This is a genomic window from Pseudomonas solani, from assembly GCF_026072635.1.
Taxonomy (GTDB): Bacteria; Pseudomonadota; Gammaproteobacteria; order Pseudomonadales; family Pseudomonadaceae; genus Metapseudomonas; species Metapseudomonas solani.
The window spans coordinates 317,116-429,078 of sequence record NZ_AP023081.1 but is presented as its reverse complement, the minus strand read 5'-3'; the positions used below and the strand labels follow the sequence as shown (position 1 = coordinate 429,078).

Here is a 111,963-nt window from a genome sequence, read left to right as displayed (position 1 = left end):
CGCCCATGGCCTGGACGTCGGTGACCTGCTGTCGGTGGTCAGCGCGGCCGGCAGCGACAAGCAGCTGGTGCTGGCCTTCGATGGCGCCCGCCTGACGCCGCGCAACCTGCAGCAGGCCACCAGCTTCGCCGGCGAGAAGACCGCCATCCAGATCGGCAAGGGCCAGGAGGTCAACACCAGCGCCTTGCTCGCGGTAATCAACGCCGCCGGTGACGGCAAGCAGGTGCGGGTGGCCTTCAACGGCGCCCAGGCCGACGACGAGGCGCTGCGCCAACTGGTGGACGCGGCGGGTCGCCAGGTCGGCATCGACATCAACGGCGGGCACGCGGTGCCCATCGATCGCCTGCTGGGCATCATCGACGCGGCGGCCAAGGAGGGGGGGCTGGGCGTCGAGTTCAACGGCGCGCAACTGCTGGAGGCCAACATCCTCCAGGCCGTCGAGCGTGCCGGTGGCAGCACCGGTATCGGCATCAACTCCGCCCAGGCGATGAGCGAGGGCACCCTGCAGGCGGTGATGCAGGCGGCGGGCGACGGCACCCACCTGGGCCTGTCCTTCCACGGTGGGCAGCTCGATGACAGGGGCTTGCTGGCGGCCATCGAGGCGGCGGGCACCAACACCCATATCCAGGTCAACACGGCTCAGGCGATGGGTGCGGGCGCGCTGCTGCTGAGCATCAACGCCACCGGCAACACCAAGCGCTTCAGCGTCGAGTTCAACGGCGCCGAGCTGCCCTTCGGCAACCTGCAGCAGGCGGTGGAGGCGGCGGGGATCAACACCGCCATCAGCGTCAACACCGCCCAGGCCATGGACCAGAAGGCGCTGCACGCGGCCATCGAAGCCGCCGGCGACCTGAAGCGCCTGGACGCGCAGTTCAACGCCATGCAGATGCCGGTGGAGAGCCTCGGCCAATTGGTGGACGCGTCCGGCAGCCGCATCGCGCTGACCGTAGCCGCCGCCCAGGCGCTGCCGCTGCCCGCCCTGCTGGAGGTGGTGCAGGCCGCCGGCTAAGCCCTCTTCACGCAGCCCCTCAACGACCAGGCCGCCTTCGGGCGGCCTGGTCGTTTTCGTTTTCAGGGCCGTATGTCGGGTGTATCGGGCTCGCAGGTTTCACCCGCTGACCCATGCCAAACCCCATAGCAGCGGCACACATCCGTAGGTTGGCGCCGAGCGTAGCGAGGCCCAACTCGGCAAGGTCGACATCGGCACGTTGGGCTTCGTGCCTCAGCCCAACCTACAAGAGCGACGTATCGCTACCGGGCGGCCTCGTGCTTCGTAGGTCGGGTGCCACCTGGCGGCAGGGTGCATCAGGGCGCGCGGGTTTCACCCGCCCTACGAGGTTGTGCCTCGGCCCTTCGCGAATGAATTCCCACAGAAAGGAGGCTCGGTCACACCTGGAAGCGCGCCACCGATGTCTGCATGGCGGTGGCGACCTGATCGAGGCGCTGGGCGGAGTCGGCCAGCTCGTGCATGGCTTCGGTGTTCTGCCGCGACATGCGGGCGATCATCTCCACTCGGTGGGCCACCTCGCTGCTGGCCTTGGATTGCTCGCCGATGGTCTGGGAAATCTCTTCCACCACTTCGGCGGCGCGATGGGCGCCGTCGCGGATCTCGCTGATGGAGGAGCCAGCCTGGGTGGCCAGGGAGACGCCGTCGTTCACCCTCGTGACCCCGGTCTGCATGCTGCTCACCGCCTGTTCGGTGCTTTCGCGGATGCGTTCGATCATGCCGGTGATCTCCTGGGTGGATTGCGCCGTGCGCGCGGCCAGGTTGCGCACCTCGTCGGCCACCACGGCGAAGCCGCGACCCGCCTCGCCGGCCCGCGCGGCCTCAATGGCGGCGTTGAGCGCCAGCAGGTTGGTCTGCTCGGCGATGCTCTTGATCACCTGGATGATCGAGTGGATTTCCTCGGAGGAGCGGCCCAGCGCGGTAATGGTGCTGGACGAGCTGTTCACCGCGTCGGCGATACGGTTCATGCCATCGACGACGCCGAGGATCACCTGCCCGCCATTGCTGGCCAGGCCTTCGGAATGGGCGGAGATGCCCTGGGCATTGCGCGCGTGGTCGGCGATCTGGGCGATGTTGGCCATCATTTCCTCCATCGCCGCGGCCATGCTGGTGGCGCTGTCGGCCTGCTCGCTAGCGCCGTCGACGATGCCGCGCGAGGTGTCGCTGAGGCTGTGGGCGGTGCCGTGCAGTTCTTCGCTCTCGTGGCGGATGGCGGTGATCATCTGGCGCAGGTTGCTCTGCATGTCCGCCAGCGCCTGTTGCAGTTGCCCGGCTTCGTCCTGGCTGTCGACACTGATGATGTTGCGCAGGTTGCCCTGGGCGATGGCGCGGGCCGCGGCGACGGTTTTTTCCAATGGGCGCAGCACGGCGCGCATCAGTTGCCCGGTGGCCAGGCAGAGCACCAGGCAGACCACCAGGATGCCGCCGACCAGCCACAAGGCGGCGCGGCTCACCGCGGCTTCGCTGTCCTTGCGCGCCTCGGTGGCGTGGGCTTCGATCATGCTGCTGAGGGCTTCGTTGCGCTCTTCCAGCTCGCCGAAGGAGGTGTTGAAGGCCGGCAGCTCGGCGCGCGCCGCGGCGGGGTCGCGCAGGGCGTGGTCGATGATCTTCTCGGCCGCGCCTATGTACGCCTCCAGGGCTGGCTGGGAGTCGGCTATGGCGCGTTTGATTTCGGCACTCAGGGGCAGGCGGGCGTTCTCGCCCATGGCCTTGCGGAACCAGTCGCTGTGTTCCTTGAGGTCCTGACGCACCTGGTCGGCGGCAGCTGTGTCCCCGGGTTCGGCGACGAAGGCGGCGAGCACATCGGCGCGCAAGGCGTCGTGCATCATGTCGCCTTCCAGGTGGTTGCGCAGGGCGCTGACGCTCAGCTCGTTCTCCGCCAGGGCGTCGGCGAGGCGAGTCTGGCCCCAGAAGCCGATGCCGCCGAGCAGGGCGGCGGCGATGACGCTGATGGCTCCCGAAGCCACCATTTTCTGGCGAATGTTCATGCCGCTCCTCCCTTGGTGCTGGCTGGCTGCTAAAGCGTAGCCCAGCGGCGCGATAAGGCATCAGCGGCATGCATTGCAGCCCGGTGCCAGGGCCGTTCCAGCGGCGATTCCCGCGAGTGATAACGATTCGATCGTTATCACGCGTCGAACGGCCGGCGGGTCACCAGAGCGCAATGCTATAGCTGAGGATCAGGCGGTTTTCGTCCAGGTCGTTGCCAAAGTGCGTGGACCTGACCGTTGCATTGCGCCATTTGACGCCGAGATTCTTCAGCGGCCCTTCCTGGACTACGTACGCGATGTCGGTGTCGCGTTCCCATTCGCGACCCTCCGGCTTGCCGGCGCCGAGATCGATGCCGTCGCCGCTGAGGTAGCGGGTCATGAAGGTGAGGCCCGGAACGCCGACCGCGGCAAAGTTGAAGTCGTAGCGGGCCTGCCACGAGGCTTCATCCTTGCTGGCGAAGTCTCCGATCTGCACGAAGTTGACCAGATACGCATCCGCGCCGTTGATGTAGGCAAACCCGGTATCGCCGCTCATGCGTTGATAGCCGACGCCAACGGCATGACCGCCGATACCGTAGGTGAACAGGGCGCCGAGCGCGCGGTTGTCGACGTTGCTTCCGCCATCGCTCGTGGAGCGGGCGAAGCGGATATCGCTCTTCAACGACTGGCCACCGTCGAGCGCCAGGACATGGTTGAGCGTCACGTAGTGCTGGCGATAGATGTTGTCCAGGGCGCCGTAGCTGTAGCCGGTGCTCAGGTTGCCGTTCCAGGCGTAGGTGAGGCTGGCGAAGTCGAAGGCGTCGCTCGTGGCATGGCGCGTGCGAATGCCCTTCACCCCGACGGCGGTGGTAACGGCCATGTCCTCGTGGTCACTGGAGTCCCGTTGGTTGACCTGGGTAAGGCGCCCCGTGTCGAGGGTCAACCCTTCGATCTCGCGCATGTTCAGCTGGCCGCCGCGAAAGGTCTGCGGCAGCAGGCGCGAGTCGTTGGGCATCAATACAGGCAGCTTGGGGGTCAGGGTGCCGAGTTTCAGGACGCTCTGGGACGCGCGCAGTTTGGCCGTCAGCCCCAGGTCGGAGTAGGCGTCCTGGGCGCGCCGTGGCGCTTCTCGATCGCGCTGGAGCAGCCCGGTGCCCGAGCGTTCGGGGCTGGAGTCGAGCTTGACCCCGAGCAGGCCGATGGCATCGACCCCGACACCGAGGGTGCCGTCGGTGAAACCGGATTCGTAGCGCAGCAGAAAGCCCTGCGCCCACTCTTCGGCCTTCGCTTGGGGGGCGCCTTCCTGGCGGAAGTCGCGGTTGAAGTAGAAGTTGCGCAATTCCAGGCTGGCCTTGCTCTCGTCGAGGAAGGCGGCATGGGCCGGGATACCGAGGCTCGTGATGCTCGCGGCCAGCAGCAGGCGAGGCAGTTGGCGTGGTCTGTGATGCATGGTGAAGTCCTTTTGTTTTTATTGGAGGAACGACGGTCCCTCACGCCCGGTGAGGGCGGGGCGTGAGGGGGTGGTTTTGCTAGTCGCGCTGGACGGCGAGTGCCACGCCCTGGCCACCGCCGACACAGAGCGTGGCCAGGCCTTTGCGCGCGCCACTGCGCTGCATTTCGTGCAGCAGGGTGACCAGGATTCGGCAGCCGGAAGCGCCAATCGGGTGGCCCAGGGCGATGGCGCCGCCATTGACGTTGACCTTGGCGCTGTCCCAGCGCAGCTCGCGGGCAACGGCCAGGGCCTGGGCGGCGAAGGCTTCGTTGGCCTCGATGAGGTCCACGTCTTCGAGCTGCCAGCCGGCCTTTTCCAGCACCTTGCAGGTGGCGAAGACCGGGCCGACCCCCATGATCGCCGGGTCGACACCCGCCGCGGCGGCCGCGACGACACGGGCCATCGTCGGCAGGCCCAGCGCTGCGGCCTTGTCGGCGCTCATCAGCAGCACGGCGGCGGCGCCGTCATTGAGCGTCGATGAGTTGCCTGCCGTGACGGTGCCGTCGGTTTTGAACACCGCGCGCAGCCTGCCCAGGCTGGCGTGGGTCGTGCCGTCACGCGGCTGCTCGTCACGGGCGAAAACGATCGGCTCGCCCTTGGGCTGGGGAACCTGCACTGGGGTGATTTCCGCGTCGAAGCGGCCGCTGTCGATGGCTGCGCTCGCACGTCGCTGCGAGGTGGCCGCGAAGATGTCCTGCTCGTCACGGCAGATCCCGTACTGTTCGGCCAGGTTTTCCGCGGTGATGCCCATGTGGTAGTCGTTGAACGCATCCCACAGGCCATCCCGGATCATGGTGTCGATCACCTGCTGGTGGCCCATGCGCAGCCCGGTGCGCGCCTGGGGAATGACGTAGGGCGCCAGGCTCATGCTTTCCTGCCCGCCGGCAATGATCACCTCGGCATCACCGCAGGCAATGGCCTGGTAGCCCAGTTGCACCGCCTTGAGCCCCGAGCCGCAGACCTTGTTCAGGGTCATCGCCGGTACGGTATGCGGCAGGCCGGCCTTGAGCGCGGCCTGTCTTGCGGTGTTCTGTCCCGCGCCGGCGGTGAGCACGTGCCCCATGATCACCTCGTCGACCATCGCACCCTCGAGGGCGGTCCGGGCGAGCAGGCTGCGTATGACCCCGGCCCCGAGCTCCACCGCGGGAACCCGTGCCAAGCTGCCCTGGAACGCGCCGATGGCGGTGCGGGTGGCGGCGACAATCACGACATCACGCATAAACACTCCTGTGTTGCGATCCACCCCCGTGGGCTGGATTGCGAAGAAAAAACGCGGTCCCCAGAGGCGAGGCCGCGTAACGCTCAATCGTCAGAACTGGTCGGCGTCGAGGCCGAACAAGGGCTCGCTGCCGGCACGGATGCTGGCCTCCAGGCTCAGGATCCGTGGCAGCAGGCGCTGGAAATAGAAGTCCGCGGTCGCGAGTTTGGCGCCATAGAAGGCCTCGTCTTCAGCGCGCTTGCTCAGCGCCACCTGGGCCATGCGTGACCACAGCCAGGCATAGGCGACGTAGCCGAACAGGTGCAGGAACTCCACCGAGGCGGCACCGACTTCATTGGGGTTGTCCTTGGCCTGCCGAAGCAGCCAGGCGGCGGTGTCTTCCAGGCGCTGCACCGCATCGAGCAGGGCCTCGCGATGGGGTACGTCGGCCTGGGCGAAGGCGCGGATCTCGCGGGTGAACTGCAGCAGGGCCGCGCCCCCGTTGGCGACGACCTTGCGGCCGAGCAGATCGAGGGCCTGGATGCCGTTGGTGCCTTCGTAGATCTGGGCGATGCGCACGTCGCGCACGAGTTGCTCCTGCCCCCACTCACGGATGTAGCCGTGCCCGCCGAACACCTGCTGGCCATGCACCGTGCTTTCCAGGCCGCTGTCGGTGAAGAAGGCCTTGGCCACGGGCGTGAGCAGCGCAACCAGGTTCTCGGCGGCCTGCTTCTCGGCCGCGTCGTCGCTGAATTTGCTCAGGTCGAGTTGCTGGCCGACGTAGCAGGCGAAGGCGCGGCCGCCCTCGGTCATCGCCTTGATCGAGAGCAGCATGCGGCGCACATCCGGGTGCACGATGATCGGGTCGGCCAGTTTGTCCTGCCGTTGGGGGCCCCCGGGGGCGCGGCTCTGGATGCGCTCCCGGGCGTAGCCGACGGCGTTCTGGTAAGAAGCCTCCGCGCAACCGATGCCCTGGATACCGATCGACAGCCGCTCGTAATTCATCATGGTGAACATGGCGGCCAGGCCCTTGTTCTCTTCGCCGATCAGGTAGCCTTCCGCACCCTCGAAGTTCATCACGCAGGTGGCCGAGGCCTTGATGCCCATCTTGTGCTCGATGGAGCCGCAGCCCACGGCATTGGCCGCCCCCAGTGACCCGTCGGCGTCGACCTTGATCTTCGGCACGAGGAACAGCGAGATGCCTTTCGGCCCGGCGGGTGCATCCGGCAACTTGGCCAGCACCAGATGGATGATGTTTTCGGTCAGGTCCTGCTCGCCGCCGGTGATGAAGATCTTGCTCCCGGTGATGGCGTAGCTGCCGTTGGCCTGGGGCTGCGCGCGGGTCCGAATGATGCCCAGGTCGGTGCCGGCATGCGCTTCGGTCAGGCACATGGAGCCTGCCCAGCGGCCTTCGTACATGGGCGGCAGGTAGGTGTTTTTCAGCGTTTCGCTGGCGTGGGCGTCGATGGCCAGGCAGGCGCCGGAACTCAATGCCGAGTACAGGGCAAAGCTGGAGCCGGCGGCGTAGAGCATTTCCTCGAACTGAACGGCAAGCATCTTGGGCATGCCCATGCCGCCGTACTGCGGGTTGCCCGACAAGCCGACCCAGCCGCCTTCGATGTAGGTGGCATAGGCCTGTTTGAAGCCTGCCGGCGTGCTGACGGCACCGTTGGCCCACTGTGCGCCTTCCTCATCGCCGCTGCGGTTGAGCGGGGCGATCAGGCTGCCGGTGACCTTGGCGGCTTCTTCCAGGATGGCGTCGGCGGTCTCGCCGTCGACGATCTCCGCCAGGGCCGGCAGGCGTGCCCACAGGCGTGGGGCGTCGAACACCTCGTGGAGGACGAAGCGCAGGTCGCGCAGGGGGGCGTTGTACTCGGGCATCGGTAACCTCGTTCAGGCGCGGGGTGTAAAAAGGAGCCGCGCGTGCGCGGCTCGTAAGGTCGGGTGGCCAACGAGCAACCACCCTCTGGAGTGTTCCGGTTCAGTGGCTGGCGGCGGCAGCGGCCCCCAGGCCGGTCTGGGCGCGCACGAACTGGTCATCGAATGCCGCACGCTCACAGGCGGCCCGGGTGGTGCGGTCCAGCTTGGAAACCACCACGATGACGAGAAACGCCAGCGGCATGGAGAACAGGGCAGGGTGGTCGTAGGGGTAGATCGCCGCGGCATGGCCCAGTACCGATACCCACACCGCAGGCGACAGGATCACCAGCACCAGGGCGGTGAGCAGCCCCACGAACCCACCTGCCAAGGCGCCACGCGTGGTCAGGTTCTTCCAGTACATGGCCATGATCAGGACCGGGAAGTTGGTCGAGGCGGCGATACCGAAGGTCAGGCCGACGAGGAACGCGACGTTCTGCTTCTCGAAGAGGATGCCCAGGCCGATTGCGACGATGCCCAGGCAAACGGTCGCGATGCGGGTTACGCGCATCTCTTGCGCTTCCGTAGCGGTGCCTTTCTTCAGCACGCTGGCGTAGAGGTCATGGGAGATGGCCGAGGCGCCTGCCAGGGCGAGGCCCGATACCACCGCCAGGATGGTGGCGAAGGCCACCGCAGAAAGGAAACCGAGGAACAGGTTGCCGCCTACCGCCTTCGCCAGGTGCATGGCAACCATGTTGCCGCCGCCGATCAGGGCGCCTTTGATATCGCCGCCGACGAAGAACTGCGGGTCGGTGCCGACGATGACGATGGCGCTGTACCCCAGCACCATGACCACCAGGAAGAAGAAGCCGATGAAGCCGGTGGCGTAGAACACCGACTTGCGGGCTTCCTTGGCGTTGGGCACGGTGAAGAAGCGCATCAGGATATGCGGCAGGCCGGCGATGCCGAACACCAGGCCAAGCGACAGGGAGGCCGCGTTGATCGGGTCGGCCAGCATGGAACCTGGCCCCATGATGTTCCAGCCCAGGGCGTGGACGTCCACCGCCCGAGTGGCCAGGTTTTCCAGGCTGAAGCCGAACTCGGACAGCGCCAGCCCGGCCAGGGTGGTGCCCCCGGCAAGCAGCAGGACCGCCTTGATGATCTGCACCCAGGTGGTGGCGATCATGCCGCCGAAGATCACATAGACCAGCATGAGCACGCCGACCACCATCACCGCGGTGGTGTATTCAAGGCCGAACAGCAGCTTGATCAGTTGACCCGCGCCGACCATCTGCACCACCAGGTAGCAGCACACCACGGTCAGCGAGCCCAGGGCTGCGAAGGTTCGAATCCTTGACTGATCGAGGCGATAGGAAACGATGTCGGCGAAGGTGAAGCGCCCGAGATTGCGCAGGCGTTCGGCCATGAGGAAGGTGATGATCGGCCAGCCGACGAAGAACGCCACGGTATAGACGAAGCCGTCGTACCCCTTGGCGAACACCAGGCTCGACAAGCCCAGCAGCGTAGCGGCGGACATGTAGTCACCGGCTATCGCCAGGCCGTTCTGGAACCCGCTGATGCCGCCTCCTGCGGTGTAGAAGTCCGAGGTCGACCGGGTCTGCCGCGCGGCCCACCAGGTGATCGCCAGCGTGCCCATGACGAACACGAAGAACATGGCGATCGCGTGCAGGTTGATCGGTTGTTTCTCCGCAACCAGGGGGGCGGCGAAAGTGCTGATGGGGGCGAGGAACAGGCCCGCCAGGCCGAAGGTGCGCAGCCGCATTATTTCAGCTCCTTCAGGAACTCGGCGCTGAGGGCGTCGAACCGGGTGTTGGAGCGGTAGACGTACCAGCCGGTGCACAGCCAGGACAGCACGATGATCGCGGCTGCCACGGGGATGCCCAGGGTCAGTTGGCGGCCTTCGCTCAACGGGCTGTGCAGCGCGGCCGGGTGGAAGGCGACCACCAGCATGAACAGGTAATAGGTACCCAGGACGGCGGCGCTCAGTGACCAGGCCAGGCGCGAGCGACTGCGCACCAGTTGCTGAAATGCCGGGTTCGCGCGAATACGTTCGCAATGCTGCGCATGGGAGGGTTCGGTGGGGGTCATGGTGTGGCTCCTTGTTTTTGTTGTTGCCCGTTTTTCAGGCGCAGGGCGCCAGGGCGACGGAAATCAATCCGTCGCCTTGTCAGAATCGCGAGTGTCTAGAGGGCCTTGGCGATATCGCGCAGGACGTACTTCTGGATCTTCCCGGTCGAGGTTTTCGGGAGGTCGGTGAAGATCACGGTGCGGGGCACCTTGAAGCCGGCCAGGTGATCACGGCAGAAGCCGATGATGTCGCTCTCGCGCACGTTCGGGTGGGTGGCCTTGAGGGTGACGAACGCACAGGGCGTCTCGCCCCACTTCTCGTCCGGGCGGGCTACCACCGCCGCCTCCAGGACGGCGGGGTGGCGGTAGATCACACCTTCGAGTTCGATGGTGGAGATATTCTCGCCACCGGAAATGATGATGTCCTTCAGGCGATCCTTGATTTCCACGTAGCCGTCCGGGTGGCAGACGGCGAGGTCGCCGGTATGGAACCAGCCGCCCTCGAACGCCTCTGCCGTGGCGCTGGGGTTCTTCAGATAGCCCTTCATCACCGTGTTGCCCCGCATGAATATCTCGCCGATGGTCTGGCCGTCGCGCGGGGTCGGCTCCAGCGTCTTCGGGTCACCGACCATCACCCCCTCGAGGGTCGGGTAGCGGACGCCCTGGCGGGCTTTGATCTCGGCACGCCGCTCCAGCGGCAGGGCGTCCCACTCCGCATGCCAGGCGCACAGCGTCACCGGGCCATACACCTCGGTGAGTCCATAGACGTGGGTGACGCGAATGCCCATTTCCTCCACGGCACCTATCACTTTGGCCGGTGGCGCGGCCCCGGCGACCATCGCATTGACGGGGTGATCGATAGCGGCCTTGGCTTCGGTCGGCATGTTGACCAGGGCGTTGAGCACGATGGGCGCGCCGCACAGGTGGGTCACCTGCTCGTCGCGGATCAGGGTAAGGATCTTCTGCGGGTCGACGCGACGCAGGAAGATGTGAACGCCGGCGAGCGCGGTGATCGTCCACGGGTAGCACCAGCCGTTGCAGTGAAACATCGGCAGCGTCCACAGGTAGACCGGGTGGTTGCCCATGGCCCAGGTCATCTGGTTGCCCAGGGCGTTCAGGTAGGCGCCGCGGTGGTGATAGACCACCCCCTTGGGGTTGCCGGTGGTGCCGGAGGTGTAGTTGAGGCTGATCGCCTGCCATTCGTCTTCCGGCCATTGCCAGGCGAACTCGGGATCGCCCTCCGCGAGGAAGGCTTCGTAATCCAGGTCGCTGACGGCCTGGCTTTCACCGTACTCCGGGTCGTCGACATCGATGACCAGCGGCGGATGGTCGAGCATGCCGATGGCCGCGTGGATCACGTCGAAGAATTCGCGGTCGGCGATCACGACCTTGGCCTCGCCGTGCTGCAGCATGAAGGCGATGGCCTCCGCATCCAGGCGCACGTTGAGGGTGTTGAGCACCGCGCCAATCATCGGCACCCCGAAGTGCGCCTCGAGCATGGCGGGGATGTTCGGCAGCATCACCGCCACCGTGTCCCCCTTGCCGATACCGCGCCCGGCCAGAGCAGAGGCCAGGCGCCGGCAACGGCTGTAGGTTTCCGCCCATGTGCGGCGGATCGAACCGTGGACCACGGCCGGGTAATCGGGATAGACGCTGGCGGTGCGCTCGATGAAGCTGAGCGGCGACAGGGCGATGTGGTTCACGGCTGCAGGGGCAAGACCCTGTTCGAAGATCGACATGCTGGGCATCCGGTGGCTGATTGTTAGCTCTGTGGGTCTGCATCATCCGCTGTTGGGGGGCAGGCGGCAGATCATTGCCATGTTTTATATAACAATCCAGGTTGAATATGGAAGTAATACCTGTGTCGTATGGTATATATACTATATATTCTGGGTTTATGTCTGAAGCATCGAGCCTGATCGGGTGATTGGGATATATGCTGTCGCCGTTTTCGCCTGGAGTCCCTGATGAGCCCGAATCCGGTCCGCCTGCATACCTGGTTGCGCCTGCAGCGCGAAGGCGTGCCGTTGGCTGCTAGAGCCGATGCCTTGTGCCGTGCCTTGCGCGGCCGCCCCGAAGTACAACAGGTCTATTACCTGAGCTGGCTGGAAAAGGTGGGTATCTACGGTCACGAAGGCAGTGGGCAGCACCTGCCTCCAGGCCTGGGCGATCCGATGCAGGCCAGTGACCAGCCGCTCTTCGACGCATTGGCCCAGGCCGGCAGGCTGAGCCTGGATGAGGTGCGCGGGCTCGACTGCTGGCTGTCCGGGCGCCTGCGCCGTGCAGCGATCAGCCATGGGCAGGTGTTCGACCTGGCCCTGCAGCCTGGCCAGCCCGGCCTGCTGCTGGTGGAGGCACGCGAAGGCGTCAGCCTGGATTGGCAGGGCTGGTTGCACGAGCTGCTCTCGACCCTGCTGGCGACCGCCAGCAACCTGCTGCGGGCTTCGCCGCTGCTGGGGCATGACCCGCAACCGAGTCTATTGCTGGCCTCCAATGGCGACCCGCTGGAGCTGAATGCGGCCTTGTTGGCGCTGCTGGCCGATCAGCCACCCGGTTCGGTCGTGCGCTTCCTGCCGGTCAACCATGTCTCGCTGGTGCGTGCTTGCCTCGAGCAATGCCGAGCCATCGAGGGTGTCGAGGCGCAGTTCGACGGACGCATCCTGATCTGGACCTTCGTGCCGGACCCTCAGGAACAGCGCGTGCTGGCGCGCTGCCGCGAAGCCACGGAGCAGGTGCTGGCCGAGCGCGAGGCCGCCAGGGCAAGGCGCCTGTACCGCCTGATCACCGAGAACACCACCGACGTCATCTCCCGGCACACCCCGGATGGCCGATTCCTCGACGCCTCGCCGGCTTCCTGGGCATTGCTCGGCTACTGGCCGGAGGAACTCCGGGGCCAGTTCGCTCAAGGCCTGTTCCATGCCCATGATCTGGCCAGGTCGATCCAGCGCGCTCGCGATGCGCTGGAGACCGATGGCTACCACATGATGACCTACCGTATCCGCCACCGTGACGGCCATTACCTGTGGTTTGAAACGGCCAGTCGGGCCATCCGCGAGACCTACACCGGAGCGGTCGTGGAGGTGGTCAGCGTCTCGCGCGACATCACCGCGCGGGTGCAGGCCGAGGAGAACAAGCGTCGCCTGGCCGAAGTGGTTGAAGCCAATACGGACCCGGTGCTGTTCATCAACGCGGACGATCGGGTCACCTACCTCAACCCGGCGGCGCGCCATACGCTGCAGTTGGATGAGCAGCAGCCGATGCCCTTGCTCAGCGAGCTGTTCGCCCCGGACGACCTCCTGCGCTTGCAGGCCGGGCGCGAGAAGGCCGAGCAGACCGGTGTCTGGAGTGCCGACTCCCGCCTGCAGCCGTCATCCGGTGGGGCGTCGGTGCCGGTGTCCCTTGTGCTGTTGGCCCATCGGGTGGCCGGCGGCGAGCGCTACTACTCGCTGGTGGCCCGGGACATGACCGAACGTGAGCTGCGCGAGGCGCAGCAGCGCCGTCATCAGGACGAACTGGCGCACACGGCGCGCCTGGTCACGCTGGGCGAACTGGCATCCGGCATCGCCCACGAGATCAATCAACCACTGGCGGCGGTGGTCAACTACGCCAGCGCCAGCCAGCGCTACCTGCATGCTCTGGACAGCAATCCCCAGGCAGCCGACCGGGTGGCGCAGGGGCTGGAGCGCATCACCGAGCATGCCAATCACGCCTCCGAGGTCATCAAGCGCCTGCGTGGCTTCCTCCGCAAGGGGCAGCGGCGCATGCAGGCTCTGGACGTGGCCGAGGTGGCGCGCGAGGCCGTGCGCCTGTGCGCCTGGGAGGCCTCTGCCTGCCAGGTGGTGATCGAAGAGCAATTGCCGGACAATCTGCCGCCCGTCTACGCCGATCGAGTCCTGCTCGAACAGGTACTCCTGAATCTCCTGCGCAATGCCATCGATGCCAACCGGGATGCCCACCCGGGCCGTGCCTCTCGGATCGTGCTGCTGGCCGGCCAGCTAGGCGGCGGGGTGGAGGTCGGCGTTCGTGACCAGGGCCCCGGGCTCGGCGAAGACGAGCTGGAGCGGATCTTCACCCCGTTCTACACCAGCAAGCCGGATGGGCTCGGGCTGGGGCTGTCGATGAGTCGCAGCATCGTCGAAGGCTTTGGCGGAGCCCTGGTCGGCGAGCGCTTGGAGGGTGGCGGATTGCTGATGCGTTGCCGGCTGCCCCAGCAGTGATAACAACAATGAGGAGCGATGTAATGACAACTGCCACCAAGCAGGTCGTGTATGTGGTGGACGATGATCAGGGGATGCTGGACTCGACCGTCTGGCTGCTGGAGTCGGTAGGCCTGCAGGCGCTGCCGTTCACCAGCGGCCGTGTGTTTCTCGAAGCCTGCGACGCCGGGCTCAATGCCTGTGTTTTGCTGGACGTGCGCATGCCCGGCATGGGGGGGTTGAACGTGCAGGAGGAAATGCGTGCCCGTGGCATCGAACTGCCCGTCATTTTCGTCAGCGGGCATGCCGATGTGCCCATCGTGGTCAGGGCGTTCAAGGCCGGCGCTCGCGACTTCATCGAAAAGCCCTACAACGAGCAACTGCTGCTCGACAGCGTGCAGCAGGCCTTGAGCAGCTCCGAACGCAAGCGCTCGCACGGCGATGGCCAGAGCGAGTTGCAGGAGCGCCTGGCCAGCCTGACGCCACGCGAACGCGATGTTTTCCTGCCGCTGGTCAGGGGCTACACCAACCGGGAGGTCGCCGAACAGCTGGATATCAGCATCAAGACGGTCGACCTCTATCGCGCCCGGGTGATGAAGCGCATGCAGGCTGAGCGCCTTGCTGATCTGGTTGGCATGGCCATCGTGGCCGACCTGGTCGACCCACTCTGCTTGAGGCCATCGTAAACGTGCGCTGCGGATGGCTAGTGGGTGGCTCGCACTCCGATGCGACCCCCTCCAGCCATGTGTGAAGGCTGTGCCTGCAGCGGTGCGGGGCATGCCTTCTGCGGTCGGCGAGCTTTCACCGGGCGGCGGCGCTATCCTGTCGCTCTTTCCGCTATCCGGCCCGTGCCATGTTGCTGATCTCCAACAGCGTCCACCTGCCCGACGATGAAATCGAGCTGACCGCCATCCGCGCCCAGGGCGCCGGTGGGCAGAACGTCAACAAGGTGTCCAGCGCCATGCACCTGCGCTTCGACATCAACGCCTCGTCGCTGCCGCCCTTCTACAAGGAGCGCCTGCTGGAACTGCGCGACAGCCGCATCACCAGCGAGGGTGTGATCGTGATCAAGGCCCAGCAGTACCGCACCCAGGAGCAGAACCGCGCCGATGCCCTGGAGCGCCTGGCGGAGCTGATCCGCAGCGCCGGCAAGGTGGAGAAGAAGCGCCGCCCGACCCGGCCGACCCTGGGCTCGAAGACCCGCCGCCTGGACGGCAAGTCCAAGCGCGGGGCGATCAAGGCCGGGCGCGGCAAGGTGGACTACTAGCCCGCAGGACCCCCGGTTGGCGAAGCCGGGCGATTATCGGCGGGTTTCGCGCCTGGGCACCGCACCTGGCGGGGCCCGCTGACGGATACTGGCGGCACTCCACCGCCATCGCCCCGAGGCCGCCGTTGCTCGACGTCATCACCATTACCGCGCCCGTGTTCCTGATCATCGGCCTGGGCTTCGCCGCCTCCCTGGGCGGGCTGGTCAGCCGCGAGCAGGTGCGCGGCATCGGCGCGTTCGTCCTCAACTTCGCCCTGCCCGCACTGGTGATCAAGGCACTGGCCGAGCGCCCCATCGGCGAGGTGTTCAACCCCTGGTACCTGCTGGCCTACGGGCTGGGCTCGCTGGCCGTGTTCGGCCTCGGCCTGGCGTACTTCCGCCTGCTGCGCGGGCGTGGCCTGGCCGATGCCGCCATCGCCGGGCTGGGCATGTCGGCCTCCAACAGCGGCTTCGTCGGCTACCCGGTGGTGGTGATGGTGGCGGGGCCCACGGCGGTGCTCGGCCTGGCGTTGAACATGGTGGTGGAAAACCTGCTGATGATTCCCCTGGCGCTGGCCCTGGCCGAGTCGGCTCAGCAGCGTGGCGAGGGGTTCTGGCACACCCTGCGCGGGACCTTCGGGCGTCTGGCGCGCAACCCGCTGATCATCGCCATGCTGGTGGGCGTCGGCCTCTCGTTGCTGGGGCTGCGCCTCCCGGCCGTGCCCGCGCGGGTGGTGGAGATGCTGGCCTCGGCCTCGGCACCGGCCGCGCTCTTCGTCATCGGCGGCACCCTGCACGGCGTGCGCCTCGGCGGCCTGCTGCCGGACATGGCGGCCATCAGCCTCGGTAAGCTGGCCCTGCACCCGCTGGCGGTGGCGGCGTTGTTCTGGCTGCTGCCGCCGGTGGAGCCGGCGCTGATGGCGGCGGGCATCCTCTTCGCCTGTGCGCCGATGATGAGCATCTACCCGCTGGTGGGCATGCGCTTCGGCCTGGAGGCGCGCTGTGCGGCGACCCTGGTGATGGCCACGGTGCTGTCGTTCTTCGGGCTCAGCCTGGCCATCGCGCTGTTGCAGCGTTGAGCGACCGACGCCAGGCTGCTCCGCCGCCCCCGTCAGGGACGAGGGGCGGGGAGGGAAGGGCCTTTCAGCACACCCGTGCGATCGCCTGGGCCAGGTCGCCCAGTCGCGAGGCATCCAGGCCGGCGACGTTGGCGCGGCCGCTGCTGACCATGTAGACGCTGGACTCGCTGCGCAGCCGGGCCACCTGATCTGCACTCAGGCCGGTGTAGGAGAACATGCCGCGTTGCTGGGCGATGTGGGCGAAGCGTTCGGCCAGGCCGTGGGGCGCCAGGGCTTCCACCAGGCCGGCGCGCAGTTCGGCGACGCGGCGGCGCATGGCCTCCAGTTCGTCCAGCCACACGGCCTTCAGCTCGGCGTCACCGAGGATGGTGGCGACCACGGCGGCGCCGTGGTCCGGCGGGGTGGACCAGAGGTTGCGGGCGATGAAGGCCAGCTGGCTGCGCACGTCGACCAGCGTGTCGGGCGTGGCGGCGCAGACGACCAGAGCGCCGGTGCGTTCGCAATACAGGCCGAAGTTCTTCGAGCAGGAGCTGGTGATCAGCACGTCCGGCAGCGACTCGGCGAACAGGCGCACGGCCCAGGCGTCCTGCTCCAGGCCGTCGCCGAAGCCCTGGTAGGCGAAGTCCAGCAGCGGCAGCAGGCGGCGCGCCTTGACGATTTCCAGCACCCGTTGCCAGTCGTGGCGGCCCAGGTCGAAGCCGGTGGGGTTGTGGCAGCAGGCGTGCAGCAGCACCACGTCGCCTTCGGGCACCTGTTCCAGGGCGGCGAGCATGGCTTCCAGGTCGAGGCGGTTGTCGGCGCCGACATAGGGGTAGTGGTGCACGGCCAGGCCGCTGGCGGCGAACAGGGTCTCGTGGATCGGCCAGGTCGGGTCGCTGACCCAGATGCCGCGGTCCGGCAGGCAGCGGGCGATGAACTCCGCCGCCAGGCGCAGGGCGCCAGTGCCGCCCGGGGTCTGGGTGACGCCGGCACGCTGGCCGGCCAGCAGCGGCGAGCCGGCGCCCAGCACCAGCTCGCCCAGCAGGCGGCCGAAGGCGGCATCACCGTGGCCGCCGATGTAGGTCTTGGTGCGCTGCACCTCCACCAGGCGCTGCTCGGCGAGCTTCACCGCGCGGGGGATGGGGGTCAGGCCCTGGCTGTCCTTGTAGACGCCCACGCCCAGGTCGATCTTGGCCGGGTTGGGGTCCTGGCGATGGGCTTCGATCAGGCCGAGGATGGGGTCGCCAGGCACGCGCCCGACCGGGGCGAAATGGCTCATTTGCGGCCCTCGGCGCCAGCGGCCACTCCGTCGGTGCGGGCGGCCATGATGAAGTCGTTGCGGTGCAGGCCCTTGGCCTCGTGGCTCCACCAGGTAACGGTGACCTTGCCCCACTCGGTGAGCAGGCCCGGGTGGTGGCCTTCTTCCTCGGCGATGGCGCCCACGGCGTTGGTGAAGGCCAGGGCGTAGCGGAAGTTCTTGAAGCGGTAGACCTTCTCCAGCTGCATGATTGCGTCGCGGACTTCGATGTTCCAGTCGGGGATCTGCTTGAGCAGTTCGGCCAGTTCGGCCTCGGGCACCTTGGGCGCGTCGGCGCGGCAGGCTTCGCAATGGGCTTGGGACAGTGCGGTCATGGGGTTCTCCAGATAGAGGGCAGGTCGGTTGGTGCGGCGGGTGGCGCCAACCGGCGAATAAGGGCTCAGGCCGCCTTGGGCTTGGGCGGGAACTTGGGCGCGTGCAGGCCGAGGGTCATGGCCTGGCGCACCAGCGCCATGATGTCCTCGTGGGCCAGCTCGAACAGGCGCTTGAGGTCCGGCAGCACGAAGTAGAGCGGCTGCAGGATATCGATGCGGTACGGCGTGCGCATGCACTCCAGCGGATCGAAGGCCTGGTGCTCGGGCGCGTCGGAAAGACTGTAGACGGTCTCCTTCGGCGAGGAGAGGATGCCGCCGCCATAGATGCGCCGGCCCTGGGCGGTTTCCACCAGGCCGAATTCGATGGTCATCCAGTACAGGCGGGCGAGGTAGACGCGCTCTTCCTTGGTGGCCTTGAGGCCGAGCTTGCCGTAGGTGTGGGTGAACTCGGCGAACCAGGGGTTGGTCAGCAGCGGGCAGTGGCCGAAGATCTCGTGGAAGATGTCCGGCTCCTGCAGGTAGTCCAGTTCTTCAGGGGTGCGGATGAAGGTGGCCACCGGGAACTGCTGGCTGGCCAGCAGCTCGAAAAAGGTCTGGAAGGGGATCAGGGCCGGTACCCGGGCGACACGCCAGCCGGTGGCGGCTTGCAGCACCTGGTTGATCTCGCCCAGCTGGGGAATGCGGTCATGGGGGAGGGCGAGGCGTTCGATGCCGTCCAGGTACTCCTGGCAGGCGCGCCCTTCGATCACCTTCAATTGGCGGGTGATCAGGGTGTTCCATACCCGGTGCTCGCTGTCCGGGTAGTGGATAAAGTCGTTCTCATCCGGCTCGCGGGCCACGTATTGCGAGGTTTTCATTCGGCCTCCTGGGGCGGGCTTTGTTGTTGTGTTAGGCCATGGATAACCCGGTTCGTTGCGCTGTGCAGCCGGGCGGCAAGGAGCGGCAAGGGAACGGTGGCGGCGTTTCCGTAAAGAAATATTTACGATTTTGCGAGGGCTAGGCGGAGTCATCTTGCTGGTGGATGGATTCGTCACATATTCTTGACGGAAAAATCGGGCAGGATGCTGATTTTCAGCACCGAGCCCCAGACAAGAACCCGTTTCCGGGGTGCCGCATGCGTATCAAAGTCCATTGCCAGAATCGCGTAGGCATCCTGCGCGACATCCTCAACCTGCTCGTCGACTACGGCATCAACGTCAACCGCGGCGAAGTCGGCGGCGACCAGGGCAACGCCATCTACCTGCTCTGCCCGAACCTGATCAACCTGCAGTTGCAGTCGCTGCGGCCAAAGCTGGAGGACATCCCTGGCGTGTTCGGCGTCAAGCGCGTGGGCCTGATGCCCAGCGAACGCCGCCACCTGGAGCTGAACGCGCTGCTCGGCGCGCTGGAGTTCCCGGTGCTGTCCATCGACATGGGCGGCTCCATCGTCGCCGCCAACCGCGCCGCTGCGCAGTTGCTGGGCGTGCGCGTGGACGAGGTGCCGGGCATTCCGCTGTCGCGCTACACCGAGGATTTCGACCTGCCGGAGCTGGTGCGGGCCAACAAGGCGCGCATCAACGGCCTGCGGGTGAAGGTGCGGGGCGATGTGTTCCTCGCCGATATCGCGCCGCTGCAATCCGAACACGACGAGAGCGAGGCCCTGGCCGGTGCGGTGCTCACCCTGCACCGCGCCGACCGCGTGGGCGAGCGCATCTACCACGTGCGCAAGCAGGAGCTGCGCGGCTTCGACAGCATCTTCCAGAGTTCACGGGTGATGGCCGCCGTGGTGCGCGAGGCGCGGCGCATGGCGCCCCTGGACGCGCCGCTGCTGATCGAGGGCGAGACCGGTACCGGCAAGGAGCTGCTGGCCCGCGCCTGCCACCTGGCCAGCCCGCGCGGGCAGTCGCCCTTCATGGCGCTGAACTGCGCCGGCCTGCCGGAATCCATGGCCGAGACCGAGCTGTTCGGCTACGGCCCGGGGGCCTTCGAGGGCGCACGGCCGGAAGGCAAGCTGGGGCTGCTGGAGCTGACCGCCGGCGGCACGCTGTTCCTCGACGGCGTGGGCGAGATGAGCCCGCGCCTGCAGGCCAAGCTGTTGCGCTTCCTCCAGGACGGCTGCTTCCGCCGCGTGGGCAGCGACGAGGAGGTGTACCTGGACGTGCGGGTGATCTGCGCCACCCAGGTGGACCTGTCCGAGCTCTGTGCGCGGGGCGAATTCCGCCAGGACCTGTACCACCGCCTCAATGTGCTGTCGCTGCACATCCCGCCACTGCGCGAATGCCTGGATGGGTTGCCGCCGCTGGTGGAGCACTTCCTCGACTCGGCCAGCCGGCAGATCGGCTGCGCCTTGCCGCGGCTGGCACCCCAGGCCCTGGAGCGCCTCGGCCACTACCACTGGCCGGGCAACGTGCGGCAACTGGAGAACGTGCTGTTCCAGGCGGTTTCCCTGTGCGAGGGCGGCACGGTCAAGCCCGAGCACATCCGCCTGCCGCACTACGGCGCGCCGCAGCCCCTGGGGGATTTCTCCCTCGACGGCGGGCTGGACGCCATTCTCGGGCGCTTCGAGAAGGCGGTGCTGGAATGCCTGTTCGCCGACCACCCCAGCAGCCGCCAACTGGGCAAGCGCCTGGGGGTGTCCCACACCACCATTGCCAATAAGTTGCGCCAGCATGGCCTGGGTCGCGAGGAGGTTTAGGAAAAACCAACGGCGTTGCCTCGCCTAGGTTCTTAAAGGAGCTGTTAGACCTTGGTGCAATGGCTGGCACGGAGGCGGGAGCGTAAAAAGGGCGCTGTCTGAATCTTGCGTGATGCGGACACAAGCGTTTCTACATTCCTCTCCCGGAATGATTGATAGGGCGACCCTGGGGTCGCCCATTTTTTTGCCTGCGATCTGCCCTTCCGCACAGGGCGGGTCACGCCAGTTTCAGCAGGCCCATCCCCAGCACCAGCATGACCAGGCCGAGCCAGCCCTTCCACGCCAGGCGCTGGCCGAACAGTGCCCAGCCCATGGCGACCGTGGCGAGGATGCCGAAGCCGCCCCAGATGGCATACGCCAGTGACAGCTCGATGCCGCGCACCGCCTGGGCCAGTGCGGTGAAGGCCGCCAGGATGCAGAGGATGGAGATGGCGCCGAGCACGTGGCGACGGAAGCCGTCGGAGTACTTGAGCAGGACGTTGGCCAGCACTTCCAGGGCGATGGCCAGGCCCAGCCAGGCGAAGTGGATCCAGGTCACGCCGTTCATGCCGCCGCCTCCTGGCCACGGGCCACGGGCTCGGCGCGGGTGCCGAACTTGATCAGCAGGATGCCGACGATCATCACGGCCAGGCCCAGCGCCTTGGCCAGGCCGAGGCTCTCGCCCAGCCAGGCGACGCTGACGGCGGTGATCAGGACGATGCCGATGCCTTCCCACAGTGCATAGGCGACGCCAACCGGGACGCGCTTCACCGCCAGGGCGAGGAAGAAGTAGGACAGGCCGATCAGCACGTACATCAACAGGTAGCCGAGCAGGGGTGCGTATTCGGTGGCGAATTTCATCGAGGTGGTGCCGACGACTTCGAAGAAGATCGCCGTGAGCAGGTAAATCCAGGAACGCATGGTGCCCTCCCATGGGCGTGCAAAAGCGCCGTCATTCGTTGGACGGGCGCGGGGAATCTCGGTGGATGGCCCGCGCGGGGAGATCCCGGTGTGGCCTTCGATGGAAGAGGGGAGGGCTAGAGGTCGCCGGTCCAGTGGCCTTCACGGGACACCAGACGGGAAAAGTGCAGGGAGTAGGGTTTTGTGTTCGACATAATGAACGGAAAATTACCATTTGGAATCGACTGAAGGCAATCGATAGGATTTAGCTAAATATTTCCGCCTGAATTTGCCGGATGTGGCGCTTTTGTCGATTTTTCTGCTGGATGGGTGTTCGTTTTAATGCGCATGCGTCAGCCATTTCTCACTGCGGGGAACGTTCGTAGCGCTGTTGGCCGATTCGGCCTGCTGGGGGGAGCGTTGTGCGGCTGGGCGCGCGATGTATGCCCGCCCGGGCGGGCCTTGCTACCAGGGCTTTGCGGCGGCCTTAGACCATAGTCCGTATGCGGTAAGACCATGGTCGAATGGCCCTACAGGGAGGCGGGGGATACAAAAGGCGGCATACAAAAACAACTGCCCGTCGAGGTATGAACATGAGTGCTGCTTCACTGTATCCGGTGCGTCCCGAGGTGGCTGAAAAGTCGCTGACCAACGAGGCGACCTACAAGGCCATGTACCAGCAGTCGGTGATCAACCCCGACGGCTTCTGGCGCGAGCAGGCTCAGCGCATCGACTGGATCAAGCCGTTCACCAAGGTCAAGCAGACCTCCTTCGACGACCACCACGTCGACATCAAGTGGTTCGCCGACGGCACCCTCAACCTTTCCGCCAACTGCCTGGACCGTCACCTCGCCGAGCGCGGCGACCAGCTGGCGATCATCTGGGAAGGCGACGACCCGTCCGAGCACCGCAACATCACCTACCGCGAACTGCACGAAGAAGTGTGCAAGTTCGCCAACGCCCTGCGCGGCCAGGATGTGCACCGTGGCGACGTGGTGACCCTCTACATGCCGATGATCCCCGAGGCAGTGGTGGCCATGCTCGCCTGTACCCGTATCGGCGCGATCCACTCCGTGGTCTTCGGTGGCTTCTCTCCTGAAGCCCTGGCCGGTCGCATCATCGACTGCAAGTCCAAGGTGGTGATCACCGCCGACGAAGGCCTGCGCGGCGGCAAGAAGACAGCGCTGAAAGCCAATGTCGACGACGCCCTGACCAACCCCGAGACCAGCAGCGTGCAGAAGCTGATCGTGGTCAAGCGCACCGGTTCGGACATCAAGTGGAACCCGCACCGCGACGTCTGGTACGAGGACCTGATGAAGGTCGCCTCCAGCCAGTGCCTGCCGAAGGAAATGGGCGCCGAGGACCCGCTGTTCATCCTCTACACCTCCGGCTCCACCGGTAAGCCCAAGGGCGTGCTGCACACCACCGGCGGCTACCTGGTCTACGCCTCGCTGACCCATGAGCGCGTGTTCGACTACCGTCCGGGCGAAGTCTTCTGGTGCACCGCCGACATCGGCTGGGTCACCGGCCACACCTACCTGGTCTATGGGCCGCTTTCCAACGGCGCCACGACCCTGATGTTCGAAGGCGTGCCGAACTATCCGGATGTTTCCCGCGTCGCCAAGATCATCGACAAGCACAAGGTCAACATCCTCTACACCGCCCCCACCGCCATCCGCGCGATGATGGCCGAGGGCAAGGCCGCCGTGGCCGGTGCCGATGGCTCCAGCCTGCGCCTGCTGGGTTCGGTGGGCGAGCCGATCAACCCGGAAGCCTGGCATTGGTACTACGAGAACGTCGGCCGGTCCCGCTGCCCGATCGTCGACACCTGGTGGCAGACCGAGACCGGCGCCTGCCTGATGACCCCGCTGCCGGGTGCCCACGCCCTCAAGCCGGGCTCCGCCGCGCGCCCCTTCTTTGGTGTGCAGCCGGCCCTGGTGGACAACCTGGGCAACCTGATCGAGGGCGCCGCCGAAGGCAATCTGGTGATCATCGACTCCTGGCCGGGCCAGGCCCGTACCCTGTACGGCGACCACGACCGTTTCGTCGACACCTACTTCAAGACTTTCAAGGGCATGTACTTCACCGGTGACGGTGCCCGTCGCGACGAAGACGGCTACTACTGGATCACCGGCCGCGTCGATGACGTGCTCAACGTCTCCGGCCACCGCATGGGCACCGCCGAGATCGAAAGCGCCATGGTCGCCCACCCGAAAGTCGCCGAGGCCGCCGTGGTCGGCGTCCCCCACGACATCAAGGGGCAGGGCATCTACGTCTACGTCACCCTCAACGCCGGGGTGGAGTCCTCCGAGGCATTGCGCCAGGAACTCAAGCAGTGGGTGCGCCGCGAGATCGGCCCCATCGCCACGCCGGACGTCATCCAGTGGGCACCGGGCTTGCCCAAGACCCGCTCGGGCAAGATCATGCGCCGCATCCTGCGCAAGATCGCCGTGGCCGAGTACGACACCCTCGGCGATATCTCCACGCTGGCCGATCCCGGCGTGGTGCAGCACCTCATCGATACCCACCGCACCATGCAGGCCGCCTGACCCGGCGTCTGCGCGCAACACCCACGCCCCGCCCCGGCCACAAGCCGCGGCGGGGCGTTTTCATTTGAACTTGGGAAACCACGTCCTTAGGGCGTGGTCATCGGTTCTTCCTGTGACGATTTGAATGGAGAGCCCGGCAGGATGAACGCGTGTCGTTGGGTGTGCCGTGCGCACCTCCGCGCGGTGCTTCCGGCGAGTCCGAGGTGCGCGCAGCACACCCTACGTCCGAAGTGAGCGGCGGCTGCATGTTCCGAGGTCTGATTGCCCCCTTCTAGGGGGCCAAAAGCAAAGCCACGTTCTAAGAACGTGGATTTTTACTTGCGGGGGGCTTGGTCACTGGGTCGTGTCGGCGACGACGCCAAGCGACTGATTTATATCGGCGAAAGAAGTTTGTGCGGCCAAGTGCCGGACTGCCCGGTCAGGGTAACGCTGGCGCTGTTACGCGTTGCGCCGAAACGGGGCGACAGGGAACACCCTGCCTCGAATGAGGGCGTGAAAGTCCGCTCGGGAAAAATCGCTCCAAGGCCGCAAGCCTTGTGGATAAAGGGGGATCTATTTATTGGCGCGGTAATTGCTGTTTCATTCGGTTTAACGTCTTTCTGGCTCTTGCATATCGGCAGGAGACTGTCAACCCGCCCGCCCTGGCCGTCCTGGCCTTTTGTAATTTGTTGTCGCATTGAAGAAATATCGACTTTAGGGCTGTCGCTAGAATGCCGCTCACCCGGCCACGGCCATTTTCCCTGAGATCGATCAAGGTAAACCCGGCGCCTCTTTCTACAATTCATCGAAGGCCTGGGCACTTTCTCACTCTGCCAGCAGAAGCCATACCCATTCGTAGGAGTCAAAAGATGAAGAAGATCGCACTTCTCGGCGCCATGGCGCTTTCCCTGTTGTCGCCGCTGGCTGCTGTGGCCGATGAAGCCAAACCCCTGCGCATCGGTATCGAAGCGGCCTACCCGCCCTTCGCCTACAAGACTCCGGACGGCAAGATCACCGGCTTCGACTACGACATCGGCAACGCCCTGTGCGCCGAGATGAAGGTCGAGTGCAAATGGATCGAGCAGGAATTCGACGGTCTGATCCCGGCCCTCAAGGTGCGCAAGTTCGACGCCATCCTGTCCTCGATGACCATCACCGACGAGCGCAAGAAGTCCGTGGACTTCACCGGCAAGTACTACCAGACCCCGATCAAGCTGGCGATGAAGGCCGGCACCGTGATCAACGACCCGCTGGTGGACCTGAAGGGCAAGAAGGTTGGCGTGCAGCGCGCCAGCACCTACGACCGTTTCGCCACCGAGGTCTATGCCCCGGCCGGCATCGAAGTGGTGCGCTACAGCTCGCAGAACGAAGTCTTCCTCGACATGACCTCCGGCCGCCTCGACGCGACCCTGGCCGATGCCGTGAACATCGACGACGGTTTCCTCAAGACCGAAGCCGGCAAGGGCTTCGCCCTGGTAGGCCCGGACTACACCGATCCGAAGTACTTCGGTGAGGGCGCCGGTATCGCCGTGCGCAAGGGCGACAAAGCCCTGGCCGACAAGATCACTGCCGCCATCGCCGCCATCCGCGCCAACGGCAAGTACAAGGAAGTGCAGGACAAGTACTTCCAGTTCGACGTTTACGGCAACTGATAGAACGCTGAAGACCGGCGCCTCGCCCAGGTTTCAGTGACATATCGAAAAGGCTGCCTTTCCCCGGAAGTGGCACAACCAGGATGTTGAGGTCGCCAGCAGGCGACCACAGCGGCGCGACACCAGGCTCCACGGTTCGCGGCTAACCTGCAGGTTGTGCCACTTTTTCGTTGCAGCGGTGCTGTCCGGTTCCAGCCGGGGCGCTGCATGAGGACCTGAACATGCTCAACGGCTACGGCTCGACCATTCTCGATGGTGCCTGGCTCACCCTTCTGCTGGCCCTGTCGTCCATGTCGATGGCCATCGTCCTGGGCCTGGTCGGCGCGGCATTCCGCCTGTCGCCGGTGCGCTGGCTGGCGCTGCTGGGCGAGACCTATGCCACGGTGATCCGCGGTATTCCCGACCTGGTGCTGATCCTGCTGATCTTCTACGGCGGCCAGCAGGTGGTGAACATGGTCGCGCCCCTGGTCGGCTATGAGGATTACATCGATCTCGATCCGTTCTGGTCCGGGGTCTTCACCCTCGGCTTCATCTTCGGTGCCTACCTGTCCGAGACCTTCCGCGGCGCCTTCATGGCGATCCCGAAAGGGCAGGGCGAGGCCGGCTTCGCCTACGGCATGAGCGGCCGCCAGGTGTTCTTCCGCGTGCTGGTGCCGCAGATGATCCGCCTGGCCATTCCCGGCTTCACCAACAACTGGCTGGTGCTGACCAAGGCCACCGCGCTGGTTTCGGTGGTCGGCCTGCAAGACATGATGTTCAAGGCCAAGAGCGCTGCGGACGCGACCCGCGAGCCCTTCACCTTCTACCTGGCCGTGGCTGCGCTCTACCTGGTGCTGACCAGCGTTTCCCTGCTGGCCCTGCGCTTCCTGGAAAAACGCTATTCCGCCGGCATCAAAGCCGCCGAGCTGTGATCAAGAGGGCGCACGCGTGATCTTCGACTACAACGTCATTCTGGAAAACCTGCCGCTCTACTTCGGTGGCGTGCTGGTTACCCTCAAGCTCCTGGCGATCTCCCTCGCCCTGGGCCTGCTGGCGGCCGTGCCGCTGGCGCTGATGCGGGTCTCCAAGCAGCCGGCGGTGAACTTCCCGGCCTGGCTCTACACCTATGTCATCCGCGGCACCCCGATGCTGGTGCAGCTGTTCCTCATCTACTACGGCCTGGCCCAGTTCGCCTGGGTGCGCGAGAGCGTGCTCTGGCCCTACCTGTCCAATGCCACCTTCTGTGCCTGCCTGGCGTTCGCCGTGAACACCAGCGCCTACACCGCCGAGATCCTCGCGGGCAGCATCAAGGCCACGCCCCATGGCGAGATCGAGGCCGCCAAGGCCATCGGCATGTCGCGGGCCAAGCTGTACCGCCGCATCCTGCTGCCTTCGGCGCTGCGCCGCGCGCTGCCGCAGTACAGCAACGAGGTGATCATGATGCTGCACACCACCAGCCTCGCCTCCATCGTCACCCTGATCGACATCACCGGCGCCGCGCGCACCGTGAACTCGCAGTACTACCTGCCGTTCGAGGCCTTCATCACCGCCGGCCTGTTCTACCTGTGCCTGACCTTCATCCTGGTGCGCCTGTTCAAGCTGGCCGAGCGCCGCTGGCTGGCCTACATGGCCCCGCGCAAGGCCTGACCCCATGCAGCGCATCGACCACCTGTTGCCCTGGGGCGCCCCCGGTACCCGCCGCGAGCTGACGGTTTTCCGTTTCGGCAGCGGCGCGCGCAAGGCCTATATCCAGGCCTCGCTGCATGCCGATGAGTTGCCGGGCATGCGGGTGGCGGTGGCGCTGAAGAAGCGCCTCGCCGAGCTGGAAGCCGAAGGGCGCCTGGCCGGCGTGGTCGAACTGGTGCCGGTGGCCAACCCCATCGGCCTGGGGCAGGTGCTCCAGGCCAGCCACCAGGGCCGTTTCGAGTTCGCCAGCGGCAAGAACTTCAACCGTGATTTCGCCGACCTCGCCGAGCTGGTGGCGCCCGCCCTCGATGGGCGCCTGGGCAGCGACGTGGCGGCCAACGTGCAATTGATCCGCAGCGCCATGCACCAGGCCCTCGATGGCCTGGCGCCGGCCGCCTCCGAGCTCCAGGGCCTGCAGCGCCTGCTGCTGCGCCATGCCTGCGACGCCGACCTGGTGCTCGACCTGCATTGCGACTTCGACGCGGTGATGCACCTCTACATGATTCCCCAGCAGGCGGACGCCTTCGGCCCGCTGGGCGCGCGCCTGGGGGCCGGCGCCATGCTGGTGGCCGAGGATTCCGGCGCCAGCTCCTTCGACGAGGCCTGCTCCATGGCCTGGCTGCGCCTGCAGCGCCGCTTCCCTGATTGCGCCATCCCGCTGGCCTGTGTGGCGGCGACCGTGGAGCTGGGCGGCATGGCCGACACCGAGCGCGAGCGCGCCGAAGCCAGCTGCGAAGCCATCCTCGCCTTCCTCGCCGGGCAGGGGCTGATCAGCGGCGAATGGCCGCCGGCGCCCGCGCCCCGTTGCGAGGTGACGCCCTTCGAGGGCGCCGAATATGCCTATGCCCCCCATGCCGGGGTGGTGAGTTTCCTGCAGCCGGCGGGCGCGATGGTCGAGGCGGGTGATCCGCTGTTCGAAGTCATCGACCCCCTGGATGACCGCCACAGCGTGGTGCGTGCCTCCACCGGTGGTGTGCTGTATGTGCGCGAACGCCTGCGTTTTGCGCAGCCCGGACTGTGGCTGGCCAAGGTGGCCGGCCATGTACCCATTCGTCAGGGACGCTTGTTGAGCGACTGATCCATTCGCATCGAGACCGAGACCATGTACAAACTGGAAGTCCAAGACCTGCACAAGCGTTACGGCAGCCATGAAGTCCTCAAGGGCGTATCCCTGGCGGCCAAGGCGGGTGACGTGATCAGCATCATCGGCTCGAGCGGCTCGGGCAAGAGCACCTTCCTGCGCTGCATCAACATGCTCGAGCAGCCCCATGGCGGCAAGATCCTGCTCAACGGCGAAGAGCTGAAGCTGGTGGCCAACCGCGACGGCGGCCTCAAGGCGGCCGAGCCCAAGCAGCTGCAGCGCATGCGCTCGCGCCTGGCGATGGTGTTCCAGCACTTCAACCTGTGGTCGCACATGAGCGCCCTGGAGAACGTCATCGAAGCGCCCGTGCACGTGCTCGGCGTACCGAAGAAGGAAGCCATCGAGAAGGCCGAGCATTACCTGGCCAAGGTGGGCGTGGCGCACCGCAAGGACGCCTACCCGGCGCACATGTCCGGCGGCGAGCAGCAGCGCGTGGCCATCGCCCGTGCCCTGGCCGTGGAGCCCGAGGTGATGCTGTTCGACGAGCCCACCTCCGCCCTCGACCCCGAGCTGGTGGGCGAGGTGCTCAAGGTGATGAAGGACCTGGCCACCGAAGGCCGCACCATGGTGGTGGTGACCCACGAGATGGGCTTCGCCCGCGAGGTTTCCAACCAGTTGATCTTCCTGCACAAGGGCGTGGTCGAAGAGACCGGCTGCCCACGCGAAGTGCTGGCCAATCCGCAATCCGAGCGCCTCAAGCAGTTCCTCTCGGGGAGCCTGAAGTAATTAATGCCAACTGCGGCTAAGCTGCCTGCCATGACTGCCCATCGAATCGGTTTTCTCCTCTGGCCCGGCACCAAGGCCATGACCCTGGCGCTGGCCGAGGAAGCACTTCGCGTCGCTCAACGCCTGCACTCCGACGTGGTTTACGAGCTGCACTTCCTCCAGGCCGAAACACCTGCCGAGGGCGCCTGGCGCCTGCCCGGCGAAGCCTGGACCGGCAAGCTCGAAGGCCTCACGCGGCTGTTCCTGCTGGCCGATGAGCCGCCGGCGCCGATGTCGGCTGCGCTGTCGGCGGCGATCAAGCAGCTGGTGCGTTCCGGCTGCGTGATTGGCGGCCTGTCCGCGGGCGTCTATCCGCTGGCCCAGCTCGGCCTGCTCGACGGTTACCGTGCGGCGGTGCACTGGCGCTGGCAGGACGATTTCACCGAGCGCTTCCCCAAGGTCATCGCCACCAGCCACCTGTTCGACTGGGACCGTGATCGCCTCAGTGCCTGTGGTGGCCTCTCGGTTCTCGACCTGCTGCTGGCGGTGCTGGCCCGTGACCACGGTGCCGAGCTGGCGGGCGCGGTGTCCGAGGAGCTGGTGGTGGAGCGCATCCGCGAAGGCGGCGAGCGTCAGCGCATTCCGCTGCAGAACCGCCTCGGCTCCAGCCACCCGAAGCTCACCCAGGCGGTGCTGCTGATGGAGGCCAACATCGAGGAGCCGCTGACCACCGACGAGATCGCCCAGCACGTGTGCGTGTCGCGTCGCCAGCTGGAGCGCATCTTCAAGCAGTACCTCAACCGGGTGCCCAGCCAGTACTACCTGGAGCTGCGCCTGAACAAGGCCCGGCAGATGCTGATGCAGACCAGCAAGTCGATCATCCAGATCGGCCTGTCCTGCGGCTTCTCCTCCGGCCCGCACTTCTCCAGCGCCTACCGCAACTTCTTCGGCGTCACCCCCCGCGAAGACCGCAACCAGCGCCGCAGCAGCGGCCCCTTCGACAACCAGCCGGCCCTCGCCGAGCGCGGTTGATCGCCCCGCACCGGGTGGGCGTCGTGCCTGCCCGGTGTCTGGCCTGTCCCTTTCCTTCACTTGAACCTGAGAAATTACGTCCTCAGGGCGTGGTCATGAGTCATCGGCGCTGCCTGTGAAGGTTTGAATTGAGCGCTCAGCAGGATGAAATCGTGCCGTAGGGTGTGCCGTGCGCACCGCCGCACGGTGTTTCCGGCAGGCTCCCCAGGTGCGCGCGGCACACCCTACGTCCAAGCTCCGAAGTCTGCCTGCGTCCCTTATGGGGGGCTGCCTGTGAAGGTTTGAATTGAGCGCTCAGCAGGATGAACGCGTGCCGTAGGGTTTGCTGTGCGCACCGCCGCACGGTGTTTCCGGCAGGCTCCCCTGGTGCGCGTGGCACGCCCGTCCATGCACCGCCCGCTGGGCCGCGCTGCGCTTGGCGCCAACCTACGGAACCCGTTTCCTGCTGGCCGCGCCCAGGCAGCGTTCCAGCGTGGCGACTGCACGCGTGAGCTCTTCCGGGGTGTAGGCGGCGAAGCCCATGAGGAAGCCCGGCTGCGCCGGGCGCTCGACATACAGCCCGCTCAGCCCCAGCAGCTCGATGCCCGTGTTGCGCGCGGCGGTGACGGCGGTGGCTTCGGGCAGGTCCCCGGTGAGCAGGCAGGGCATCTGTAATCCTCCGGCCGGAACATGGGGTTCGATCAGCGTGCCCAGTCTCTTTTCCAGCAGCTCCGCGAGGAGGGCCAGGCGCTCGGCATAGAGGGTGCGCATGCTGCGGACGTAGGCGCCGAAGTGCCCGCCGCTGATGAAGCGCGCCAGGGTCAGCTGGGAGATGGACGCGGTGTGGCCGTCCAGCAGGGTGCGGGCGACGGTCATGGGCTCCACCAGCGCCGGCGGCAGCACCAGGTAGCCGATGCGCAATCCCGGAAACAGCGATTTGGTGAAGGTGCCTATATAGAGCGTCCGCTCGTGCGCATCCAGGCCCTGGACGCAGGCGGTCGGCCGGCCGGCGTAGTGGAATTCGCTGTCGTAGTCGTCCTCGATGATCCAGGCCTGTTCCCGCTTGGCCCATTCGATCAGGGCCAGGCGCCGCTCCAGGGAAAGCGTCGCGCCCGTCGGGAACTGGTGTGACGGCGTCAGGTACACCGCCTTGGCGGGATGGGGGTGAGCCAGGAGTCGGTCCACCTGCAGGCCCTCTGCGTCGACGGGGATGGCCTGGCAGGCGAGCCCTGCGGCTTCGAAGGCCTTGCGGGCACCGTAGTAGGCCGGGTCTTCGATGAATATCCGCTCGCCCGCGTCCAGCAACACGGTGGCGCACAGCCCGAGCGCCTGCTGGGAACTGGTGAGCACCAGCACCTGGTCTGCCGTGGTGCGGGCGCCACGTTCCAGGTTGACGTAGTCGGCGATGGCCCGACGCAGCGGCTCCAGGCCCTGGGGGTTGCCATGCAGCAAGGCTTTCGAACCGAACTCCTTCAGCGCCTGGCGTTGCAGGCGCTCCCAGGTTTGCAACGGAAAGGTGCGCGTCTCGGGCACGCCATGGGCGAAGGGGCGGGGTGCGAGGTGCTCGCGCACGCCGCCCTGGCGCAGCATGGCCTGGCCGCGCCTGCTCAGCCCGGGCCCTTCCTCCGTTGTCTTGCGTGTGCGCCGCGCGGCGGGCCTGCCGGGCAGCAACCGGGTGGCTTCGGCCACGAAGCTGCCGCTGCCGACCCGGCGTTCGATGAAGCCTTCGGCATGCAGTTGGCCGTAGGCGGACTCGATGGTGTCCCGGGAGACTCCGAGGGAGCTGGCCAGCAGGCGCGAAGCGGGCAGTGGCGTGCCCGTCGCCAGGGCGCCATCCAGTATCAGCTGGCGGAGGGCGCGCTGGATCCGTGCGTGCAGCGGCAATGGCAGGAGTTCCGGGTGAACCAGCCGGGCCTTGACCGATTCCAGCAGGGAGTTCTTGAACAATTGGTCTGCTCTTGATACGTGTATTGGTGGGGAAAATCAGGCCAATAGGGCGCTATAAAACTGCCACGGTCAAGCCTGGCGGAGTCGGCGCAGCAGCGCGGGCCCGCGCTTGATCGGCAGTTCCGGGAGGGAGGGCCCCCCGGATGGAAAACAGGAGCATTTCCATGACAGCAGTGCAGCAACTCATCTCGGTTCGCCCGGTGAAGCCGGAAGATTTCGACAAATGGGCCGAGTATTGGGGCAAGTACCAAGAGTTCTATGGCGTGGACCTGAGCCCGGAGGTCACCCGGATGACCTGGGCGCGGTTCTTCGATGAGCGCGAGCCGGTCCAGGCCGCCGTCGCCACGGATGGCGAGCACATCTTCGGCTTCGTCAACTTCGTCTTCCATCGCTCGACCTGGGCCGTGAACGACTTCTGCTACCTGGAGGACCTCTACGTCTCCCCCAGCGTGCGTGGCCAGAAGATCGGCAAGAGGCTGATCGAGTACGTGCAGGGGCAGGCCCGGGAAAGGCAGTGCGACCGGCTGTACTGGCATACCCAGGAGAGTAACCACACCGCCCAGCGGCTGTATGACTGGATCGCCGAGCGGCCGGGGGTGATCGAGTACCGGATGCCGCTTTAGCGGGCGGAGGGTGCCTTTCGCGGAGTCCGCTCTGGCTCCGCTCCACGGGCCTGCGCGAGCGGCCCTTGCAAGGACGCCGGAACCGCCCGGTTCCGGCAGTCGCCGATCGCCATTCGCGTCGTCATCGAAGCCTCGCCGGTCATCCGCTGACCGATGCGCTGCGCCCCGTGCGTCCCGTGGCGATCCGCGTTTAAACTGCGCCTTCCCGAAGCTTTCTGTCGCATTTACGAAAGCCTCGGTTTTTCGCGGGTTGGCGCTGTAAGAAGTTGTCGCTTGGCGGCAATGCCAACCCCTAATCTGTCCCTACAATCCTTTCATCACTAGCCGTTCATGGCAGGAGAAACTGATGTCCGTTGAGCATGCGCAGGTCGAGCGCGCCGATTTCGATCAGGTGATGGTTCCCAACTACGCCCCCGCCGCTTTCATTCCGGTACGCGGTGAGGGTTCGCGAGTCTGGGACCAGAGTGGCCGCGAACTGATCGATTTCGCCGGCGGTATCGCCGTGAACTCCCTCGGCCATGCTCACCCGGCGCTGGTCAAGGCACTGACCGACCAGGCCAACAAGATCTGGCACGTGTCCAACGTCTTCACCAACGAGCCGGCCCTGCGCCTGGCCAAGAAGCTGGTGGCCGCCACCTTCGCCGAGCGCGTGTTCCTCGCCAACTCCGGCGCCGAGGCCAACGAGGCCGCCTTCAAGCTGGCCCGCCGCTACGCCCATGACGTCTATGGCCCGCAGAAGCACGAGATCATCTCGGCCACCAACAGCTTCCACGGCCGCACCCTGTTCACCGTGACCGTCGGTGGCCAGCCCAAGTATTCCGACGGCTTCGGCCCCAAGGTCGAGGGCATCACCCATGTGCCCTTCAATGACCTGGAAGCGCTGAAGGCCGCCATCTCCGACAAGACCTGCGCCGTGGTGCTCGAGCCCGTGCAGGGCGAGGGCGGCGTGCTGCCGGCCACCCAGGCCTACCTGGAAGGCGCGCGCAAGCTGTGCGACGAGCACAACGCGCTGCTGGTGTTCGACGAAGTGCAGAGCGGCATGGGCCGCAGCGGCAAGTTGTTCGCCTACCAGAACTACGGCGTGACCCCGGACATCCTCTCCAGCGCCAAGAGCCTGGGCGGCGGTTTCCCCATCGGCGCCATGCTGACCACCACCGAGATCGCCAAGCACCTGGTGGTGGGTACTCACGGCACCACCTATGGCGGCAACCCGCTGGCCAGCGCCGTGGCCGAAGCGGTACTGGACGTGATCAACACCCCGGAAGTGCTGAGCGGCATCAACGCCAAACACGACCGCTTCAAGACCCGCCTCGAGGCGATCGGCAAGAAGTACGGCATCTTCACCGAAGTGCGCGGCCTCGGCCTGCTGCTGGGCGCGGCCCTGTCCGATGCCTGGAAGGGCAAGGCCAAGGACGTGCTCAACGCCGCCGAGAAGGAAGCCGTGATGGTGCTGCAGGCCGGCCCGGATGTGGTGCGCTTCGCGCCCAGCCTGGTGATCCCGGATGCCGACATCGACGAGGGCCTGGACCGCTTCGAGCGCGCCGTGGCCAAGCTGACCCAGGCCTGAGGCCCGGGTGATACGCGGCACAGGGCTGTGCCGCGGTTCCGATTCCAGGGATGAACGTTTTCATGCGTGATCGGCGGCCTTTTGGCCGCCGTTTTCTCCGGCCGACCTCGCATGGGTTGCCCGGAGCCTTTATTGAAGGAGTGACACCATGCTGGTGATGCGCCCCGCGCAAATGGCCGACCTTGCCGATGTTCAGCGCCTGGCTGCGGACAGCCCCGTTGGTGTCACTTCGCTGCCGGACGACGCCGAGCGCCTTGGTGAGAAGATCGCCGCCTCGGAAGCTTCGTTCGCGGCGGAAGTCAGCTTCAACGGTGAGGAAAGCTATTTCTTCGTCCTGGAAGACACCGCGACCGGCCGCCTGGTCGGCTGCTCGGCCATCGTCGCCTCGGCCGGCTTCTCCGAGCCCTTCTACAGCTTCCGCAACGAGACCTTCGTGCACGCCTCGCGCGAGCTGAAGATCCACAACAAGATCCACGTCCTCTCGCTGTGCCACGACCTCACCGGCAACAGCCTGCTGACCAGCTTCTACGTGCAGCGCGAGCTGGTGGGCACCGCCAGCGCCGAGCTCAACTCCCGGGCGCGCCTGATGTTCATGGCCAGCCACCCGGAGCGCTTCGCCGATGCGGTGGTGGTGGAGATCGTCGGCTACAGCGACGACGAGGGCGAATCGCCGTTCTGGAACGCCGTGGGGCGCAACTTCTTCGACCTGAACTACATCGAGGCCGAGCGCCTTTCGGGCCTGAAGAGCCGCACCTTCCTCGCCGAGCTGATGCCCAACTACCCCATCTACGTGCCGCTGCTGCCGGACGAGGCCCAGGAATCCATGGGCCAGGTGCACCCGCGCGCGCAGATCACCTTCGACATCCTGATGCGTGAAGGCTTCGAGACCGACAACTACATCGACATCTTCGATGGCGGCCCGACCCTGCACGCCCGCACCTCCGGCATCCGTTCCATCGCCCAGAGCCGCGTCGTGCCCGTGCGCATCGGCGAGCAGCAGAAGGGTGGCCGCCAGTACCTGGTGAGCAACGGCCTGCTGCAGGACTTCCGCGCCGTGGTGGCGGACCTCGACTGGGTGCCCGGCAAGCCGGTGGAACTCAGCCTGGAGATCGCCGAAGCCCTCGGCGTGGGTGAAGGCGCCAGCGTGCGCCTGGTAGCGATTTAAACCGAAACGCCAAGCGGCGGCCGTTGCCGCCGGCTTGCAGCGTGCCGCTTGAAGCATGCAGCTCTAACGGAGTCACTATGATCGTTCGTCCCGTACGCAGCGCCGACCTGCCTGCCCTGATCGACCTGGCGCGCAGCACCGGTGCCGGCCTCACCACCCTCCCGGCCAACGAGGAGCGCCTGTCGCACCGAGTCGGCTGGGCGGAGAAGGCCTTCCACGGCGAAGCCGAACGGGGCGACGCGGACTACCTGTTCGTGCTCGAGGACGACGACGGCAAGGTGGTCGGCATCTCCGCCGTGGCCGGCGCCGTGGGCCTGCGCGAGCCCTGGTACAACTACCGGGTCGGGCTCACCGTCAGCGCCTCCCAGGAGCTGAACATCCACCGGCAGATCCCCACGCTGTTCCTGGCCAACGACCTGACCGGCAACTCCGAGCTTTGCTCGCTGTTCCTGCACGCCGGCTACCGCACCGGCCTCAATGGCCGGCTGCTGTCCAAGGCGCGCTTCCTGTTCATCGCCGAGTTCCCCGAGCTGTTCGGTGACAAGGTGATCGCCGAGATGCGCGGCATGTCCGACGAGAACGGCGTCTCGCCCTTCTGGGACAGCCTCGGCCGGCACTTCTTCAAGATGGAATTCTCCCGCGCGGACTACCTCACCGGCGTCGGCAACAAGGCCTTCATCGCCGAGCTGATGCCCAAGTTCCCGCTCTACACCTGCTTCCTCTCCGAGGCGGCCCGTGACGTGATCGGCCGCGTGCACGCCGACACCGAGCCGGCGCTGGCCATGCTCAAGGGTGAAGGCTTCAGCTTCCAGGGCTACGTCGACATCTTCGACGCCGGCCCCGCCATCGAGTGCCAGACCGCGAAGATCCGCGCCGTGCAGGACAGCCAGACGCTGGTGCTGGCCGTGGGTACGCCGGGCGACGATGCCACGCCGTACCTGATCCACAACCGCAAGCGCGAGGAGTGCCGCGTCACCGCCGCCCCGGCCCGTCTGGCCGCTGGCACGCTGGTGGTCGACGCGGATACCGCCAAGCGTCTGAAACTCTCGGCTGGCGCCTCGGTCCGCGCCGTGCCGCTGTCGGCCAAGGAGTCCGTCAAATGAGCACCCATTACATCGCAGGCGCCTGGCAGGCGGGGCAGGGCGAGGCCTTCGACTCGCTGAACCCGGTGACCCAGGAATCCGTCTGGAACGGCCAGGGCGCCAGCGCCGAACAGGTCGAGGCCGCCGTGGCCGCCGCCCGTGTCGCCTTCCCGGCCTGGGCCCGGCTGAGCCTGGAGGAGCGCATCGGTGTTCTGGAGCGCTTCGCCCTCACCCTCAAGGCCCACGCCGACGAACTCGCCCGCTGCATCGGCGAGGAGACCGGCAAGCCGCTGTGGGAGTCGGCCACCGAAGTGACCACCATGGTCAACAAGGTCGCCATCTCCATCCAGAGCTACCGCGAACGCACCGGCGAGAAGAGCGGCCCCCTGGCCGACGCCACCGCCGTGCTGCGCCACAAGCCCCATGGCGTGGTGGCGGTGTTCGGCCCCTACAACTTCCCCGGCCACCTGCCCAACGGCCACATCGTGCCGGCGCTGCTGGCCGGTAACGCGGTGATCTTCAAACCCAGCGAGCTGACCCCCAAGGTCGCCGAGCTGACGGTCAAGTGCTGGATCGAAGCGGGCCTGCCCGCCGGCGTGCTCAACCTGGTGCAGGGCGCCCGCGAGACCGGCATCGCCCTGGCCGCGAGCGCCGGCATCGATGGCCTGTTCTTCACCGGTTCCAGCCGCACCGGCAACCTGCTGCACCAGCAGTTCGCCGGCCGTCCGGACAAGATCCTGGCGCTGGAGATGGGCGGTAACAACCCGCTGGTGGTGGACGAGCTCGCCGACGTCGACGCCGCCGTGTACACCATCATCCAGTCCGCCTTCATCTCCGCTGGCCAGCGCTGCACCTGCGCCCGCCGCCTGCTGGTGCCGCAAGGCGCCTGGGGCGACGCGCTGCTGGCACGCCTGGTGGCGGTGGCGGCGAGCATCCAGGTCGGCGCCTTCGACGCCCAGCCGGCGCCCTTCATGGGCTCGGTGATCTCCCTGGACGCCGCGCGCCACCTGCTCAAGGCCCAGGAGCACCTGATCGCCCAGGGCGCCACGCCGCTGCTGGCCATGTCCCAGCCGCTGGAAACCGCTGCGCTGCTGACCCCCGGCATCCTCGACGTCACCGCCGTGGCCGAGCGCCCGGACGAGGAGTTCTTCGGCCCGCTGCTGCAGGTGATCCGCTACGCCGATTTCGATGCCGCCATCGCCGAAGCCAATGCCACCCAATACGGCCTGGCTGCCGGGCTGCTGTCGGATTCCCGCGAGCTGTACCAGCGCTTCTTCATCGAGAGCCGCGCCGGCATCGTCAACTGGAACAAACAACTGACCGGGGCCGCGAGCAGTGCGCCCTTCGGGGGCATCGGCGCATCGGGCAACCACCGCGCCAGCGCCTACTACGCCGCTGACTATTGCGCTTACCCGGTCGCTTCGCTGGAAAGTGAAACCCTTGCCCTGCCTGCAACCCTGACGCCTGGAGTCAGCCTATGAGCGCCCATGAAGTGAACTTCGACGGTCTGGTCGGCCCGACCCACAACTACGGCGGCCTGTCGTATGGCAACGTGGCGTCGCAGAGCAACAGCCAGGCCGCTTCCAGCCCCAAGGAAGCCGCCCTGCAGGGCCTGGCGAAGATGAAGGCGCTGATGGACATGGGCTTCAAGCAGGGCGTACTGGCCCCGCAGGAGCGCCCCGACGTCGCCGCGCTGCGCAGCCTCGGCTTCGCCGGCACCGACGCCCAGGTGATCGAGAAGGCCGCCAAGGAGGCCATGCCGCTGCTGGCCGCCTGCAGCTCGGCCTCGAGCATGTGGACCGCCAACGCCTGCACCGTCAGCCCCAGCGCCGACACTGCCGATGGCCGCGTGCACTTCACCGCCGCCAACCTCAATTGCAAGTTCCACCGCAGCATCGAGCACCCCACCACCAGCCGTGTGCTGGGTGCGATGTTCGCCAACGACCGCCACTTCGCCCACCACGCCGCGCTGCCGGCAGTGGCGCAGTTCGGTGACGAAGGCGCGGCCAACCACACCCGTTTCTGCAAGGGCTATGGCGAGGCGGGCGTGGAGTTCTTCGTGTTCGGCCGCAGCGCCTTCGACAGCCGCTTCCCGGCACCGGCGCGCTACCCGGCGCGGCAGACCCTGGAGGCCAGCCAGGCCGTCGCACGCCTGCACGGGCTGAGCGAGGCCGGCGTGGTCTACGCCCAGCAGAACCCGGCGGTGATCGACCAGGGCGTGTTCCACAACGACGTGATCGCGGTGGGCAACGGCGAAGTGCTGTTCCACCACGAAGACGCCTTCCTCGACACCGACAAGGTGCTGGCCGAGCTGCACGACAAGCTGGGCCGCGTCGGTGGCCGCTTCCAGGCCGTGTGCGTGCCCCGTGATGCGGTGACGGTGGAGGACGCAGTGCGTTCCTACCTGTTCAACAGCCAGCTGCTCAGCCGCGCCGACGGCAGCATGCTGCTGATCGTCCCGGAGGAGTGCCGCAACAACGCGCGGGTGTGGAACTACCTGCAGACCCTGACCGCCGAGGACGGCCCGATCCGCGAGGTGAAGGTCTTCGACCTCAAGCAGAGCATGCAGAACGGCGGCGGCCCCGCCTGCCTGCGCCTGCGCGTGGCGCTGAAGGACGACGAGCTGGCGGCGGTGAACCAGGGCGTGATCCTCACCCCCTCGCTCTACGACAGCCTGACCGGCTGGGTGGAGAAGCACTACCGCGATCGCCTGAGCGAAACCGACCTGGCTGATCCACAATTGCTCACTGAATGCCGCACGGCATTGGATGAGCTGACGCAGATCCTTAAACTGGGCGCCGTTTATCCGTTTCAACTAACTTGAGCCGGTAGCTGGAAGCATGAAGCTGGAAGTGGGTACTCCGTCTGCCGGTGAACCACTTCCGGCTTCCAGCTTTTAGCTTCCAGCTTCCCTCTAGGAGTTCAAAGATGTCCGACGCCCTGCAACTCATCCTCGAAGACACCGACGGTACCCAGCTCGAAACCTCCTGCACGCGCTTTGCGGTGATGTGGCAGGGCAAGGAGGTCTGGATCCAGACCGCCGGCAACGGCCAGCTGCTGATCGGCGTGGATGTCGAGGAAGGCGATACCGAGTACGCCAACCTGTTGCTGCGCCCGCTGGCGACCAACCTGGTCAGCCTGCAGCTGGAGATGGAGCCGGCCGACGCCGGTGATGACGACGAGGACGGCCACGTGCATGGCCCGGACTGCAACCACGATCATTGAGGACGCGCGGATGTTGGCCCTTGGCAAACTGCTTGAACTGACCCTGGCCGGCCGCGAGCCGACCGAGAAGATTCAACTGACCGCCGAGGGCACCCGCCTGCACTGGCTGGGCGAGGGGGCGCTTGAGGTCACCCCGCCCGTCAACGCCGACAACGGCATGGACCTGCTGCTCTCCGCCGGTATCCATGGCAACGAGACGGCACCGATCGAACTGCTGGACCGCCTGCTGCAAGGCGTGGCCCGCGGCGAGCTGAAGCCCCGCTCGCGCATTCTCTTCCTGCTCGGCAACCCCGAGGCCATGCGCCGCGGCGAGCGCTACCTGGAGCAGGACATCAACCGCCTGTTCAATGGCCGTCACGAGCAGACCAGCGGCTTCGAGGCGATGCGCGCCAACGAGTTGGAGCGCCTGGCCGCGGCCTTCTTCATCAAGCCGAGCCGTACCCGCCTGCACTACGACCTGCACACCGCCATCCGTGGCTCGAAGATCGAGCAGTTCGCCCTCTATCCGTACAAGGAGGGGCGCGAACATTCCCGCCGCGAACTGGCGCGCCTGGGCGCCGCCGGCATCGAGGCGGTGCTGCTGCAGAACAAGACCGGTATCACCTTCAGCTCCTACACCTACGCCAGCCTGGAGGCCGAAGCCTTCACCCTGGAGCTGGGCAAGGCGCGCCCGTTCGGCGAGAACGGCCAGGTCAACCTCGACCTGCTGGAAGCACGCTTGCGCCTGTTGGTGGAAGGCGCCGAGCCGGAAGGCGAGGGCGAGGACCTCGGCGCGCTGCAGCTGTTCGCCGTGTCCCGCGAGGTGATCAAGCACAGCGATGCCTTCCAGCTGCACCTGCCGGCGGACATCGAGAACTTCAGCGAGCTGCCGGTCGGCTACCTGCTGGCCGACGACATCGCCGGCACCCGCTGGGTGATCGAGGAGGAGGGTGCACGCATCATCTTCCCCAACCCGAAGGTGAAGAACGGCCTGCGCGCCGGCATCCTCATCGTCCCCGCCGAAGTCGACTGATCCAATGCGCGTCTCGTTCCCGGGCTGATGCCCAGGCTACGGCTTGCCGAAGGACGTTTCGCTCCCCCTTGCTCCTCTCGTCGCGCTCCTTTAGGGTCGTTCCCTTACCCAGCCAAGGAGCCCCGAGATGGCCGTCATAGACCTGCGCAGCGATACCGTCACCCAACCCACGCCCGGCATGCGCGACGCCATGCAGGCGGCGCCGCTGGGTGATGACGTCTATGGCGAAGACCCCACCGTCAACCGCCTGGAAGCCACGCTCGCGGAGCGCCTGGGCTTCGAGGCGGCGCTCTTCGTGCCCACCGGCACCATGAGCAACCTGCTGGGGCTGATGGCCCATTGCGAGCGCGGTGACGAGTACATCGTCGGCCAGCAGGCCCACACCTATAAATACGAAGGCGGCGGCGCGGCGGTGCTCGGCTCGATCCAGCCGCAGCCCATCGATGGCGAGGCCGATGGCTCGCTCGACCTGGCCAAGGTCGAGGCGGCGATCAAGCAGGACGATTTCCACTTCGCCCGCACCCGCCTGCTGGCGCTGGAAAACACCATGCAGGGCAAGGTGCTGCCCCTGGCGTACCTGGCGGCGGCGCGGGAGCTGACCCGGCGCCGTGGCCTGGCGCTGCACCTGGACGGCGCGCGCCTGTACAACGCGGCGGTGAAGCTGGGCGTGGACGCCCGCGAGATCACCCAGCATTTCGATTCGGTTTCCGTGTGCCTGTCCAAGGGCCTGGGCGCCCCGGTGGGTTCGGTGCTGTGCGGCAGCGCGGCACTGATCGCCAAGGCCCGGCGCCTGCGCAAGATGGTCGGCGGCGGCATGCGCCAGGCCGGCCTGCTGGCGGCTGCGGGCCTGTACGCCCTGGATCACCAGGTGCAGCGCCTGGCGGACGACCACGCCAACGCCACGCGCCTGGGCGCCGGGCTGGCCGAACTGGGCTACAGCGTGGAGCCGGTGCAGAGCAACATGGTCTATGTTGACCTGGGTTCGCAGGCGCCGGCCGCGAAAGCCTTCATGGCCGAGCGGGGCATCGTCCTGAGTGCCGCGCCGCGCTTGCGTATGGTGACCCACCTGGACGTCGATGCCGCCGGCATCGAGCGGGTGATCGAGGCGTTCGCCGAGTTCCGCCGCCGTTGATCACCTGATAGCCTCCGATAGCCGTTTTCTATCGCATAAAGGCACTATCCCGCAGGCACAGGGCCTATATAATGCGGCCCTTTGCCGGCGATTCGTGGCCGCAGTTTCCGTGGAAGAACCTATGAAAAGCGCTCAAATCCGTGAAGCCTTCCTGAGCTTCTTCGAAGAGAAGGGGCACACTCGCGTCGCCTCCAGCTCCCTGATCCCGGGCAACGACCCGACCCTGCTGTTCACCAACGCCGGCATGAACCAGTTCAAGGACTGCTTCCTGGGCCTGGAAAAGCGCGCCTACACCCGCGCCACCACCAGCCAGAAGTGCGTGCGTGCCGGTGGCAAGCACAACGACCTGGACAACGTCGGCTACACCGCGCGCCACCACACCTTCTTCGAGATGCTGGGCAACTTCAGCTTCGGCGACTATTTCAAGCGCGATGCCATTACCTATGCCTGGGAATTCCTCACCTCGGACAAATGGCTGAACCTGCCCAAGGACAAGCTCTGGGTTACCGTCTACGCCAGCGATGACGAGGCCTACGACATCTGGACCAAGGAAGTCGGCATCCCCGCCGAGCGCATGGTCCGCATCGGCGACAACAAGGGCGCGCCGTATGCCTCCGACAACTTCTGGGCGATGGGCGACACCGGCCCGTGCGGCCCTTGCACCGAGATCTTCTACGACCACGGCCCGGACATCTGGGGCGGCCCGCCCGGCTCCCCGGAAGAGGACGGCGACCGCTACATCGAGATCTGGAACAACGTCTTCATGCAGTTCAACCGCACGGCGGACGGCGTGATGCACCCGCTGCCGGCGCCGAGCGTTGACACCGGCATGGGCCTGGAACGCGTCAGCGCCGTGCTGCAGCACGTCAACTCGAACTACGAGATCGACCTGTTCCAGAGCCTGCTGAACGCCGCTGCCAAGGCCATCGGCTGCGCCAACGAAGGCCAGGCCTCGCTGAAGGTGGTCGCCGACCACATCCGCTCCTGCTCCTTCCTGATCGCCGACGGCGTGCTGCCGTCCAACGAAGGCCGTGGCTACGTGTTGCGCCGCATCATTCGCCGCGCCTGCCGTCACGGCAACAAGCTGGGTGCCAAGGGCAGCTTCTTCCACCAGATCGTCGCCGCGCTGGTTGGCGAGATGGGCGAAGCCTTCCCCGAGCTCAAGCAGCAGCAGGAACACATCGAGCGCGTACTGAAGACCGAGGAAGAGCAGTTCGCCAAGACCCTGGAGAACGGCCTGAAGATCCTCGAGCAGGACCTGGCCGGCCTCTCCGGCAGCGTCATCCCGGGCGACGTGGTGTTCAAGCTGTACGACACCTACGGCTTCCCTGCGGACCTCACCGCCGACATCGCCCGCGAGCGCGAGCTGACCATCGACGAGGAAGGCTTCGAGCGTGAAATGGAAGCCCAGCGCCAGCGCGCCCGTGCTTCCAGTGCCTTCGGCATGGACTACAACAGCCTGGTCAAGGTTGATGGTGATACCCGCTTCCTCGGCTACCAGGGATACTCCGGCGCCGGCCAGATCGTCGCGCTGTTCAAGGACGGCCAGGCGGTCGACAGCCTGCAGGAAGGCGAGGAGGGCGTCGTCGTCCTCGACCAGACCCCGTTCTACGCCGAATCCGGCGGCCAGATCGGTGACTGCGGCTACCTCGAAGGCGCCGGTGTGCGCTTCGACGTGCGAGACACCACCAAGGCCGGCGGTGCCTTCCTGCACCATGGCGTGGTCGCCAAGGGCAGCCTGAGCGCCGGTGCTTCGGTCAAGGCGGAAGTGGCAGGCGAAGTGCGCCAGGCCACCGCGCTCAACCATTCGGCCACCCACCTGCTGCACGCTGCGCTGCGCCAGGTACTGGGCGAGCACGTACAACAGAAGGGCTCCCTGGTGGACAGCCAGCGCCTGCGCTTCGACTTCAGCCACTTCGAGGCGATCAAGCCCGAGCAGCTGAAGGCGCTGGAAGACATTGTCAACGCCGAGATCCGCAAGAACAGCGCGGTCGATACCGAGGAAACCGATATCGAGACCGCCAAGGCCAAGGGCGCCATGGCGCTGTTCGGCGAGAAGTACGGTGACCAGGTGCGCGTGCTGAGCATGGGCGACGGCTTCTCCGTCGAGCTGTGCGGCGGTACCCACGTGTCCCGCACCGGCGACATCGGCCTGTTCAAGATCACCAGCGAAGGCGGCGTGGCCGCTGGCGTACGTCGTATCGAGGCGGTGACCGGCGCAGCGGCGCTGGCCTACCTGAACGGCGCGGAAGAACAGCTCAAGGAAGCGGCCGGCCTGGTCAAGGGCAGCCGTGACAACCTGCTGGACAAGCTCTCCGCCCTGGTGGAACGCAACCGCCAGCTGGAGAAGGAGCTGGAGCAGCTCAAGGCCAAGGCGGCCAGCGCCGCCGGCAACGACCTCGCGGCCTCGGCCGTGGACGTCAAGGGTGTGAAGGTCCTGGCCGCGCGCCTGGACCTGGACGGCGATGCGCTGCTGGCGCTGGTCGACCAACTGAAGAACAAGCTCGGCCGCGCAGTGATCCTGCTCGGCGGCGCGCTGGAGGGCAAGGTGACACTGGTCGCCGGCGTCACCCAGGACCTGACCGGCCAACTCAAAGCCGGCGATCTGATGAAGCAGGCCGCGGCTGCGGTCGGCGGCAAGGGTGGTGGACGTCCTGACATGGCCCGTGGCGGTGGCACCGATGCCGCGGCTCTGGAGCAGGCTCTGGCCCTGGCCGTACCGTTCGTCGAGCAGGGTCTGTAAGACCCCGCCGCCAACGGCCCGCCCCACGCCCGGCGGGCCTTGGCAGTGTTCTGCGTTGATTGTTTAATGGGCGCCCTTCACGGGATTAGGCGGCTTTTGAAATGGCTTTGATCGTACAGAAGTTTGGGGGGACCTCGGTCGGCACCGTCGAGCGCATCGAGCAGGTGGCCGAGAAGGTCAAGAAATTCCGCGAAGGCGGCGACGACATCGTGGTGGTGGTTTCCGCCATGAGCGGCGAAACCAACCGTCTCATCGACCTGGCCAAGCAGATCAGCGATAAGCCGGTGCCGCGTGAGCTGGACGTGATGGTCTCCACCGGTGAGCAGGTGACCATTGCCCTGCTCTCCATGGCGCTGATCAAGCGTGGCGTGCCGGCGGTTTCCTATACCGGCAACCAGGTGCGCATCCTCACCGACAGCGCCCACAACAAGGCGCGCATCCTGCAGATCGACGACCAGAAGATCCGCAGCGACCTCAAGGCGGGTCGCGTGGTCGTGGTCGCCGGCTTCCAGGGCGTGGACGAGCACGGCAACATCACCACCCTCGGCCGTGGCGGCTCCGACACCACCGGCGTGGCCCTGGCGGCGGCGCTGAAGGCCGACGAGTGCCAGATCTATACCGATGTAGATGGCGTCTACACCACCGACCCGCGCGTGGTGCCCCAGGCCCAGCGCCTGGACAAGATCACCTTCGAGGAGATGCTGGAAATGGCCAGCCTCGGCTCCAAGGTGCTGCAGATCCGCTCGGTGGAGTTCGCCGGCAAGTACAACGTCCCGCTGCGCGTGCTGCACAGCTTCCAGGAGGGTCCGGGCACCCTCATTACCCTTGATGAAGAGGAATCCATGGAACAGCCGATCATCTCCGGCATCGCCTTCAATCGCGACGAGGCCAAGCTGACCATCCGTGGCGTACCGGATACCCCCGGCGTTGCCTTCAAGATCCTCGGGCCGATCAGTGCCGCCAATATCGAAGTGGACATGATCGTGCAGAACGTCGCGCACGATAACACCACCGACTTCACCTTCACCGTGCACCGCAACGACTACCAGAACGCGCTGCAGGTGCTGGAACAGACCGCTCGCGAGATCGGTGCCCGTGAAGTCAGTGGCGACACCAAGATCGCCAAGGTCTCCATCGTCGGCGTCGGCATGCGCTCCCACGCGGGCGTGGCCAGCCGTATGTTCGAGGCCCTGGCCAAGGAGAGCATCAACATCCAGATGATCTCCACGTCCGAGATCAAGGTGTCCGTGGTCATCGAGGAGAAGTACCTCGAGCTGGCCGTGCGTGCCCTTCACACCGCTTTCGAGCTGGACGCCCCCGCCCGACAGGGTGAGTGAGGCTTATAGCGAAAGGCGCGGCTAACCCCGCGCCTTTTGTCGTTTTTGGCCGGTACTGTTGGAACTTTCCTTTTGCCAGTGCTGGTCAATACTTGGGTGGAGACCCCTTGATATCCTGAGGGGGCGATGCCATTTCTTTTTTGCAGACTGTTTTGTCCCTGAACTTAAATCCGTGAGGAGAAAGGAATGCTGATTCTGACTCGCCGGGTCGGAGAGACCCTGATGGTGGGTGACGACGTCACTGTCACCGTGTTAGGCGTGAAAGGTAATCAGGTGCGCATTGGCGTTAACGCGCCGAAGGAGGTTGCCGTGCACCGTGAAGAGATTTACCAACGCATACAGAAAGAGAAAGACCAAGAACCAAGCCACTAATTTTTCTGCATTTTTTGCTTTGCAAACGGGGAAAACATGGATATCATGCGCCCCGTGTTGCGGAGAGGTGGCCGAGTGGCCGAAGGCGCTCCCCTGCTAAGGGAGTACACCTCAAAAGGGTGTCGGGGGTTCGAATCCCCCTTCTCCGCCATTATTCAGTGTTATAGAGACGTCAGCGGTTAGTTCGATAAGTTGTTGAAAAATATCGAAAAAGCAGTTGACGAAGATTGAAGGATCTCTATAATGCGCGCCCTACACGCACTCATAGCTCAGCTGGATAGAGTACCCGGCTACGAACCGGGCGGTCGGAGGTTCGAATCCTCCTGAGTGCGCCATATCAGATACGACGATCGAGGTCGGCGTATCTTGGGGACAACCAGTGGTGACCTGGTCTAAAACCACCGAAACGCACTCATAGCTCAGCTGGATAGAGTACCCGGCTACGAACCGGGCGGTCGGAGGTTCGAATCCTCCTGAGTGCGCCATACAAGAGAAGGGCCTGCAGAAATGCAGGCCCTTTTTCTTTGTGTCTGAAAAAGTGATACGGCAGTGGCAAGCGCCGCAAGCCACAAGCGGTAAGCCACAAGCCACAAGCTGCAAGCCGCAAGCCGCAAGCTGCAAGCCAAATGCCTTCCCTTCTCGCTGTCTCCAGGGTTCTCCGTGGCGCGTTGCTTTGTGGGGTGGTGGAGGGTAGGGGCTGTAATGAAAAGGCCCGGCAATGGGCCGGGCTTCGCGTTTGGAGAGGTGGGTTCAGAGCAGGACGGAGTACCAGAACACCCGGCCAATGATCTGGATGTGCTCGGCGGCCTCGTCGGGCTCGTAGCGCTCGTCGGGGTGCTCGTCGCTGTTGAAGCTGCGCACGCGCAGGCCGCCCCCTGGGAGGCGGTAGAGCAGCTTCACGCGCAGTTGGCCGTCGTGGTCGAAGGCGTACATGTCGCCGTCCTTGATGGTGCGCGCGCTGGTGTCCACGCCCACCGTGCTGCCGTCGGGCAGCACCGGCTCCATGCTGTTGCCGTTCACCGTCACGCAGGCTGCGCTGGCGGCATCGATGTTCTTCTTGCGCAGCGAATACTTGCCGAAGCGCAGCTTGCGCCCGGTGGTCTGCAGCACCACCGTGCTGCCCTTGCCGCCGGACAGCTCCACTTCCTTATAGAAGGGCAGCTCGATCTCGTCGGCATCCAGCGGCGTTTCATCGTCCCAGGACTCCACGCCACCGAACCAGTCGGCATTGCCTGGCTGGCGGCTCATGCGGCCCTCCAGCATCTCGCCATGGCCTTCCGCGAGCCAGCGCGGGCTGACCCCGCAGATGGTAGCGATCTGGGTGGCGAAGCTGGTCGCGCGGGATTTGCCGCGTTCCAGGTCGGATATAGAGGTCTGTGTCATGCCTGCGGCGCTGGCGAGCTGAACCTGACTCAGGTTGGCGTGCTTGCGGGCGGCCTTGATGCGGTCTTTGAGTTCCATGGGCGCAGAATAAGGGCGGACCTATGTCAATGCAAGTGCAAAAATATAGGTACTACTATATAATCCGTACCAGAAATTCTGCCGTCCCATGGCGCCTTCCCCGGTCCGTTGATGACCTGGGGAGCGGCGAAATGGGGCGGCTTTCATCGTTCAGCCGGCCAGGGGGTCGGCCCATGGGAAGGGGAAATACATGTTCCAGACTACAGAACAGGCGCTGGCAGTTGCTTACTGGATGGCTGAGCACAAGGCCGGCCCGCGCTCGTCGACGGCGATGGCCATCGATGTGCTGCGCGAGCGTTTCGACACCAGCTTCGTCAGCAAGCTGCCCAGCGGTTTGAGCCCGCACGAGTGGCAGGCGCAGTCGGTAATGACCATCCGTTTCGCCCAGCGCCTGCTGGCCGATCACCCGCTGGAGCTGGCGGTGGTGCAGGCCGAGTACGCGCATGGGCGCGATTTCGTGGTGGCGATCGCGGCCCTGCGTGACTGGCTGCGCCCGCAGGCCGACTCGGCCGAGCAGCGTGCGGCGCTCGCACTATTAATGCGTATGTTCCGTCGCCCGCCGCACAGCATCCGCGAAGTCGAGCGGCTCACCGGGCTGTCCAAAAGCACGCTTCATCGCTGGGACCAGGACTGGCGCACCAAGGTGGCGGGCAAGCTACGTGACGCAGTGGCGCGCCTCGAAGTACCCATGTCCAGCGCGGGGATCGTTATTGCACATTGATGAGGAAAAATTTCTTTTAAAAAACGGCTTTTCCCATATTGACGATATGGGACGATAAAGGTAAGATAGCTCCAAGATCGAAATCAAACCAACCGAAGCCCGCGCACTGCGGGCTTTGGCGTTTCTGGGTCTGGCGAAATCCGCCGGGCCTTCTTGCAAGGAGTCTTCCATGACCGAGCCCAGCATTGCGGTCGCCATGGCAGGCGGAGTAGCTGGCGCCGGGGTCGCGATGATCGTGCCCGGTGTCGATGGAAATGCACTGATCGGCGGCTTCGGCGGCGCGATCTTCTTCGTGGTGTTCGCCCGTGACTATGGCGCCCTCACTCGTGTGGGCTACCTGTTGGTGTCCTGGGTCGGCGGTTACTACACCGCCGTCGAGGCGGTCAGTCGCGGTATTTCGCAAACCAGCGGGGCAGTGGCGTTCGTCGCTGCGACGCTCTGCGTGACAGCAGGCGTTGGTCTTCTGGAATGGATGCGCGGCGGTCAGCTGCCTTCCTGGTTGCGGACGATCCTGCGGCGTGGAACGGGAGGCAAGGATGGATGATCCATTGGCCACCGGCACCCTCGTGGTTTGCGCAGCGATCTGCTTCCGACTGCTGATCTACCGGCGGCGTGGCTCACGCTTTCGCCCCGGCGTTTCACTTTGCGCCTACCTCCTGGCGCTGTGCACGGGATGCCAGGCACTGACCATCGCCCTCGGGCGTTACCAGGGCGAGCACCTTTCGCCCTGGATGCTCGGCGTCCTGCTGATCCTGTTGTTCCTGGTGCTTCGGGCCCGCGGCAATCTCGCACGGATCCTGCACCTGGGCTGATCGCCCACTTCGTTTTCAACTTATCCACCGCGACCCGAGAGGCGGCGGCGCGCACTCCTGCGCGCCGCTTGCCTGGTCGCACCTATTTACCAGGAGGACTCAATGGCCATCACCGCCACTCGGCTGGATGTCGTCGCCCTGCGCGAGGCATTGCGCGGCCTGCTCGAACTGCCGGTCGGCGCGTTGATCGCGGCGGACCAGGCAGCGGCACCGCCGTCCGGCCTCTACGCCAGCCTGCGTGAAACGCAGTCGGCGGAACAGGGCAAGTCCCGCCGCGAATTCAACGGCAACAACGAACGGGAAACCGTCGTCACCAGCTGCGAGACCACCTTCGGCCTCGTCGGCTACGGCGCCGGCGCCCTGAACCTGATCCATGACGCGCGCTCGGTGCTGCAGTCCAGCCTCGCCCAGGACCGCTTGCGGCGCCTCGGTGTTGCCCTGCTGCGCACGGCGCTGATCGAAAACCTGTCCAGCGTCGAGGCGGGCGTAGCCCGTGAACAGGCACGCATCGACCTCGTCCTCGGCCACGACCACCGCGTGACCCTGGAACAGAAACACATCGCTTCCTCGGTGGTGACCGCCCACACCGATACGGGCCTCACCGCCACCCTCACAGTGAATACATCGGAGACCTGATATGTCCCTTCCGCTTTCGCAGATCGTAAACGTACAACTCAACGTGCAGCCGGTATCCACCCCGCGCCGCGACTTCGGCCAACTGGCCCTGTTCACCCCCGAGGCCGGTAACGTCTTCATCGACGCCTCGACCCTGTACATCAGTTGCGCCAGCCAGGCCGAAGTCGAGGCCGCCTTCGGCAGCTCCTCGCAGACCGCCATCGCCGCCAGCGCCTTTTTCGCCCAGAGCCCGCGACCCAAGCAACTGCTGGTGGCACGCTGGCTGAAATCGACCCGCAACGTGCCGGCGGTCAAGGCCGCCATCAACGGCACCCCGCTGCTGGCCACCCTGGAGCAACTGAAGGCAGTGAGCGCCGGCCAGCTGTCCATCACCGTCGATGGCGTGCGCCAGGACGTGAGCGGCCTGAACTTCAGCGCCGCCGCCGATTTCGCCGCCATCGCCGCGCTGATCGACGCCAAGCTGACCGCCCAGGCCGTCAGCTGCCGTTATGACGCCGTCGCCAACCGCTTCATCCTCGACGCCGATGTCGCTGGCGCCGCCAAGGCCATCGGCTTCGCCCAGGACCTGGGCGCCGCCGGCACCTACCTGGGTGGCCTGCTGCGCCTGGAGAACGGCATGGCGCAGAAGGTCGCCGGTGCCGATGCCCTGGTGCTTTCCGCGCAGACCCTGCCGCAGGCCTTCGCCGCGCTGCTGGACGTCAACGCCGGCTGGTACGCCGCCACCGTCGCCGCGTCCCTGACCGACGACGAGATCGAACAGGCTTCCGCCTGGGTGCTGGCCGCCGACAAGAAGGTTTTCGGTGTCACCACCCAGAACCCGAGCCACCTGGAGAACGTCGCCAGCAACCCCTTCAAGCGCCTGGTGGATCGCCAGAGCCATCGCACCGTCGCGGTCTTCGACAAGAACGACCCCTATGCGGTGAACAGCTGGCTGGCCCGTGCGCTGTCGGTGAACTTCGCCGCCAACAACTCCACCCTGACCATGAAGTTCAAGCAGCTGCCAGGCATCAGCGCGGACAACCTGACCCTCACCGAGGCCGACAAGTGCCGCAAGCTGGGCCTGAACTTCTACACCTACTTCGACGAGTCGGCGATGGTCGCCGAAGGCACCGTCATCGGCGGTCGCTTCTTCGATGAAGTGCACATCCTCGACTGGTACGTCGATGCCGTGCAGAAGGAAGTCTTCGCCACCCTGTACCGCTCCCCGGGCAAGGTGCCGCTGACCGACGCGGGCGTCGCCCGTCTGCTCGCCTCGGTACGCAAGGTCTGCCGCGAAGGCGTGAACAACGGCGCCTTCGCCCCCGGCGTATGGAACGGCGACCCCTTCGGCAACCTCGTCAGCGGCGAGCGCCTCGACGAAGGCTTCTACGTCTGGGCCGATAGCGTCGACAACCTGTCCACCTCCGACCGTGAGCAGCGCAAGGCGCCGCCGATCCAGGTGGCCCTGAAGATGGCCGGCGCCGTGCACTCGGTGGACGTGCTGGTCAACTTCGATCGCTGATCCCATCGCCAACCTATTTTTCGGCCCCTTCGATGGGGCCTTTTCTTTTCCGGAGATTTTCCATGGCTATCTATGACCAGAACCAACTGTCCGTCCTGATCAACGGCTACGAGATCCGCGACTGGGCCAGCGGCGCCGACGCCCTCAAACTGGCCTTCAACAACGCCGCCGGCACCCTGAAGATGGGCAGCAACGGCAGCGGCGTCTTCGTCGCCAACAACGACCGTTCCGCAACCCTGACCCTGAAGCTCAAGCAGCACTCGGCGGACAACAAGTACCTCAATGGCCTGCGCGCCCTGCAGGACGGCAACCTCAAGGCCTTCGTGCCGCTGACCCTGGAGGTGCGTGACCTGCTCAACGAAGACCTGATCAGCGCCACCAAGGGCTACTTCACCACGCGTCCTGAAGTGACCCGTGGCAGCGAAGCCAACGACATCCAGTGGGTCATCGTCTTCGAACGCGCCAACGTCAGCCTGGAACAAGGGGTCGCCTGAACATGAACGCCGAACATCGCATCAACCTGGATGGCATCTCCTACGTCATGCGCCCGGCCAATGCCATGCCGGCCTGGAACGCCCTGAAGAAGGCCGCGCGCCTGCTGCAGGGCGTAAAGATCGAGCGCGGCGAGGGCAGTGAGTCCCTGGCCATCGGCGCCATCCTCGCCAACCTGGGCGATCCGGTGGTGGCGGAGATCGAGACGCTGGTGCTCCAGCACGTCAATGCGCAGCCGGAGGACGGTGCGGCTTTCCGCCTGGCCGACCGTGCCGACGCGCACTTCAACCAGCATCGCGGCCACCTGCTGCCGTTGCTGATCGAGGGGGTGAAATACCAGTTCGGTGATTTTTTCGCCGCCGCCATGCCCGCCCTGTCGGCGATTCTGCCGGGGCAGGCCAAGGCGGAGTAACCGACTGGTTCCTCTTCACCCCTGTCATGCGCCAGCTCTGCACCCTGCATGAGCTGCGCGCGCTCTACACCCTGGCTGACCTGTGCGACTTCCACGACGCGATAGCGGAGTGGGATGACGCACAGCGTCAGGCCCATGAGAGGCAGGCCAATGGCAGCAATTGAAATCGACAAACTCGGTATTGGCGTCGGCTTTTCGCTCGGCCTGGCGCGGATCACCAATAGCGTGAAGCAGGAGTTGAGCATCACCGACAACTCCCTCACGCAGAACATCACCAACCTCTACAGCTATGTAGACACCCTCAACGAGGTGCAGGAAACCGCCGCCAAGGCGAGCGACTCGCTGCTTTCCGTCGCCTCCGGAATCGGCGGCTTCGTCAGCACGATCGCCGGCTATATCGGCTCTGCCCTGGAGAGCCTGGATGGGCTCAAGAGTGGGCAGGACTCCCTCGGCGTGGTCAGCGAAAGCGATGTCGCCGAAGCCCAGCGCTACGAGAAGGCCATGGACGGCCTCGACAAGATGCTGGAGGCGGTGAAGGTACGTGTCGCCCTCGGCATCGCGCCGCAGCTGAGTTATCTGGCCGAGGGCTTCCTGAGCCTGCTTGATGCCAACAAGGAGCTGATCGCGGCGGGCCTCACCCGAACCATGGAGATCGTGGGGGAGGGCCTGGACGCCCTGGTCAACTTTGGCCGCGCGGTGGACGCCGTCGTGCAGTCCACCGTCGGCTGGGAGGCGACCCTGATGATGCTCGGCGCCGCCCTGGCCTGGGTCGGCCAGGCCACCATCCTGGCCTTCGCCGCCAACCCGGTGACCTGGATAGTCGCCGCCCTGATCGGCCTCATCGCGCTCGTCGACGACTTCATGACCTACCTGGACGGTGGTCAGTCGGCGCTCGGTGAGTTCTGGGCGCCGTTCAAGACCGGCCTGGAAGGCATCAATGAAACGCTGGCCGCCTTCAAGGAGGTGTTCGCAGCGTTCTGGGCGGAAAACGGCGAGACCGTGACGGCCTTCGGCAATGATCTGTTCACCATCATCGGCGCCAGCGTCATGCAGCTGGTCGCCATCTTCCAGATGTTCTTCGCCGCGATAAACGGCGACTTCGAAGGCGTCAAGGCAGCCTTCAGCAGCTGGTTCGAAGCGCTCAAGGCGCAGTTCGAAATCATCGGGGGCTTTATATCCAAAGCCGCTTCCTACATCGGTTTGGGAGGCGAAGAGGAGGGCGAGGCTGGAGCAACACCTCAGCCTGGTCCTGGGCGCGCGATGAAGGGGCCTGGCACGGGTGGCCTGTCCGCACTGATGGCCAACGGGCCTGGCCTCGTGGACGGAGCCAGCCAGTTGTCCGCTGGTGTGCAGGGCGCTCAGAGCCAGGCTGCGGCGGGTGTCGGCGTCCTGGCGATGCCGGCTCAGCCGGTCAGTAACAGCTACAGCCAGACGGTGACCGTAAACGTGGCGGGGGACAACCCGCGCGAGATCGGCCGCGAAGTGGCCGAGCAGGTCGCACGCAACCAGCAACGCCTGACCACTCACAACAACAGCAGCGAAATTAGGCAGTGAGGTGAATCAATGGTCATGCTGATCAACCGCCGTATCGGAACCTTGAGGCTCGATGCGGTGATAAGCGAAACACACAAATCCGACCTCAAGATCACCGAGAACCCAGTGGAAAGCGGTGCCAACATCGCCGACCACGCCTACGTGCAACCGCGCTCCCTGATTATCAAGGGCACCGTGGTGGAGCACTACGACCCTCTAGCCAACCTGCCCATCGACAGCATGCCGGGAGTGCGCAGCGGGCGAGGGTTCCTCGACAACATCCTGCCTGGCCTGCTCTCACCCCGCACTTCGCAGGGAGAGAGCCGTGCCAAGCGCGAACTGAAGAGCTGGCTGGAGCCCCTGGCAGATGGCACCAAGGCCCGTCCCCTGGCGCCCTGGATGCTGGAGTCCCAGCCGCTGTCGCGTTTCGACAGCTCGCCCAGCCAGTCACGCCTGCAGCAGATCTATCAGTGTCTGCTGGATACCCAGAAGGCCGGCGAATTGCTGCAGGTACAGACCGGCTTCTACCTGTACAAGAACATGCTGCTCAGCACCATTGCAGCCACACAGACACTCGACGGCTCCATCGATCTGGACCTGACCCTGCGTGAGATCCTGGTGGTGGAAACCCGCGTCATCAATGGCGTGGTGACCCCGGCCGCCGGTACCGAACGCTCCGGTCGCAGCGATACCCAGGCAGCGGCGAAGAAGCCCCAGGGCAAGACCACGCCCAAGGCGGACAAGCGCAATGAAAGCCTGATGCATGCCGTATTTGGGGTTATCAGATGAAACGAATCCCCATCAGCAGCGAACCGCTGCAGGAGCAGAGCTTCGATTTCGCCGGGCAACGCCTGCGCCTGACTCTGCGCTACAACAGCATCGGCGATCACTGGGCCTTCGACCTGCTGGACGAGTCCGACAACACCTGGCTGGCCCAGGGCCTGACCCTGGTAGTGGGCGTGCCGATGCTGTGGCGCAGCACTTTGCCGTTCTTCCTCTGGCTCGACGACCTCAGTGGCGTCGGGCTCGACCCCATGGGCGGGAAGGACATGGGCAGCCGTTGCCTGCTCTACATCGGCGAGAAGTCGGAGGTGCAGCCATGAGGCAGTTCGGCCGGCAATACCGCCTGGTGCTGGGCAGCGAGGAAAACGGCCTGGTGATCGACAGCCTGCGGGTCACGTTCGAGTTCACCAAGAGCATCGACAACACCCCCAACAAGGCCGAGATCCGCATCTGGAACCTCAACCGCGAGCACCGCGAATGGCTCTACGGCAGCGATTTCCGCAAGGTCTGGCTGTGGGCTGGCTACAGCGAGCTGCGCCTGCTCTACGCCGGTGACATCACTGCCGTGGCGCTGGAGCGCAAGGAGCTGGACAACGTCATTGTGCTCACCTGCAACACCGGTGACACGGATATGCGCGAGGCGCGGGTGAGTACCACCCTGGCCGCCGGCAGTACCGCGAACGACCACGTGAAGGTCGCGGTGGCCAGCATGACCGGCACCACGCCTGGGCAGGTCGTCCTGCCCAAGCAGCGCCCGCTGCCTCGGGGCAAGGTGCTGTCCGGCCTGAGCCGCGACGTGCTGAGCGAAGTGGCGGCGGAGCAGGGCGCCGACTGGTCGATCCAGGATGGCGACCTGCTGCTGCTTCCCGCCGGCTACGTGCTCGACGACCAGGCGGTGTTCCTGTCCCAGGAGACCGGGTTGATCGGCGCCCCCAAGGAGATCAAGGGCGGCGGGCTGGAACTGACCTGCCTGATCGACCCGGCCCCCGGGTTGGCGGCACGGTGCGGCTGAAATCCATCGAGCCGCGCTACGACGGCGACTACAAGATCGTCACCATCAACAGCAAGGGCGATGTGATGGAAAAGGACTGGTACTGCGTGCTGTCGGTGATCGGCGGCGAGTTCCAGAAGAAGGACGCCGCCAAGACCGACAAGGGAGGCAAGGGCAATGGGTAACTACGACTGGCAGACCCCGTCGATGGACAAGGCCAACCGCTCCACCATCGACGCCCGCCTCAAGCGCCTGCACACCGCGCTGCCCGGCCGCATCGTCGCCTTCGACGCCGCGCGCCAGGTGGCCAGCGTGCAGCCGATGATCGAGCAGCAGCTCATGGATGGCTCGCGCCAGGCCCTGCCGCTGCTGCCGGACGTGCCGGTGCAGTTTCCCCGGGGCGGCGGCTTCGTGCTGACCTTCCCGGTCAAGCCGGGCGATGAGTGCCTGCTGGTGTTCAACGAACGCTGCATCGACGGTTGGTGGCAGTCGGGCGGCTCCTCGGAGCCGCTGGACTATCGCCAGCACGACCTGTCCGACGCCGTGGCGATCATGGGCATCAGCTCGCTGCCCCAGGTCGTCCCGGCCTTCGCCACCGACGCGGTGGAACTGCGCCGGCTGGACGGCTCGGCCTACGTGCGCCTGGACGAAGGCGGCACCCTAACGCTCGACGGCGCCAAGGTGCTGATCAAGTGCCCGGTGGTGTTCGAGGCCGGCATGACCGGCAAGGGCGACGTGGTCTCCAACGGCATCAGCCTGGAGCGCCACCTGCACGGCCAGGTCATGGCCGGCCCCGGCGTCACCGGCGTGCCGCAATGAGGACATGACAATGAGAGTGAGACGAATAGACAAGGACGGCGACTGGACCTTTGGCCAGGGCCGCAACAACTACGCCGACGGCAGTGAGTGCGTGGCGCAGCGCGTGTGTACGCGCTTGCGCTCCTTCAGCGGCGACTGGTTCCTCGACCTGGAACACGGCCTGCCCTGGCTGCCCCGCATGGAGCGGCCAGCGGACCTGGCGCAGATCGAGGTCGACATCAAGCGCTGCATCCTGACCACCGAGGGCGTGAGCGAGATCCTGGACTTCCAGATCAGCGAAAGCCCCGACGACAGGCGCCTGAGCATCGGCGTGACCCTGCGTGACAGCCTGGGTACCAGCCTGAGCACCAGCGTGCAGCGCTGAACGGCCGCAACCGCCGTCATACCGAAGCCCCACCTCGCGTGGGGCTTTTTCTTTGGAGAACCAACATGGGACAACTGACCAACAAGGGCTATGTCGGTGAACGCCTGGACAGCATCCTTGCGGATCTGGACCAGGGTTTCCGCGCCATCTACGGCAACGACATCGACCTTGCCCCCGACAGCCCGGACGGCCAGATGCTCGGGCTCATCGCCCAGATCCGCGCCGACCTGGAGGAGCTGGGCGAGGTCACCTACCGCGCCCTGGACCCGGACCACGCCAGCGGTGCCTGGCTGGAACAGCGGGTCGCCTACGCCGGCCTGACCCGGCGCCAGGCGCGCTACAGCTACCTGCGCGGCGCCGCCCTTACCGGCCGCGCCGGCACCCTCATTCCCGCCGGCTCCGTGCTGCGGGACATCAACCGCGGCCGCTGGCTGCTGGTCGCCGACATCACCCTCGGCACCGATGGCTCGGCCCGCGCCGACCTGCGCAGTGAGCTGCTCGGTGCCTTCAACCTGCCCGCCAACAGCGCGCTCACCATCGAGACGCTGGTGCTGGGCTGGGACACCGCCACCAACCTGGCCGCCGCCGAAGTGGGCGCGGAAGAGGAGACCGACCCGGAACTGCGGGCGCGCTTCTACCGCAGCCGCTCCCGCCCGGCGCAGAACAGCCTCGACGGCCTGGTGGCGGCGCTGCTGCAACTGGCCGACGTGCGCCAGGTGGTCGGGCTGGAAAACACCGGTTCCACCGCGGACGCCGACGGCGTGCCCGGGCACAGCCTCAACCTCATCGTCGATGGCGGCGAGGAGCAGGCCATCGCCCAGGCGATCTTCCTGCGCAAACCCGCCGGCACCGGCCTCATGGGGCAGCAATCGCGCACCGTGGTGGACGGGCAGGGCGTCAATCGCCTGATCCGCTTCGACCGCCCGGCGATGGTCGACTGCAAAGCCTTCGTCCAGCTGCGCCGGGACGCCGAATTCACCGCCATCGACGTCGCCGCGATCAAGGCCCAGCTGGCCCAGCTGGACTTCCGCATCGGCCAGGACGTGCAGCTCTCCCGGCTCTACAGCCCGATCAACACGGTGCAGGGCTTCTGGGTCGAGCAGCTGAAGATCGGCCGCCGCAGCGGCGCCCTGGCGGCGGACAACATCGTCATCGGCGTCCGTGAACGGGCCCGCTTCGCCCAGGCTGACATCGAAGTGGTGGTGCTATGAGCTACGACCGCCTGCTGATCTGGCAGTACCAGGGCAAGCCCCGGGCCGCCGCCACCGCCGAACTGCTCTCGCGACAGTTCGGCGATACCTGGCAAGGGCTGGCGGCGCTCCCTGAAACACTGGACATCGACAACGCCGAAGGCGTGAACCTCGACCTGGTCGGCAAGCATGTCGGCCAGGGCCGCGTGCTGCCCGGCCTGGCGCCGCGCAGCCTGTTCGGCTTCTTTGAAGTGGCCGGCGCCAAGGGCTTCGGCAAGGGTAAGTGGTACCGCATGGGCGACCCGCTGGGTGAGTCGGCGGTGCTCGATGACGACGACTACCGCTTCCTCATCCGCTGCCGCATTGCCCGCAACTACCAGCTCGGCACCATCGAGGACATCAGCGCGGCGCTGCGCTTCATCTTCAACAGCGAAACGGTGGTCTTCGACCAGTACGACATGAGCCTGACCGTGGTCATCCGCACCGACCAGATCAGCGACTTCAAGCGCTACGCGCTGAACACCCTGGACATCCTGCCGCGCCCGGCCGGTGTCCGCATCCAGTTCTACGTCGCAGTGCCCCAGCGGGCATTCGGCTTCCGTGGCGCCCCCGGCGCACTCGGCTTCAACCAAGGAAAATTCGCGAGGTTCCTATGACGCAATACACCCGTCCCGACGAACTGGTCTTCGCTTCCGGCGCCAAGCCGGGCGAGCTCCAGAGCTTCCCCGACATCCCCCGCGGCTGGGGGGTGACCTTCGACCAGACCACCGGCGTTCCGCCGATGGAATGGTTCAACGCCCTGTTCAAGCGCAGCGATGAAGCCGTGCGCTACCTGCTGCAACGCGGCATCGGCGAGTGGTCCACCAGCGAGGACTACCCGACCGGCGCCCATGTGCAGGAGGGTGGCAAGGTGTGGAAGGCGAAGGTGGCGAACGTTGGGAAGCGGCCGTCGATCAACCCCACCGAGTGGGTGGAGACGGCGCTGACCCGTGATGCCCTGAAGACACTGATTCAGGAGCAGCTAGGGGGCGGGACCCTTAACTTTGGCCAATGGCTGTGGAGTGCCTCCACTTCGGGTGCTCTCGCCAATGGCTACCTGGCACTGAACAACGGCACGCCGGCAAACGCCACTGCCTTGCTCATTGCCAAGGCCAGCACCGAAGGACTGGATTACAGCCGTGGCCTCAGCATCTTGCGAGCTGGGGACACCATCTGCTTCCAAAGCCGCGATGGCGGTGCCGTGGTTCATCGTTTCCGCATTACCGGGGACCTGGTGGACAGCGGGACCTATCGCTCGGTGCCGGTGGTGTATGTCGGTGGGGCGGGTGGCGTGCCGGCGGCGAATGCTTCGCTGCAGGTATTGCTGACGCCGTCGGGGGCTTCGGACATGGGCATGCCGCTGATGTCCGTCCAATGGTGGGTGAGCCGCGCCAGCATCCCTGCTGGCTGCGCCCCGGCAGATGGTCAACTGTTGAGCCGTGCGTTGTATCCCGACGTTTGGGCGGCCATTCGCGATGGCAAGGTGCCCAAGGCCACCGAGGCAACCTGGAGCAGTGATCCCTCCCAGCGCGGCATGTTCACCGAAGGTGACGGCAGCACTACCTTCCGGATGCCGGACTACAACGGCAAGGCGGCGGGGTCGTTGGGGGCATTGTTCCTGCGGGGGGATGGGGCGTTGTCGAGCGGCATTTCTGGCTCGATTCAAGGGGATGCCATTCGGAACATAACGGGGGCAGGAGCCAAGATAGTTGGCTCAGCCCCGACGGGAGCGTTCAGTGCAGAGAATACTAGCAACGGGCCGTCTGGAACAGGCGCCAGCACGCTTTTGAGTTTCGATGCATCACGTGTCGTTCCCACCGCAGCTGAAAACCGCCCGCTCAACGTAACCGGCTGCTGGATCGTCAAGATGGGTAGCGGAGTTACCAGCGCCGGAGCAATCGATGCAGCAGCGATTTCTTCGACCTATGCGGCCCTGGTTACGCGCGTAGAAGCTCTGGAAGCGCGCCCGAGAACGCTAGGCGATGGACAGAGTTGGACAAATGTACTGGTAAACAGAGTCTTGGCGACCACTTATACCAACGCAACCGGGCGCTCAATACAGCTTTACCTAGTGGCGACTGGCGTACCCATGTCGTACCTCGGCGTGACTGTCAATGGTCAGACGCTTGGCGGCCCTTCAATTGCAAACATGTCCTTTGGGCATTGTTTGTCATTAACCATTCCGGCTGGAGCGACCTACTCGGTCAACTCAAGCACATCAATGACACAATGGTGGGAGCTTCGTTGATGAAATTCTTAAGAAACCCTAGTACTCGTGAAATTTTTTCCTTCCCTGCAGATGGCTCCGAGGATGCATTTATCCCAGGTGGCCTGGAGGTGATGACCCCCGAAGACATTTCGGTGCACTGCAATCCGGTCTACCAGCCAACGCGAGTGGAGGTCGACGCCGAGCGCGACAAGCGTATCGACGGGGGATCAGCTTCAATGGTGCGCACTTCCAATCCAGGCCAATCGACCGCGAACGCATCATCGAAGCTGCTCAACTGGCTTTAATGGCAATGACAGGCGGTGCCAAGTCGGATGATCTGCGCTGGATGGAGCCAGAACAGGATTTCACTTGGATCACGGCAGACAATACCCTCATGCCCATGGATGCCCATACTATTTTGGCTTTCGCCACGGCCGTGGCAGCGCGTACTCGGGCACTGGTCTTGGCAGGTCGTCGTCTGAAGGACATGGAGGCAGTCCCCTGCGACTACACGAGCGATAAGTGGTGGCAGTGATAGGTTCGACTGACTGATGTAACGCTTATTTGCGGCCCGCATTTTGCGGGCCGTTTCTTTTCCGACTGACTCGTTGTCGGTTTGTATCGAAGACATGGCGTTCGTTGATTCGTTTTCGGTGGGGCACCTGACCACCTTTATTTCCGGGCGGTAGACCGAACCTGCAAAAGGGGAGGCGCCGTTCAACCACTTGGTAACCGCCGGTGGTTTTCTAGCAAACGAATTGAACGAGGTTTTATCCATGACTCAATACAATCGCCCCAATGAGACGGTCTTTGCTTCGGGTGCCAAACCCGGAGAACTGGAAAGCTTCCCTGACATCACTCGAGGTTGGGGGGTGACTTTCGACCAGACCACCGGCATCCCGCCGATGGAGTGGTTCAACGCCTTGTTCAAACGCAGCGATGAAGCGGTGCGTTATCTGTTGCAGCGTGGTATCGGCGAGTGGTCCGCCACGGAGGACTACCCGATCGACGCCCATGTGCAGGAGGGTGGCAAGATCTGGAAGGCGAAGGTGGGCAGTGTTGGAAAGCGGCCGTCCCTCAACCCGACCGAGTGGGTCGAGACGGCGCTGACTCGAGAGGCTCTGAAAACGCTGATCCAGGAGCAACTGGGTGGCGGCACCATCAACTTCGGCCAGTGGCAGTGGAGCAGTGCCACCTCGGGTGGCGTAGCCAACGGTTACCTGGCGCTGAACACCACCAACCCAGCCGACGCCACATCGTTGCTGATCGCCAAGTCCAGCGCCGAAGGCCTGGACTACAGCCGCATAGTGGCCCTCTTGCGGGCTGGCGACACCCTTTGTATCCAGAGCCGCTCAGGCGGCACGGTCGCTCACCGCTTCCGTGTCACCGGGGATCTTGTGGACAGCGGGACCTATCGCTCGGTGCCGGTGGTTTACGTCAGTGGCGCCGGAGGTACGCCGACGGCCAATGCGCAGCTTCAGGTACTGATGACACCGGCTGGCGGTACCGTTCCTGCGGCAAGCACGACGGATTCGCAAACGGACTTCAATGCGGTAACTGAACCAGGTTGGTATCCCAAGCTGCTCGGAGGACCTGCCGGATCCAGGAATGCCAACCACCCCGATGGCCAGGCAAGCATGCTGAAGGGCAGCGGGGTAACCAACTACTACTGGCTACTGACTGCCCGCTATGCCGCGAACCTGATTCAGGTTGCATTGCCCTATGTGAGCAGTGCCGACGTTTCGCTGGTGACGATGAAGTTCCGTCTTCTTGGCGGCGGTGTCTGGTCCCCTTGGCGTTCGGTTTTGCACGCAGACAATACGCTGGGAACCGGTTTGCCTGCGGCCTCGGTCATGTGGTGGTCGTTCCGCAACTCTATTCCTGCGGGTTGGGCGCCTGCGGATGGCCAGTTGTTGAATCGGGCTCTCTATCCCGATATCTGGGCAGCCGTCAGTGAAGGGAGGCTGCCCAAAGCGACCGAGGCACTCTGGAATAGCGATCCGTCGCAGCGAGGCATGTTCACTGAGGGCGATGGGAGTACCACGTTCCGTATGCCCGACTACAACGGCAAGGCGGTGGGATCGTTGGGGGCATTGTTCCTGAGGGGCGATGGAACGTTGTCCACAGGGACGCACGGTGTTGTGCAAACGGATGCTATGCAAGGTCACTGGCACAATCTGGATATTGGTGGCGTTGCCGGTACAACAGGGCTCAGCGCGACAAACGTCGCCATGTCGAATGGTGTTACTTCGGGGGTTGGAGCAATCCGCAGCCCGATTGGCGATGGAGTAAACGGTGCGCCTCGGGTTGCTTCGGAAACGCGTCCTCTCAACGTAACTGGCTGCTGGATCATCAGGATGGGAGGGGGGGTGACCAACGCCGGAACCATCGATGCGGCGGCAATTTCTTCGACATACGCAGCGTTGGTGACGAGGGTAGAGGCGCTTGAGGCGCGTCCACGCACTCTGGGCGATGGGCAGTCTTGGCAGGATGTAACTGCCAGCCGTTCTGCTGGCGTCACGTACACGAATACCAGCGGGCGACCCAAGTTCGTAAGTGTGTTTGCCGCAAACGGTGCAGCTACACGTGGCCTTCACGTAGGCGGGCTATTGGTTGCGCAACTGACACCTATATCAAGTGGAACCATTTCCTCCACCGTGTATGCCATCGTTCCGAATGGTGTTACCTACTCGCTGACAGCAGGCGCAAGTATCACTACCTGGATGGAATTGGGCTAACGAAGCATTTTCGCGCCTTCAGGGCGACGAGGTTTTCGTTTACGAAAGTATCGGCTCTGATGTAGTACCCAGATGCCGATTCAGGGAGCGCTGTTTTAGCGACTGATCTAACGCGTGTATCCGGCCCGCACTCTGCGGGCCGCTCTCTTTACTGACCGGCTCGTTGTCGATTTGTATCGAAGGTATGGAGTTCGTCGATTCGTTTTCGGTGGGGTGACTGACCACCTTTATTTCCGGGCGGCAGACAGAACCCACAAGAGGGGAGGCGCCGCTCAACCACCTGGCCAATCGCTGGGTGGTTTTCTAGCAAACGAATCGAACGAGGTTTTATTCATGACTCAATACAATCGCCCCAACGAGACGGTCTTCGCCTCGGGGGCCAAACCCGGGGAACTGGAAAGCTTCCCTGATATCGCCCGTGGCTGGGGCGTTACCTTCGACCAGACCGATGGCATTCCGCCGATGGAGTGGTTCAACTCGCTGTTCAAGCGCGGCGATGAGGCAGTGCGCTATTTGATGCAGCGCGGTGTGCCTGAGTGGTCCGCCACTGAGGATTACCCTATTGGCGCATATGTTCAGGAGAGTGGAAAACTCTGGCGAAGCATTACTGCCAATACCGGGAAGAGGCCGGTCTCATATGCCGCTCTTTGGGAGGCCTTGAAGGTCACCAAGAGTGAGTTGGATGATACCTATGCTGCTCTGGCTCATGCCCACAGTTTCAGCTCGATCACCAACAAACCAACGTCCGTAGATGGGTATGGCATTCAGGATGGCGTGACGTTCAAGAGCATCGGGCTGCCTTTTCATGCGCTTTCGCTTCCGGTGATTGCTACTGATGACGGCCGTATCATGCTTACTGCCCAGGCGGTAGCGGGCGCGGGGGGGAAAGTCACTATTCCTGCCGGGGTTTCCTTGAGCGTTGCTGTGGAAGTCGACAGCACGAAGACAGGGATCGCAAGGCCGTTCGTAACGTCGGCGTGGGGCAGTCCCGATCTGGCTATCAACTCGGAGTACTTCCTCCGGGCTCAAGTGATCAATGGTGCCCTGTCGATCTACGTTCAAAAGGGCAAGTTGAGTGATGTAATTCCTGTTTCCTTGAAAGGGTCTGTGAATGGCGAGTCGGGGGGTGGGTTTCCATCTACGGTACTGGATATCTGCCTAGCGCGGATTATTACCGGGGCTGCAGGAAGTTCTCCGCTCGTTCAGCGTGTTTATCACCGGCGGAGCCATAGCTGGACAGTCTCGCTTAACGGTACGGGTACGCTGTATCTGCCCATGGACCCTCATGTCAAAGCTGCATCTGGAAGTCTCAGTTGTCTGATGCCTCCGGAAAGCGGCTTGGCACACATCGTTTTCTCTGGAACGGGTTGGATGGGGGCTTCTTCCGCTTACTGTGTTCCTGGGAATGCTGCGGTAGTGACCGAGAGCTACTGGAACGGATATACGCCCATGACCATATCCAGTAACAACGCAGTGGGCGATGTTTTTCAAACATCGATTAATGCTGGATTCGACCACACTAGTGCACGATCGATGTGGCAGACCTATCAGGTAGAACATACCTATGGTGCTCAGGTGGCATCCAGCGATGAGCTGCTATTCAGTATGGGAGTTAAAACCATACAAAGTTCGGATTACGAGAATGGCATTTCGATCAGCTATTCCAATTGCACAAACGCTGTTTTCACCTGGAGTGTGTACAAATGAAGGTGATTGAGGGACTTCATGTTTATGGCGATGAGCTACGTGTGCCGAATCCATCCGAGTGCCACCGTTGGCAAGACGGTGAATGGGTGCTTGATGACGCACTGGTCGTAGCTGCCAGAGAGAGGCGCCTGAGCAAGCTCTGTGAGGCGATAGATCGTGCCGGTAACTCGGTACTCGAAAGCGTGGTCGGTAGCCCCCTGCGTTTGGCCGAGTATGAGGTCGCTGCAATGGAGGCGCGAGCATTCAAGTCGGCTGGCTACCCGATCGACTCCGTACCTCGCTCGGTAAGCGCGTGGTCAATCGGTGGGCGCAATCCTGAGCAGGCCGCCAACGAAATCCTCGAGAAGGCACAACGAGGTGAGGTGGCTATTCATGCCTTGCGCGAGATCAGGCTTGCGAGCAAGTCGAAGGTACGCCAGGCAATGGCAGATGGTCTTGAGGATGAGGCGAGGCTTCATGTGAAGCAGGCCATTGAAGACATGTCCCGGGTATGAGTTCAGATTGGTGCGCCTATGACAGTGAATGCACTTGACCGATTGAGTGGGGCCTTTAGTGTCCTGAATACAAACGCCCGCCCCGAAGCGGGCGTTTTCATTTCCGCCCTTACCTCAGCAGTGTCCCGCTTCTCCATCACCACCCCCGCCCGCCAATCCGCCTTCCTGGCCCAGTGCGCCCATGAGTCCGCTGGCTTCTCCCGCTTCGCGGAGAACCTCAATTACAGCGCTGCCGGCTTGGCGGCTACCTGGCCAGGTCGGTTCCGTGGAGCGGATGAGCAGCCCAATGCGTTGGCGCTGGCTTATCAGCGGCGGCCGGCTGTAATCGCCAACCATGTCTATGCCAATCGCATGGGCAATGGCGATGAGGAGTCCGGTGATGGCTGGCGCTTCCGTGGGCGGGGTCTGTTGCAGATCACCGGGCGCGGGATGTACCAGCGTTGCGGTGAGGCCTTGGGGCTGCCGCTGCTGGAGCAACCGGATCTGCTGCTGCAACCGGAGCAGGCGGTGTTGTCTGCCGCCTGGTTCTGGAAATCCAATGGTTTGAATGCGCTGGCCGATGCTGGGAATTTCGAGGCCATCACCCGCCGTATCAACGGTGGGCTGAATGGCCTGGCAGAGCGCAAGGCGCTCTGGCTGAAGGCCCGGGAGGCGCTGGAATGAACCGGCTCGCTTCCTGGAAGTGGCTGGCGTTGCTGCTGATGGTGGCGCTGTTGATCGGGCTGGGCGCCTGGTGCGCTACCCGCGTTTACCGCCCGCAACTGGAGGAGCTGAGGCAACAGCTGGCCGAGTCCCGTCGTGGCGCCGAAGCCAGCCTGCTGGTGCTGCAAAAGCAGAACGCTGCCATGGTCGAGCTCGAGGCTCGTGCTGCGGAGAGAGCTCGCCAGGGCGAGTTGCTCCAGGCACGGGCCAACCAGGCTGCGCAACAGGACTACGCCGCGGCGACCCGGGTGATGCTGGAGCCATCGCCGGCAGGCGTCGATGCCTGTGAGGCGGCGCGCCTGGCGTTTGCCGAAGAGCTTCGCCGGGAGCGTGCGCCATGAAAGTCGCCTGGTTGCTGCCATTTGCGCTGTTATCCGGCTGCTCCACCGGGGTGCAGCCTGCCCCTGACCTGGTCGAGGTCAAGGTGCCGGTGCCGATTCCCTGCAAGGTGGTCGCTCCTGCGGTGCCGGCGTTTGCAGTCGAGTCGCTGGCGCTGGATGCAACGATCGATCAACAAATGAAAGCCCTGCGTGCCGAGCGCTTGCAACGCATCGGCTACGAGCGCGAGCTATTGGCCGCGTTCCAGGCCTGTCGCTGAGTACGGCGGGCCTCTATCCCTTCCTTTCGGGCGCGCTTCAGCGCCCGCCTTTTACGCAGTCATGCTCGTCGAATGTGACGAGCTGGCTGCGTCCTTTTCCCTTCTTCGCGACATAGTGATAGCGGGTCTGGCCATTGGTACGGCTGATCTTGTCTGGCTTGCCCAGCATGCTTTCCACATCGCGCCGGGTCATGCCCGTCCTCACCTGTTTGCGCAATATCGCCTGGCGTCGCTCCTGGCCGACGATGCGGTTGCCGCAACCATCCTGCCTTTCCCCCACTACTTCTATTTCCCTGGGCTTCTCGGCCTGTTCCTTCCGTGCGTTTCGCGTTATCCGTTCGATCTTTGCTGGTGGCAGCAATGCCGGGCTGTCTTGCATGGCCTCGACTCGTTCCCGCACCTCCACCAATTCGTCGTCCGGGCAACCCAGCTGGGTGAAGGTGACATGCCCGTGCGCGTCCTCGCATCGGTAGATGGAGGCCCCCAGCGGCGGGCTTTCGAGCGCGATGTAGAGCAGAAGGGGCAGGGTGCAGAGCGATGTGCGCATGGCGATGTCCTCCGTGACGGTTGCCCTCGAAGGTATCTGCTTTAATTTCTTCCTAACGGTGTCTCACCAAGGGGCGCCAACGTCGTATGGAAGGTGAAAGCGATCTCAGCTTTGCAGCGCAAGCGATTGTTCTAGCCACGATTTTGTAACGCGCAAAATGACCCTCCGGTGTTATCATTGCGCAGTCAGCCTCGCCGAGGCTTTTGGACACCCCTCATGGACTTACCCAGTAGTTACTCAAGACCGCATTTGTACGATCGCGTATTGACTGATTGACCCTCCTTGGCGTGCGCCGCCACTGGGGGTGGAGCGCGCTATGACCGAAGTAGAAGTAAAAAAGTCGCAAGATAGCCTGCAGGACCGCCTCGCTCAGGTGGTCGATCTGCTGCATCGCCACAAGCTGGTGGAAGACCTGACCCATCGTCAGGAAGGCCAGCACCAGGATCTCGTCGAGAACCTGGTTCATCGCCAGAATCTCGCCGAGCTGCAACGCAAGCTCGATGAGCTGCACCCCGCCGACATCGCCCACATTCTCGAAGCCCTGCCGCTTGGCGATCGTCTGACCGTCTGGCAACTGGTCAAGGCCGAGCGCGACGGCGACATCCTCCTCGAAGTCTCCGACTCGGTTCGTGAAACGCTGATCGCCGACATGGACGATCACGAGCTGCTCGCTGCCGCCAAGGAGATGGACGCGGACGAGCTGGCCGACCTCGCGCCCGAGCTGCCCCGTGACGTGATCCACGAGCTGATGGAGACGCTCGACGCCCAGCAGCGCGAGCGCGTGCGCTCGGCCCTGTCCTATGAAGAGGACCAGGTCGGTGCGCTGATGGACTTCGAGATGGTCACCATCCGCGAGGATGTGACCCTGGAAGTGGTGCTGCGCTACCTGCGCCGCCTCAAGGAGTTGCCGGGGCATACCGACAAGCTCTTCGTGGTCGATTACGACGGCATCCTCAAGGGCGTGCTGCCGATCAAGCGCCTGCTGGTGAATGATCCGGACAAGCAGGTGGCCGAGGTGATGGCCAGCGATCCCGTGAGTTTCCATCCGGACGAAGATGCCTATGACGCCGCCCAGGCGTTCGAGCGTTACGACCTTATTTCCGCCCCGGTAGTGGACAAGAACGGCAAGCTGATCGGCCGTCTGACCATCGACGAGATCGTCGACCTGATCCGTGAGGAGAGCGAGACGGAAGTCCTCAACATGGCCGGTCTGCGCGAGGAAGAAGACATCTTCGCCTCGGTGTGGAAGTCGGTCGGCAACCGTTGGGCCTGGCTGGCCGTCAACCTGGTCACCGCGTTCATCGCCTCCCGTGTGATCGGCCTGTTCGAAGGCTCGATCGAGAAGCTGGTAGCGCTGGCGGCCTTGATGCCGATCGTGGCGGGCATCGGTGGCAACTCCGGCAACCAGACCATCACCATGATCGTCCGCGCCATGGCGCTGGACCAGGTCAGCACCGGCAATACCAGCCGCCTGATGCGCAAGGAACTGGGCGTGGCGCTGGTCAACGGCCTGGTGTGGGGTGGAGTGATCGGCCTCGTCGCCTATTACCTCTACGACAGCTGGTCCCTCGGTGCGGTGATGACCGGGGCGATGACGCTCAACCTGCTGCTCGCGGCCTTGATGGGGGTGCTGATCCCGATGACGCTGGTGCGGCTCGGGCGCGATCCGGCCATGGGCTCCAGCGTGATGATCACCGCCATGACCGACAGCGGCGGTTTCTTCATCTTCCTCGGGCTTGCGACCGTCTTCCTGCTCTAGCCCTAGCGCTCACAACACAAGGCCCCGCATCAGTGGGGCCTTTTGCTTTGTGGGGTATGGAGTGGGCAAACGCCGTGCAAGAAAAAGCCGCCTCAGGGGCGGCTATCAATCAGTCGACGTGCTGCGAACTCAGGCTTCTTCGGCGGCGAGTTCAGCATCGTGAGCGATCAACGCAACCAGCGCATTTTGCTGGCGACGGGAAAGCTGGCGGAAGCGTTGCAGCAGTTCGCGCTCGTGCAGCGACAGCTCGGGGCTGTCGAGGCGCATGGACAGACCTTCATCCAGGGCGCCTTCCTGAAGCATGCTCTGCTCCAGGCGAGCGATGATTTCGGAGTTCATGCTGCGGTGGTGATTACGCGCCACATCGGCGATGCGCTCGCGCATGCCTTCGGGCAAACGTACGACGAACTTGTCAGCGGTGCGGCTGGAATAGATAGCCTGTTTCATAGGGCGCATACATTTAAACCGGTTAGTTCAGGGAGCGATGCTGGCAATGAGCTACGTGATTGTCACCGGTTTGACCATCTTTAGCATCAGTCGTTCAACCATTCATCGCGATCGGCGTCATTATGACTTGGCAGTCACCTAAACGGTTCCTTGACGTCAAATCTGTGTCGCATTGTGCGCTGGGTAGCGGCTTTTTGCCAGCACCAGTTGTCCGAAATGCGAGTCAATATGCAAAAGGCCCACATATGAATGCTGTAGGGGGTAAAAATTCCCCGCCTCGCTGAAGATCGTGGAGATTTCGTGCGCGAGGCCACATCCAGCGCTCTAATTCGGGCTTCTGGCAGATTAAAAGCGCGATCTTGCAAGCGTAGTCCCCCCTATCGGAGTAAGCACTGGCATTTCGCTACTGTGCGACGTCCGGTATACAGCGCCAGCGCATTCGGCCTCTCCAATCTGAAATGCTTTCCGGGTAAGGTGGCGAGCGCCATGGCCGTGCCGTGGCGCTCGCAATGACCAGGCTCCCAGGTGCACAGATGAAAGGCAGGCTGTTCTATCTCATCGGACCTTCCGGCTCAGGCAAGGACAGCCTGCTCGATGCCGCACGCGCGCCGCTCGCCGATAGCGGCTGCCATATCGTGCGCCGGGTCATCACCCGTTCGGCCGAAGCGGTGGGGGAGGCGGCCCAGGCGGTCAGTCCCGCGCAGTTCACGGAGATGGAGCGAGACGGCGCTTTCGCCATGAGCTGGCACGCCAATGGGCTGTCCTATGGCATTCCGCTGCAGATCGACGAATGGCTGGAGGCGGGGGAAGACGTGCTGGTCAACGGTTCGCGCGGCTACCTGCCGGAGGCTCGTCGTCGCTACCCCGATCTGCACGCCATCCTGCTGACGGTGGAGATGGATGTTCTGCGCCAGCGCCTTCAGGCCCGGGGACGCGAGACGGCTGCCGAGATAGAGGCCCGCCTGGCACGCAACGCCCGTTTCAATGCGTCGCTGCAGGAAGAGGGAGGCGCGGCCCTGTCCGTCCTGGACAACTCAGGCCCGCTGGAAGAAACGCTGAAGCGTCTGCTGCAATTGCTCAATCACCCGCGCAACACAGCCTGACTCAGCGCAGTACCGGATCGAACTTCACCCGCTTGCCCACCAGCAACGCTGCCACGAACAGCACGGCGCTGGTCGCCAGTGCCACCTTCACCGCTGCTACCGGCCAGGCGGCCTGCCAGGGCTCCAGCCACAAGGTCAGGGTGAACACCAGGCTGAGCATCAGGAACAGCACGGCTGACTTCGACATCTCTATCTCCTCGCCGGATTCGTGGCGCGTCACTAAAAGAAGGGGTCGTAATAGTTGGCGATGCGCTCGTCCCGCTGGCGCTCCGCCTTCTGTTCATCCGCCAATCCCTGGTCGGTGATGCGATCGATCACCCAGAGCGCCCCGCACGCGATGGCCGCCAGCAGCAGGATCATCCCCGGAAACAGCATTCCCCACAGGGCCATGTCCATGCTCTCCACTCAGAAGGACAGGCGCTGGGCGGGGCGGGGTTGCCATTCGCTGCTCTGCAGGCGGCTCACCTTGGGTTGCTGGTCGCCGGACTGGGTGGCGTACTCGAACTGCACCGGCGTCGGGCGGATGCGCTCGACCAGATGCTTGACGGCCTGTTGCTGCTGGCTGCTCTGCAGAGCGGCGAACGCGCTGGCGGCCAGGAGCGTCAATACGGTTGCTGCGAGGAGAGTGATGACACTGTTCATGATTATTGGGCTCGCATCCAGAAATCTCATGACTGGAATAGAGCAGGTGTCATGCCAAGCTTGATGGTTTTAAAAATGCTTTAAAATCAAAGTCTTACATTGATGTTTCGAATGTGTGCCCGTGCACTTTGCAAGGCGCCCGATTTTTCCACATTGCAAATTGCACGGAGCCTTTTCGCCGCTTCGCTTGCTGGCCATCCAGGCGCTCTGGAATGGGCGGCTCAGCGGGTCAATCCAGAGGCAGCTCGGTGGTGCGCTTGACCTCGCTCATGGCGATGTTCGAGTGCGCTTCCAGCACATGCGGCCGCTGCAGCAACTGGTCCCGCAGGAAGCGCTCGTAGCTGCCGATATCCCGTGCCACCACCTTCAGCAGGTAATCCGAGCCGCCGGCCATGGTGTAGCACTCCAGTACCTCCGGGTAGCCGACGATGGCTTTCTCGAACTCGGTGAGGTTGTTACGCCCGTGGGCCGAGAGCTTGATGTTGACGAACACGGTGATGGAGAAGCCCAGCAGCTTGGGATTGAGCAGGGCGACCTTGCGTTCGATCAGGCCGTCTTCCTGCATGCGGTTGATCCGCCGCCAGCAGGGTGACTGGGACAGCTCCACCTTCTCGGCCACCTCGGCGGCGGAGAGGTCGGCGTTGTGTTGCAGCAGGCGGAGGATCTTGCGATCGATAGGGCTCAGAGGGTTCTGCATGAGTCAGTCCGTAATACTATTTTTGTTGGATTAATCATGCGCAATATTGGCGTTCGAGTCCGAAAATAGAAAGAAAAAAGCAGAACCCTTCAGTCAGATTATTGAGCATGCGTCCCGGGCAGTGATCCTGCCACGGGGCAGAAAGATGGCACTAACCGTAGCCGTCCTTGGTCGCCATAAAAATAAAAGGAGCGCCCGCATGTCTCTGGCCGAGATCCGCCTGGATGACAAATACCGGCTTGCAACCGGTCATCTGTACCTCACCGGCACCCAGGCGCTTACCCGCCTGCCGATGCTGCAGAAGCAACGCGATACGGCCCATGGCCTGAACACCGCCTGCTTCATCTCCGGCTATCGCGGTTCGCCCCTCGGCAACCTCGATAAAAGCCTCTGGGAGGCCAAGTCCTTCCTCCAGGAAAACCACATCCACTTCCAGCCGGGCGTCAACGAGGAGCTCGCGGCCACCGCCGTGTGGGGCAGCCAGCAGACCAGCCTGTTCCCCGGCGCGCGCTACGACGGCGTGTTCTCCATGTGGTACGGCAAGGGCCCGGGTGTGGACCGCTGTGGCGACGTCTTCAAGCACGGCAACTCCGCCGGCGTCGCGCCCCATGGCGGCGTCCTGTTGCTGGCCGGTGACGACCACGGCTGCAAGTCTTCCAGCATCGCCAACCAGAGCGAGCACGCCTTCATCGCCGCCTCCATCCCGGTGCTCAACCCGGCCAACGTCCAGGAGATCCTCGACTACGGCATCATCGGCTGGGAGCTCTCGCGCTACAGCGGCTGCTGGGTGGCACTCAAGACCATCGCCGAGAACGTCGACTCCTCCGCCGTGGTGGACGTCGACCCGCTGCGCATCGAGGTGAAGATCCCCACCGACTTCGTCCTCCCCGAAGACGGCGTGCACATCCGCTGGCCCGACCCGCCCCTGGCCCAGGAAAAACGCCTCAACACCTACAAGATCTACGCCGCCCGGGCCTTCGCCCTGGCCAATGACCTCAACCAGGTCAAGCTCGACTCGCCCAACCCGCGCCTCGGCATCATCACCACCGGCAAGTCCTACCTCGACGTGCGCCAGGCACTGGTGGACCTTGGCCTGGATGATGAACTCTGCGCCAAGGTCGGCCTGCGTGTGCTGAAGATCGGCATGAGCTGGCCGCTGGAGCCGGTCTCCGTGCACCAGTTCGCCCAGGGCCTGGACGAAATCCTCGTGGTCGAGGAAAAGCGCAGCATCATCGAAGACCAGCTCACCGGCCAGCTCTACAACTGGCCCGTGGACAAGCGCCCACGCGTGGTCGGCGAGTTCGACGAGGAGGGCAACTCCCTGCTGCCCAACCTCAGCGAGCTGACCCCGGCGATGATCGCCCGCGTCATCGCCAAGCGCCTGGCACCCATCTACTCCAGCGAGCAGATCGAATCGCGCCTGGCCTTCCTCGCCGCCAAGGAAAAGGCCCTCGCCGAGCCCAAGCACAAGACCGTGCGCACCCCGCACTTCTGCTCCGGCTGCCCGCACAACACCTCCACCAAGCTGCCCGAAGGCAGCCGCGCCCAGGGCGGTATCGGCTGCCACTACATGACCCAGTGGATGGACCGCAACACCGACACCTTCACCCAGATGGGCGGGGAGGGCGCCACCTGGATCGGCCAGGCCCCCTTCACCGACACGCCGCACATCTTCCAGAACCTCGGCGACGGCACCTATTTCCACTCCGGCCAACTGGCCTTGCGCGCCTCCGTGGCCGCCGGCGTCAACATCACCTACAAGATCCTCTACAACGATGCCGTGGCCATGACCGGCGGGCAGCCCATCGACGGCGAACTGCGCGTCGACCAGCTCAGCCAGCAGGTCTTCGCCGAGGGCGTCAAACGCATCGCCCTGGTCACCGACGAGCCGGAGAAATACCCCACCCGCGCCACCTTCGCGCCCATCGTCAGCTTCCACCACCGCCGCGAGCTGGACGCCGTGCAGCGCGAGCTGCGCGAGTTCAAGGGCGTCTCGGTGATCATCTACGACCAGACCTGCGCCACCGAGAAACGCCGCCGCCGCAAGCGCGGCAAGCTGGTGGACCCGGCCAAGCGTGCCTTCATCAACCCCGCCGTGTGCGAGGGCTGCGGCGACTGCAGCGTCAAGTCCAACTGCCTCTCCGTACTGCCTCTGGAAACCGAACTGGGGCGCAAGCGCGAGATCGACCAGAACGCCTGCAACAAGGACTTCTCCTGCCTCGAAGGCTTCTGCCCCAGCTTCGTCACTGTTCACGGCGGCGAGCTGCGCAAGCCCAAAGCGGTCGGCAGCGGCGCTCTCTTCACCGTGCTGCCGGAGCCGCGCCAGCCTGGCCTGGAGCGCCCCTGGAACATTCTCCTGCCCGGTGTCGGCGGCAGCGGCGTGACCACGGTCGGTGCATTGCTGGGCATGGCCGCGCACATCGAAGGCAAGGGCTGCAGCGTGCTCGACCAGGCCGGCCTGGCGCAGAAATTCGGCCCGGTCATCACCCACATCCGCATCGCCGCCAAGCAGGACGACATCCACGCCGTGCGCATCGCCGCCGGTGAAACCGACCTGCTGCTCGGCTGCGACCTGGTGGTCGCCGCCAGCGAAGAGGCCCTGGCCAAGCTCAACGAGCGCATCGCCACCGCCGTGGTCAACAGCCACGAGGCCGCCACTGCCGAGTTCACCCGCAATCCGGATGCCCAGGTACCCGGCGAGGCCATGCAGCAGGCGCTGATCGAGGCCGTCGGCGCGGAGAAAACCCACTTCATCGACGCCACCCGCCTGGCCACGCGGCTGCTCGGCGACAGCATCGCCACCAACCTGTTCATGCTCGGCTATGCCTACCAGCGTGGGCTGGTGCCGGTCTCCGCCGAAGCCATCGAGAAGGCCATCCAGCTCAATGGCGTGGCGGTGAAACTCAACTGCGAAGCCTTCCTCTGGGGCCGTCGTGCCGCCCATGACCTGCCTGCCGTGGAGAAGCTCGCCGCACCGGAAGTGGCCCAGGCCAAGCCTTGCGAAACCCTTGACGAGATCATCCGCTTCCGCGTCGACTACCTCACCGCCTACCAGGACGCCGCCTACGCCAAGCGCTACAGCGACCTGGTGGCGCGCGTGCGCCTGGTCGACAGCAGTGCCGGCCAGGAACTCACCGAGGCCGTCGCCCGCTACTACTTCAAGGTCCTCGCCTACAAGGACGAATACGAAGTGGCGCGGCTCTACAGCGCCGATGATTTCCGCAAGCAGCTCGAGGCCCAGTTCAGCGGCGACTACCGCCTGCAGTTCCACCTGGCACCGTCCTGGCTGGCCAAGCGCGACCCGAGCACCGGGCAGCCCCGCAAGCGCAGCTTCGGGCCCTGGATGCTCAAAGCCTTCGGCCTGCTGGCGACCTTCAAATTCCTCCGTGGCAGTGCGCTGGACCCCTTCGGCTACAGCGAAGAGCGGCGCCTGGAACGCGAGCTGATCGGCTGCTACGAAGACAACCTCGAAGCCGTGCTCGCCCACCTGCGGGGCGACAACTACCGCGTCGCGGTGGCCATCGCCGAACTGCCGGAGCAGATCCGCGGCTATGGCCACGTCAAGGAAGCCGGCCTGGCCAAGGCCCGCGAGCACGAGGCGCAACTGCGTGCCCAGCTCCTGGCCACCCAGATCAACGTGGTGCGGCTGTTCGACTCGGCTGCCTGACGCCCTCCCAGCACCGGCCTTCCCATGGGGGAGGGCCGGCGTTCACCCAGACAAACGCACACAGAGGTACACCATGTCCGTCTTCTCCCACGTCGAATTCGATGGCCACGAACAGGTCGTCTTCGGGCACGACAAGGCATCCGGCCTCAAGGCCATCATCGCCATCCACAACACCAACCTCGGCCCCGCACTCGGCGGGTGCCGCATGTGGAACTACGCCAACGACGAACAAGCCCTGCGTGACGTGCTGCGCCTGTCCCGCGGCATGACCTACAAATCCGCCCTCGCCAACCTGCCCCTGGGCGGCGGCAAGGCGGTGATCATCGGCGACCCCCACAACGGCAAGAGCGAAGCGCTGTTCCAGGCCATGGGCGATTTCGTCGACACCCTCGGCGGGCGCTACATCACCGCTGCCGACTCCGGCACCGGCCCGGCGGAAATGCAGATCATGGCCGAGCGCAGCCGCCACGTGGCCGGCGCCAACCAGCGCGAAGCCTTCGACGGCGGCGTGCGCAGCGGCGACCCGTCGCCGTCCACCGCCTATGGCGTATTCATCGGCATCCAGGTCGCGGTCAAGCACCGCCTGCGTCGCGACGACCTCAAGGGCCTGCGCGTCGCCATCCAGGGCGTCGGCCAGGTGGGCTTCCACCTCGCCCGCCTTTTGCGTGACGCCGGTGCCGAGCTCTGGGTGACCGACATCGTCGACGCCAACGTGCGCCGCGCCGTCGAACAACTGGGCGCCAAGGCCGTGCTGCAACATGAAATCTACGGGCTCAATGTCGACGTCTTCGCGCCCTGCGCCATGGGCGGCATCATCAACCCGCAAAGCCTGGAAGCGCTGCGCGTGCCGATCATCGCCGGGGGTGCCAACAACCAGTTGGCCGACGCGCAACTGGCCGAGGAGCTCAAGCGCAACGGCTGCCTCTACGCGCCCGACTACGCCATCAACGCCGGCGGCATCATCGACGTCTACTTCGAGCGCAGCGGCGGCAGCGCGGCAGAGCTGAAGGCCCACATCGAAGGCATCGGCAACACCCTGCGGCAGATCTTCATCCGCGCCGACGAGGAAGGTCGTACCACCACCGAGGTCGCCGACCGCCTCGCCGAAGAGCGCTTCGGTCGCGTCTGACCCGGCGGCAGGAGTGGCGGCCGCAACACGCCGCCATTCCCGTAAGCAGCGTCAGATACCGAGGTACAGGCTGATCCCGTGGGGCTTGTAGCCCAGGGACTCATAGAAGCGATGGGCCGCCTCGCGGCTCTGCCCGCTGGACAGCACCAGCTTGTAGCAGCCCCAGGCACGGCCGCGTTCGGCGGCCTTGTCCATCAGCGCCTGGCCGATGCCCAGGCCGCGCGCGCCCTTGTCCACCACCACGTCTTCAACGATTGCCGAGCGCGCGAAGTTGTGCGCCAGGTGCTCCACCAGAATCACCGTGCAAGTGCCCAGCAGGCGCCCATCACGCTCCGCCACCACCACCTCGCGGCCACTCGGCAACTCGCTCAGACGCAAGGCCAGCAGCGCAGGGTCGGGGCGCGATTCGTCCTCACCCAGCTGGTGCAGCAGGGCTGCCAGCGCCGGTGCATCCGCCGGGCTGGCGGCGCGCAGGGTAACGGTGGTGAACGGGGAATCGGGCAGGTTCTGCGGAAGCGGCTGGGGCATGACGGAGGTCCCTCTGATTTTTGCAGAAGTATGGTGCAGTGCCGTGGCAGTGGCATGACAAAACGCGCAAGCGCCGTTAACATGCCGCCCGTTCCCCGGCGGCCTCTGCCAGGGACGCTGTCTCAGTAGCTCAATTGGATAGAGCATCCCCCTCCTAAGGGGAAGGTTGGTGGTTCGAGCCCACTCTGGGACACCATGAATAACGAAGCCCCGCACAGCTCACGCTGGCGGGGCTTTTTCATGGCCGCAGGGCTCAGGCCTCGCTGCCGTCATTGGGCAGCGTCAGGTAGATCAGCACCGCCAGCAGGGTGATGAAGAAGCGGAAGGCGTCCGGCACGCCGTTCCACTGCTCCGACATCCACATGCCGAACCATTCCCCGCCCACCGACATGAATGCCACCTGCCAGGTGAGGAAGCCAAGGGTCAGGCCGGCTATGGCCCAGCGCTTGGCCGCGCGGAAGCCGGCGTCGCTGGCCCGCAGTGCGCGCAGCAGGTGCAGGCCGCCGAGCCAGCAGAGCAGGGCGGTGGCGGTTTCCAGGGCGATGATGCCCATGTAGCCGGCGTGGTGCAGCCAGGGCGCCTCGATGGCGCGGTACATCAGCTGGTTGCCGGGGAAGGTGGTGTCCATGAGGAACACGTGGTGGACGAAGGCGAAGTTGGTGGCGTAGTCGGTGACGTTGTTGAACGCCACCAGCGAGGCGAAGAAGGCCATGGCCAGCACCATGACGGCTTTCGAGAGGCGGATCATTGTCATTGCTCGGTTTCCTGAAAGGGCGAACGGCATCGCGCAGGCGTCCGCCCCGCCCACGCAAGCAGCGGGCAGGGGAAGGCCGGGCCGCTCGCGGCGACGGGCTCGGTTCTGAGAGTGTCCTGGGCAAGCCAGGTATTCGGGTGCGCGAGGCGCAGCGTGCGGAAATCGGGACTGGAGGACCTGAGGCCGGCGCCACGCCGGGAAGCGTGGCCGCCCGGCTGGATGGAGCCCGCACGGGAAGGAGCGCGGATTCTGGACGCAGGCAGCGTGGCGCGTCAATTCACCTGGCGCTCGGCACCACTCGCCGAAAGAACCATTGCCCTGTCGGCCAGTCTTGAGGATGCTGAGCGAAATTTTCCAAGGTGCCCGGATGACCTCCGCTCCCGATCCCACGAGCCGCTCCCTGGTGCTCGACAACGGCCTCACCGTGCTGCTGCGCCATGTGCCCGGCGCGCGTCAGGCCGCGGCAGTGGTGCGGGTGGTGGCCGGCAGCCACGACGAGCCCGCAGCCTGGCCCGGGCTGGCGCATTTCATCGAGCACCTGCTGTTTCTCGGGGGCCATCGCTACCCGGGCGACCAGCGGCTGATGCCGTTCATCCAGGCCTGCGGTGGGCGTCTCAATGCCAGCACCCAGGCCCATCACACCGACTACTTCTTCGAGCTGCCGCCGGCCGCGCTGGACGACGGCCTGGCGCGCCTGCTGGACATGCTCGCCACGCCCCGGCTGGAGGTCGAGGCGCAACTGCGCGAGCGCGAGGTGCTGCAGGCCGAGTACCAGGCGCGCGCCGCCGATGCCTCGACCCTGGCCCAATCCGCCCTGGCTGCGGCGCTGGCGCCGGGGCACCCGCTGGCGGATTTCCATGCCGGCAACCGCGCCAGCCTGGCGGTGGACGACCCGGTATTCCAGGGCGCGTTGGCGCTGTTCCATCGCAGTCACTACCAGGGCGCGCGCATGCGCCTGGTGCTGCTGGGCCCCCAGCCTCTCGATGAGCTGGCCGAGCTGGCGCGGCGACACGGCGCCCTGTTGCCCGCAGGGGCTCCGGCCGCTGAGCGCCAAGTGCCGCCCCTGTTGCCCCTGTTCAGCCACAGCTTGCGCCTGTGCCTGCCCGGCGCACCCCGTTACTGGTTGGCCTTCGCCCTGGAAGGGCAGCCTGCCACGCTGCCCCAGGCGGTGGACCTGTTGCGTGAGCTGCTGCAGGACGAAGCCGATGGCAGCCTGCAGGCCTGGCTCGGCGAGCAGGGGCTGTGCGACGGCTTGCAGCTATCGGTGCCCCATCTCGACCAGGGCCAGGCGTTGCTGGTGCTGGACATCGCCCTGGCCGACGCTCATCTCGACAGTCGTGCTCGCCTGGAGGCAGCGCTGTTCCACTGGCTCGCGGCCCTGCGCGAGCAGGAGCCCTGGCAGGACCTGCTCGCGCGCCACCCGATGCGCACCGGCCATTCCCGACCGGCGCCGCTGGAGCAGGCACGCAGCCTGATGGAGCGTGACCCCGGGCAAGCACCGCTGGACGCGCGCAGCCTGCATCGGCTGCTGGCCCAGTTGGCGCCGCCCCGGCTGGTGCGGCTGTTCGCCAGCGGGGAGCCGTTGCAAGGGCGGGTGGAGGTGGCCGGGTTCCAGCTCGAACTGGAAGAAGCCGGCATCCCGGCCTGGCCGGCGATCGATGTGCGCTGGCGTTTCGCCGGTGTACCGGTCTTCAGCCCCTTCGCGGTTCCGGCGGCCCTGGGGGCGCTGGGCGAGATGCCGCTGATCCAGCACCCGGGCGATGCCGAGAGGGCGGCCCTGTTCCTGCGCTGGCGCCTGCCCGCCGGGCTGGCCACGGCGGGTTTCTACCAGGCCCTGCAGCGGGGGCTGCGCTCGACCCAGAGCCGGGCGCAACAGCAAGGCATCAGCCTCGACTTCATCGAGCAGGGGCGGGATTGGCGGCTGGCCCTGCGCGGTGCCGCTGAAATGCTGCCGGCGGTGCTCGACGCGACCTTCAGGGTGCTGCTCGAACCGCCCCTGGCCGCCTGTGACCAGGGGTTGCGCCTGCACCGGGCCTGGCTCAAGCGCCAGGCCGCCGAATTGCCCATCCGCCAGTTGTTGCAGCACCTGCCGGATGTGCTGGACGCCGCTGTGCCTCGCACCGAGGTGGCCCGGGCGGTAACGCCCGCCCGCCTGGCCGGGCACTGGGCGCATGCCGCCTGGGATGTCATGGCCGTCGGTCTCGACGCCGGGCAGCGCGAACTCCTGCATGGCCTGCTGCGGCGGTTGCCGGGCCAGCGGCTCCCCCGCGATCACGCCCCGGCGGTGCTGGCGCCCAGCTACCGCTGGCACCGCCCGGACGCGGTGGAGGGCGAGGCCGCGCTGCTGCTGTTCTGCCCGCTGCCGGACCGGCACGCCCTCACCGAAGCCAGCTGGCAATGGTTGGCGCGTTGCCTGGAGGCGGATTTCTACCAGCGCCTGCGTAGCGAGCTGCAACTGGGTTACGCGGTGTTCTCCGGCTTCCGCCTGATCAACGGCCAGGCCGGTTTGCTGTTCGGCGTGCAATCGCCCAGCGCCACGGTGGCGCAGGTGCTCGGGCATATCGAAACCTTCCTTGCCGCGCTGGACCAGGCCCTGGGCGATGGCGAAGCCGCGCGCCAGGCCCTGCTGGCGCAATTGCGCGAGGGGGGCGAGGACGACGCCGAGCGTGCCTGGAACCTGCACCTGGCTGGCCACTCCCCCGATTGGCCGCGCCGTGTCGCCGATGCCCTCGAACACGCCACCCGCGATGACCTGCTCGCCGCGCTGCAGGCCCTGCAACAGGGCCGTGGCGGCTGGCTGGTGCTGGCCAACGACGAGCGCCCCGGCCCGCGCTGGCACTGACGCCTACTCCCTTAGCGCCTCCGCCACACCCCCCTCATCCCCTACCAAGGCAGCGGTACGACCCCCTCCCCAGGTCGTGCCGACGGCATCGTCCGCCCGTTGCGACTTGCGCGCCGCTACCCTCGGCGAGGCGGTCCGGGTCTTTCCGCCAGGGCCGTACAGGGCGCGCCAAAGCACCGGCGAAATGGCGCCAAGGCCGCATATGGCGGGCATTCCGGCGTTTCGATAATCGCCTCCGTCACGGCTCGAGCGAGTCGTCCCACCCAGCGGAGAGCGCCATGTACAACAACAAGAACGTCACCATCGGATTCCTGCCCCTCGCCCTCACCACCGGCCTGGCCCTGGCTGCCATGGAACAGGCCAAGGCCGAGATCGTCCTCTACGACAAGGACGACACCACCTTCTCCACCGACGGCTACGTCAACGCCTTCTACGTCAACAGCGACGTCGACCGCGACGGCGAACAGTTCGACCGTCGCCAGTCGCGGGTGAAGATGGGCTTCCTGCCCAACTGGATCGGCTTCAACATGGGCAAGCAGGTGGATGACCTCAAGCTCGGCGCCCGCGCCTCCTTCTGGGTGACCATCAACGACAGCGAAACCAATGGCACCGACACCGCCATCGACGTCCGCCAGTTCTACGGCACCGTTGGCAGCGACTGGGGCGAGGTGCTGGTGGGCAAGGACTTCGGCCTGTTCGCGCGCTCCAACATCCTCCTCGACGAAATGCTCGCCGGGTACGGCCAGGTCAGCGACACCCTGGGCCTGGTGGACGGCGGTGGCGTCTCCTTCGGCAACATCGGCAGCGGCTACCCCTATCCGTTCCCCACCTCGCAGATCACCTACCGCAGCCCCAAGAGCGACGGCCTGCGCCTGGCCGTGGGCATCATGGACCCGGTGGACACCAACGATGACAGCCCCACCGGCAAGGCCTACCAGGAGAACCCGCGCTTCGAATCCGAGCTCACCTACGAGTTCGAACTGGGCGGCGCGCAGATCTACTCCTGGGTCAACGGCGGCTACCAGACCTCCGACAACACCGACCCGGCCGTGGACAGCGTCACCTCCAAGGGCCTGGGCTATGGCGTGCAGGCGAAGATGGGCGACTTCTCGGTGGTGGGCTCCGGCTTCCAGGCCAAGGGCATCAACCCCTTCTTCACCAACAACGCCGGCGAGGCGACCCTGCGTGAAGTGGACAGCGACGGCTACCTGCTGCAGGGCTCCTACCGCTTCGGCAAGAACCGCCTGGCGCTCTCCTACGGCAAGACCAAGGACGACGGCAACGGCGCGGTGAACACCGGTGCCGACTACGAAACCCGCGGTATCGCCCTGTTCCACGACGTCAACGACAACCTCAAGCTGGTGGCCGAATACAACCAGTTCGAAATCGACGGCCACGCCGGCTCCGCGCAGAACGAAGACACCGACACCGTCGCCCTCGGCCTGGTGCTCAACTGGTAAGGCCCCACCCTGCAATGCTCCCTTGTGTTTTGGCGGGATGGCGCATGCCTCCCGCCTTTTTTGCGTTCTATGGGGAGTGGTTTCGCGAATGAATTCGCTCCTACCCTGGCGGGCTACAGAAAGCGTCATGCCACCGATGGACGCGACCGCTGCGTAGGGTGGAGGTCGCTTTTTACCTCCACCAGGCGGAGCCGGGCCGTGGCACCTCCTGATGCCTGATGCCCTTATCGAAGGCGCCCATCCTGCGAAGAACTCGCAGCCCCGCGTAGGGTGTGCCGCGCGCACCTCGAAGATCCCGCGCACACCCATCCAGGAACGAATGAGTGGCCGGGCCGCTCCCCGAGGTCGAACGCAGTCGTCAGTGCCGCCTCATCCCTTCGAACGAGCCCGTCGCTACCCAAGAAGGATGGGGCAGCCCCGGGGCGCTCCGTAGAATCCACAGCATCTGCAGGCCCATTTGCGAGAGGCGCCCCATGCAACAGCACCAGGACGAGGGCGTGGTCACCGCCATGTCCAGCGCCACCGAGGCCGAAGCCGTGGCCCAGGACCTGGCGCGCCAACTGATCCACCCGCACCTGGGCTTCGTGCTGTTCTTCTGCTCGGCGGAGTACGACCTGCCGGCCCTGGGCGCGGCGCTGGAGCAGTATTTCGGCGGCATCGAGCTGGTGGGCTGCACCAGCGCCGGCGAAATCACCCCCAACGGCTACGGGCGCGGCTGCGTCAGCGCGGTGGGCTTCGACTACCGCAGCTTCTCCATCGGCAGTGCGCTGATCGACGAGATGGAGCGCTTCAGCCTGATCGATGCCCAGCAGCTGGTGGAGCGCCTGGTCAGCGACTGCCGCAGCAACTCCCTGGCGCCGATCAAGGACCACAGCTTCGCCCTGACCCTGCTGGACGGCCTCTCCAGCCGCGAGGAAGTGGTGCTCGCCGCCCTCAGCGCGGCCTTCGGCAGCATCCCGCATTTCGGCGGCTCGGCCGGCGACGACAACCACCTCACCCACACCCACGTCTACCACGGCGGCCAGTTCCACACCGGCGCGGCGGTGGTGGTGCTGGTCAACACCCAGCTGGATTTCGAAGTCTTCAGCACCCACCACATCCTGCCCAGCGACGAGAAGCTGGTGGTCACCCGCGCCGACAGCGCCAGCCGCCGCGTCTTCGAACTCAACGCCGAGCCCGCCGCCCAGGAATACGCCCAGTGGATCGGCGTACCACTGGCCGCACTGGACCATCGCCTGTTCGCCGCCCACCCGCTGGCCGTGCGGGTCAACGACCAGTACTACGTGCGCTCCATCCAGCGGGTCAACGACGACCTCAGCCTCAGCTTCTACTGCGCCGTGGAGAACGGCATCGTCCTCACCGGCATGCGCCCGGGGCCGCTGCTACCCAACCTCCAGGCCCTGTTCCAGCGCCTGGAGCAACGCCTCGGCCCGCCGCTGCTCACCATCGGCTGCGACTGCTTCCTGCGCCGCCTGGAGATCGAGAGCGACGGCGGCGTCGAGCAGACCGGCGAATTCCTCCGTCGCCAGCGCGTCATCGGTTTCAACACCTACGGGGAACAGTTCAATGGCATGCACATCAACCAGACCTTCACCGGTGTCGCTATCGGACGCCGCCCCGGCGATGCAGGCCGCTGACCAGGAAGCGCGCATCGCCCAGCTGGAGAGCGATAACCACAAGCTGCGGCGCATCAACGCTGCGCTGATCGAGCGGGTCGAATCCAGTGCGGCCCGCCGTGACGACGCCTACGCCGCCTTCCAGCACTCGGTGGTGCTGGCCGAGCAGGTGCGCGAACGCACCGACGCGCTGAACCAGGCGATGTCCGAGCTCAAGGCCAGCAACCAGCTGCTCAGCGATGCGCGGCTGCGCGCCGAGACGGCCCACCAGCACCTGGTGGACGCCATCGAAAGCATCTCCGACGCCTTCGTGCTGTTCGACAAGGAGCAGCGCATCGTCCTGTTCAACAGCCGCTTCAAGTCCTTCTGGGCCCACAGCCGAGCGCGCATTATCAGCGGCACCCGGCTCTCGGAGATCAAGCGCCTGGCCGAAAGCACCGGGCTGATCGTCGAAGAGCAGCGCAGCAGCGACAACGAACACAGCCTCTACCGCCTGCAGGACGGTCGCTGGGTGCAGGTCAGCGAGCGGCCCACCCGCGAGGGCGGGCTGGTGATCCTCTACACCGACATCACCGAGCTCAAGGTCAGCGAAACCATGCGCCGCGAACAGGCCCTGGCGCAGAAGTCGCGGCTGCTGCAGCGCGCCGTGGACAACCTCTCCCAGGGCATGGCCATGGTCGGCGCCGAAGGCACCCTGGAGCTGTGGAACCACCGCTTCCTCGAACTCTGCGGCCTGGCGCCGATCCAGGCCCATCGGCCCTTCGCCGAGGTGATGGCCGACAGCGAGCTGGCGCTGCTCACTCCACAGACCCGCGACGCCAACGGCCGCCCGGTGCGCGAGCTGGAGCAGCGCCTGTTCGATGGCCGCATGCTGGAGGTGCGCACCCACGCGCTGCCCACCGGCGGCTTCGTCAACACCTTCACCGACATCACCGAGCGCTATCGCCACGCCGAGGCGCTGGCCGAAAGCGAACGCTGGATCCGCCTGATCACCGACCACGTGCCGGCGCTGATCGCCTACCTCAACGCCGAGCTGGTCTACGAATTCACCAACAAGGTCTACGAGGAGTGGTACCGCTGGCCCCGTGGCGGCATGCTCGGCCAACGCCTGCGCGAGGTGCACAGCGAGGAGCACTGGCGGCGCCTGGAGCCCTATGTGGAGCGGGCGCTGTCCGGCGAGAGCGTCACCTTCGAGGTGGCCGAAACCAACCTCAACGGCCAGGAGCGCTACATGCTGCGCTCCTACGTGCCCAACCGCCTGGCCAACGGCGAGGTGGTCGGCATCTTCGTGCTGATCCGCGACATCACCGAGCGCCGCCGCACCGCTGAAGCCCTGCACCTGGCCTATCAGAACCTGGAGCAGCGGGTGCGCGAACGCACCGCCGAACTCACCCAGCTCAACGACCAGTTGCTGCGCGAGATCGGCGAGCGCAGCCAGGTGGAACTGCGCCTGCGCGAAGCCAAGCGCGAGGCCGAGCAAGCCAACCTGTCGAAGACCAAGTTCCTCGCCGCCGTCAGCCACGACCTGTTGCAACCGCTGAACGCCGCGCGGCTGTTCACCAGTGCGTTGCAAGAGCAGCGCGAGCAGGCGGTGAGCACGGCGCTGGTGCGCAACATCAGCAACTCGCTGGATGACGTGGAAAGCCTGCTGGGCACCCTGGTGGACATCTCCAAGCTCGACGCCGGGGTGATCAAGCCCGACATCGCGCCCTTCGCCGTCGCCGAGTTGCTCGACAACCTCGCCGTGGAGTTCCGCCAGGCGGCCGCCAGCGAAGGGCTCAGTCTGCACTTCGTACCCAGCTCGGCGCTGGTGCGCAGTGACATTCAATTGCTGGCGCGCATCCTGCGCAACCTGCTCAGCAACGCCATCCGCTACACCCCCAGCGGCCGTGTGCTGCTGGGCTGCCGGCGGCACCGGCAGAGCCTGTCCATCGAAGTCTGGGACAGCGGCATCGGCATCGCCGAGGACAAGCTCAAGGAGATCTTCCAGGAGTTCAAGCGCGGCGACTCGCAGCGGCCCAAGCAGGACCGGGGCCTGGGTCTGGGCCTGGCCATCGTCGACAAGATCGCCGGCATGCTCGGCCACCGCATCCAGGTGCGCTCGCGCCTTGGCCACGGCTCGCGCTTCAGCATCGAAGTGCCCCTGGCCAAGCGCGCGCCCCGGGCGCGGGTCGAGGCGAGCACCCCGGAAATGCTGGTGGAGCGCCTGCGCGGCTCGCGGGTGTGGGTGCTGGATAACGACGCAGCCATCTGCGCCGGCATGCGCACCCTGCTCGAAGGCTGGGGCTGCCAGGTGGTCACCGCACTCTCGGAAGAGGACCTGGCGCGCCAGGTGGACAACTACCACGCCGACGCCGACCTGCTGATCGCCGACTACCACCTGGACAACGACCACAACGGCGTCGACGCCGTCGCCAGCATCAACGCCCGCCGCGGCACCGCCTTGCCCGCCCTGATGATCACCGCCAACTACAGCAACGAACTGCGCCAGCAGATGCGCGAACTCGGCCACACCCTGATGCACAAACCCGTCCGCCCGATGAAGCTCAAGGCCGCGATGAACCACCTGATCGAACGGGGCGGGTGAAGGGCGCACGGCAAGCCCCGTGCGCCGGTCCCGCGCTCGGTCCGTCCGGCGCATTCCGAAAGGCTCCGTGCCGCTCCCACCTTTGAGGTGCGCACGGCACACCCTACGGCCGAGCCCCGTGCATCGAACCAAGCTCCGTGCGCTGATGTGCTCTTGTAGGGTGTGCTGCGCGCACCGGTCCCGCGCTCGGTACTTCCGGCGAGCTCCGACAGGCTCCGGGCTATTCGCCAAATTCCCCGTCCTGCTCCCCGGCATCGCCCCAACCCGCCGGGTAAAGGCCCTCTCGTACCAGGCGGTGGAAGCTGGACCAGGGCCAGTCGGCCACCCGGGTGACCAGGCCGTGCTTCACCGGGTTCCAGTGCAAGTAATCCATATGCCGGCGGTAGTCGTCGGCATCGCGTATGCAGTGTTCCCAGAAGCGCCGCTGCCAGAACCCGGATTCGCGACGTGCGACCCGGCTATTCGAAGTGGGTGCCAGGTGAACCGATTGGCTGACTTTGCGCTTGATGATCGACCAGCGCCGCGCGAAGTCGGCATCACCGGGCGGTAGCTCCCAGAGGCAATGCAGGTGATCCGGCAGCAGCACCCAGCCATGGATGCGGAACGGCTGTTCGAGCCGCACCGCCTTGATCGCATGGCGCAATGCCTGGCGTACCGATGGCTCGGTCAGGAGCGGCCGGCGTTTTGCAGTGACGAGTGTGAAGAAGTAGTACGAGCCGGCCCGCTGTGAGCGGAGGTAGCGCGACATTCCCGGGTCTCCCTGCAAGCGTCCAGGCTTCGCAGGGTAGGGCGGGATGGCGACTGGCGGGGCACGTCAGCCCGGGTGAAAGCTCCGGCTGCGCTGTCGGCCAGGTGACCGCTAGCGCCGCAGATACGCCGCGAAATCGATATCCCCCGCGCAGAGGATCGCCTGCACGCGGTTGTGCACGTTGAGCTTGCGCAGGATGGCGGAGACATGGGCCTTGACCGTGGTTTCGGCGATGTCGAGGTTGTAGGCGATCTGCTTGTTCGATTCGCCCTTGGTCATGCGCTCGAGCACCAGCAGTTGCTTGCGGGTCAGCGCCTGGAGCAGTTCCGGGGGATGCCGTGTTCATCCTGGTGGCTGCGCCGGGGCGAGCTCTTCTGGGTGCGGATGATGTCCGAGGGCAGGTAGACGTTGCCGTTGAGGATCTGCTCGATGGCGTCGGTCATCTGCGCCCGTGGCGAGGACTTGGTGATGAAGCCCACCGCGCCGTAGGTGATCGCCTGCAGCACGATCTGCTTGTCCTGTTCGGCGGAGACGATCACCACCGGGATGGTCGGCGCCTCGTTGCGCAGGTTGATCAGGCCGTTGAGGCCGTGCATGCCGGGCATGTTCAGGTCGAGCAGGATGAGGTCGAGGTCTTCGTGTTCCTGGGTCAGGCCCAGGGCGCTGTCGAGGTCGGCGGTCTCCATCACTTCGCTGTCGGGGAAGCCGTCGCTGATGACGTTGTGGATGGCCTCGCGGAACAGCGGGTGATCGTCGGCGATCAGGATCTTGTACATGGCCATTCACCTCATTGTTCTGATTATGGAGGGGCTGTCGGGCGCGGATTCAGGGCAGGGGCACGGGCTCGGCGGGTTGCAGCGGCAGGCCGGCCTGTTCCCAGGCGTCGATGCCGTCACGGTACCAGTAGAGATTGCGGTAGCCCAGTGCATGGGCGCGCCGTTGCGCGTTCCAGCTCAACCAGCAGTCGGAACGGCAGTAGAACACCAGTGGCCAGTGCAGGTCGCCCCGGCTCGCCTTCTTCAGGTTGTCGGCGAAGTAGGCCTGCCAGCGCGCGTCCAGCTCGCCGTTGCCGGTGTTGGCCAGCCACAGGCTGCCGGGCAGGTTGGCGTGGGGCTCGTCGGCGATGAAGCGGCCTTCGAGGAACTGGCGGCGGTAGACGTCGATGAGTTGCGTGCGCGGGTCGCGTTCCAGCAGCTCGCGCAGGCCGAGGGTGTCCAGGGTGCGGGCGTGGTCGGCCTCGGCGGGCGTGGGGCTGCGGTAGCGGTCGGTGCGGTAGCCGTCGGCGGAGAACAGCGACGGCTCGGCGTCGGCCCGGGCGGTGGCCGAAAACAGGACGGGCAGGCACAGCAGTGAGGCGATGAGGACTCGCATGGCAGGCATCTCTTTATTCTTATGGCCTGCATTACAAGCCAGCCGCGCGCCTTTGGAAATCCTACGTTGGAGAGGGAAACCCGTACCAAAGTAGTAGTTTTCCCGCCTCAGCCGGCCCGGCGCAGCGCCGCGTGCTGCGGGTTGAAGCTGGCCACCGCCGCCACCGCGAAGACCAGCGTCAGGCCCAGGCACACGCCCAGCGCCAGCGGGTTGAGCCGCTCGTACAAAGCGAAGCGCACCAGCTCCACCGCGTGGCTGAAGGGGTTGGCCGCGCACAGCCAGTACAGCCACTCGCTGGCCTCGCGCATCTTCCACAGGGGGTAGAGCGCCGAGGAGAGGAAGAACAGCGGGAAGATCACGAAATTCATCACCCCGGCGAAGTTCTCCAACTGGCGGATGAAGTTCGACAGCAGCAGCCCCAGGGCACTGAGCAGCAGCGCCGCCAGCAGCAGCGCGGGCAGGGCGGCGAGCAGGCCCCAGGCCGGTGGCTGCACGCCATAGAGCCAGGCGATGGCGAGGAAGGCATACACCTGCAGCAGCGACACCAGCGCCGTGGCCAGCAGCTTGGCACCGAGCAGGAAGGGGCGCGGCAGCGGGCTGGTGAGCAGCACGCGCATGCTGCCCATCTCGCGGTCGTAGACCATCGACAGCGAGCCCTGCATGCCGTTGAACAGCAGGATCATGCAGGCCAGCCCCGGGACGATGTAGGTCTCGTAGGTGATGTAGGTGGCGTAGGGGTCGATGATGGCGATGCCCAGCGCCGCGCGGAAGCCGGCGGCGAACACCAGCAGCCACAGCAGCGGCCGCACCAGGGCGCTGAGAAAACGCGAGCGCTGCAGCACGAAGCGCAACCACTCGCGCCCGACGATACCGCGCAGGCATTGCCAATAAGCACCGGCGTTCATGCCCGCGCCCTCGGCCGGGTGAGCTCGCCGAAGGCACCGGCCAGGCCGCCGCCATGCGCCGCACTCAGCTCGCCGGCGGTGCCGGAGGCCACCAGGCGGCCCTGGTCGAGCACCAGCAGGGCGTCCTCGCCGCGTACTTCGTCCAGCAGGTGAGTGGTCCACAGCACGCTCAGGCCTTCGTCGTCGCACAGTTGGCGCACATGGTGGTTGAGGGCCTGGCGGCTGGCCGGGTCGAGGCCGACGCTGGCCTCGTCGAGCAGCAGCAGGCGTGGGCGGTGGAGCAGGGCACGGGCGATTTCCACGCGCCGGCGGTGGCCGCCATTGAGCGCGCGCACGCTGTCGCGGCGGCGTTCGCCCAGGCCCTGGCGCGCCAGCTCCTGGTCGATGCGCGCGGCCGCCAGCTGGCGCGGCATGCCGTGCAGGGCGGCGTGGTAGCGCAGGTTCTGCTCCACCGAGAGGTCGAGGTCCAGGGTGCTCTGCTGGAACACCACGCCGAGCTGGCGCAGGGCCAGGCGCGGCTGCCGGCGCAGGGAATGGCCGGCGACGCGGATATCGCCGCGCTGCAGGTCGTAGAGGCGGCTGAGCAGCGCCACCAGGGTGGACTTGCCGGCACCGTTGGGGCCCAGCAGCGCAGTGAAGCGGCCCGGCTCCAGGGCGAAACTCACCTCATCCAGTGCGCGGCGCGGGCCGTAGTCGAAGCCAACGCCCTCCACCTCCAGTGCGTTCATGGCGCCACCACCACGCCCCAGGGGTAGCGGCCGACCTTGATCGACCGGGTCACTTTGAGGCTGTCGACGTCGATCACCGAGACGTCGCCGCTGATGCCGTTGGTGGCCAGCAGGGTCTTCTCGTCGGGGCTGAAGGCCAGGTGCCAGACGCGCCGGCCCACCAGCAGGTAGTCGAGCACCTCCAGGGTTTTCGCATCCACCACCGCCACATGGTTGGCCGGGCCCAGGGCCACGAAGGCGTAGCGGCCGTCGCGGGTCAGCTTGACCCCCACCGGCTGCACCTTGTCCGGGTGCACGCCCTTGATCTGGAAGCGCAGGGTCTTCTGGATGCTGCGCGTGGCCACGTCGACCACGGTGACGGTGCCGCCGATCTCAGCCGAAGCCCACAGGCGCTTGCCGTCGTGGTCGAACTCCACATGGCGCGGGCGCTGGTCCACCAGGGTGTTGTCCACCAGCGTCTGGGTCGAGGTGTCGATCCAGTGCAGCATGTTGGTGGTCTCGCTGGTGTTGATCGCCCACTTGCCATCCGGGCTCACCGCCATGCCCTCGGGCTCCACGCCGACGTCGATCTGCGCCAGCACCTGGCTGCTCTGGGTGTCGACCACCGTGACCAGCGCATCGTCCTCGTTGGAGATGTACAGCCAGCGGTCGTTGGGGTGCAGGGCGAACTGCTCGGGGTCGGCGCCGGAGGGCAGCTCCTTGATGATCTGCCGCGTGGCCAGGTCCATCACCTGCACGGTGTCCGAATCGCTGGCGCAGATGTACAGCAGCCGGTTGTCGCTGGACAGCGCCAGGCCGCGCGGGCGCTTGCCCACCGGCAGGCTGGCGGTGACCGTCAGGCTGTCCATGTCGATCACGCTGACGGCGTTGTCCTTCTCGTTGGAGACGTAGGCGGTGGCGGCGAAGGTGGCGCCGCTGGCCAGCAGCAGCGCGGCGCCGAGCAGGGTGAGGGGGAGGCGGGGCATGGCGGGGTCCTTGTTCTGGGCGTTCATGGCGTGGCCTGCAGGGCGGCTTCGGCCAGGCGGCAGCGGCTCTCCGGCGCGTCGTGGCCGAGGGTGTCGAGTTCGCTGAAGGGGTGGAGAAAACCTTCCTGGGGCGAGGTGCTGATCAGCGCGCGTGGCTGGATCAGCTCGATGGGCTGGCGCAACTGGCCGTCCCAGGGGCGGTAGCTCAGCTTGCGGCCCTTGAAGCCGTCCAGCGGCAGGTCCGGCGACAGCTCCAGGGTGCGGATCGCGGCGGCGTCGGCGGCGCCCAGGCGGGTGACGGCGCTGGCGATGCTGCGCGTGGCCACCCAGGCGGCGAAATCGCGATCGTTCATCCAGCGCCCGGTGAGGTCCTCGAAGCGCTTCTGCAGTTGCGCCGCGCCATAGGTTTCCACCGTCTTGTGCCAGCCGGTGGGCACCAGGCCCTGGGTGCCGGCCACCGGGCGCGGCAGCCAGGTGTTGTAGGGCAGGTACTCGCCGAAGTCGCCGCGCTCGTCGGCCACCAGCACGCCGTCATAGTCGTCGGCCTGGGTGAACAGCGGCATGTCGGCCTGGGCGCTGCGGCGCTGCTCGTTGTCGAAGGTCCAGGGCTTCTCGCCGATGATCGTCAGGCCGAAGCGCCCGGCGGCACGGCGCAGGGCGGCGGCGTAGGCCTGGTCCTCGGGGCGCGGGCCGACCAGCAGCAGCCAGCGCTTCCACTGGCGCAGGGCGAGGAACTGCACCAGGGCGTCGGCGAGCATGGCGCGGCTGGGCAGGCTGTGCAGCACGTTGGGCAGGCAGGCGTCGGTGCGCAGCGCATCGTCGGCGGCGCCGGCGTTGAACAGCAGGCTGTCCGGCAGCGCCGCCGACAGCTGGCGCAGCAGGGGCGCCGGTGCGTTGACCACGAACAGGCGCAGGCCCTGGTCATACTGTTGGCGCGCCGCGTCCAGCAGTTCGGCTTCGCTCTCGGCATTGGCCGCCAGCAACTGGTAGCGCTGCTTGAGGAAGCGCCCGGTGCTGTTGTTGTCGGTGGTCGCCAGCTCGGCGCCGCGCAAGCCGGTGTCGCGGGGCTCGGGGATGACGTTGGACAGCAGCGGCCCCGGGTCGGGGCTGTAGCCGAGGTAACCGATGCGCACCTCCAGCGGCTGGCGCGCCTCGGCGGCGACGGCGTGGTTGGCCAGCAGCGCGGCGGCGGCCAGGGCCAGCAGGTAGGTCAGGGCATAGGGCGCAAGGTGGCGCATGGCGGGGGCTCCCGTTCTTGTAGCGCCAGCCTAGGGCCGCCCCGGGCCTGGGGAAATATGCAGAAAGTAGCGCCGGGGCAGTACCAAGGTAGTAACCCGCCCGCCCGCCCCAGGCCCTAGCATGGAGGCACAAGAACGAGACCGGGAGGCCCGGCCATGCGTGTGCTCAAGACCCTGCTGCTGCCCGTGCTGCTGATCCTCAGCCTGATCGGCGTGGATGGCTTCCGTGCGTCCCCCGCTGCGCCCCCCGCGGCGTTTTCATCGGGCCTCGGGCGATGAGCACCCTCGGCCGCATCAACCTGCTGGTGGTGCTGTTCTTCGCCGCAGTGGCACTGGTCTGTACCGGGGTGCTGCTGCGCCAGGCCAGCCAGGACGTGCAACGCGAGATGGTGGCCGCGCGCGCGGTGGTCGAGTACCTGCACGAGGCCGCCCGGCGCGACCCCAAGGCCCTGGAGTCGGCCCTGGCGCGGGGCCTGCGCCATGTGCGCATCCACTGGCAGGGCGAGACGCCCTCACAACCACGCGGCCTGGACGCTTGGCTCGGTGCGCGGCTGTTCCCGCCCGCCGAGCAGTACGGCGAGCCGCTGCAACTGGACGATGGCCGCCGCGTGCTGATCAGCGTCGACCCGGCGGACGAGATGGACGAGGTGGAGGACTCCCTCATCCAGTTGCTGGTGCTGTTCGGCCTGGCCCTGGGCCTCAGCCTGCTGGCCATCCGCGTCGCGGTACGCCGGGGCCTGCGGGTGCTCGACGAGCTGCGCGCCGGCTTCGACGAGATCGCCCGGGGCCGCCTGGCGGTACGCCTCAACCAGCCTTCGCTGCACGAGGCACGCCTGCTGGCCGGCCACTTCAACGAGATGGCCAGCACCCTGGAGCAGGTGCGCAACGACAACGCCGAGCTGACCCGCGCCCTGCTGGCGCTGCAGGAGCACGAGCGCAAGCACCTGGCCCTGGCCCTGCACGACGACATCGGCCAGTACCTCGCCGGCATCCGCGCGCAGCTGCTGCTGTTGCGCTCCATGACCGGCCAGGCGCCGGGCGCCGGTGCCACCCTGCGCAGCCTGGAGGACAACTGCCAGCGCATGCAGGACAGCTTCCGCGCGCTGGTGCGTGACCTTTACCCCGTGGTGCTGGAGCGCCTGCACCTGGGCGAGGCCATCGAGCTGCTCACCGAGCAGTGGCGCAGCGCCCAGGGCGTCGATTGCCAGTTGCGCCTGGGCGAGGACCTGCCGGTGCTGCCCACCGCCGACCAGGCCCATCTCTACCGCCTGTTGCAGGAAGCCCTGACCAACATCGCCCGCCACGCCGATGCCAGTGCGGTGAGCGTGCGCCTGGAGCGCCGCGGCCGGCGCCTGCGCCTGCTGGTGGGCGACAACGGCCGGGGCGCGGTGCAGCCGCCACGGCCCGGCATCGGCCTGCGTTCCATGCTGGAGCGGGCGCGCTGCCTGGGCGGCGATCTGCGCCTGCGCACCCGCGCCGGCGGCGGCTGGCTGGTGCGCCTGAGCATTCCCCTGGGCGAAGCCTGAACAACCTGGAGAACCTGCGATGAAGATTCTGCTGGTGGACGACCATTCCGTGGTGCGCCAGGGCTACGCCAGCCTGCTGCGCGGCCTGCTGCCCGAGGTGGAGGTGAGCGAAGCGGCCAGCGGCGAGCAGGCCTTGCAACTGGTGCAGGACAGCATTCCCAACCTGGTGGTGATGGACCTCTCGCTGCCGGGCATCAGCGGCCTGGAAACCACCCGCCGGCTGCGCCAACGCCTGCCGCAGTTGCGCGTGCTGTTCTTCAGCATGCACGACGAGCTGCCCCTGGTGCGCCAGGCCCTGGACGCCGGTGCCGCCGGCTACATCACCAAGAACTCCGCGCCCGAGGTGCTGGTGGAAGCGGTGCGGCGCATCCTCGCCGGGCACGCCTACATCGAGCAGCCCCTGGCCACCCAGCTCGCCTGCCACCCGGCGCACCAGGCCGGCGACCCGCGCCTCTCCGGCATGACCCAGCGCGAGCTGGAAATCTTCACCATGCTCGCCCGCGGCATGCCCGCACGCAGCATCGCCGAGCACCTGTGCATCAGCGCCAAGACGGTTTCCAACTACCTGACGATGCTGAAGAACAAGCTGCAGGTCAGCTCCCAGGCGGAGCTGGTGCACCTGGCCATCGATACCGGGGTATTGCGGCTGGGGTGATAGGGCAGGGCATCGGCTCTGCTGTGACGACTTGAGCTGAGGACTCGACAGGATGAGTGCGTGCCGTAGGGTGCGCCACACCCTACGTCCGAAGTGAGCGACGGTTGCATGTTCCGAGGCCAGATGGGGGCCAAAACATGATCTAGGAGCGTGGATGTTTACTCGCGCGGACATCGCGGCTGCAACCGCTCCCACAGCCCCCGCCAGGCTATTCCACCTCAGGTCTTCAGCTGGCTGGCGAACTGCCCCACGGCGCTGACCACGCGCTGGGCGCCGTCCTGGATTTCGACGATTACCGAGCCGGCCTCGTTGGCCAGGTTCAGCCCCTGCTCGGCGTGGTGGCGGCTGCTGGACATGCTGTCCACCGCCGCCTGGGCCAGGCTCTGGTTCTGCTGCACGACCTCGACGATTTCCTCGGCCGCCTGGCTGGTGCGCCCGGCCAGCTGGCGCACTTCGTCGGCGACCACCGCGAAGCCGCGGCCCTGCTCGCCCGCGCGGGCCGCCTCGATGGCGGCGTTGAGGGCCAGCAGGTTGGTCTGCGAGGCGATGCCGCTGATGGTCTTGATGATCGAACTGATCAGTTGCGACTGCTTGTCCAGCGCCTCGATGCCTTCGGCCGCTTCCTGCACCTGGTTGGTGATCAGGCGCATGACGTTGACCGTCTGGCTGACCACCGAGGCGCCTTTCTGCGCCGTGGCGTCGGTCTGCTGGGAGGTGCTGTAGGCGATGTTCGCCGCCTCGGCCACGGCCTGCTCCTGGTTCACCTGGTCGGTGATCACGGTGGCGAACTTCACCACCTTGTAGAGCTGGTCGTTGGTGTCGTGCACCGGGTTGTAGGAGGCCTCCAGCCAGACGTCGCGGCCGTGGGCGTCGACGCGCTTGAAGCGCCCAACCACGAACTCGCCGCGCAGCAGCTTGGCCCAGAACTCCCGGTACGCAGGTGAGCTGGATTCCTCCGGATCGCAGAAGACGCTGTGGTGCTTGCCCTTGATCTGCTCCAGGCGGTAGCCCATGGCATCGAGGAAGCGCTGGTTGGCGTTGAGCACCTCACCCTTGAGGTTGAACTCGATCACCGCGGTGGAGCGCAGCAGGGCATTGATCAGGCCCTCGTGCTCCTTGGCGGTCTCGATAGTGCGGGTCAGGTCGTTGGCGCACACCACCACGCTCTGGATCTGTCCGCGCCCGTCGCGGATCGGTTGCCAGATGCAGCGCAGCCAGGCCTCGCGGCCATCGCCGCGGAGCAGCCGGTACGCGCCGTTGAAGTGCTCGCCGTTGGCCAGGCCCTGGCGCATCTTCAGGTAGTTGGGGTCGCGGTGGAAGGCCTGTGGAATGAGCTCTTCGAGCGTGCGGCCGATGATGGTGTCACGGCGATACTGCAACTCGTTGAGGAAGTTTTCGTTGACGGACAGGATGCGACCCTGGAGGTCGATCTCCATCACCAGCATTTCCTGGAAGATGGATTCCTTGATCTGCTGGGCTCGGGCATTTTCCTCCCGAAGGTGCTCCAGTTCCTTTTTCAAGCTTGTGTTGAACATGGTCGGAACCCGTTGGCTGAGAGTGTGGAGGCGCTTGGTCAGCTCATCGGCCCTGACAGAACTTTCTTAAATCAGATGACAGAAAAATCGTTGGGGCGCGACGCCTGAAGTGTAGACGCGCGCCGCCCGAGCATTATTTTTCCCAATCCACCGGGCATTCCCGGCAGCCTTCCATGTTCACCCCCTGGAACGACGCGTAGTGGCGGCGGGCGCCGCTGAGGTCGGCGTTCTCCAGGTTGGCGTCGCCCAGCTTGGCTTCCTGCAGGTTGGCGTCGTTGAGGCGGGCGCCCTTGAGGTCGGCGCGGCTGAGCCAGGTCATTTCCAGGTCGGCGGCGCTGAGGTTGGCGTCGTGCAGCTTGGCGCCGGAGAGGCGGGCGAACTCCAGGTAGGCGGCGGTCAGGTCGGCGCCCTTGAACTGCGCGCCCTGGCCGAACAGGCCCCAGCCCTGCACCGCCACCAGGCGGGCGCCACTGAGGTTGGCCACGCGCAGGTTGCTCTGCTGCAGGCTGGCGCGGGTCAGGTTGCTGCCCACCAGCTGGGCTTTCTCCAGGTTGGCCAGGTCGAGGTTGGCGTGGCGCAGGTCGGCGCCGGAGAGGTCGGCCCCGGCCAGGTTGATCTTGTGCAGGTCGAGGTTGCGCAGGTCGGCATTGCGCAGGTCGGCGCCGGGGCATTGGCTTTCCGGCTCCAGGCGGCAGCCGCCGATCACCCGGACGGCGTCCTCGGTGGCGGTTTCGGCTTGCGGGGCGGGGGCCTGGGCCCAGGCGAGCCCGACGACCAGCATCAGCAGGGGAAGGAACATGGGCAGGTAGTTCATGACGGCTCCTGGTGCGTGGCAGGGGAGTCGGCGCGCCCGCAGGCGCGCCGGGGAGGGTCAGCGGCTGGCGGTCTTGTTGTCCCAGCTCGGCAGCTTGAACACCCAGAACGAGCCGCCCTGGGCCACCGGCTTGGTCAGCTCGGCCATGTCGCCGCCCCACAGCGGCACGGCGCCGCCGTAGCCGACGGTCACGCCGATGTACTGCTCGCCGTCCTGTTCCCAGGTGATGGGCGGGGAGACGATGCCGCTGCCGGTCTGGAACTTCCACAGCTCCTTGCCGGTTTTCGCGTCGAAGGCCTTGAAGAAGCCGTCGCCGGTGCCGGTGAACACCAGGTTGCCCTTGGTGGCGAGTACGCCGGCCCAGAGCGGCAGGTGCTCGTTGTGTTCCCACACCACCTTGCCGGTGGTCGGGTCCATGGCGCGCAGGCTGCCGACGTGGTCGTCGTACATGCGCTTGATGCGGAAGCCCATGCCCAGGTAGGCGGAGCCTTTCTTGTAGTTCACCTCCTCGGTCCAGTAGTCCTCCTTCCAGTTGTTGGCCGGCACGTAGAACAGGCCGGTGTCCTGGCTGTAGGCCATGGGGTTCCAGTTCTTGCCGCCGAGGAAGGGCGGGGAGACCTCCACCGCCTTGCCGTGCTTCTGGCCCGGCTCGGGCAGCGGCGGGCGCTGGCCTTCGTTCTCCACCGGGCGGCCGGTCTTCAGGTCGATGTGGCTGGCCCAGGTGATGTTGTCGACGAAGGGGAAGGCGTTCTGCAGCTTGCCGTTGGTGCGGTCCACCACATAGAAGAAGCCGTTGCGGTCGGCGTGGGCGGTGGCTTTCACCACCTTGCCGTCCTTGCCCTTGTAGTCGAACAGCACCAGCTCGTTGTTGCCGGAGAAGTCCCAGGCGTCGTTCGGGGTGTGCTGGTAGAACCACTTCACCTCGCCGGTGCTCGGGTCCACGCCCACCTGGCCGGAGGTGTAGAGGCTGTCGTAGTCGTGGGGGTTGCCGCCCTTGGCGGTGCGCGCCCAGGTGTTCCAGGGGCCGGGGTTGCCCGCGCCAACGATGATGGTGTTGGTCTCGGCGTCGAAGCTGGCGCTCTGCCAGGGGGCGCCGCCACCGTGGCTCCAGGCCTCGACCTTGCCGGTCGGGGAGTTCTTGTCGTCCGGCCAGGAGGGCGCCTTCACATCGCCCGTCGGGGTGCTGTCCTTGCCATTGAGGCGGCCCATGTGGCCCTCGACGAAGGGGCGCATCCAGACTTCCTCGCCGGTGTCCGGGTCGCGGGCGTAGAGCTGGCCGACCACGCCGAATTCGTCACCGGAGCTGCCGTGGATCAGCAGGGTCTTGCCGGTCTTCTGGTCCTTGATCAGGGTCGGGGCCCCGGTCATGGTGTAGCCGGCGGTGTGATCGCCGAACTTCTTGTTCCACACCACCTTGCCGGTGTCCTTGTTCAGCGCCACCAGGCGGCCGTCCAGGGTGCCGAAGAAGATCTTGTCGCCGTAGATGGCGGCGCCGCGGTTGACCACGTCGCAGCAGGGGCGGATGTCGTCGGGCAGGCGGTGGTTGTAGACCCACAGGCGCTTGCCGGTCTTGGCGTCGAGGGCGAACACGCGGGAGTAGGAGCCGGTGACGTAGACCACACCGTCGCGCACGATCGCCTGGGATTCCTGGCCGCGCTGCTTCTCGTCGCCGAAGGAGTAGGACCAGGCCGGCACCAGCTTGAACACGTTCTGGTCGTTGACCTGGGCCAGGGGGCTCCAGCGCTGGGCGTTGGTGCCCATGCCGTACTGCAGCACGTCCTTGACCGAGACATGGTCGTTGGCGATGTCTTCCCAGGTCACGTTGGCGGCGAAGGCCCCGGCGCTGGCGGCGAGGCCACCGGCGAGCAGGAGGCCCTTGATGGCGAGGCTGAGCGGGCTGGCAGGTTGGGGGTGCGATCTTGTTGTCATGTGTGCGGTTCCCGTGGTCGTTGTGGACCAGTGCGCCACCTGGCGTCCTGGCGCTTCGAATACTGGAAGCGCCACCGCCTGCGGGATACGGAAAAACTCCCGCGCTTGCCGGGAAAACTTCCCAGTGCGGGCATGACTTGGAACCGCTGCCAAAGCGCCTCGATACACCTCCGCCCGGCCTGCTACCAAGGGAGTAGGGCGCGGCCACCAAAGCAGCATTCGGCCGTTATCGACGGCTCCTTACCATCCTCGTCACCACGCTCCTGCCGAGCGTTCGCCTTGCCCAGCATCTCGAAGAGGATGGAAGTCATGAATAACAAGAACGCCCTGCGTGGCCTGATGTTCCTTGCCGGTCTGAGCCTCACCGGTCTTGCCCTGGCCCATGGCGATGTCGTGCCGCAGGCCGTCAACACCGATGGCCTGGAGCCCCTGGGCAAGGAATGGCGCGACACCAACCCCTACCGCGCGCCCTATGAGAAGAACGCCCTGGCGGTGGAGATCGGTTCCTCGGCCTACAACCAGAACTGCGCCCGTTGCCACGGCCTGGAAGCCAAGTCCGGTGGCATCGCCCCTGACCTGCGCCTGCTGGAAATCAGCGCCGATGGCGACGAGTGGTTCAAGGAACGGGTGATCAACGGCGCGGTGCGCGACGGCGCGGTGTACATGCCGAAGATGGCCGACTTCCTCAGCCAGGAAGCGCTCTGGGCCATCCGCTCCTACCTGGAAAGCGTCCACGTCGAAGAGTGATCGCCATGCGCCTGCTCGCCCTGCTGTGCTGGTTGCTGTGCCTGCCGCTGGCGCAGGCGCAGGTCCGCCCCTATGACGACATCCTCGCCTCGGGGGTGCTCAAGGTCGCGGTCTACGAGAACTTCCCGCCCTACAGCTTCCAGCAGGACGGCCAGGCCCGCGGCGTCGACGTCGACCTGGCCAATGCCCTGGCCGCAGCGCTGGGGCTGAAGGCCGAGCTGATCTGGGTGACCCCCGGCGAGAAGCTCGACGACGACCTGCGCAACTACATCTGGAAGGGCCACTACCTGCGCCCCAAATTGCTCGCGGACCTGATGCTGCGCGTGCCCTACGACCGTGACTACACCGCGCGGCGCAACGACGTGGGCGAGTTGGTCAACGAACAGGTGGTGATCTTCGCCCCCTACCAGCGCGAGCGCTGGCACCTGGTGCACGACACCCGGCGCCTGCCGGCGGTGGACAGCATCGGCGTGTTCCGCCTGCACCCCATCGGCGTCGAGCTGGAGAGCGTGCCGTCCTTCTACCTGACCTCGGTGTTCAACGGCCAGCTCAGCGCCAACACCCGCCACTACCCGAGCCCGGCCGCCGCCTTCACCGCCCTGCAGGGCGCCGAGGTGGACGCGGTGATGGCCCTGCGCGGCGAGCTGCAGTGGCTGCTGCACCAGGCCGCCGACCCGGCGCTGCAATCCTCCGACACCACCTACCCCAACCTCGGCCAGCCCCTGTGGGACATCGGCATGGCGGTGCACGAGTCCAACCGCCAGCTTTCCAACGCGCTGGACATGGAGGTGGAGGCGATGGTCCGCGATGGCCGGCTGGCCGCTATATACGCCCGCTACGGGCTGACCTACGAGCTGCCCGGCCTCTACCAGGACGTGCAATGAGGTGGGCCCCGGCCTGCCAGGGAGAACCGCCATGCGCCACCTGACCACGCTGCTGCTGGGCTTGTGCCTGGGTGCCCAGGCCCTCGCTGCGCCCGACCCGGGCAAGGACCCGATGCCCTCGGTGATGTGGGACTTCCACCACCAGCGCATCCTCGACGGCGCGCCCTACGTCTTCGACGACCGCGTGCAGCTGCTGGCGCCGCCCTTCGCCGAGGACGCCCGCCAGGTGCCGATCCAGGTGGACGCCCGGGCGCTGCCGGGCAAGGTGACGCGAGTCATGGCCTGGGCCGAGCTCAACCCCATTCCCCGGGTGTTCGACTTCCGCCCCGGCGATGCCGTATTGCCGGTGGTGGCGATCCGCATCCGCATCGAGCAGGCCACGCCGATCCGCGCGGCGGCGCTGACCGAGGATGGCGTCTGGCACATCGGCTCGGCCTGGATCGACGCCGCCGGCGGCGGCTGCACCGCGCCCAGCGTGGTGCGCGCGCAACCGGGCTGGGAGGACCGCCTGGGGCAGATCCACGCCGCGCGCTTTCCCCTGGGGGACGACGAACGCCTGCGCCTGCGCGTCGACCACCCGATGGACAACGGCCTGGTGGGCGGCATCCCCGAGTTCTTCCTCAACCAGGCCGAACTGCGCGACGCCGACGGCAAGCCCCTGGCGACCCTGGAGCTGTTCCCGGCCGTGGCCGAGAACCCCACCCTCAGCCTGGACGTGAAGGGCCACGCAGGCGCGCGCCTGTGGCTGCGCGACAACAACGGCAACGAATTCGAAGGGGGGCTCTAGGCATGCGCCTGCTCGTGCTGGTGTTCCTCGTCGTGCTGCCGCTGCTGTCCCGCGCCGAGCTGGACTACACCCTGCAACCCCGGCAGATCGCCGAAGGCACCTGGCTGCTGGAAGGCAGCACCGACAACTTCGCGGCGGGCAATGGCGGCAACGTGGTCAACACCGCCTTCATCGTCACCGACGACGGCGTGGTGGTGATCGACAGCGGCCCCTCCAGGCGCTACGGCGAGGCGATGCGCCAGGCCATCGCACGGGTCACCCCGCAGCCGGTGGTCCGGGTGCTGATCACCCACCACCACCCGGACCACGCGCTGGGCAACCAGGCCTTCGCCGACGTGCCCATCGCCGCCTTGCCCGGCACCACCGAACTGCTGCGCCAGCAGGGCGACGCCATGGCCGAGAACATGTACCGCCTGGTGGGCGACTGGATGCGCGGCACCGAGGTGCTGCTGCCCACCGAGGCGGTCACCCCCGGCACCTTCAGCATCGGTGGCCACCCGCTGCGCCTGCTGGCCCTGCGCGGCCACACCGGGGCGGACCTGGCGATCCTCGACGAGCGCACCGGCGTGCTCTTCGGCGGTGATTTGCTGTTCTACCAGCGGGCCCTGACCACCCCCAACAGCCCGGGGCTGGACGTTTGGCTCGCCGACCTCGACCAGCTCCAGGCGCTGCCCTGGAAACTGCTGGTGCCCGGCCACGGCCCGGTGGCCCGCGATGACGCGATCTTCACCCAGATGCGCGACTACCTCGGCTGGCTCGACGGCCTGCTGCGCGACGGCGCGAAACGCGGCGCGGAGATGAACGAGCTGATCCGCGCGCCCATCCCCGAACGCTTCGCCGGCATCAGCCTGACCCGCTACGAGCTGGTGCGCAGCGTCAGCCACCTTTACCCGCGCTACGAGCGCGAACGCCTGCCATTGGCTGAGTGAGGCGCAGCGGTGCCACGACGCGCTCCGCATGGTGGACGGGTGAAGCGTCGTCCACCCTTGTATCTCGACTAACTACCCCTTCAGGGGTAATAGTTCCCGACTGATCATCGGGGGAGGGGCTGGAAGTCGTGTCCACCCTTAGGCCCTGAGCCTGCGACGTAGATAGTGCTCCGCCCCTCCACACTCACTCGAACAGCCCGAACGGTATCTTGAGCCCAGAGCTCGCATTCACAAGGTTGGGCCGGGTGCAGTGATGATCGCATTTGGAACGATCAGGAGGAGCACACATGCCCAGTGTCATTGGTGTCGACATTGCGAAGCACACGTTTGATATCGCCACCCTGCAGGCGAACGGCAAGTACCGCACCAAGGCCAAGTTGGCCAACAGCGAGGCGGGCTTTCGCACGCTGCAGGAGTGGCTGAACAAGCACAGCGAGGCGGGTGCCTGGGTCGTGATGGAAGCCACCGGCATCCACCATGAAGCCCTGGCCGAATGGCTGCTGGAGCAGAACTATCGGGTCTGCGTCCTCAACCCAGCGCAAATCGCTCACTACGCCCGCAGTCAGCTGCAGCGCGTGAAAACTGACAAGGTCGACGCCAAGCTGATCGCCGAATACGGCGAGCGCCACCAAGATGAGCTACGGCCCTGGCAGCCTGAACCTCGCGCCATACGGCGCCTGAAAGCACTGATGCGGCGCCTGGCGGATCTGCAGGAAATCCAGCAGATGGAGAGCAATCGCCTGGAGGTGGCCGATACCAGCGTGCAGGAGTCGATCCGCTCAGTGTTGCGGCACATCGAGCAACAGATCGAGGAAACCCTCAAGGCCATCAACAACCACATCGACAATGACCCGGATCTGCGCGGCAAACGTGATCTGTTGACCAGCATCGATGGCATCGCGGACAAGACAGCCGCCCTGATCCTGGCGGAGCTGGGCGACCCTCATCGCTTCACCAGCAGCCGCGCGATTACCGCCTTTGCCGGGCTCAATCCGCGTTTGCAGGAGTCTGGTAAGTACCGGGGGCAGACCCGCATTTCCAAGATGGGCTCATCGCGGCTGCGTGCTGGGCTGTACATGCCTGCCGTTTGCGCCCTGCAGCACAACGGGGCGATCAAAGCGATGAGAGAACGCCTCAGAGCCAAGGGCAAGACCGGCATGCAGATCATCTGCGCAGCGATGCGTAAGCTGCTGAACATCGCTTATGGCGTCTTGAAATCGGGCCAGCCGTACGACGTAAAACTGGCCCTTGCTCACTAGGGATCAAGACGGTATCTACCTGTTCTGCGTTCCCACCCAGCGCAGGCGTACCCCCTGGGCGTAGGGTGGAGGTCGCTCTTTACCTCCACCAGATGGAGTCGGGTGGGGCACGCCGTCGTGCCCGATCGTTCGTTGCCTGGGGCTGGGAGCGGGAGCGGTGGGCTGAAGCCCACCCTACGCCCACCCGCCCACCCGCCGACCCACGCCCAAGCCCACCTACGCCGATCCTGTGCCCACCCAGCGCCCCTGGAACCGGGTGGGCCGGTATTGCTACCAAGGAACTACGAATCTCCGCACTGAGGTGAATTGGCGGGGAGGGCGGGCGAACCAAGAATTCGCGGCAGACCGGGAAATTTTCCCGGATGACAACAACAAGCCCGCAGAGGTAGCCGCAATGAACCCCACCGGTTTCACCCAGCCTTTCGTCCGCACGGCGCTGTTCGCCGCCATGACCCTCGCCAGCCTGTCGGCCTGGGCGGGCGTCACCGACCAGGACATCAGCGATGCCGGCAAGCGCAATGACCAGATCGTGGTCAACGGCCTCAACCAGCAGGGCCAGCGCTACAGCACGCTGGACACGCTCAACACCGACAACGTCAAGGAACTGCGCCCGGTCTGGGCGCTGTCCTTCGGCGGCGAGAAGCAGCGCGGCCAGCAGGCGCAGCCGCTGATCAAGGACGGCGTGATGTACGTCACCGCCTCCTACTCGCGGGTGTTCGCCGCTGACGCGCGCACCGGCAAGAAGCTCTGGCAGTACGACGCGCGCCTGCCCGACGGCATCATGCCCTGCTGCGACGTGATCAACCGGGGCGTGGCCCTGTACGGCGACCTGGTGATCTTCGGCACCCTCGACGCCAAGCTGGTGGCGCTGAACAAGGACACCGGCAAGGTGGTGTGGAAGAAGACCGTGGCCGACTACAAGGCCGGCTACTCCATCTCCGCCGCACCGCTGATCGCCAAGGGCAAGCTGATCACCGGCGTCGCCGGCGGCGAGTTCGGCGTGGTCGGCAAGATCGAGGCCTATGACCCCGCCACCGGCAACCTGCTGTGGAGCCGCCCCACCGTGGAAGGCCACATGGGCTACGTCTACAAGGACGGCAAGGCTGTGGAGAACGGCATCTCCGGCGGCGAAGCGGGCAAGACCTGGCCGGGCGACCTGTGGAAGACCGGCGGCGCCGCGCCCTGGCTGGGCGGCTACTACGACCCGAGCACCGACTCGCTGTTCATCGGCACCGGCAACCCCTCGCCGTGGAACTCCCACCTGCGCCCCGGCGACAACCTGTTCTCCTCCTCGCGCCTGGCGCTGAACCCGGAGGACGGCTCGATCAAGTGGCACTTCCAGACCACCCCGCACGACGGCTGGGACTACGACGGCGTCAACGAGCTGGTGTCGTTCGACTACCAGGATGGCGGCAAGACCATCAAGGCCGCCGGCACCGCCGACCGCAACGGCTTCTTCTATGTGCTCGACCGCACCAACGGCAAATTCATCCGTGGCTTCCCCTTCGTCGACAAGGTCACCTGGGCCAAGGGCCTGGACAAGAACGGCCGGCCCATCTACGACGACGCCCACCGCCCCGGTGCACCGGGGGATGCGAAGAAGGGCACCTCGGTGTTCGTCGCGCCGTCCTTCCTCGGCGGCAAGAACTGGATGCCCATGGCCTACAGCCAGGACACCGGCCTGTTCTACGTGCCCTCCAACGAGTGGGGCATGGATATGTGGAACGAGGGCGTGACCTACAAGAAGGGCGCGGCCTACCTGGGCGCGGGCTTCACCATCAAGCCGCTGAACGAAGGCTACATCGGCGTGCTGCGCGCCATCGACCCGAAGACCGGCAAGCAAGTCTGGCGCTATGAAAACTACGCGCCGCTGTGGGGCGGCGTGCTGGCCACCAAGGGCAACCTGGTGTTCACCGGCAACCCGGAAGGCTTCCTGATGGCCTTCGACGCCAGGACCGGCAAGAAGCTCTACGAGTTCAACACCGGCTCCGGCGTGATCGCCTCCCCGGTCACCTGGGAGATGGACGGCGAGCAGTACGTCACCGTGGTCTCCGGCTGGGGCGGCGCCGTGCCGCTGTGGGGCGGCGAGGTGGCCAAGCGCATCAAGGACCTGGACCAGGGCGGCATGATCTGGACCTTCAAGCTGCCCAAGGACCTAGTGGCCAAGCGCTGACGGAGCGGGCGCGGCGGCCCGGTGCCGCCGCGCTCTGCCCACTCCGGCGGGGTGGATTCACAGCCTGCCTCCTCATCCCCTAGACTGCGCTCCCCGCCGTCAGCGTTGCGTGCCGGCCTCTCGTCCCGAGGAGCGCCTCGCTCGTGATCCGTCTCAGCCTGCTTCCCTGCCTCTTCCTGCTGTCGTGGCTGCTCGCCGCACCGGCACAGGCCGTCGCCCCCATCGACCTGCGTGACTGGAACCCCGAGCTGCAGCCCATGCACGCGCTGGACGGCGACTGGCGGCTGACCTGGATCGAGCCGGAGCGCGCCGAGCAGCAGGTGCGCATCCCCTTCACCTGGGGCAAGGGCACCCCGACCTTCTGGGGGGAGGTGGGGTTCGGCCGGGTGGAGCTGCGCAGCCAGCTGCTGCTGCCTGCCCATGCCCGCCAGCTGGCGCTGTACTTCGATGACTTCAAGTCGGCGGCGCGGGTCTGGGTCGACGGCGCCCTGGTGCTGGAGCGCGGGCGGCCGGGCGATGCGCAGGACGAGGTGCCGCGCCTGCAATCGGCCATCGTGCCCCTGCCACAGGGGCACACGCAGGTGGACATCCGCATCGAGCTGTCCAACCACTTCCACCACGAGGGCGGCATCGACATGGCCGTCAGGGCCGGCACCCTGCAGACGCTGCAGATGGACGCGAGCCGCCAGCGTGCCCTCTACCTGCTGACCGTCGGCGCGGCCTTCATGATGGCGCTGTTCATGGGCCTGCTCGACCGCAGCGCGGCGCGCTCGCTGGGCGGTGCGCCGCTGGCCGCCATGCTGGTGCTGGCCGGGATGCGCGCGGCCTCCAGCGGCGAGTTGCTGGACCACTACCTCCAATGGCCGGCGCTCTGGATCTACCGCATCGAGTACCTGTCCGGGCACCTGTTCGCGCCGGCCTACGGCTTCCTCCTGCTGCGCCTGTTCCCGAGGGAGCTGTCGCGCCGGCTCGTGGTGCTGCTGGCCGGCGTGGGTGTGCTCGGTGCCGCCCTGACGCTGCTGCTGCCCGCGCACTTCTTCACCCTGCTGCGCGACCCCTGTGCCCTGTGGCTGCTGCTCAGCGAGCTGTACTTCCTCGGCGCCCTGCTGCTGGCTGCCAGGCGTCGCCGGGCGGGTGCCCTGTGGGTGCTGCTGGGGATGGTGGTGATGGACGCCACCATCGTCAACGACCTGCTGATGTACTCCTTCAGCGTCTCGACGCTCAATCTCATCCCGGTGGGGGTGCTGTTCTTCCTCCTCTCCCACGGCCTGGTGGTGGGCAGCCGGGTCATCGCCGCGCTGCAGCACAGCAACCAGTTGCGCGACGATCTCCAGCGCCTCAACGCCTCGCTGGAGGCCCGGGTCGACGAGCGCACCCGGGCGCTGGCGGTGGCCCGTGACCAGGCGCTGCACGAGGCGCAACAGTCGCTGGAGCGCCAGGCGATGCTCAGCCACGAACTGCGCACGCCCTTGGTGGCCATCCAGGGGCACCTCCAGCTCCTCGATCAGGGCGGGCTGGATGGTCGCCAGCAGCAGCGCATCGAGACCGTACAGAGCGCGGCGCAGAGCCTCACCGACGTGCTCGACGGCCTGATGCTGCTCAGCCGCGCGGAGCAGCTGGAGCTGCCCCCGGCCCAGGCCTTCTCCCCCGTGCGCCTGGTCGAGGAGTGCGCCGCGATCTTCCAGCCCCAGGCCGAGGCGCGCGCCCTGCGGCTGTCGACCGCCTGCGCGGCCGGCCTGCCGGCCTTCGTGCTGGGCAACCCGAAGCCGCTGCGGCAGATCCTCTTCAACCTGCTGGGCAATGCCCTGAAGTTCACCGAGAGCGGGGAGGTGGTCATCCGCCTGGACAGGGACGGCGACGGCCTCCTCATCGAGGTTCGGGACACCGGCCCCGGTATCCGCCCCGAGCTGCAGGCCAGCATCTTCGACGCCTTCGTGCGGGACCCGCTATCCGACCGCCCCGGCATCGGCCTGGGCCTGTACATCAGCGCGCGGCTGGCCGCCCTGATCGGCGGGCAGCTGACCCTGGACAGTGCGCCCGGGCGCGGCACCACCATGCGCCTGGCGCTGCCCTGGCCGGAGGTCGACGAGCCCGAGCCGGGCGCGGACGAGGTCGCCCAGCTGCAGGGCATGCGCGTGCTGCTGGTGGAGGACGTGGAGGTCAGCCGCCTGGTGACCGCCGAGTTGCTACAGAGCTGGGGCTGCCAGGTCGGCACGGCCAGCTCCGGCCTCGAAGCGGTCGCCTCCTGCCTGGCCACCCCCTACGACCTGGTGCTGATGGACATGCGCCTGCCCGACATCGACGGGCTCGCCGCCAGCCGCAGGATTCTCGAGGGGCCAGCGGGCCCAGGCCGCTGCTGCTGGCCCTGACCGCCAACGCGGCTGACCTGGACCCCCAGCAGTGCCGGGAGGCCGGCCTGAGCGGCGTGCTGGCCAAACCCCTGCATCGCGAGGCCTTGCTGGCCGTCCTGGAGAGCTGGGAGTCGCCCGTCCCGATGGCGGGAAAGCAGACCGAGGAGCTGTCCCAGGAGCGTCTCGCGATGCTGCGCGGCTGGCTCGGCGCCGCGCTGTTCGATCGTCTCCTGCCGACCCTGTGCACCTCGTTGCGCGAGATACGGGCGTCGCTCGCCTCGCTGCCCGATGGCGGGCGGGGCACCGAGCAACTGGAGGCGCTGTGCCACCGCCTGCGCGGCAGCACGCTCAACTTCGGGCTCGATCAACTGGCCCAGGCAGCGGAGCGTACGCGCCGTCCGGAGCAGGTCCCGGCGTTGCTGGCGGTGCTCGACCGCCATCTGGTGCTGCTCGAGGATCGGCTCGCGGTCGAAGCTGCCCTGAGGCGAACTGACGCATGAGGTGGCAACCCGCCAGCGCTTTGAGTCAGAATCCGCGCCGGTCCGAAACAGGGAAAATGGAGTGATGGCCGATAAGCTGGTGGTGGTGGAGGATGCTCCCGAGATCCGCGACATGATGGTGCTCTACCTGCAGAAAGCGGGGTACGAGGTGCACGCCACCGATTCGGGGTGGCAATGCCTGGAACTGGTGCAGGCCCAGAATCCGGCGCTGGTGCTGCTGGACATCGGCCTTCCCGACCTGGACGGGCTGACCGTTACGGCGCAGCTGCGGCGCCGCCACCCGCAGCTCGGCATCATCCTGGTGACGGTGCGCGACGAGGACTACGACCGGGTCGTGGGCCTCGATGCCGGCGCCGATGGCTACCTCACCAAGCCGCTGAACCTGAACATCCTCCAGGCCCAGGTGCGCAGCCTGCTGCGCCGCTGTGGCGGGGGAGAGCGGGTCGGCGACTTCAACCTGCACCTGGGGCGTTTTCGCGTGGACCTGCTGCGCCGGCGCATCTACGACCCGCAGGGCCAGGACGTTAACCTCACGCCCGGCGAGTTCGCCCTGCTGATCGGCCTGATCGAGCGGCGCGGCAGCGCCATCAGCCGCCATGATCTGCTCCACTGCGTGCGCCGTGGCCAGGGAACCGACGAGCAGGTCGATGTGCGCACCGTGGATGCGCTGGTGGTACGCCTGCGTCGCAAACTGGAACTCAACGCCAATCGGCCGCAACTGATCCTGACCGTCTACGGCAAGGGTTACAGGCTGGCGACTGACGACGAGATCGGCGGCGGCCCCGCTCACTAGGCGGGTATGAATGGCCGTTCACAAGCATGAACGGCGTCTCCTAGCCCTCGCTTATAGCGAATAGAGAAAATTCACCATCCGTGAAATTTCCTTTCGTGACAGTGAGGTCCAACATGCCGGTCGAGCGCTTCTCCCCCCGAACCACACCCCGCGTTCTTCCGGTCCAGCGCTTCCAGCCAAGCCGCATCGCTGCCGCCATCCTCGTCGGCATGGGCGTGCCTTCGGCCTGGGCCGAATCGAACAACATTGTCGCGGCGGGGGGCTCCTACCTGGTCGGCGACACCGTCATCCACTACGCCGGCACGGCGACCAATATCGCCACCAAGGGCTCGGTGACGGACATCACCACCGAAACGGTGCGTGGCCAGACCGGCTTCAACTCCTTCAGCCACTTCCAGGTGGGCAGCGGCAATACCGTCAACCTCTACGTGCCCGGTGGCGCCAGCAACCTGGTGAACCTGGTGCACGACTCGCGCGTCGTCATCAATGGCACCCTCAATGGCGTGCTCGCCGATGGCAACCGCATCGGCGGCCATATCATCTTCGCCGACCCCCATGGGCTGGTGGTGGGCGCCAGTGGCGTGGTCAACGTCGGCAGCCTGACCATCACCACGCCGTCCACCCAGCAGATGCAGCAACTCTCCGGCGCCGTCGGCACCCTGTCGGCGGACGGTACCGCGCGCCTGGTGGACGACCTGCGCAACGGCCTCTACAACGACGCCGGTTCGCTCACCGACTACACCGGCACCGAGCGCGGCAAGGTGGAGATCAAGGGCCGGGTCAACGCCGTGGGAGCGGTCAACATCTTCGGCGCCGCCGCCGTGGTGGCCAATGGTGCCCGCATCGAAGGTGGCAAGGACATCGCCGACGCGGTGTTCCGCGGCACGGTGAACACCGAGGGCCTGGCGGTGGGGCAGGCCGTGGCGCGCGCCGATGGCGCCGTGCGCATCGTCGGACGCGATTCGGCGACGGTATCCGGCGAACTCGCGGCCCTGATGGCGGACGGCAGCGGCGCCAACGTTTCGGTGTCCGGCGGCCAGAGCCTGGAGCTCACCGCGACCGCCAACATCTCCACCCAGGGCGCTGCCGGCAAGAACGGCGGCAAGATCGCCCTCGAGGCCAGCACCGTCAATTTGCGCACGGGCTCGACCCTGAGCACCCGCGCCAGCGGTGCCGGCCGCTCGGGGGACATCCAGGTCAGCGCCGTCAGCGATGGCGGTTGCACCTTCTGCGAAGGCGACCAGGTGCAGACGGTCGCCGAGCTCACCGACAGGCTGAGCAAACAGCCCAACACCTTGCTGGCGCCGGAGCGGGGCGTGGCCAGCGTCAATATCGAGAAGGGCGCGGTGCTCGATGCCAGCCATGCCGAGGAATCCAGGCAGGGCGACATCAAGGTCAGCGCCACGGCGATCAGCCGGCAACTGGGGGGCTACTCCGCCGCCGATGCCAGCGTGAAGGTGGCGGGCACCCTCAAGGGCAACGACATCAGCCTGGCCAGCAATGCCGTGGCCATTGTCGATCCGTCGCGGCTCGGCACGCTCTTCGACAGTGCCGCGATCAAGGCGGACGTGCTGCGCATCAAGAATGAGAACGGCTGGTCCGACGAGGCGGCCTGGGGCAAGGTGATCGGCGACCTCATCAAGCCGATCACCGGCATCGGCTCGCTGAACGATCCCGACCAGCTCAAGGCCCTCGGCGTCGACCCGGCCGACTTCAGCGAGCTGACGGCGCTCATCCCTTTCCTGGCGGTCTCCATCGCCCAGGCCGACTCCACGGTCGAAGTGCTCGATGGTGCCAGCCTGCAGGCCAGCCGCTCCCTGCTGGTCAAGGCCGACAGCACCCGCAACGTCGGGACCGAAAGCTTCTCCATTCCCGTGGTGCAGAGCCTCATCCCGTTCAACGCCGGCGTCGTCTTCGGACGCATCAGCGGGGCGACCCGTGTCGAGGTCAAGTCGGGGGCCGTGCTCAAGGGCGGGCAGGGCATCGCCGTACAGGCCCACAGCGAGAACAAGCTGGATGTGAAGGCCGAGGCGTCCAACGGCCATGATGCCGAAGGCAAGCCGGCGACCACCACCGGCTTCGCCGCCGCCATGGCCAATACGGCACTGACCACCACCGCGCAGGTGAACGCCGGCGCCTCGCTGAACACCCGTGGCGACGTCAGCGTGCTGGCGCTCAGCGAACAGGACATCAGCAACACGGCCAGTTTCAAATCCATCGGCAACGGTGCCGCAGGCGGCGCGGTGCTCGCCCTCAGCGTGCTCGACAGCGACACCCGGGCGGCCTTCGATGCCAACCTCAGCGGTGCGCGCAACCTCAACGTCAGCGCCACCAACCTGGTATCCCGCCAGCACAACGAAGCCACCTCGCAGGCCGGCAAGAGCCTGGCCGACTTCATCAAGTTCCGCGCCATGGGCACGGTCGACCCGATCAAGAACTTCGTCCTCAGCAAGTTCAAGGAGGTCAACCCGACCCAGCCCAGCGACAGCAAGTTCCGCCTCGCCGCCTCCCTCGCCCTGGTCGTCAGCGACCAGCAGGCCGAGGCGAGCATCGGCAAGGGCAGCCAGCTGAGCCTCAGCGGCGACCTCAGCCACACAGCGCTGCAGGAGATCCGCAACCTGCACAACCTGTCCAACAGCACGGTCAATGGTTCCAAGCGCGGCTCGGACCAGAACGACTACTCCCTGAGCATGGCGGTGGCCATCGCCACCCTCAACCAGGGCACCCGCGCCCTGGTGGGGGACGGCGCGCAGATCGCCGCGCAGCGCATCGGCATCGGCGCCAACTACATCCAGCCGCTCAACCTGAATGGCTTCGACCGCTGGAGTTCGCTAAGCGACATCGGCAAGCGAATGATCAGCCTTTCGGGCTGGCCCAGTGACCTGGCGGGCAAGTTCTCGACGCAATACGCCAACTCCCAGGGCAGCTCCGACGAGCTGGCGATCA

The 111,963-nt window shown here is 65.9% G+C and carries 102 protein-coding genes, 4 tRNA genes and 2 pseudogenes (2 of these 108 cut by a window edge); 75 read left to right on the top strand and 33 right to left on the bottom strand.

Going from position 1 to position 111,963, the window contains the following annotated elements; translation table 11 throughout:
- A protein-coding gene (locus PSm6_RS01970) for a hypothetical protein (RefSeq protein WP_265169395.1) crosses the window boundary here: on the top strand, positions 1-1,009 show its 3' portion. It extends 98 nt beyond the left edge of the window; 1,009 of the gene's 1,107 nt are visible here — the last part of the coding sequence; the start codon falls outside the window, past its left edge; the stop codon is at positions 1,007-1,009.
- A gap of 377 nt (positions 1,010-1,386) precedes the next feature.
- Here PSm6_RS01970 and PSm6_RS30395 read toward each other — a convergent pair whose 3' ends face one another.
- The 8 genes and pseudogenes from PSm6_RS30395 to PSm6_RS01935 form a co-directional block, all read right to left on the bottom strand.
- Positions 1,387-2,100, bottom strand: a complete 714-nt coding sequence (locus PSm6_RS30395; protein ID WP_371877106.1) for a methyl-accepting chemotaxis protein — start codon at positions 2,098-2,100, stop codon at positions 1,387-1,389.
- Positions 2,101-2,241: 141 nt separating this feature from the next.
- A pseudogene (locus PSm6_RS30390) lies at positions 2,242-2,382 on the bottom strand (HAMP domain-containing protein); the annotation flags it as partial.
- Positions 2,383-3,154: 772 nt separating this feature from the next.
- Positions 3,155-4,423 carry an OprD family porin gene (locus PSm6_RS01960; RefSeq protein WP_021218443.1) on the bottom strand — a complete coding sequence of 423 codons (1,269 nt, stop codon included), beginning with the start codon at positions 4,421-4,423 and terminating at the stop codon, positions 3,155-3,157.
- A gap of 79 nt (positions 4,424-4,502) precedes the next feature.
- Positions 4,503-5,684, bottom strand: coding sequence for an acetyl-CoA C-acetyltransferase (locus PSm6_RS01955; RefSeq protein WP_043246389.1), 1,182 nt, complete (start codon positions 5,682-5,684; stop codon positions 4,503-4,505).
- A 90-nt stretch (positions 5,685-5,774) separates the two neighbouring features.
- Entirely contained in the window at positions 5,775-7,544 is a 1,770-nt protein-coding gene (locus tag PSm6_RS01950; RefSeq protein ID WP_043246391.1) for an acyl-CoA dehydrogenase C-terminal domain-containing protein, read from the bottom strand.
- Positions 7,545-7,644: 100 nt separating this feature from the next.
- Positions 7,645-9,303, bottom strand: coding sequence for a cation acetate symporter (locus PSm6_RS01945; protein ID WP_043246392.1), 1,659 nt, complete (start codon positions 9,301-9,303; stop codon positions 7,645-7,647).
- Positions 9,303-9,629: a DUF485 domain-containing protein gene (locus PSm6_RS01940; RefSeq protein ID WP_021218447.1), complete on the bottom strand. Its 327-nt coding sequence runs from the start codon at positions 9,627-9,629 to the stop codon at positions 9,303-9,305. The genes PSm6_RS01945 and PSm6_RS01940 overlap by 1 nt, the downstream gene beginning before the upstream one ends.
- 95 nt (positions 9,630-9,724) lie before the next feature.
- The gene (locus tag PSm6_RS01935; protein WP_021218448.1) at positions 9,725-11,347 is read right to left on the bottom strand and encodes an acyl-CoA synthetase; all 1,623 of its coding nucleotides are present in this window, start codon (positions 11,345-11,347) and stop codon (positions 9,725-9,727) included.
- Between the two features lie 228 nt (positions 11,348-11,575).
- Between PSm6_RS01935 and PSm6_RS01930 the strand changes: the two genes are divergently transcribed.
- From PSm6_RS01930 to PSm6_RS01915, 4 genes are all read left to right on the top strand, one after another.
- On the top strand, positions 11,576-13,825 hold the full coding sequence (locus PSm6_RS01930) for a PAS domain-containing sensor histidine kinase (RefSeq protein ID WP_021218449.1): 2,250 nt from the start codon (positions 11,576-11,578) through the stop codon (positions 13,823-13,825).
- Between the two features lie 23 nt (positions 13,826-13,848).
- Positions 13,849-14,490 carry a response regulator transcription factor gene (locus tag PSm6_RS01925; protein WP_265169392.1) on the top strand — a complete coding sequence of 214 codons (642 nt, stop codon included), beginning with the start codon at positions 13,849-13,851 and terminating at the stop codon, positions 14,488-14,490.
- 167 nt (positions 14,491-14,657) lie between these two features.
- Positions 14,658-15,071: an alternative ribosome rescue aminoacyl-tRNA hydrolase ArfB gene (arfB, locus tag PSm6_RS01920; protein WP_021218451.1), complete on the top strand. Its 414-nt coding sequence runs from the start codon at positions 14,658-14,660 to the stop codon at positions 15,069-15,071.
- Between the two features lie 125 nt (positions 15,072-15,196).
- A complete protein-coding gene (locus PSm6_RS01915; protein WP_265169389.1) occupies positions 15,197-16,129 on the top strand; it encodes an AEC family transporter in 933 nt (310 codons plus the stop codon).
- 64 nt (positions 16,130-16,193) lie between these two features.
- Here the strand turns inward: PSm6_RS01915 and PSm6_RS01910 are convergent, their stop codons facing one another.
- The 3 genes from PSm6_RS01910 to phhA form a co-directional block, all read right to left on the bottom strand.
- Positions 16,194-17,387, bottom strand: coding sequence for an amino acid aminotransferase (locus PSm6_RS01910; protein ID WP_021218453.1), 1,194 nt, complete (start codon positions 17,385-17,387; stop codon positions 16,194-16,196).
- On the bottom strand, positions 17,384-17,740 hold the full coding sequence (locus PSm6_RS01905; RefSeq protein ID WP_021218454.1) for a 4a-hydroxytetrahydrobiopterin dehydratase: 357 nt from the start codon (positions 17,738-17,740) through the stop codon (positions 17,384-17,386). The genes PSm6_RS01910 and PSm6_RS01905 overlap by 4 nt, the downstream gene beginning before the upstream one ends.
- Positions 17,741-17,805: 65 nt before the next feature.
- On the bottom strand, positions 17,806-18,597 hold the full coding sequence (phhA, locus tag PSm6_RS01900; RefSeq protein WP_021218455.1) for a phenylalanine 4-monooxygenase: 792 nt from the start codon (positions 18,595-18,597) through the stop codon (positions 17,806-17,808).
- A gap of 257 nt (positions 18,598-18,854) precedes the next feature.
- Between phhA and PSm6_RS01895 the strand changes: the two genes are divergently transcribed.
- Entirely contained in the window at positions 18,855-20,414 is a 1,560-nt protein-coding gene (locus PSm6_RS01895; protein ID WP_021218456.1) for a sigma-54-dependent phenylalanine hydroxylase transcriptional regulator PhhR, read from the top strand.
- Between the two features lie 217 nt (positions 20,415-20,631).
- On the opposite strand, the gene mdtI is transcribed toward PSm6_RS01895, so the two are convergent.
- Both mdtI and PSm6_RS01885 read right to left on the bottom strand, forming a co-directional pair.
- Positions 20,632-20,961: a multidrug/spermidine efflux SMR transporter subunit MdtI gene (mdtI, locus tag PSm6_RS01890; protein ID WP_265169387.1), complete on the bottom strand. Its 330-nt coding sequence runs from the start codon at positions 20,959-20,961 to the stop codon at positions 20,632-20,634.
- The gene (locus tag PSm6_RS01885; protein WP_021218458.1) at positions 20,958-21,314 is read right to left on the bottom strand and encodes a multidrug/spermidine efflux SMR transporter subunit MdtJ; all 357 of its coding nucleotides are present in this window, start codon (positions 21,312-21,314) and stop codon (positions 20,958-20,960) included. Before PSm6_RS01885 ends, mdtI begins: the two co-directional genes overlap by 4 nt.
- A 572-nt stretch (positions 21,315-21,886) precedes the next feature.
- Between PSm6_RS01885 and acs the strand changes: the two genes are divergently transcribed.
- The 7 genes from acs (at position 21,887) to argR (ending at position 30,016) form a co-directional block, all read left to right on the top strand.
- Positions 21,887-23,842: an acetate--CoA ligase gene (gene acs, locus PSm6_RS01880; RefSeq protein ID WP_031287377.1), complete on the top strand. Its 1,956-nt coding sequence runs from the start codon at positions 21,887-21,889 to the stop codon at positions 23,840-23,842.
- Between the two features lie 848 nt (positions 23,843-24,690).
- A complete protein-coding gene (gene aotJ / locus PSm6_RS01875; RefSeq protein WP_021218460.1) occupies positions 24,691-25,473 on the top strand; it encodes an L-arginine-binding protein AotJ in 783 nt (260 codons plus the stop codon).
- A 221-nt stretch (positions 25,474-25,694) separates the two neighbouring features.
- On the top strand, positions 25,695-26,384 hold the full coding sequence (locus PSm6_RS01870) for an ABC transporter permease (protein ID WP_021218461.1): 690 nt from the start codon (positions 25,695-25,697) through the stop codon (positions 26,382-26,384).
- Positions 26,385-26,400: 16 nt separating this feature from the next.
- Positions 26,401-27,099, top strand: a complete 699-nt coding sequence (locus PSm6_RS01865; protein ID WP_021218462.1) for an ABC transporter permease — start codon at positions 26,401-26,403, stop codon at positions 27,097-27,099.
- Positions 27,100-27,103: 4 nt separating this feature from the next.
- A complete protein-coding gene (locus tag PSm6_RS01860) occupies positions 27,104-28,216 on the top strand; it encodes a succinylglutamate desuccinylase/aspartoacylase family protein (protein ID WP_021218463.1) in 1,113 nt (370 codons plus the stop codon).
- Between the two features lie 24 nt (positions 28,217-28,240).
- The gene (locus PSm6_RS01855; protein ID WP_021218464.1) at positions 28,241-29,005 is read left to right on the top strand and encodes an ABC transporter ATP-binding protein; all 765 of its coding nucleotides are present in this window, start codon (positions 28,241-28,243) and stop codon (positions 29,003-29,005) included.
- Positions 29,006-29,035: 30 nt separating this feature from the next.
- Positions 29,036-30,016, top strand: a complete 981-nt coding sequence (argR, locus tag PSm6_RS01850) for a transcriptional regulator ArgR (protein WP_031287378.1) — start codon at positions 29,036-29,038, stop codon at positions 30,014-30,016.
- A 426-nt stretch (positions 30,017-30,442) separates the two neighbouring features.
- Here the strand turns inward: argR and pdxR are convergent, their stop codons facing one another.
- The gene (gene pdxR / locus PSm6_RS01845; RefSeq protein ID WP_265169382.1) at positions 30,443-31,942 is read right to left on the bottom strand and encodes a MocR-like pyridoxine biosynthesis transcription factor PdxR; all 1,500 of its coding nucleotides are present in this window, start codon (positions 31,940-31,942) and stop codon (positions 30,443-30,445) included.
- A 164-nt stretch (positions 31,943-32,106) separates the two neighbouring features.
- Here pdxR and PSm6_RS01840 point away from each other — a divergent pair, with 164 nt between their 5' ends.
- The 15 genes from PSm6_RS01840 (at position 32,107) to PSm6_RS01770 (ending at position 46,685) form a co-directional block, all read left to right on the top strand.
- Positions 32,107-32,565 carry a GNAT family N-acetyltransferase gene (locus PSm6_RS01840; protein WP_184487893.1) on the top strand — a complete coding sequence of 153 codons (459 nt, stop codon included), beginning with the start codon at positions 32,107-32,109 and terminating at the stop codon, positions 32,563-32,565.
- Positions 32,566-32,911: 346 nt separating this feature from the next.
- Positions 32,912-34,132: an aspartate aminotransferase family protein gene (locus tag PSm6_RS01835; protein WP_021218468.1), complete on the top strand. Its 1,221-nt coding sequence runs from the start codon at positions 32,912-32,914 to the stop codon at positions 34,130-34,132.
- 148 nt (positions 34,133-34,280) lie between these two features.
- The gene (aruF, locus tag PSm6_RS01830) at positions 34,281-35,297 is read left to right on the top strand and encodes an arginine/ornithine succinyltransferase subunit alpha (protein WP_021218469.1); all 1,017 of its coding nucleotides are present in this window, start codon (positions 34,281-34,283) and stop codon (positions 35,295-35,297) included.
- A 77-nt stretch (positions 35,298-35,374) separates the two neighbouring features.
- Positions 35,375-36,400: an arginine N-succinyltransferase gene (gene astA, locus PSm6_RS01825; RefSeq protein WP_265169381.1), complete on the top strand. Its 1,026-nt coding sequence runs from the start codon at positions 35,375-35,377 to the stop codon at positions 36,398-36,400.
- Positions 36,397-37,860 carry a succinylglutamate-semialdehyde dehydrogenase gene (gene astD / locus PSm6_RS01820; protein ID WP_265169380.1) on the top strand — a complete coding sequence of 488 codons (1,464 nt, stop codon included), beginning with the start codon at positions 36,397-36,399 and terminating at the stop codon, positions 37,858-37,860. Before astA ends, astD begins: the two co-directional genes overlap by 4 nt.
- Positions 37,857-39,203 (top strand): N-succinylarginine dihydrolase, encoded by a 1,347-nt coding sequence (gene astB / locus PSm6_RS01815; RefSeq protein WP_265169379.1) that lies wholly within the window; start codon positions 37,857-37,859, stop codon positions 39,201-39,203. The genes astD and astB overlap by 4 nt, the downstream gene beginning before the upstream one ends.
- A gap of 104 nt (positions 39,204-39,307) precedes the next feature.
- Positions 39,308-39,604: a hypothetical protein gene (locus PSm6_RS01810; protein ID WP_021218473.1), complete on the top strand. Its 297-nt coding sequence runs from the start codon at positions 39,308-39,310 to the stop codon at positions 39,602-39,604.
- A gap of 10 nt (positions 39,605-39,614) precedes the next feature.
- Complete coding sequence (gene astE, locus PSm6_RS01805; protein ID WP_021218474.1) at positions 39,615-40,616, top strand: succinylglutamate desuccinylase; 1,002 nt, start codon at positions 39,615-39,617, stop codon at positions 40,614-40,616.
- 127 nt (positions 40,617-40,743) lie between these two features.
- Positions 40,744-41,748, top strand: coding sequence for a low-specificity L-threonine aldolase (gene ltaE / locus PSm6_RS01800; RefSeq protein ID WP_265169378.1), 1,005 nt, complete (start codon positions 40,744-40,746; stop codon positions 41,746-41,748).
- A gap of 121 nt (positions 41,749-41,869) precedes the next feature.
- Positions 41,870-44,491, top strand: a complete 2,622-nt coding sequence (gene alaS / locus PSm6_RS01795; protein ID WP_265169377.1) for an alanine--tRNA ligase — start codon at positions 41,870-41,872, stop codon at positions 44,489-44,491.
- A gap of 101 nt (positions 44,492-44,592) precedes the next feature.
- Complete coding sequence (locus PSm6_RS01790) at positions 44,593-45,828, top strand: aspartate kinase (protein WP_021218477.1); 1,236 nt, start codon at positions 44,593-44,595, stop codon at positions 45,826-45,828.
- Positions 45,829-46,014: 186 nt separating this feature from the next.
- Positions 46,015-46,200, top strand: a complete 186-nt coding sequence (gene csrA, locus PSm6_RS01785) for a carbon storage regulator CsrA (protein ID WP_003283978.1) — start codon at positions 46,015-46,017, stop codon at positions 46,198-46,200.
- 61 nt (positions 46,201-46,261) lie between these two features.
- Positions 46,262-46,351, top strand: a tRNA-Ser gene (locus PSm6_RS01780).
- 107 nt (positions 46,352-46,458) lie between these two features.
- A tRNA-Arg gene (locus PSm6_RS01775) sits at positions 46,459-46,535 on the top strand.
- Between the two features lie 73 nt (positions 46,536-46,608).
- Positions 46,609-46,685: transfer RNA gene (locus PSm6_RS01770), tRNA-Arg, on the top strand.
- A gap of 265 nt (positions 46,686-46,950) precedes the next feature.
- On the opposite strand, the gene PSm6_RS01765 is transcribed toward PSm6_RS01770, so the two are convergent.
- Positions 46,951-47,661: an XRE family transcriptional regulator gene (locus PSm6_RS01765; RefSeq protein ID WP_265169365.1), complete on the bottom strand. Its 711-nt coding sequence runs from the start codon at positions 47,659-47,661 to the stop codon at positions 46,951-46,953.
- Positions 47,662-47,851: 190 nt separating this feature from the next.
- Between PSm6_RS01765 and PSm6_RS01760 the strand changes: the two genes are divergently transcribed.
- From PSm6_RS01760 to PSm6_RS01645, 25 genes are all read left to right on the top strand, one after another.
- Positions 47,852-48,382 (top strand): hypothetical protein, encoded by a 531-nt coding sequence (locus PSm6_RS01760; protein WP_031287379.1) that lies wholly within the window; start codon positions 47,852-47,854, stop codon positions 48,380-48,382.
- Positions 48,383-48,551: 169 nt separating this feature from the next.
- Positions 48,552-48,926 (top strand): putative holin, encoded by a 375-nt coding sequence (locus tag PSm6_RS01755; protein ID WP_021218480.1) that lies wholly within the window; start codon positions 48,552-48,554, stop codon positions 48,924-48,926.
- Positions 48,919-49,194, top strand: a complete 276-nt coding sequence (locus PSm6_RS01750; RefSeq protein WP_031287380.1) for a phage holin family protein — start codon at positions 48,919-48,921, stop codon at positions 49,192-49,194. Before PSm6_RS01755 ends, PSm6_RS01750 begins: the two co-directional genes overlap by 8 nt.
- 102 nt (positions 49,195-49,296) lie before the next feature.
- Positions 49,297-49,830, top strand: coding sequence for a phage neck terminator protein (locus PSm6_RS01745; RefSeq protein ID WP_265169361.1), 534 nt, complete (start codon positions 49,297-49,299; stop codon positions 49,828-49,830).
- Between the two features lies 1 nt (position 49,831).
- A complete protein-coding gene (locus tag PSm6_RS01740) occupies positions 49,832-51,331 on the top strand; it encodes a DUF3383 domain-containing protein (RefSeq protein WP_265169359.1) in 1,500 nt (499 codons plus the stop codon).
- A 62-nt stretch (positions 51,332-51,393) separates the two neighbouring features.
- Positions 51,394-51,825, top strand: coding sequence for a phage structural protein (locus tag PSm6_RS01735; RefSeq protein ID WP_021218484.1), 432 nt, complete (start codon positions 51,394-51,396; stop codon positions 51,823-51,825).
- Between the two features lie 2 nt (positions 51,826-51,827).
- A complete protein-coding gene (locus PSm6_RS01730) occupies positions 51,828-52,235 on the top strand; it encodes a phage tail assembly chaperone (RefSeq protein WP_021218485.1) in 408 nt (135 codons plus the stop codon).
- A 114-nt stretch (positions 52,236-52,349) separates the two neighbouring features.
- Positions 52,350-53,789, top strand: a complete 1,440-nt coding sequence (locus tag PSm6_RS01725) for a phage tail family protein (RefSeq protein WP_265169358.1) — start codon at positions 52,350-52,352, stop codon at positions 53,787-53,789.
- Positions 53,790-53,798: 9 nt separating this feature from the next.
- Positions 53,799-54,557 (top strand): phage baseplate protein, encoded by a 759-nt coding sequence (locus PSm6_RS01720; RefSeq protein ID WP_265169357.1) that lies wholly within the window; start codon positions 53,799-53,801, stop codon positions 54,555-54,557.
- The gene (locus PSm6_RS01715; RefSeq protein WP_021218489.1) at positions 54,554-54,871 is read left to right on the top strand and encodes a phage baseplate plug family protein; all 318 of its coding nucleotides are present in this window, start codon (positions 54,554-54,556) and stop codon (positions 54,869-54,871) included. Before PSm6_RS01720 ends, PSm6_RS01715 begins: the two co-directional genes overlap by 4 nt.
- Positions 54,868-55,563, top strand: coding sequence for a phage protein (locus PSm6_RS01710; protein WP_265169355.1), 696 nt, complete (start codon positions 54,868-54,870; stop codon positions 55,561-55,563). The genes PSm6_RS01715 and PSm6_RS01710 overlap by 4 nt, the downstream gene beginning before the upstream one ends.
- Entirely contained in the window at positions 55,554-55,727 is a 174-nt protein-coding gene (locus PSm6_RS01705; RefSeq protein WP_265169354.1) for a hypothetical protein, read from the top strand. The genes PSm6_RS01710 and PSm6_RS01705 overlap by 10 nt, the downstream gene beginning before the upstream one ends.
- Positions 55,720-56,361, top strand: a complete 642-nt coding sequence (locus tag PSm6_RS01700; protein ID WP_021218491.1) for a Gp138 family membrane-puncturing spike protein — start codon at positions 55,720-55,722, stop codon at positions 56,359-56,361. The genes PSm6_RS01705 and PSm6_RS01700 overlap by 8 nt, the downstream gene beginning before the upstream one ends.
- Positions 56,362-56,371: 10 nt before the next feature.
- The gene (locus PSm6_RS01695) at positions 56,372-56,725 is read left to right on the top strand and encodes a contractile injection system sheath initiator (RefSeq protein WP_031287383.1); all 354 of its coding nucleotides are present in this window, start codon (positions 56,372-56,374) and stop codon (positions 56,723-56,725) included.
- Between the two features lie 65 nt (positions 56,726-56,790).
- Positions 56,791-57,936 carry a baseplate J/gp47 family protein gene (locus tag PSm6_RS01690; RefSeq protein ID WP_021218493.1) on the top strand — a complete coding sequence of 382 codons (1,146 nt, stop codon included), beginning with the start codon at positions 56,791-56,793 and terminating at the stop codon, positions 57,934-57,936.
- Positions 57,933-58,571, top strand: coding sequence for a baseplate wedge 1 family protein (locus PSm6_RS01685; protein WP_265169352.1), 639 nt, complete (start codon positions 57,933-57,935; stop codon positions 58,569-58,571). The genes PSm6_RS01690 and PSm6_RS01685 overlap by 4 nt, the downstream gene beginning before the upstream one ends.
- Positions 58,568-60,202, top strand: coding sequence for a phage tail protein (locus tag PSm6_RS01680; protein WP_265169350.1), 1,635 nt, complete (start codon positions 58,568-58,570; stop codon positions 60,200-60,202). The genes PSm6_RS01685 and PSm6_RS01680 overlap by 4 nt, the downstream gene beginning before the upstream one ends.
- Positions 60,202-60,468, top strand: a complete 267-nt coding sequence (locus PSm6_RS01675) for a hypothetical protein (protein WP_265169349.1) — start codon at positions 60,202-60,204, stop codon at positions 60,466-60,468. Before PSm6_RS01680 ends, PSm6_RS01675 begins: the two co-directional genes overlap by 1 nt.
- A complete protein-coding gene (locus tag PSm6_RS30715) occupies positions 60,390-60,698 on the top strand; it encodes a DUF4376 domain-containing protein (RefSeq protein WP_443096608.1) in 309 nt (102 codons plus the stop codon). Before PSm6_RS01675 ends, PSm6_RS30715 begins: the two co-directional genes overlap by 79 nt.
- 241 nt (positions 60,699-60,939) lie before the next feature.
- Positions 60,940-62,901, top strand: a complete 1,962-nt coding sequence (locus PSm6_RS01670; RefSeq protein ID WP_265169347.1) for a tail fiber protein — start codon at positions 60,940-60,942, stop codon at positions 62,899-62,901.
- A gap of 333 nt (positions 62,902-63,234) precedes the next feature.
- Positions 63,235-64,608 carry a hypothetical protein gene (locus PSm6_RS01665; RefSeq protein WP_265169346.1) on the top strand — a complete coding sequence of 458 codons (1,374 nt, stop codon included), beginning with the start codon at positions 63,235-63,237 and terminating at the stop codon, positions 64,606-64,608.
- Positions 64,605-65,102, top strand: a complete 498-nt coding sequence (locus PSm6_RS01660) for a phage tail protein (RefSeq protein ID WP_265169345.1) — start codon at positions 64,605-64,607, stop codon at positions 65,100-65,102. Before PSm6_RS01665 ends, PSm6_RS01660 begins: the two co-directional genes overlap by 4 nt.
- An 18-nt stretch (positions 65,103-65,120) precedes the next feature.
- Entirely contained in the window at positions 65,121-65,765 is a 645-nt protein-coding gene (locus PSm6_RS01655; RefSeq protein WP_265169344.1) for a glycoside hydrolase family 19 protein, read from the top strand.
- On the top strand, positions 65,762-66,145 hold the full coding sequence (locus PSm6_RS01650; protein ID WP_265169342.1) for a hypothetical protein: 384 nt from the start codon (positions 65,762-65,764) through the stop codon (positions 66,143-66,145). The genes PSm6_RS01655 and PSm6_RS01650 overlap by 4 nt, the downstream gene beginning before the upstream one ends.
- Positions 66,142-66,402, top strand: a complete 261-nt coding sequence (locus PSm6_RS01645; protein ID WP_265169341.1) for a hypothetical protein — start codon at positions 66,142-66,144, stop codon at positions 66,400-66,402. The genes PSm6_RS01650 and PSm6_RS01645 overlap by 4 nt, the downstream gene beginning before the upstream one ends.
- Before the next feature lie 37 nt (positions 66,403-66,439).
- On the opposite strand, the gene PSm6_RS01640 is transcribed toward PSm6_RS01645, so the two are convergent.
- Complete coding sequence (locus tag PSm6_RS01640; protein ID WP_265169340.1) at positions 66,440-66,949, bottom strand: DUF4124 domain-containing protein; 510 nt, start codon at positions 66,947-66,949, stop codon at positions 66,440-66,442.
- Between the two features lie 316 nt (positions 66,950-67,265).
- Here PSm6_RS01640 and mgtE point away from each other — a divergent pair, with 316 nt between their 5' ends.
- Positions 67,266-68,708 carry a magnesium transporter gene (gene mgtE, locus PSm6_RS01635; RefSeq protein ID WP_021218504.1) on the top strand — a complete coding sequence of 481 codons (1,443 nt, stop codon included), beginning with the start codon at positions 67,266-67,268 and terminating at the stop codon, positions 68,706-68,708.
- Between the two features lie 129 nt (positions 68,709-68,837).
- On the opposite strand, the gene PSm6_RS01630 is transcribed toward mgtE, so the two are convergent.
- Positions 68,838-69,164, bottom strand: a complete 327-nt coding sequence (locus PSm6_RS01630; RefSeq protein ID WP_031287390.1) for an Arc family DNA-binding protein — start codon at positions 69,162-69,164, stop codon at positions 68,838-68,840.
- Positions 69,165-69,688: 524 nt separating this feature from the next.
- On the opposite strand from PSm6_RS01630, the gene phnN reads away from it, so the two are divergent.
- Positions 69,689-70,258, top strand: a complete 570-nt coding sequence (phnN, locus tag PSm6_RS01625; RefSeq protein WP_021218506.1) for a phosphonate metabolism protein/1,5-bisphosphokinase (PRPP-forming) PhnN — start codon at positions 69,689-69,691, stop codon at positions 70,256-70,258.
- 1 nt (position 70,259) lies between these two features.
- Here the strand turns inward: phnN and PSm6_RS01620 are convergent, their stop codons facing one another.
- From PSm6_RS01620 to PSm6_RS01605, 4 genes are all read right to left on the bottom strand, one after another.
- Positions 70,260-70,445 carry a PA3371 family protein gene (locus PSm6_RS01620; protein ID WP_021218507.1) on the bottom strand — a complete coding sequence of 62 codons (186 nt, stop codon included), beginning with the start codon at positions 70,443-70,445 and terminating at the stop codon, positions 70,260-70,262.
- A 32-nt stretch (positions 70,446-70,477) separates the two neighbouring features.
- Positions 70,478-70,654, bottom strand: a complete 177-nt coding sequence (locus PSm6_RS01615) for a hypothetical protein (RefSeq protein WP_021218508.1) — start codon at positions 70,652-70,654, stop codon at positions 70,478-70,480.
- 9 nt (positions 70,655-70,663) lie between these two features.
- The gene (locus PSm6_RS01610; RefSeq protein ID WP_148304211.1) at positions 70,664-70,900 is read right to left on the bottom strand and encodes a hypothetical protein; all 237 of its coding nucleotides are present in this window, start codon (positions 70,898-70,900) and stop codon (positions 70,664-70,666) included.
- Between the two features lie 229 nt (positions 70,901-71,129).
- Positions 71,130-71,597: an Lrp/AsnC family transcriptional regulator gene (locus tag PSm6_RS01605; protein ID WP_021218510.1), complete on the bottom strand. Its 468-nt coding sequence runs from the start codon at positions 71,595-71,597 to the stop codon at positions 71,130-71,132.
- A gap of 199 nt (positions 71,598-71,796) precedes the next feature.
- Between PSm6_RS01605 and PSm6_RS01600 the strand changes: the two genes are divergently transcribed.
- Both PSm6_RS01600 and PSm6_RS01595 read left to right on the top strand, forming a co-directional pair.
- A complete protein-coding gene (locus PSm6_RS01600) occupies positions 71,797-75,264 on the top strand; it encodes an indolepyruvate ferredoxin oxidoreductase family protein (RefSeq protein ID WP_265169337.1) in 3,468 nt (1,155 codons plus the stop codon).
- Between the two features lie 73 nt (positions 75,265-75,337).
- Entirely contained in the window at positions 75,338-76,393 is a 1,056-nt protein-coding gene (locus PSm6_RS01595; protein ID WP_021218512.1) for a Glu/Leu/Phe/Val family dehydrogenase, read from the top strand.
- Between the two features lie 51 nt (positions 76,394-76,444).
- On the opposite strand, the gene PSm6_RS01590 is transcribed toward PSm6_RS01595, so the two are convergent.
- The gene (locus PSm6_RS01590; RefSeq protein WP_043241992.1) at positions 76,445-76,921 is read right to left on the bottom strand and encodes a GNAT family N-acetyltransferase; all 477 of its coding nucleotides are present in this window, start codon (positions 76,919-76,921) and stop codon (positions 76,445-76,447) included.
- 119 nt (positions 76,922-77,040) lie between these two features.
- Between PSm6_RS01590 and PSm6_RS01585 the strand changes: the two genes are divergently transcribed.
- Positions 77,041-77,117: transfer RNA gene (locus tag PSm6_RS01585), tRNA-Arg, on the top strand.
- A gap of 57 nt (positions 77,118-77,174) precedes the next feature.
- On the opposite strand, the gene PSm6_RS01580 is transcribed toward PSm6_RS01585, so the two are convergent.
- Positions 77,175-77,675 carry a DUF2165 family protein gene (locus PSm6_RS01580; RefSeq protein ID WP_265169336.1) on the bottom strand — a complete coding sequence of 167 codons (501 nt, stop codon included), beginning with the start codon at positions 77,673-77,675 and terminating at the stop codon, positions 77,175-77,177.
- A 367-nt stretch (positions 77,676-78,042) separates the two neighbouring features.
- Between PSm6_RS01580 and pqqF the strand changes: the two genes are divergently transcribed.
- The 4 genes from pqqF (at position 78,043) to nahK (ending at position 86,180) form a co-directional block, all read left to right on the top strand.
- Positions 78,043-80,517 carry a pyrroloquinoline quinone biosynthesis protein PqqF gene (gene pqqF, locus PSm6_RS01575; protein ID WP_265169334.1) on the top strand — a complete coding sequence of 825 codons (2,475 nt, stop codon included), beginning with the start codon at positions 78,043-78,045 and terminating at the stop codon, positions 80,515-80,517.
- A gap of 278 nt (positions 80,518-80,795) precedes the next feature.
- Entirely contained in the window at positions 80,796-81,977 is a 1,182-nt protein-coding gene (locus PSm6_RS01570) for a porin (protein WP_021218526.1), read from the top strand.
- Between the two features lie 473 nt (positions 81,978-82,450).
- A complete protein-coding gene (gene nosP / locus PSm6_RS01565) occupies positions 82,451-83,614 on the top strand; it encodes a nitric oxide-sensing protein NosP (RefSeq protein ID WP_021218527.1) in 1,164 nt (387 codons plus the stop codon).
- On the top strand, positions 83,544-86,180 hold the full coding sequence (gene nahK, locus PSm6_RS01560) for a hybrid sensor histidine kinase/response regulator NahK/ErcS' (RefSeq protein ID WP_265169333.1): 2,637 nt from the start codon (positions 83,544-83,546) through the stop codon (positions 86,178-86,180). The genes nosP and nahK overlap by 71 nt, the downstream gene beginning before the upstream one ends.
- Before the next feature lie 220 nt (positions 86,181-86,400).
- Here nahK and PSm6_RS01555 read toward each other — a convergent pair whose 3' ends face one another.
- From PSm6_RS01555 to PSm6_RS01525, 7 genes and pseudogenes are all read right to left on the bottom strand, one after another.
- Positions 86,401-86,928 carry an REP-associated tyrosine transposase gene (locus tag PSm6_RS01555; protein ID WP_265169332.1) on the bottom strand — a complete coding sequence of 176 codons (528 nt, stop codon included), beginning with the start codon at positions 86,926-86,928 and terminating at the stop codon, positions 86,401-86,403.
- A 111-nt stretch (positions 86,929-87,039) separates the two neighbouring features.
- Positions 87,040-87,704, bottom strand: a pseudogene (gene agmR, locus PSm6_RS01550) (response regulator AgmR).
- A 49-nt stretch (positions 87,705-87,753) separates the two neighbouring features.
- Positions 87,754-88,299: a PQQ-dependent catabolism-associated CXXCW motif protein gene (locus PSm6_RS01545; RefSeq protein WP_265169331.1), complete on the bottom strand. Its 546-nt coding sequence runs from the start codon at positions 88,297-88,299 to the stop codon at positions 87,754-87,756.
- 107 nt (positions 88,300-88,406) lie between these two features.
- Positions 88,407-89,204 carry a lanthanide ABC transporter permease protein PedC gene (locus PSm6_RS01540; RefSeq protein WP_021218531.1) on the bottom strand — a complete coding sequence of 266 codons (798 nt, stop codon included), beginning with the start codon at positions 89,202-89,204 and terminating at the stop codon, positions 88,407-88,409.
- Positions 89,201-89,932: a lanthanide ABC transporter ATP-binding protein PedB/LutE gene (locus PSm6_RS01535; RefSeq protein WP_021218532.1), complete on the bottom strand. Its 732-nt coding sequence runs from the start codon at positions 89,930-89,932 to the stop codon at positions 89,201-89,203. Before PSm6_RS01535 ends, PSm6_RS01540 begins: the two co-directional genes overlap by 4 nt.
- A complete protein-coding gene (locus tag PSm6_RS01530; protein ID WP_043242043.1) occupies positions 89,929-90,897 on the bottom strand; it encodes a YVTN family beta-propeller repeat protein in 969 nt (322 codons plus the stop codon). The genes PSm6_RS01535 and PSm6_RS01530 overlap by 4 nt, the downstream gene beginning before the upstream one ends.
- A gap of 23 nt (positions 90,898-90,920) precedes the next feature.
- Positions 90,921-92,135, bottom strand: a complete 1,215-nt coding sequence (locus PSm6_RS01525) for a lanthanide ABC transporter ABC transporter substrate-binding protein PedA1 (RefSeq protein WP_021218534.1) — start codon at positions 92,133-92,135, stop codon at positions 90,921-90,923.
- A gap of 156 nt (positions 92,136-92,291) precedes the next feature.
- Between PSm6_RS01525 and PSm6_RS01520 the strand changes: the two genes are divergently transcribed.
- From PSm6_RS01520 to PSm6_RS01510, 3 genes are read left to right on the top strand one after another with little or no spacing between them, the layout of a single operon-like run.
- Positions 92,292-92,414 (top strand): hypothetical protein, encoded by a 123-nt coding sequence (locus PSm6_RS01520; protein ID WP_021218535.1) that lies wholly within the window; start codon positions 92,292-92,294, stop codon positions 92,412-92,414.
- Entirely contained in the window at positions 92,411-93,661 is a 1,251-nt protein-coding gene (locus PSm6_RS01515; RefSeq protein WP_021218536.1) for a HAMP domain-containing sensor histidine kinase, read from the top strand. The genes PSm6_RS01520 and PSm6_RS01515 overlap by 4 nt, the downstream gene beginning before the upstream one ends.
- A gap of 19 nt (positions 93,662-93,680) precedes the next feature.
- Positions 93,681-94,316 (top strand): response regulator, encoded by a 636-nt coding sequence (locus PSm6_RS01510; RefSeq protein ID WP_043241974.1) that lies wholly within the window; start codon positions 93,681-93,683, stop codon positions 94,314-94,316.
- A 218-nt stretch (positions 94,317-94,534) separates the two neighbouring features.
- Here the strand turns inward: PSm6_RS01510 and PSm6_RS01505 are convergent, their stop codons facing one another.
- The 3 genes from PSm6_RS01505 to exaA all read right to left on the bottom strand — a co-directional run bounded on the left by PSm6_RS01505 (position 94,535) and on the right by exaA (position 98,594).
- Positions 94,535-95,851, bottom strand: a complete 1,317-nt coding sequence (locus tag PSm6_RS01505) for a methyl-accepting chemotaxis protein (RefSeq protein ID WP_021218538.1) — start codon at positions 95,849-95,851, stop codon at positions 94,535-94,537.
- Between the two features lie 133 nt (positions 95,852-95,984).
- The gene (locus PSm6_RS01500; protein ID WP_265169330.1) at positions 95,985-96,665 is read right to left on the bottom strand and encodes a pentapeptide repeat-containing protein; all 681 of its coding nucleotides are present in this window, start codon (positions 96,663-96,665) and stop codon (positions 95,985-95,987) included.
- 57 nt (positions 96,666-96,722) lie between these two features.
- Positions 96,723-98,594: a quinoprotein ethanol dehydrogenase gene (gene exaA, locus PSm6_RS01495; protein ID WP_021218540.1), complete on the bottom strand. Its 1,872-nt coding sequence runs from the start codon at positions 98,592-98,594 to the stop codon at positions 96,723-96,725.
- Between the two features lie 309 nt (positions 98,595-98,903).
- Here exaA and pedF point away from each other — a divergent pair, with 309 nt between their 5' ends.
- The 10 genes from pedF to PSm6_RS01445 form a co-directional block, all read left to right on the top strand.
- Positions 98,904-99,341, top strand: a complete 438-nt coding sequence (gene pedF, locus PSm6_RS01490; RefSeq protein WP_021218542.1) for a cytochrome c-550 PedF — start codon at positions 98,904-98,906, stop codon at positions 99,339-99,341.
- Between the two features lie 5 nt (positions 99,342-99,346).
- Positions 99,347-100,225 carry a substrate-binding periplasmic protein gene (locus tag PSm6_RS01485; RefSeq protein ID WP_043242041.1) on the top strand — a complete coding sequence of 293 codons (879 nt, stop codon included), beginning with the start codon at positions 99,347-99,349 and terminating at the stop codon, positions 100,223-100,225.
- A gap of 31 nt (positions 100,226-100,256) precedes the next feature.
- Positions 100,257-101,012, top strand: a complete 756-nt coding sequence (locus PSm6_RS01480) for a quinoprotein dehydrogenase-associated SoxYZ-like carrier (RefSeq protein ID WP_043241968.1) — start codon at positions 100,257-100,259, stop codon at positions 101,010-101,012.
- A gap of 2 nt (positions 101,013-101,014) precedes the next feature.
- A complete protein-coding gene (locus PSm6_RS01475; protein ID WP_043241967.1) occupies positions 101,015-101,941 on the top strand; it encodes a quinoprotein relay system zinc metallohydrolase 1 in 927 nt (308 codons plus the stop codon).
- A gap of 287 nt (positions 101,942-102,228) precedes the next feature.
- Positions 102,229-103,200: an IS110 family RNA-guided transposase gene (locus tag PSm6_RS01470; RefSeq protein WP_265167663.1), complete on the top strand. Its 972-nt coding sequence runs from the start codon at positions 102,229-102,231 to the stop codon at positions 103,198-103,200.
- 394 nt (positions 103,201-103,594) lie between these two features.
- Complete coding sequence (locus PSm6_RS01465) at positions 103,595-105,373, top strand: methanol/ethanol family PQQ-dependent dehydrogenase (protein ID WP_043241965.1); 1,779 nt, start codon at positions 103,595-103,597, stop codon at positions 105,371-105,373.
- Positions 105,374-105,516: 143 nt separating this feature from the next.
- Positions 105,517-107,742: an ATP-binding protein gene (locus PSm6_RS01460; RefSeq protein ID WP_265169329.1), complete on the top strand. Its 2,226-nt coding sequence runs from the start codon at positions 105,517-105,519 to the stop codon at positions 107,740-107,742.
- Positions 107,743-107,798: 56 nt separating this feature from the next.
- A complete protein-coding gene (locus PSm6_RS01455; protein WP_265169328.1) occupies positions 107,799-108,224 on the top strand; it encodes an Hpt domain-containing protein in 426 nt (141 codons plus the stop codon).
- Between the two features lie 64 nt (positions 108,225-108,288).
- Complete coding sequence (locus PSm6_RS01450) at positions 108,289-109,017, top strand: response regulator transcription factor (protein WP_265169327.1); 729 nt, start codon at positions 108,289-108,291, stop codon at positions 109,015-109,017.
- A gap of 113 nt (positions 109,018-109,130) precedes the next feature.
- Positions 109,131-111,963, top strand: partial view of a leukotoxin LktA family filamentous adhesin gene (locus tag PSm6_RS01445; protein WP_265169326.1) — the 5' portion only. 2,000 nt of this gene lie beyond the right edge of the window; 2,833 of the gene's 4,833 nt are visible here — the first part of the coding sequence; the start codon lies at positions 109,131-109,133; the stop codon falls past the right edge of the window.

What these genes read in the sequence shown, in the direction of transcription:
- PSm6_RS30395 (WP_371877106.1), bottom strand. Translation starts at nt 2,100, where the DNA reads ATGGAGGAAATGATGGCCAACATCGCCCAGATCGCCGACCACGCGCGC.
- PSm6_RS01960 (WP_021218443.1), bottom strand. Translation starts at nt 4,423, where the DNA reads ATGCATCACAGACCACGCCAACTGCCTCGCCTGCTGCTGGCCGCGAGC.
- PSm6_RS01955 (WP_043246389.1), bottom strand. Translation starts at nt 5,684, where the DNA reads ATGCGTGATGTCGTGATTGTCGCCGCCACCCGCACCGCCATCGGCGCG.
- PSm6_RS01950 (WP_043246391.1), bottom strand. Translation starts at nt 7,544, where the DNA reads ATGCCCGAGTACAACGCCCCCCTGCGCGACCTGCGCTTCGTCCTCCAC.
- PSm6_RS01945 (WP_043246392.1), bottom strand. Translation starts at nt 9,303, where the DNA reads ATGCGGCTGCGCACCTTCGGCCTGGCGGGCCTGTTCCTCGCCCCCATC.
- PSm6_RS01940 (WP_021218447.1), bottom strand. Translation starts at nt 9,629, where the DNA reads ATGACCCCCACCGAACCCTCCCATGCGCAGCATTGCGAACGTATTCGC.
- PSm6_RS01935 (WP_021218448.1), bottom strand. Translation starts at nt 11,347, where the DNA reads ATGTCGATCTTCGAACAGGGTCTTGCCCCTGCAGCCGTGAACCACATC.
- PSm6_RS01930 (WP_021218449.1), top strand. Translation starts at nt 11,576, where the DNA reads ATGAGCCCGAATCCGGTCCGCCTGCATACCTGGTTGCGCCTGCAGCGC.
- PSm6_RS01925 (WP_265169392.1), top strand. Translation starts at nt 13,849, where the DNA reads ATGACAACTGCCACCAAGCAGGTCGTGTATGTGGTGGACGATGATCAG.
- arfB (WP_021218451.1), top strand. Translation starts at nt 14,658, where the DNA reads ATGTTGCTGATCTCCAACAGCGTCCACCTGCCCGACGATGAAATCGAG.
- PSm6_RS01910 (WP_021218453.1), bottom strand. Translation starts at nt 17,387, where the DNA reads ATGAGCCATTTCGCCCCGGTCGGGCGCGTGCCTGGCGACCCCATCCTC.
- PSm6_RS01905 (WP_021218454.1), bottom strand. Translation starts at nt 17,740, where the DNA reads ATGACCGCACTGTCCCAAGCCCATTGCGAAGCCTGCCGCGCCGACGCG.
- phhA (WP_021218455.1), bottom strand. Translation starts at nt 18,597, where the DNA reads ATGAAAACCTCGCAATACGTGGCCCGCGAGCCGGATGAGAACGACTTT.
- PSm6_RS01895 (WP_021218456.1), top strand. Translation starts at nt 18,855, where the DNA reads ATGCGTATCAAAGTCCATTGCCAGAATCGCGTAGGCATCCTGCGCGAC.
- mdtI (WP_265169387.1), bottom strand. Translation starts at nt 20,961, where the DNA reads ATGAACGGCGTGACCTGGATCCACTTCGCCTGGCTGGGCCTGGCCATC.
- PSm6_RS01885 (WP_021218458.1), bottom strand. Translation starts at nt 21,314, where the DNA reads ATGCGTTCCTGGATTTACCTGCTCACGGCGATCTTCTTCGAAGTCGTC.
- acs (WP_031287377.1), top strand. Translation starts at nt 21,887, where the DNA reads ATGAGTGCTGCTTCACTGTATCCGGTGCGTCCCGAGGTGGCTGAAAAG.
- aotJ (WP_021218460.1), top strand. Translation starts at nt 24,691, where the DNA reads ATGAAGAAGATCGCACTTCTCGGCGCCATGGCGCTTTCCCTGTTGTCG.
- PSm6_RS01870 (WP_021218461.1), top strand. Translation starts at nt 25,695, where the DNA reads ATGCTCAACGGCTACGGCTCGACCATTCTCGATGGTGCCTGGCTCACC.
- PSm6_RS01860 (WP_021218463.1), top strand. Translation starts at nt 27,104, where the DNA reads ATGCAGCGCATCGACCACCTGTTGCCCTGGGGCGCCCCCGGTACCCGC.
- PSm6_RS01855 (WP_021218464.1), top strand. Translation starts at nt 28,241, where the DNA reads ATGTACAAACTGGAAGTCCAAGACCTGCACAAGCGTTACGGCAGCCAT.
- argR (WP_031287378.1), top strand. Translation starts at nt 29,036, where the DNA reads ATGACTGCCCATCGAATCGGTTTTCTCCTCTGGCCCGGCACCAAGGCC.
- PSm6_RS01840 (WP_184487893.1), top strand. Translation starts at nt 32,107, where the DNA reads ATGACAGCAGTGCAGCAACTCATCTCGGTTCGCCCGGTGAAGCCGGAA.
- PSm6_RS01835 (WP_021218468.1), top strand. Translation starts at nt 32,912, where the DNA reads ATGTCCGTTGAGCATGCGCAGGTCGAGCGCGCCGATTTCGATCAGGTG.
- aruF (WP_021218469.1), top strand. Translation starts at nt 34,281, where the DNA reads ATGCTGGTGATGCGCCCCGCGCAAATGGCCGACCTTGCCGATGTTCAG.
- astA (WP_265169381.1), top strand. Translation starts at nt 35,375, where the DNA reads ATGATCGTTCGTCCCGTACGCAGCGCCGACCTGCCTGCCCTGATCGAC.
- astD (WP_265169380.1), top strand. Translation starts at nt 36,397, where the DNA reads ATGAGCACCCATTACATCGCAGGCGCCTGGCAGGCGGGGCAGGGCGAG.
- astB (WP_265169379.1), top strand. Translation starts at nt 37,857, where the DNA reads ATGAGCGCCCATGAAGTGAACTTCGACGGTCTGGTCGGCCCGACCCAC.
- PSm6_RS01810 (WP_021218473.1), top strand. Translation starts at nt 39,308, where the DNA reads ATGTCCGACGCCCTGCAACTCATCCTCGAAGACACCGACGGTACCCAG.
- astE (WP_021218474.1), top strand. Translation starts at nt 39,615, where the DNA reads ATGTTGGCCCTTGGCAAACTGCTTGAACTGACCCTGGCCGGCCGCGAG.
- ltaE (WP_265169378.1), top strand. Translation starts at nt 40,744, where the DNA reads ATGGCCGTCATAGACCTGCGCAGCGATACCGTCACCCAACCCACGCCC.
- alaS (WP_265169377.1), top strand. Translation starts at nt 41,870, where the DNA reads ATGAAAAGCGCTCAAATCCGTGAAGCCTTCCTGAGCTTCTTCGAAGAG.
- PSm6_RS01790 (WP_021218477.1), top strand. Translation starts at nt 44,593, where the DNA reads ATGGCTTTGATCGTACAGAAGTTTGGGGGGACCTCGGTCGGCACCGTC.
- csrA (WP_003283978.1), top strand. Translation starts at nt 46,015, where the DNA reads ATGCTGATTCTGACTCGCCGGGTCGGAGAGACCCTGATGGTGGGTGAC.
- PSm6_RS01765 (WP_265169365.1), bottom strand. Translation starts at nt 47,661, where the DNA reads ATGGAACTCAAAGACCGCATCAAGGCCGCCCGCAAGCACGCCAACCTG.
- PSm6_RS01760 (WP_031287379.1), top strand. Translation starts at nt 47,852, where the DNA reads ATGTTCCAGACTACAGAACAGGCGCTGGCAGTTGCTTACTGGATGGCT.
- PSm6_RS01755 (WP_021218480.1), top strand. Translation starts at nt 48,552, where the DNA reads ATGACCGAGCCCAGCATTGCGGTCGCCATGGCAGGCGGAGTAGCTGGC.
- PSm6_RS01750 (WP_031287380.1), top strand. Translation starts at nt 48,919, where the DNA reads ATGGATGATCCATTGGCCACCGGCACCCTCGTGGTTTGCGCAGCGATC.
- PSm6_RS01745 (WP_265169361.1), top strand. Translation starts at nt 49,297, where the DNA reads ATGGCCATCACCGCCACTCGGCTGGATGTCGTCGCCCTGCGCGAGGCA.
- PSm6_RS01740 (WP_265169359.1), top strand. Translation starts at nt 49,832, where the DNA reads ATGTCCCTTCCGCTTTCGCAGATCGTAAACGTACAACTCAACGTGCAG.
- PSm6_RS01735 (WP_021218484.1), top strand. Translation starts at nt 51,394, where the DNA reads ATGGCTATCTATGACCAGAACCAACTGTCCGTCCTGATCAACGGCTAC.
- PSm6_RS01730 (WP_021218485.1), top strand. Translation starts at nt 51,828, where the DNA reads ATGAACGCCGAACATCGCATCAACCTGGATGGCATCTCCTACGTCATG.
- PSm6_RS01725 (WP_265169358.1), top strand. Translation starts at nt 52,350, where the DNA reads ATGACGCACAGCGTCAGGCCCATGAGAGGCAGGCCAATGGCAGCAATT.
- PSm6_RS01720 (WP_265169357.1), top strand. Translation starts at nt 53,799, where the DNA reads ATGGTCATGCTGATCAACCGCCGTATCGGAACCTTGAGGCTCGATGCG.
- PSm6_RS01715 (WP_021218489.1), top strand. Translation starts at nt 54,554, where the DNA reads ATGAAACGAATCCCCATCAGCAGCGAACCGCTGCAGGAGCAGAGCTTC.
- PSm6_RS01710 (WP_265169355.1), top strand. Translation starts at nt 54,868, where the DNA reads ATGAGGCAGTTCGGCCGGCAATACCGCCTGGTGCTGGGCAGCGAGGAA.
- PSm6_RS01700 (WP_021218491.1), top strand. Translation starts at nt 55,720, where the DNA reads ATGGGTAACTACGACTGGCAGACCCCGTCGATGGACAAGGCCAACCGC.
- PSm6_RS01695 (WP_031287383.1), top strand. Translation starts at nt 56,372, where the DNA reads ATGAGAGTGAGACGAATAGACAAGGACGGCGACTGGACCTTTGGCCAG.
- PSm6_RS01690 (WP_021218493.1), top strand. Translation starts at nt 56,791, where the DNA reads ATGGGACAACTGACCAACAAGGGCTATGTCGGTGAACGCCTGGACAGC.
- PSm6_RS01685 (WP_265169352.1), top strand. Translation starts at nt 57,933, where the DNA reads ATGAGCTACGACCGCCTGCTGATCTGGCAGTACCAGGGCAAGCCCCGG.
- PSm6_RS01680 (WP_265169350.1), top strand. Translation starts at nt 58,568, where the DNA reads ATGACGCAATACACCCGTCCCGACGAACTGGTCTTCGCTTCCGGCGCC.
- PSm6_RS01675 (WP_265169349.1), top strand. Translation starts at nt 60,202, where the DNA reads ATGAAATTCTTAAGAAACCCTAGTACTCGTGAAATTTTTTCCTTCCCT.
- PSm6_RS01670 (WP_265169347.1), top strand. Translation starts at nt 60,940, where the DNA reads ATGACTCAATACAATCGCCCCAATGAGACGGTCTTTGCTTCGGGTGCC.
- PSm6_RS01665 (WP_265169346.1), top strand. Translation starts at nt 63,235, where the DNA reads ATGACTCAATACAATCGCCCCAACGAGACGGTCTTCGCCTCGGGGGCC.
- PSm6_RS01660 (WP_265169345.1), top strand. Translation starts at nt 64,605, where the DNA reads ATGAAGGTGATTGAGGGACTTCATGTTTATGGCGATGAGCTACGTGTG.
- PSm6_RS01655 (WP_265169344.1), top strand. Translation starts at nt 65,121, where the DNA reads ATGACAGTGAATGCACTTGACCGATTGAGTGGGGCCTTTAGTGTCCTG.
- PSm6_RS01650 (WP_265169342.1), top strand. Translation starts at nt 65,762, where the DNA reads ATGAACCGGCTCGCTTCCTGGAAGTGGCTGGCGTTGCTGCTGATGGTG.
- PSm6_RS01645 (WP_265169341.1), top strand. Translation starts at nt 66,142, where the DNA reads ATGAAAGTCGCCTGGTTGCTGCCATTTGCGCTGTTATCCGGCTGCTCC.
- PSm6_RS01640 (WP_265169340.1), bottom strand. Translation starts at nt 66,949, where the DNA reads ATGCGCACATCGCTCTGCACCCTGCCCCTTCTGCTCTACATCGCGCTC.
- mgtE (WP_021218504.1), top strand. Translation starts at nt 67,266, where the DNA reads ATGACCGAAGTAGAAGTAAAAAAGTCGCAAGATAGCCTGCAGGACCGC.
- PSm6_RS01630 (WP_031287390.1), bottom strand. Translation starts at nt 69,164, where the DNA reads ATGCGCCCTATGAAACAGGCTATCTATTCCAGCCGCACCGCTGACAAG.
- phnN (WP_021218506.1), top strand. Translation starts at nt 69,689, where the DNA reads ATGAAAGGCAGGCTGTTCTATCTCATCGGACCTTCCGGCTCAGGCAAG.
- PSm6_RS01620 (WP_021218507.1), bottom strand. Translation starts at nt 70,445, where the DNA reads ATGTCGAAGTCAGCCGTGCTGTTCCTGATGCTCAGCCTGGTGTTCACC.
- PSm6_RS01615 (WP_021218508.1), bottom strand. Translation starts at nt 70,654, where the DNA reads ATGGACATGGCCCTGTGGGGAATGCTGTTTCCGGGGATGATCCTGCTG.
- PSm6_RS01610 (WP_148304211.1), bottom strand. Translation starts at nt 70,900, where the DNA reads ATGAACAGTGTCATCACTCTCCTCGCAGCAACCGTATTGACGCTCCTG.
- PSm6_RS01605 (WP_021218510.1), bottom strand. Translation starts at nt 71,597, where the DNA reads ATGCAGAACCCTCTGAGCCCTATCGATCGCAAGATCCTCCGCCTGCTG.
- PSm6_RS01600 (WP_265169337.1), top strand. Translation starts at nt 71,797, where the DNA reads ATGTCTCTGGCCGAGATCCGCCTGGATGACAAATACCGGCTTGCAACC.
- PSm6_RS01595 (WP_021218512.1), top strand. Translation starts at nt 75,338, where the DNA reads ATGTCCGTCTTCTCCCACGTCGAATTCGATGGCCACGAACAGGTCGTC.
- PSm6_RS01590 (WP_043241992.1), bottom strand. Translation starts at nt 76,921, where the DNA reads ATGCCCCAGCCGCTTCCGCAGAACCTGCCCGATTCCCCGTTCACCACC.
- PSm6_RS01580 (WP_265169336.1), bottom strand. Translation starts at nt 77,675, where the DNA reads ATGACAATGATCCGCCTCTCGAAAGCCGTCATGGTGCTGGCCATGGCC.
- pqqF (WP_265169334.1), top strand. Translation starts at nt 78,043, where the DNA reads ATGACCTCCGCTCCCGATCCCACGAGCCGCTCCCTGGTGCTCGACAAC.
- PSm6_RS01570 (WP_021218526.1), top strand. Translation starts at nt 80,796, where the DNA reads ATGTACAACAACAAGAACGTCACCATCGGATTCCTGCCCCTCGCCCTC.
- nosP (WP_021218527.1), top strand. Translation starts at nt 82,451, where the DNA reads ATGCAACAGCACCAGGACGAGGGCGTGGTCACCGCCATGTCCAGCGCC.
- nahK (WP_265169333.1), top strand. Translation starts at nt 83,544, where the DNA reads ATGGCATGCACATCAACCAGACCTTCACCGGTGTCGCTATCGGACGCC.
- PSm6_RS01555 (WP_265169332.1), bottom strand. Translation starts at nt 86,928, where the DNA reads ATGTCGCGCTACCTCCGCTCACAGCGGGCCGGCTCGTACTACTTCTTC.
- PSm6_RS01545 (WP_265169331.1), bottom strand. Translation starts at nt 88,299, where the DNA reads ATGCGAGTCCTCATCGCCTCACTGCTGTGCCTGCCCGTCCTGTTTTCG.
- PSm6_RS01540 (WP_021218531.1), bottom strand. Translation starts at nt 89,204, where the DNA reads ATGAACGCCGGTGCTTATTGGCAATGCCTGCGCGGTATCGTCGGGCGC.
- PSm6_RS01535 (WP_021218532.1), bottom strand. Translation starts at nt 89,932, where the DNA reads ATGAACGCACTGGAGGTGGAGGGCGTTGGCTTCGACTACGGCCCGCGC.
- PSm6_RS01530 (WP_043242043.1), bottom strand. Translation starts at nt 90,897, where the DNA reads ATGCCCCGCCTCCCCCTCACCCTGCTCGGCGCCGCGCTGCTGCTGGCC.
- PSm6_RS01525 (WP_021218534.1), bottom strand. Translation starts at nt 92,135, where the DNA reads ATGCGCCACCTTGCGCCCTATGCCCTGACCTACCTGCTGGCCCTGGCC.
- PSm6_RS01520 (WP_021218535.1), top strand. Translation starts at nt 92,292, where the DNA reads ATGCGTGTGCTCAAGACCCTGCTGCTGCCCGTGCTGCTGATCCTCAGC.
- PSm6_RS01515 (WP_021218536.1), top strand. Translation starts at nt 92,411, where the DNA reads ATGAGCACCCTCGGCCGCATCAACCTGCTGGTGGTGCTGTTCTTCGCC.
- PSm6_RS01510 (WP_043241974.1), top strand. Translation starts at nt 93,681, where the DNA reads ATGAAGATTCTGCTGGTGGACGACCATTCCGTGGTGCGCCAGGGCTAC.
- PSm6_RS01505 (WP_021218538.1), bottom strand. Translation starts at nt 95,851, where the DNA reads ATGTTCAACACAAGCTTGAAAAAGGAACTGGAGCACCTTCGGGAGGAA.
- PSm6_RS01500 (WP_265169330.1), bottom strand. Translation starts at nt 96,665, where the DNA reads ATGAACTACCTGCCCATGTTCCTTCCCCTGCTGATGCTGGTCGTCGGG.
- exaA (WP_021218540.1), bottom strand. Translation starts at nt 98,594, where the DNA reads ATGACAACAAGATCGCACCCCCAACCTGCCAGCCCGCTCAGCCTCGCC.
- pedF (WP_021218542.1), top strand. Translation starts at nt 98,904, where the DNA reads ATGAATAACAAGAACGCCCTGCGTGGCCTGATGTTCCTTGCCGGTCTG.
- PSm6_RS01485 (WP_043242041.1), top strand. Translation starts at nt 99,347, where the DNA reads ATGCGCCTGCTCGCCCTGCTGTGCTGGTTGCTGTGCCTGCCGCTGGCG.
- PSm6_RS01480 (WP_043241968.1), top strand. Translation starts at nt 100,257, where the DNA reads ATGCGCCACCTGACCACGCTGCTGCTGGGCTTGTGCCTGGGTGCCCAG.
- PSm6_RS01475 (WP_043241967.1), top strand. Translation starts at nt 101,015, where the DNA reads ATGCGCCTGCTCGTGCTGGTGTTCCTCGTCGTGCTGCCGCTGCTGTCC.
- PSm6_RS01470 (WP_265167663.1), top strand. Translation starts at nt 102,229, where the DNA reads ATGCCCAGTGTCATTGGTGTCGACATTGCGAAGCACACGTTTGATATC.
- PSm6_RS01465 (WP_043241965.1), top strand. Translation starts at nt 103,595, where the DNA reads ATGAACCCCACCGGTTTCACCCAGCCTTTCGTCCGCACGGCGCTGTTC.
- PSm6_RS01450 (WP_265169327.1), top strand. Translation starts at nt 108,289, where the DNA reads ATGGCCGATAAGCTGGTGGTGGTGGAGGATGCTCCCGAGATCCGCGAC.